Source organism: Fontimonas sp. FW305-C-3 (assembly GCF_058783185.1).
The window spans coordinates 1028097-1125176 of record NZ_JBYSYK010000002.1; the positions used below are offsets into that span (position 1 = coordinate 1028097).

Below are 97080 nucleotides of genomic sequence, written 5' to 3' on the forward strand. Positions count from 1 at the left end.
CCAGAACGCGCGGTTGTCGCTATCCAGCCGTGGCAGCGGACGGGCCATAGGTGACGATCAGCTCGCGTTCGCCATCAGGCTGCGCGGGTCGATCTGGCCGGTCGCCAGGCCGCCCATGAAGCCGCCGTCGATCGGCAGCGCGACACCATTGACGTAGCTCGCCGCCGCGCTGTTGAGGAACAGCAGCGGGCCGGCCTGTTCATCCGGCGTCGAGCGGCGGTTGATCGGCTGCATCGCCGCGTCGAGCACCGAGGCCTTGGTGGCCTGCTCGAAGTGGCTCATCATCGGCGTCTGCGTCGGGCCCGGCATCGTGCAGTTGATGCGGATGCCTTTCTTGATCAGGTGGAACGAGGTCATCATCGTCCACAGGATGATCGCTTCCTTCGAGAAGGCGTAGCCTTCGCGGACCTGCTCGGCGTTGTCTTCGCACCACTTGATCTGGGCGTCGTAGTCGGTCAGCTGCAGCAGGCCCATCAGCACCGGGATGCGCCGGCTCCAGCCCATGCCGCCGTTCGACGAGATGCTGACGATCGCGCCGCCCTCGCCCATCAGCGGAATCACCTTCTCGGTGACGCGGCGGGTACCGGCGTAGTTGACCTTCATGACGTCGAGCGGCGGCGCGGTCTGCGGCAGGCCGGCGCAATTGAACAGCGCATCAACCTTGCCGCCGATTTTCGCGATCGTCGCGTCGATCGCGGCCGGATCGCGCAGGTCGACCTGGTTGAACGAAGCGAGCTTGAGCGCGGTCGGCTTGTAGTCGATGCCGTGGACCTCGGCACCCTGCTCCAGCAGCTTGCGGGCGGTGGCCTCGCCCATGCCGGAGAAGCAGCCGCTGACGATCACGCGCTTGTTCTTGTAACCCAGAATATCCATCGCTCCTCCGAGCTTGTGCGGTTCAGTTTATGGGAGCAGGCAAGGCCCGGCTCATTCTTCAATGACGATGATGCGTTCCGGGCAGGCGCGCGCACCGCGCCGGGCGAGGGCCTCCATGCCGGCCGGCACTTCGATTTCCTCGACGGCGATGTAGCCGTCCTCGTCGAGCGGAAACAGTTCGGGCGACACGGCGGCACAACGGGCATTGCCGACGCAGGACGCCTTTTCGATGCGGATCTTCACACTTCTCTCCTCATGCGCCCGGCGGTGCCGGAGCGGCCGCGTCTGATGCGCGCCGCCGTGTCCGGACGGGGCTATCCGTGATGCGCGGCTGTTATCGCACAGTTTTCACTATCATACAACAGTGCTGTTTATTATAGCGCCGGACCGCCCAGCGTCGAAGCACGCCGGCTGGCTGGTCGCTGCGAGCGGGGGCATGAGATCATGCCGGCACGGACAACCCTCGGCTGCAAAGACGCTTGGACTCGACCCGCCTGCTGGCCTTCTGTGGAAGTTTCTTCCTGATCGCGCTGAGCCCCGGCCTGTGCATGACGCTGGCGATGTCGCTGGGCATCAGCATCGGCGTGCGGCGCACCTTATGGATGATGCTCGGCGAACTGGCCGGCATTGCGCTGGTCGGCGCGGCCGCGATGGTCGGCGTCGCCACGCTGCTGCTCGGCGAGCCGCGGATCTTCGCCGGCTTCAAGATCGTCGGTGCCGGTTATCTGCTGTGGACCGCCTGGCGCAGCTGGCATTCGCCGGTCGGCGACCTGACGGCCACCGCGAACGTCACGCCGCTCGCGCTCTGCACGCAGGGCTTCGTCACCGCCGTCGCCAATCCCAAGGCCTGGGCTTTCATGATGGCGCTGCTGCCGCCCTTCATCGATCCGGCCGCCGCGCTGGTGCCGCAGATGCTCGTGCTGCTGGCGCTGATGATGGTCATTGAGTTCAGCTGCCTGCTGATCTATGCCCAGGGCGGACGCAGCCTCAGCGAATTGCTGCTGCGCCGTGGCCAGGCGCGTTGGCTGAACCGCATCGCCGCGGTGCTGATGGTTGGCGTCGCGCTGTGGCTGCTGCTGGGCTAGGCGGCGCCACTCGGCAGGGCTCACAAACAGAAACGGCGGCCCGGACAAACCGGGCCGCCGCTTGTTTGCAACAGATGACGCCGCAGGCTTACTGCACGGTGCCGATGATCGTCCAGCCAGCCCACCAGGCTTCGGCCGCCGGAGTGCCCGGCTCGACCGCGCCGACGTAATCGGTCTGCTCGAACAGGAAGCCCGAAGCCGGATTCAATGCCGTGATGGCCGGCGCAGAAGCCAGCGAGGCAGCGGCCTGCGTGATCGCGAACGCGGCATCGAAGGTCAACGGCGAAGCGACTGCATTGACTTCGGTATCGGCAGCGCGCTTGTCGTAGAAGCCACCTTCGCAGTCGCCGAGGACGTTGGTCAGCGCGATCGTCGAGTTCTCTTCGATGTCGCCATCCAGATCCGTGTCGGCATCGTCGATGCGGATGCAGCCGGTGTCGAAGCCGGACACCGCCGAGTTGAAGATCGACGTGGTCACCGCGCCGCGCAGGCGCATGCCGGGCTGCTGGCCGACGCCGGCCGCATTGTTGGCAGCCGGGCCGCCGACGATGGTCACGTTGGCGATCACCGCTTCGGTTTCCTTCACGAGGTCCACGTCCGAGCTGTTGGCTTCGATGCCGCGCGGATCGTTGCTGCCCGACGGCGCGGCCTTGGCCGGATCTTTCTTGACAATGGCGAACTGGATGTTGCCCTTGTAGCCTTCGTCGTAGTCGATGTCGTCGTCGTCGTTGTTGGTCAGCACCAGGTGCGTCGCGTTGACGGTGCCGCCGAACCACTCGATGCCGTCGTCCAGATTGCCGTGGACCTGCACGTAGTCGATCGTGGTGCCGTAACCGACACCCTGCAGCGTCAGACCGTTGACTTCGTTGTTCGGACCGGCCACCAGACCGCCCTCGGCGATGCGCACGTACTTGAGCGTGCCGCTGTCGTCAGCCGGATCATTGCCGCCGAACTTGCCGATGAAGTCGCCACCCTCGCCGTCGACGTTGCAGATCGTGCCCGTGCCGAAGCAAGGGCCGGTGTCCTTCTTGCCGTACTGCGGGGCGAAGCCCTGGATCACGATGCCGCCCCACTCACCCAGACCGGTGGCGTTGTTGTCGAGGCTGCTGAAGGTGATCGGCGCGGTGACCGTACCGACGGCTTCGAGCTTCGAACCGCGGGTCACGAGCAGCGTTGCATCGTCGAAAGTGCGGATGCTGGTGCCGGCCGGAATCGTCAGCGTCACACCGGCGGCCTTGACCGCGGCAACCTGCGCCGGAGTCGTCAGCTCGACATTGCCCTGGCCAACCTGGACCAGGCCGTCCATGCGCCAGCGCTTGGTCGTATCGAGCGTGTAGTTCTGAGTGATGAGGCCGCTGAGCGTGCAGAGGTTGCCCACGCAGGACACGAAGGCCGGCAGCGGCGGCGTGGCCGTCGGCGTCGCGGTGGGCGTCGCCGTCGGAGTGGCTGTCGGGGTTGCCGTCGGGGTGGCCGTTGGCGTCGCGGTCGGCGTGGCCGTCGGCGTCGCAGTCGGAGTTGGGGTCGGGCTTGGGCCGTCGTCGTCGTTGCTGCTGCAGGCGCCGAGGATCAGGCTGGTGCAGAGCACCACGTATAAACTGAGCTTCTTCATCGAAATCACCATCCGTTGGGTTGCCGGTTAAAGGGATCCGCTTGCCATCGTCAGTCGGTCGTCTTGTCGCCTGAACGGCAGGACCAACATCTCGCGCTTCGTCCTTGGCGGGGACGGGCGCAAATCGGGATATGCCGCCATACGGGCGCTACGGCGGACATCAGAAATTCACCGAGTAGCCAAGGGAGAACTCGACGCCCTTGGAGTAGCTCTCGATCGTGTTGCCGCCCTGCGTGTATTCGGTCTCGGCGTCGAGCAGGTTCTTGACCTTGAGCTTGACCTTCGACTCGTTCGCGAAAATCTTTTCGTAGTTCAGATTCAGCGAGAACTGGCCGGCCTCGTAGATCGCCGGCTGGTTGCGCGTGACGCGGTCAATGCGATCGTCGAAGTAATTGCCGACCAGCGTCAGCGTCTGGCGCCAGAGGAAATGCTCGAAGCTGATCTGGAAGTTCGCCAGGTACGGCGACTGGCCCTGCAGATCGCGCTTCGGATCGATCTCTAGGCGCTCGCCGACTTCATCGAGTTCGATCTCGGAATCGATGAACGACATGTTGGCGCCGATCGTCATGCCGAAGTCGTTCCAGGCGTAGACCGATTTGTTCAGATCGATCTCGACGCCCGCCAGCTTGGCGCCCTTGTTGTTGCGGAAGGTCAGCGCATCGCTCGCCGAGCCGGATGCGTCGGCGACGGACACCTCCAGCGGATCGGTGATGTCCTTGTAGAACAGCGCCAGCGAGACGCTGTCCTTCTCGGCAAAGTAGTACTCGCCGCGGAGATCGAAGTTGTCGATCGTCGACGACTTGCACAGCGGGCAACCGATGAACAGCCGGTCGTTCTCGTCGTAGAAACGCGAAGGCGCCAGTTCGGTGATGTTCGGCCGCGACACCGTCGCGCTGTAGCCGAAGCGGAACTGCAGGGACTCGCTCGGGTGATAGATCGCCGCGAAAGCCGGCAGCACTTCGTCGGAGTCGAGCTGGACCGCTTCTTCGGTGGAATTCGGGAAATCGAGATCGACGGTGTAGCTGTCGTAGCGAGCGCCGGCGACGAAGGTCAGCGCCTGTCCGACGTTGAGCTCCGACGACAGATAAGCGCCGACGGATTCCTGATCGGCGTCATACGAGTCGGTGCCGGCCGATGCGCCGCGAAGACGGAAGGCATCGGCCGCGAAGTTCTCGGCGCTCAACAGAGTTTCGAGATCCTGATTGAGCGCGATCGGCGCGCTGCCCTCGCGAACGCCGATGCGGACGAGTTCGACTTCGCGATCGCGCGTGTTGCTGAGCGCGCCGAACTTGATGTCTCCCGCAACCAGATCGCTGAAGGTCACCGGGATCTTGTAGTCGAATCCCAGGTCCAGACCGTCTTCGCTGAGGTCCGAGTAGCTGCGCTCGACCGTCGAGATCGCGAGGAAGTCGCCGAGATATTCGTAGCTGCGGCGGTCCGGCGAATCGCGGCTGGTCTGCGAAAGCCCGAGGCGCCAATCCAGCTTGTGCAGGCCGCCGAACAAGGTCTGCTTGCCCTGGAACTGCTGGGCGAGGAACTGACGCTCGACCCACTCCAGCGTTGTGCGCGAGAAGTTGGCGTCCTCGAGCTTCTTGACACCGCGGTCGACTGTCGTCGTGTTCTCGGTGTCGCGCAGGATGATCGTCCTGCTCTGCACGCTCCAGCCCGACGTCGCTTCATAACCGGCGACGAGATAGGCGTTCAGCAGCGTGGCGTACTGATCCTTGCTGTAGTTCGAACGCTGCACCAGATCGTCGACGAACGCGTCCTGGCGCGACTCGGTCGACTGGTCGTACGAGACCGCGCCGTACACGCCGAGCTTGCCGTCCTGCTGCTCGAAGACGTTGCCGAGCGAGTACCCAATCTCGATATCCGGGCCTACCGATTCCGACCGCGGGTTGTAGACGTTCGGCAGGCTCGTCGCGAGCTGCACGGCCACGTCGCGCGGCACGCAGCCTTCCTGCCCCGCAACCTGGCAGACGCTGAAATCCAGACCGCCGTTGCTGGCGGCATCCAGCGCGCCCGGCAGTTCGCGGAAGCCGTCGTCGATTCCGAGCCAGTCGGTACCGCCGCCCTCGTAGCTCAGCAGATCTTCGCCGGTGACGCCGGTCGTGTAGCCGAGCGCCAGAGACAGGCTGTTCTCGTAGCTGTCCGGCATGTCGCGCGTGTTGATCTTGATGATGCCGCCGGTGGTGTCGCCCGGCAGGTCGGCCGAGAAGGTCTTCTGGATCTCGATGCCGCCGAGGATGTCCGACGGGAACAGATCCAGCTGCACGTCGCGACGGAACGGATCGGTGCTCGGCATCAGGTTGCCGTTGAGCGTCGCGGCGATGTAACGGCCATCGAGTCCGCGGACGACGGCATAACGACCGCCGGTCACCGAGACGCCGACGATGCGCTTGAGCGTTGCCGCCACGTCCGAGTCGCCGGACCTCAGGATGTCTTCGATGCTGACCGCGTCGATGACCGCGGCCGAATATTTTTCCTGCGCGGTGGTGCTGCGCGTCGGCTTGTAGTTGCTGAAGACGACGACTTCGTCGATCTGCGTCACGTCGCTGCCGCCGGCGGGCTTGTCGCCAGCCGCCGTGCTGGGCAGAACAACGTCGGCCGCGACGCCGACATTGGCGGCCACCCGCAGGCCCTCGCGCGTGGCGGGCCGGTACTCCGGATGCGAAATCTGCAGCGTGTATTCGCCGCGCGGCAGTTGCATCTCGAATCTGCCGGCTTCGTCGGTCAGCACTTCGGTGCCGAGCTGTTCGATGCGAACAACCGCGCCGGCAACCACGTTGCCTTTGACGTCGCTGACCGTGCCGGTGACGGTGCCGACGGCGCCATCCGCCGCTGCCGCCTCGCTGCCCTGGCCGGCGTCGTAGGCCGCCAGCTTGAACTCCGGCGGCTTCTTGAAATCGGTGAAGCCGATGCTCAGATCCGCGCCCTGATCCGTTGCCAACGTGAAGCTGTATTCGGCCAGACTGGCGCCGTTCTCGAGGACTCGCAGCGTATGGTCGCCGGACACGATCGGCGCCAGCACCTCGCCCTGCTCGTTGGTCGTGCCGATACTGCGGCCATCAAGCTCGATCTCAAGCCCCTTGAAGGGATTGCTCTCGTAGAAGGTGCTGACGAGCAGCTCGGCCGCGTGAGCGGTTCCGGCGCACAGCAGCGTGAGGGTGGCGAAAAGGCGGACAAGAGTGCGTTTCATCGTCGTTCTGGCGGATGCCGCTGCTGAAAACACTGGGTCGGGGTGAAAGGCAGGCATCCGACGACCTGCGCGCAGGTCGCCACGGCGATATCTCGGTGCAGGTTCTCCCCTTGAACCTGTGACGGACATGCCATGCGCGATACCGGCCCGAGACAGGCAGGCCGGTAGGTCGCACGCTACGACTGGGATGTGGCAGAGCAGTTACGCCGATGTAACAGCGCGGCGACGGTTTGATGACCGAAGCGCGCCTCAACAGCTGCGCGGCGGAGAAATCACGCCTTGATCTGCGGGCGCCGCCTTTCGTTGACGCTGGCGGCGGTCCTCTCTATCATGCCGCCCCCCGAGGACAGTTAGCTCAGTGGTAGAGCATCGCCTTCACACGGCGGGGGTCACAGGTTCAAGCCCTGTACTGTCCACCAATAAAATCAAGGAGTTAGGTGAAAGCCTGACTCCTTTTTTGTTGCGCTCTGAATGTCTAAGACCACCCCAATGCCACGGTGGCACATCTGACTGGAACCCACGTTCGGGAGGCACAACAAGCCGCTGACGCCGACCGATCTGGCCGAGCTGGAACGCTTTGCCGATGAGTCCGAAGTGGTCGAGAGCCACGAGCGGTTCGAGAAGACCTACGGCGCGGATCGGCCGCTGACCGTATTCATCCGATCGCTGGTGGGCCTGGAACGCAATACTGCGAAGGAAGCCTTCGGGCGCTTCCTCGATGCCAACCGCTAGAGCAGCCAAGGGACGAGTGATCCGGAGTCATTGAAGCCCAGCGCGCAACGCGATCGATCACCGGACAGGGAGTCCAGGGCGGCCATTCGCAACGATCCTGGAATCCTCAGGCGAGGCGCTTCGTAGAGAGAAGGTTCTGCACGAGCTGGCGAATCGCCGCCATCTTCAATACGCGCTGCACGTCGGTGCCAGTGAGCGACCTTTGATCTGCGTCTGACATGAGGGCGGCGACGGTGGCGGTGAAAACGTCGAGTGTCTTCTTATCGAGTAGCTGCGCCCCAGGCAGCAGGACAGCGCAGCTGCGGACGAAATCAAACCGGGCCCGCTGGTTGATCTCGATCTCCCTGCGCAGAATCGGATCGTGGCGTGCCATCAGCATGATCTCGAGGTCCGCGCCATGGATGGGGTCGTTCGCCATCTGATCGAAATAGCGCAACAGCCGCTCCATAACCTTGAGGAATTCCCTCGGGTCGCCGAACTGCTCGTAGAACTCGCCGCTTTCCAGGCGCTGATTGGAGCGGCGGGTCGCGGCATGCAGGATCTCGTCCTTGCTCTTGAAGTGCACATAGATCGAGCCGACGCTCATGCCGCAGGCGGCGGCCACATCCTGCGTCGAGGTGTTGGCCAACCCCTTTTTTCGCACGCTGGCGAGCAGACCGTCGATGATCTGGTTCCGGCGTGCATCCATGTGGGCGTCGTCCCGCTTTGGCATGGCCTCGTTTCCCGCTCCCGTTTGCTTTTTCGATGGTCGACCATTATAAATAAAAAAACAAGCGCTCAGTTTTTATTAAAAACCCTTCCTCGGACCGCGAATCGATGAAATCTTCTATGCAGCTGCAGGGCGGGCGGTGGCTATCCGGATTCCTGATGGCAGCGGTTCTAGCTACAGCGCAAGCTCAAGCGCCCGGCGATCCTTCATCTGAGGCGGCGGCCCAAGCGGCCGAACCTGAAGCTTCGGCGGGGGCAGCGGAGGCGGCCAGTGCAGCCTTACCACTGAACACGATTGCCGTTCCGCAATTCAGGGCAGCGCAAACTGCAGATGAAGCTGGCCCGGTTAGACAAGACGCTGGCCTGCAGCAGCTCGACGATATTGTTGTCACCGCGACCAAGCGCGAGAAAACCGCGCGCGAGATTCCGGTCAGCATCACCGCGCTGCGCGGCGAGGAACTGGAGAAGGTCGGCGCCCGCGATATCAAGGACTACCTGATGCAGGCGCCCGGCGTCACGCTGGTCGACAGCGAGTATGGCGAAGCGCGCGGGCGCAACCTGACAGTGCGCGGAGTCGGACCTGGCTCCTACACCGGCCTGGGCAATCAGACGATGGGGCAGTTCATTGGCGACGTGCCGATGAACGATCCCTTCGGCAACTTCGGTGCACCCGATCTCGACCCCTTCGACCTCGAGACCGTCGAGATTCTGCGCGGCCCGCAGGGCACGACCTTTGGCGCCTCGGCGCTCAACGGCGCGATCCGCTATGCGCCCAACAAGCCGGAGCTTGGCCGCTGGTTGGCCCGTGGATTCGTCGACCGCGTCAGCGTCAAGGATGGCGGCGCCGATCAGACCTATGCGCTTGCGGCAAATGCCCCACTCGGCGACTACGCCGCGCTGCGCGTCTCCGGCGTGCTGCAAAACGCGCCGGGTCTGCACGACAACCTGCAGCGTGGCGTCGAAGATGCCGACAGCCGCCGCAAGTGGACCGGACGCGCTGCATTGCGCTGGGAGCCGACGGACAAGCTCAGCGTGAACCTGCTGGGCATCAAACAGCAGTCGCATTCCGACGATGCGCTCCTTGCCGACAACCCGGACGGCCGCTTCGAGAACGACTACAAGGTCGGCCCCAGCTATATCGACTTCGGCTTCAGCCTGGCCAGCCTGGATCTGCGCTACGACTTCGACAGTCTCGGCACGCTGGTGCTGCAAAGCAACTGGCAGAACAAGCGCTCCCGGGGCGATGTCGATACCAACCTGAGCCTGCCAGCGGAACTGGGCATCGCGACGATCCACGCACCTTTCGATTACGACACCCACGGCAACAGCCAAGAACTGCGGCTGGTCTCGGCCGAAGGCGGCCGCTGGGACTGGATCGCCGGCGTGTTCCGGCGCGACTACCAGGCTAGTGTGCATGCGGGCGTCCTCGTAGGTCCGCTAACCGTGCTGGAGTCCGACATCGATCCGCTCGACGCCGAGGAGACTGCGTTCTACGGTGAGCTGACGCGCCGCTTCGGCGAACACTGGGAGTTGACCGCCGGCGTGCGCCGCTACACGACCTCGCTACGCGGCGTGCAATACACCAGCGCGCTGGGCACAGTGCCGTCCAACAGCAATCCCGTCGGCCAGGAGGAAGACGGCTTCAGCCCGAAATTCTCGCTGAGCTACAAGGCGAGTCCGAACCTGATGGCTTACGCAACGATCGCGCGCGGCTTCCAGTTCGGCGGAGTCAACACCACGGTCGCACCCTTGTCCTTCGAGAATCCGGCGACCGGCGTGCCGATCCCGACCAGCTACGATTCCAGCGTGCTGTGGAGCCGCGAGATCGGCCTGCGCACCGATTGGCTGGATCGCACCCTGCGACTTGACGTTGCGCTGTTCGACATCCAGTGGAGCGAAGCCCAACTGCAGCAGTACACCGGCGGACAGGTTTCCAACGACCCTTATGTCGACAACGTCGGCGAGGTCCGTATCCGCGGCGCCGAAGGCAGCTTCTCGTGGCTCACCCCGTTGCCGGGGCTGGCGCTCTATATCAACGCCTCCTATACGGATGCGCGCACCCGCGAAGAATACGAGCAGGGCGGCGTGGTGATTCCTTCCGGCTCCGAACTGCCTGCGGTGCCTGCGGTGCAGACTTCGACAACTCTGGCCTACAGCACATACTTCGGCGGCTGGATCGGCGGCGCATCTCTGAGCTATGCGCAATGGGGCGAGGCCTACGGCAACCTCGAGCATTCGTATTCGATTTTCGATTTCGGCACGTTCGGCCTGAACCTCAACATCGCGCGCCCCGATGCCGGCTGGACGCCAACGCTGACCCTAGGAATTGCGAACCTGACCGATGAGCGTGGCGTCGTCGGCCGCCTGGTGCCGATGGGCTCGCTACCGGTAGGCCCGGCGGCAACCTGGAACTACATCCGTCCGCGCACCATCAATCTGCGCCTGACCTTCGAGTTCCAATGAAACCCTGCACGCGAATCCGGCAAACCCCATGAACACGTCGACAAGTTCAGCGGCATTCCCTCTAAGTCGGGGCCTGTTGTTCATCTTCGCGCTGCCCGCCATCCTGCAGGCCTTCATGCAGGCACCGGCGCAATCGCTGCTGCAAGGCATCTACGCCAAGGAATCGGGCCTGACGCTCACCGCTCTTGGCAGCGCCTTGCTGGCAGTACGCCTGCTCGATCTGTGCAGCGACCTGCTCATCGGCTTTCATTCCGATCGCAGCTGGCGGCGCGGCGGCAGCCGCAAGCTGTGGATCGCCGCCGGCATGGTGCTGTCGATCATTGCGATCTGGTTTCTGTTCCGGCCGCCGGTCGAGATCGGCATCGCCTACTACGCAGGCTGGTTCCTGCTGGCAAACATCGGCTGGTCGCTGATCGAAATTCCCTACAAGGCCTGGACCCTCGAATACGCCCCCGAAGCCACGCACCGTGCGCGTATCGTCACCTGGGTTGCCTTCTGCACCGTACTCGGCGCCATCCTGTTCTACGCGGTGGGGCCCATCGGGAAAGCACTGGGTTGGCTGGCAACCGCGGAGCCCAACATGCAGATGCTGCGGCTCACCGCCATCTTCATTGCGGTACTACTGCCACTGCCGATCCTGCTCACGCTGTGGCGCATGCCGGATCGCAGGCCGGGCCTGGAGAAGGCGCGGGCAGTCACTGCACCCGAGAGTCTCAAACTGATCTGGCCGTCCGTCGTCGGCAACGGTCCGCTGCTCAAGCTGTTGGGATGCATCGCTGTGACCGCCTTTCTGGGTGGACTGCCTGCCGCCGTGCTGTTGCTGTATCTCACCAACTACTTGGGACTGAGCGGTGAGGTCAACGCCGTGCTGGCCTTGTCCATCCCGATCAGCATGCTGGGCCTGCCGGTCTGGGGCATCCTCGCGCAGCGCTATCCGCGCCAGCGCGTATGGGCCGCTGGCATGCTGATCGCCGGCCTCTCCTATGCCAGCCTGGGACTGGTGCCGCCCGACTCCGGCATGACGGCAGTTGCCATCATCAATTGCGTCGTCGCTTTCGGTCTGCTGTCCACTCTGGTGGCAGCGCCGGTGATCATGGGCGACGTCATCGACTACGGCCGCGAGAAATTCGGCGTCGAGCGCGCCGGCCTCTACATGTCGCTGCAGGGCCAGGTGGTCAAGGGCTGCGGCGCCCTGGCCGCCGGCGCGAGCCTGCTGTTGCTCGGCTACTTCGGCTTTGATGCAAGCCAGTCGGGCGACGATCTCACGCCGCGGGCCGTGTCGGCGTTGAAGTGGGTCGTCGCGTGGTTGCCGGGCGCCGGCATCGCGATGACCGGCGCGCTGCTATGGGTACTGCCGATCAGCAGGGAAGCCCGCGAGGCCGCCTTGGCGAAAGCACGCTGAATGGGCACCCTGGCTATGGATGTCACGGCGCCCCGCATGCTGCGCTGCCCAGATGGCAGGCAACTGGCATGGACCGAAAACGGCGCGCCCGATGGTCGGCCGGTGTTGGTGCTGCACGGCTCTCCGGGCTGCCGTCTCTCGCGGTACGCGGATTCCGCAGCGTTGGCGGCACGCGGCATTCGCCAGATCAGCTACGACCGACCCGGATACGGTGCTTCGGATCCGCTGCCCGGCCGCAATATCCGTGACGCCGTCGATGACATCGAGGCAGTGCTCGACGCCGCCGGCGTCGAACGCGCCGGCATCATCGGTACTTCCGGCGGAGGTCCTCACGCCCTGGCGATGGCCGCCACGCTCGCTTCACGCACTACCCTGGTTTACTGCAATGTCGGTGTCGCGCCGCGGTGCCTGCTGAGCGACGCCGAGTTCTTCTCCGGGATGGATCGCGAAAATATCCGGCGCTTCGAGTCCGCAGAAAATTCGCGCGACCAAGTGCATCGAGACTTCTCCACGGAGCTCGACGAAGCCGTCGCCGCCATCAAAAACAGCGCTCATTCGATGCTCGGGAGAATGCAATTGCCCGAAGCCGATGACAGGATCATGCGCCAGCAGGGCGCGGCCATCGCGAAGACGATGCTGGAATCACTGCGCCGCGGCTACTGGGGATTCGTTGATGATTTCGTGGCGATCACTCGCGACTGGGGATTCGATCCGCGAGTCACACAGGTGCCGGTGATCATCGAATACGGCCTGGAAGATGTGAACGTACCGGCAAGCCATGGCCGCTGGCTCGCGGAGAACGTCCGCGGCGCGACGGCGATCGTCAATCGAGGCGGTCATCTTTCGGAGCCGGACAGGATTCTGGAACGGCTGGAGATCGTCGCCGCCGCGGGGGCGCAGCGAACCCTCTATACGCCACTCCGCCCGTCTTGACCGGCTCCACATCCGGCCTGAAGTCGAAAGCGCTGCGCAGTCCCCCCGAGCAGGGTTAAGATTCGATCAGCTCAGGGGGGAACCTGAATAAGCCGCTCGCCACCGTCGTCACCCTCGTCATCGCCGCCACGGCCATCGCGCTGCCGATCGCCTGCGCGATCTACTTCGCCGATCAGCAGGGTCTGCAGGCGCTCAAGGACCGCGCGACGACTTATGCCACCGACGTGCTGCAACGCTCGGAGGCAACGTCGGACCAGATCGACCAGGGTTTCCGCCTGCTGGCCAAGACCCCGGCGGACCGCATCTGCAGCGAGGAACAGATCACGCTGATGCGGCGCATCGACCTGGCGTCGAGTTACCTGCAGGCGATCGGCCGGGTTCGCGACAACCGCTTGGAGTGTTCGTCGTTCGGCTTGCAGGGCATCCAGGTCGATCTCGGACCGCCGGATGTTGCCACCGAGCACGTCCGTGTTCGCGAGAATCTGCGCCTGCCCTTTGTGCCGGACACCGCGTTTCTCGTCGTCGAGCGTGACGGCTATGCCGCGATCGTCCACAAGTCGCTGCCGATCGACATCGGCATGGGCGCCACCGCCGGAGTGCTGGCGAGCTTCTCGACCAAGGGAAACAGCATCCTGACCGCAAGCGGCGCGATCAAGCCGGAATGGATGGACCGCGGAGCCTGGCAAGGCGCCGGTGTTTTTGTCGACGGAGATGTCGTCGTTGCACGCCGCTACTCGGAGCGCTATCTGATCGGCGCCATCGCGGCGCTGGACCTGAAGTACGCCGGCGATCCCGCTGCGCGGGCGACGCGGATCCTCGTGCCGATCGGCATCGTCGCCGGCCTGATCCTGGTGCTCGCGGTATACCAGCTGTCGATCTCGCAGCTCGCGCTGCCGAAGCTGATCAGGGCCGCTCTGCGACGCGACGAGTTCTTGATGGTCTACGAACCCCTGGTCGACCTGACGACCGGCCAATGGGCGGGAGCCGAGGCACTGATCCGCTGGCGCCGTCCTACCGGCGAACTGGTGCGGCCAGACCTGTTCATCCCGGTCGCCGAAGAGGCCGGACTGATCCGCCAGATCACCGCACGCGTCGTCCAGCTCGTCAGCCGCGATACACAGGAGCTGGTGCGCAGATTCCCGCGCTTCGGGATCAGCATCAACATCGCCGCCGGCGATCTCGAATCGCCCGAGACCGTCTCGCTGCTCGCCGCCCTTGCGCAGCAGATGCAGAGCAACGACGGCTTCCTGGTCGCCGAGGCGACCGAACGCGGGCTGCGCAGATCGGAACTCGTCTCACCCGTCATAGGCGCCCTGCGGAATCAGGGTGTGCGCATCGCCATCGACGATTTCGGCACCGGCTACTCCAGCATCGCGAGCCTGCAAACCTTCCAGTTCGATTATCTGAAGATCGACAAGGCCTTCGTCGACACGATCGGCACCGACGCGGCAACCAGCAAGGTCGTGCTGCAGATCATCGAGATGGCCCGCGCGCTGGGGCTCGAGATGATCGCCGAGGGCGTGGAGACTCAGGCGCAGGCGGACTTCCTGCGGGTCCGTGGCGTGCGCTATGCGCAAGGCTGGCTGTATACCCGCGCACTGCCGATGGCGGAGTTCCTCGACCGCCTGGCCGCGAACACCAGCACGAGCGCGGCGGTGAGCTGAATCGCCCGACGATTGTCAGTGTGACTTCGGAGCGTCCGGATCGGCCCATGCAGAGCGCTGAGCCCCAACGAGGAAAGCGGCATCCGCTGCCACGTCCGCTGCCGGTTTCGTCCCGGCCCTTTCGAAGAAAGACCCGGCACCGTAGTACAAGGTCTGCAGCAAGGGAATCAGCAGCCAGTCGGCATGCGGAAAGCGGCAGGCCAGAAAGAGCCCCCAGATGCTGAGCACGGTGCCGACGTATTGCGGATGACTGACGAGCGAAAACGGGAACTGGGTACACCACGGCACTTTGTGGCCGAAGCGTATCCCGTAGAAAATACCGATGCGGCCCAGTCGCCAGAACGCACCGAAATTCAAAGCCTGCCCGCCGACGATCAGCAGGCCGCCAACCGCCAATGCGATCGGTTCGTCGCCAAGTGGGGGAAATCCTCCGCTGAACCCCAGAATCCAAGCGGCAAACACGCCGATCTGGATCAGCTTGAAGCCATAGAAAAGGCGCTCTAGCCCGCTCACCGGATTCTCCGCGATGCGCATACGCGCGCAGGCGTATCGGAAGGCCGCTGGGTAGTGCCAGATGTAGACGTAGGCGAGTCGCTCAACAGAGAGCAGGACGGCTGCGATCAGAAGGGCAATGCAGGTCGTGGAGTTCAAGCAGAATGGCTGGCGAATGTCTGTAGGGAGCTTCCCGGGACGACGGCGGTCGTCACTGCCTATCACGTGACGGGCGCGCCAGCCGACCTTGGCAATTCTTCGACAAACTCCCTGCAGCAATATGACAGCGAAGGAACGGCAGGTCGCCGTGAGCGGCGGGACCGCCCTGTCAGTCCGGCCAGGCCCCATTGGTCACGCGGACCGCGAAGAATCCGGTGTTCGAGTCGCTGTACCAGATCTCCTTGCGCTCCGGCGCGAACGCGGGCTTGGACAGCGCTCCGCCCTTGCCGGGCTCGGGCCCGAAGGCGCCGCCATCCAGCGGGGCGTTGAAGTAAGCCACTTCGCGGGGATGGTAGGGATCGCGGATGTCGAACACGCGCAGTCCGGAAAGAATCATGCTGCAGGCGACGATGGGCGGATCGACGCGCGTCGGCACGTCGCAGTAATGCGCGGAATATCCGCCGAAGGCGGTGTCGCCGGCGCCGGGATCGGCTGCGATCGCGGCGAAGTTCTCCGGCTGGTGGACTTCCAGACGCAGGTTGGAAATGACCTTGGGCCTGGTTTCATCCGACAGATCGATGATGCGTCCGGCGCCGACCGATGACGCCGCGCCGAACTCATCGAACTCGACCAGATAGGGCTTCCCCTTGATCGTGATCGGCACCGCGTTCTGCGGGATGCTGCCGTTGTCCCAGCTCAGCTCGGAAAGGGTCGTCACCTTCGGGTTGGGAACGCGCTGCTGAATCTGCGAGATGTCGAGGATTTTCACCTTGCCGCCGGTATCGGCGACGTAGGCCCGGGTGCCGTCCGCGCTGACCGACACGCCATGCGAGGTCATCGGGCCGATCCAGATCGGCACCGGCAGCGAGGGGTTCTCGATATCGACCGCGGTCAGCGTCGGCGTGAACGGCGTGCCGGCGAAGAAAGTGCGCCCGTCCGGCGAGAGGCCGCTCTCGTGTCCGAACGAGCCGACCGGCGAGATCGACTTGAGGACCGGCTGGCGACAGTCCTGCGTCAGGTCGTAGATGTCGACCAGACCGGGCCCGAACGCCGGATTGCCGTTGACGGCGATCAGCAGTCCCCGCTCCTGGCTGAGGATCAGCGACTCATGCGGCGACATCATCGCCGGCGTGACGAGCTGGGCCGTCAACGTCGGCTTCGACGGATCGCTCATGTCGAGCACGTTGACGCCGACTGCGCGGTCGAACACGCCGAGCGGGAAAATGTTCGAGGAATCGTAATAGGCGCATTCGCGGCCGTTGGCATCCACGTAGCGCTCGACCTTCCATCCGCCGACGGTCGCGATGCTGTTCGGCGTCGTGTACGAGCCGACGACTTCCGTATTGCAGCGGATGCCCTGCAGCGCCAGCCCGCTGTCGATATCCGCCTGCGACAGGCGGCCCTGAAGGCCAGGCTCGGGCCGCGAGCCCGGACCGCAACTGGCCTTGGGCGTCGAAGGCGGCGCGCTGCCGGCCAGCGGTGGCGGCGACGCCGGTGAGGCGGCGGCCGGATCCGATCTGCCGCAAGCGGAAAGACCCAGACTCAGGACGCACACGGACAGGCCAACCCACAGGATTTGGCGATTCACAGTCTTCTCCTCTCGCGATACCGCTTTTTTTCGTCATCCGGCAGCGAGGCTTGAAGGCCTCGCGCCGCATGCGTGTCCGCTCTCCACCGGCAGGCCGGCGAATGCGGAGGCTTCAGCGAGGGTGCACCCTTTCAGAGATGTCGACTGTCAAAAGAGTGACAGCCTCGACCGGTTCGACCCGCCCGTTCCTGTCCTCTTTTTGATAGACATCCGCGGCGGGCTTGCGCACAGTCGCAGCGGGCCGGCAGAGCCCACGGGGAATCCGGATCGATCCCCGCACGAGTTTTTACCTTCCTGGTGACTGGAGAGTGCGCATGTCGTTTGCGCGTGTGGAAGCGTCTGCGCAGGGGCGGCAGGCAGACGCGGTGGCGGTTGGCGTCATTGGCTGCGGCGTCGTCAGCAACGTCTTCATGAAGACGATCGCCCAATCGAGCGTCGTCTATCTCAAGGCATGCGCCAGCGCGACGGGCGCGAGTGCCAAGGTCCAGGCCGGCAAGTTCGGGACGACGGCGGTGAGCGTCGACGAACTGCTGGCCGATCCGGAGATCAAGGTCGTTCTGAACCTGACGCCGCCGAACGCGCACTTCGACATCTGCCGCCGCGCGCTGGAAGCGGGCAAGCATGTCTTCAGCGAAAAGCCGCTGACCACTTCACTGGACGAAGCGCGGCTGCTGGCGCGCATCGCCGCGGAGCGCGGCCTGCGCGTCGGCTGCGCACCGGACACCTTCCTCGGGCGTCCGCACCAGCTGGCCCGCCAGGCGATCGATGCCGGTGCGATCGGCAAGATCGTCGGCGGCGCCCTCACGGTCGCCTCGCACGGCATGGAACACTGGCATCCCAACCCGGCGTTCTTCTATCAACCCGGCGGCGGCCCGGTGCTCGATGTCGGCATCTATCCGGTGACCCAGCTGGTGAACCTGCTCGGACCGGTCGACCGCGTCGTCGCGCTGTCGTCGATGCCGGCCACCCAGCGGCTGATCAGCAGCAAACCGCTGGCCGGCACGATGCTGGACGTCGAAGTGCCGACGACCTACAACGGCGCCTTGCTCTTCAAATCCGGCGCCAATATTTCGCTGACGATGTCCTGGGACGTCTGGAAACATCAGCGCCAGCCCATCGAGCTGTACGGCGAGGAAGGAACGCTGCTGAATCCGGACCCGAACTTCTTCACCGGCACGCTGCAGATCAGCAAACGAAACGCCGAATGGGCACCTGCCGAAGGACAGCGCGAAGACGACGAACTGGATAACCAATTCAAGCCGCTCGGCGGACCGCGCGGGCTCGGGCTCATCGACCTGGTGCTCTCGGTCGAACGCGGCCTGGTGCCGCGCACCGACATCAGCCTGGCCATCCACGTGCTCGAAGTGCTGCTCGCCATCGAGGAGTCTGCCGCGAGCGGCCAGGCGGTGAAGATCGCATCCACCGTCGAACGCCCCGCGGCGCTGTGAAGGGACGACCCACATGCCCGCTCAACTGAAAACCGCTTTCGAACGCTGGTCCATCCGCCAGTTCATCCGCTTGAAGTGGCGCGGCCAGCGCGCCACCAATCTGACAGTCGCGAATGAAAAGATGCCGGTGGAAGGCGGCAGGATTCGCGTGCGCATCTACAGGCCGCAAGGCCAGGGCCCCTTGCCGATCCTGCACTTCTTCCATGGCGGCGGCTGGGTACGCGGCGACCTCGAAACCCACGATGCGCTGTGCCGCGATCTCTGCGTGCAGAGCCAGCGCATCGTCGTCGCCTTCGACTACCGCCTCGCGCCGGAGCATCCATTCCCGACCGCGGTCCGCGACTGTCTCACCAGCCTGCAGTGGATCAAGGACAACGCTGCGCGCCTGGGCGGCGACGGCCAGCGGCTCGTCATCTGCGGCGACAGCTCCGGCGGCAACCTCGCGGCGATCGCCGCGCAGCAGGCGCGTGCCACACATCCCGATCTCATCAAGGGGCAGGTGCTGATCTACCCCGCCGTCGATTACTGCGCGGAGGCAAGCTGGCCGTCTTACCAGACCTACGGCAACCCGCCGTACTCGCTGACGATCGAGCGCATGAAACACCTGTGGTCGCTGTACCTGCGCAAGGGTCCGGCCTGGAACCGCGCGGACAGCTCGTGCGAACTGATGACGCCGCTGCACACGGCGAACCTGAGCCGGATGCCGCGCACGCTGATGATCATCGCCGAGCATGATGTCCTGAGCGACGAGGGCGTCGACTACGGCCGGCGGCTGCGCGACGCCGGCACGGATGTGCAGGTGAGCATCTACCCCGGACAGCAACACGGATTCGTCGGCGTCATGCCGGGCGCGGCGCATCGGCAAGCGGTTGCCGAGATCGCGCGCTGGCTGTGCGATCTGCACTGATCTTCGCGGACTTATACTGCGCGCCCGCGTGACCCTCACTCCAACCATGACCGACATGCCTGCGCCCCAGGGCGGTGCGCGCCGCGCAGCCGTGATCTTCATCTTCATCACGGTCTGCATCGACATCATCTCGTTCGGGATCATCATCCCGGTCCTGCCGCGCCTGGTCACCGACTTCGCCGGCGGCGACAGCGCGCATGGCGCCCGCGTGTTCGGTATCTTCACGACAGCCTGGGCGCTGATGCAGTTCTTTGCGTCGCCGATCCTCGGCGCGCTGTCGGATCGCTACGGACGTCGCCCGGTGATCCTGCTGTCCTGCACCGGCATCGGCCTGGACTTCATCCTGATGGCGATGGCGCCGAGCCTCGCCTGGCTGTTCGTCGGTCGCGTCATCTCCGGCATCACGGCCGCCAACTTCAGCACCGCCAGCGCCTATATCGCGGACGTCACCGCACCGGAAAAACGCGCCGCGGCTTTCGGCATGCTCGGTGTCGCGTTCGGCGTCGGCTTCGTGATCGGGCCGGCGCTCGGCGGCGTGCTCGGCGACATCGATCCGCATCTGCCGTTCTGGGCCGGCGCGGTGCTCGCGCTGATCAACGCCGCCTATGGCTACTTCGTCCTGCCGGAATCGCTGCCGCCCGAACATCGCAGCCCGTTCTCCTGGCGCAAGGCCAATCCAGTCGGCGCGCTCAAGCTGCTGCGCTCGCATACCGAGCTGATGTCGATGGCGAGCATCAACTTCCTCGCGCAGCTGGCGCAGGTGGTCTACCCGACCGTGATCGTGCTCTACATGGGCTATCGCTACGGCTGGGACGCCCACGCGATCGGCCTGACGCTGGCTTTCGTCGGCGTCTGTTCGGCCATCGTCCAGGGCGGCCTCACGGGGCCGGTCGTCAAACGTCTCGGCGAGCGGCGCGCCTTGCTGTTCAGCCTGCTGATCGGCATCGCCGGCTTCCTGATCTTCGGCCTGTCGCCCACCGGCGTCCTGTTCCTGTGCGGCATTCCGGTGATGGCGCTCGCCGGTTTCGCGAACCCCGCGGTGCAGAGCCTGATGACGCAGCGCGTGCTGCCCAGCGAACAGGGCCTGCTGCAGGGCGCCAATGCGGCGCTGATCGGCATCGCCGGCATGATCGGGCCGATCATCTTCAGCCTGACCTACGCGCACTTCATCGATCCGCAAAGTGCAGTGCATGCGCCGGGCGCGCCGTTCGTGCTGGCGGCGGCACTGATGACGATCGCCGCGGCGATCGCCTGGCGCGCGGCGCGGCCTGCGCGCTGACGCGCGCGCCGTCTAGAAGAGCCTGATTTTCCGGGCGCGGAAATACTCGTCCAGCGTCTTCGGCGCGAAATCGTCGCCGCGGCCTTCGTCGTCGACGCCGTTCGGGCCCGTCGAGTAGAAGACGATCGACTCGGCGGTCCGCTTGTAGACGAACGGACGATCCCACAGATCCGTCGGCAGCGCTGCAAAGAACGGCCGCGATGTTTCAAGTGGAGCCGACTTCAACAACGTCGACATCGGCGGCAGCGGCGTTTCATGCGCCATCCGCCCGCCGGCGAGTGCCGCTCCCGAACTCGCCAGGACGGTCGCCATGGCAATGGCTGTTGCAATCGCAGCCCTGTTCAACATGAATAGCGTCTGAGAAATCATCGTCGCCGCACCGATCGCGATTTGAACCGAGTGAATCAATCGTCGCAATGTGTCCTGCATGTTTCGCGCCATGTCGGACAGCCGGCCTCGATCGGCCGCTTCAATGGCCCCATCGTGCAAAACGCCAACGCGGGAGAACTGCGGCTACAGTACGCCTCCCGGCGCACCCGCGCCCGAACGGCCCCACAGGACTAGCAATGAACGCAGCTTTTGCCCAGCGCATCGCACTGATGAATTCGATGTACCGACTGCCCGCGAACGATGCGCCGGCGATTCCTGACGACGTCGCCGACCGGCTGCGCAAGTTCAAGGCGACGATTTCCGACGAGGTCAGCGAGATCGACGAGATCGTCGCGCTGAAGGAGAGCGGCGCCAGCTCGCTGGATGTGGCGGTGGCGATCGCCGATCTGCTCGGCGACATCATCGTCTACTGCCGCTCGGAAGCGCTCAAGTACGGCCTGCCGCTGGAAGCGGTGCTCGACCTGATCATGGACAGCAACGAAAGCAAGCTCGGCGCGGACGGCAATCCGATCTACGACGCCAACGGCAAATTCCTCAAGGGCCCGAGCTACTGGAAGCCCGAGCCGAAGATTCGCGAGCTGCTGGCGCAGCGGATGGCCGCGAAGTAAGGCGCCGAGCCGGTGGGCAGACCTGCCCACCGGCTGACGCAGGCGGCAATGACTTACCAGCTGAGCTGCAGACCGACCCAGTAGGTGCGCGGCGCGAGCAGGTTGGCCGCGTCGTCCGACTCGACGGTGCCCGGATAGATTGCCATCGCCTTGTCGGAATCCAGCAGGTTCTCGACGGTGCCGTAGACGCGCACGTAGCGCCAGGTGTAGCCGAGCTGCGCGTTCAGCACCGCGTACGGATCGACCTTGCCGCGCGGCTGGTTGGCGATCTCCGAGTAGTAGGCTTGCGTGTAGCGGCCACCGAGATTGGCATCCCAGCCGCCGCCAGCCCAGTTCACGCCGCCGGAGAACGAGAACGGCGGCGACAGCGGCAGTTCATTGCCCTGGTAGCCCGAGTTCGGGTACTTGGTGATCTCTGCCTTGATCAAGCCGACATTGCCGTACAGCTCGAAGCCGTCGGCCAGCAGCCAGTCGGCGCTGAACTCAGCGCCGTAGCTGCGCGCTTCGTCGGCGTTGTCGACGACGAAGGAGTAGTCGCTGGGATCCGCCGGCGTCAGATCGTAGGCGAGCTGCATGTCGCGATAGTCGGAATAGAACAGGTTGGCACTCAGGCGCACGCGGCCCTGCGCGAACTCCTGGCGGCCGAACAGTTCCACCGTCCAGACGTATTCGGGCTCGTACTGGTAGTTGGTGACGACCTGGGCGTCTTCGTCGTACGCAGCGCCCGCACCGCCGCCGTTGTAGCCGCGCAGAATCTGGATGCCCAGCGTGCTGCGCTCCACCGGATGCCAGGCCAGGCCGAGCTTGGGCAGGAACGCGCGATAGGTTTCGTCCAGCTCGACCCGGATGATCTGGTCGTTCGTGTCGCCACCGCCGCGGCGGTGCTCCTCCTGCTCGTAGCGCGCACCGGCGATCAGGTCCAGCGTCGCCGTCAGCGGCCAGTTGGTTTCGCCAAACACCGCGGCAGTGCGGATGTGATCGTCGAACTTGAGGCCGCCGGCCGAGTCCAGCGCTTCGTCCTGGTCCGCCTTGAACAGATACAGGCCGGCGACACCAGAACGCCGGCCGTCGCCGCTGTAGCGCAGGCGCGGCTCGACGACGTATTCGCGACCGTCGATGTTGGCGATGCCACCGCCCTCTTCGGTCAGACGCTTGACGTTGAGATCGGTGCCGCTGAGCAGGCTTTCGAAGCTCAGGTTCGGATCGAACTCGTAGCTGGTGTCGGCAATGATGCTGCTGGTCTTGGGCTGGAATACCGGCTCGACGTAGCCGAAGCCGCCGCCACTGCGATCGCCGAACGGCCGCGACACGCTTTCGGTCTGCGGGCCGGAATGGTCGGAATGGTTCAAGGTCAGCAGGCTGCGCAGCGCCGGCATCGACATTGGCTGGATCAGCAGCTTGCCGCGCAGGTTGAGCGATTCGAACTCGGTCGGATCGCCGCCGCCGTCAACGGTCTGCACGTCCCTGACCCAGCCGTCCTGCCGCGAGAAGTCCGCCGCGTAACGCGCCGCCACGCTTTCGCTCAAGGCGCCGCTGACCACGGCGGACATCCGCTGCTGGCCGTAGTTGCCGCCGCCGATGCGCAGCGCGCCTTCGGGCTCGAACGTCGGATCCTTGGTCTTGGTGGCGATCGTGCCGGCGATTGCATTGCGGCCCTGCAGCGTGCTCTGCGCGCCGCGCAGCACTTCGACCTGCTGCACGTCCCACAGCATCGAGTCGCCGAAGATGATTTCGTTGTAGCTCGCCGGGCGACCGTCGATCTGCCAGTTCAGGCGCGGCCGGCTGCCGGCGACGAATGCATCGAAGCCCTGCGACGCACCGGTACTGTCGACGCCGCGCACGGCCGGCGCGATGTTGCCGGTGCCGATGAAGACGATGTTCGGCGTGTTCGCCAGCACGTCCTTGACCGAGTTGAAGCCCGCACGCGCCGCCAGATCGCGCTCGTCCAGCACGATCGTGCTGGTTGCCGTGTCGAGCAGCGAACGGCTGCTCTTCTCGGCGGTGACGTAGATGGTCGGCAGCGCGGCAGCGGTGTCAGCGGCCTGCGGAGCGGGCGTCGGTTCAGGCGCGACGGCAAGCACCTGGGCACCGGCGAAACCGGGAATCAGCATCAGCGCCAGGGCGGTGGAACGAAATAGCGACGAGTTCATACAAGCGGACCTTCATGAAGTCTGGTGATTGCCTGGGCGCCTGCGCGCTGGGTGGTGGAGAAACTGGAAAAACGATCGGCCACGCGAAAAGCCCACGAAACTGCCGGACGGCAGCGCGGGACATCGGCGATAGAGACGGAAATGCACATGCACGGCAGCCGGTGTTGAAGCGCCCTGGCTGTGCGTGCTGGCTGAGGCGGGATTTGCGCAGCGGATTCTAGCGCAATCCCCTTGTCAGCCATTGACTACATCGGCAGTTCCGCTGCTGCACGACCGTCACCCGCATCGTCGCGCCAGCCGACCGATTCCGCCGGGCGCTCCAGCCAGCGGATGACCTTGATCGGCTCCAGGCCGACATGAATCTCCAGCGCGCGCTGCTGGAGCTGGCTGTCTTCCAGCGTGCGGCGGCTGCGCTGGCGCAGGTAGTCGTCCCAGGTCGGACAGGTGAAGCGTTCCGCCCACAGACCCGGATCGGCGATGTTGCGCGACAGCGAGCAGTCGTAGGCGCCGTTGCGGATCCGCACTTCCTGCAGCTCGCGGACGATCTGGTAGAAATCTTCCGAGCGATCGAGCGGCACGCGATACTGCAGCTCGATGCTGATCGGCCCGCTGTTGCCGCGGATGCCCAGCTTCACCTGCGGATCGGCCAAGGGCCGTTCGTCCGGTTCCGGCGAGGCCTTGCCTTCGGCGACGCCGAGATAGACGCCCATCAACGGCGACAGCGCCATGCCGGCTGCCGCCAGCAACAGCACTTCGGCAACGCCGGCTTCCTTGGCAATCATGCCCCACAACGCGGAGCCGACGGCGATACCCAGCGAGGTCGAAGCGCTCGACGCCGCAATCGCGCGCCCCGCAACCCAGCGCGGCACCGACAGCTGGATCGCCACGCTGAGCGTCGTCGTCATGATCATCCAGCTCATGCCGGCCGCCAGCAGCAACGCGATGTCCAGCGGCAGGCTGCGGCTCAACGCCAGGCCGCCCAGGCACAGCGCCTGGACGACGCTGCAGACGCGAACGGTGTGCTCGCTGCCCAGCCGCGCGCGCAGCGGCTGCAGGAAGAAAATGCCGGACACCGCGCCGAGGCCGAAGCAGCCGAGCAGCACGCCGTAGGTCCTCGCCGTGCCCTGCAGCAGTTCGCGCGCAATCAGCGGCATCAGCGACAGCAGCGCCGCGCCCATCAGGCAGATGATGAAGGACCGCACGATGGTCGTCCGCACGGCGCGCATGTGCGCGATGTAGCGCAGGCCGATGCTGATGGAACGCGTCAGCCGCTCGGGCGGCAGGCGCGACGCTTCGGCCGGCCGCTTCCAGTGGTGCAGCGAAACCAGCATCGGGATGTAAGTCAGCACGTTGACCGTGAACGCCACCGTCGCGCCGACCGCCGCGACGATCAGTCCGCCGATCGCCGGGCCGACGCTGCGCGCCAGGTTGTAACTGATGTTGTTGAGCCCGACCGCCTGCGGCACCAGCGCCTTGGGCACCTGCTCCGCCACCGACGCGCCGCGCGCCGGTGCGGCCAGCGCGCCGCCGCAGCCGACCAGGAAGCAGAAGCCGAGCAGGACCCACGGCGTGATCCAGCCGAGCAGCGACGCCAGCGCCATCAGCGCCGCACCGACCAGACTCAAGCTCAGCGCCGCCATCTGCACCTTGCGGCGGTCGTGGATGTCGGCCAGCGCGCCGGCCGGCAGCGCGAGCAAGGCCACCGGCAGGAAGGTCGCGGTCTGCACCAGCGCCACATGATCCGCGGTCGAGATCGAGGTCATCGTCCAGGCCGCCGCCACGCCCTGGATCAGGCTGCCGGTGTTGGACACCGTCGTGCCGAGCCAGAGATTGCGGAACACCCGATGCCGGAACGGCGCGAAGACGCTGTCATCTCTCATGGGACGCATTGTCCGCTGATCCTCGACCGGACAGGAAGGGCTGCCGGCCGCCGGCAACGCCGTTTGCATGTCCAGAAAACCGCGCGATGTCCTCGCGCGCTCGGTCAGACTGCAAGCGTTCGACAACCGCAGCAGGGACCGCCCATGAAAGTCACCGATCAGCTGGTCTGCCTCTGGCTGACGCCTTTCTTCGGCGCCATCCTGGTCTTTGCGTTCCTGCTCTTCCCCGGCTTCGTGCCGCCGATGTCGCCGACGATGCCGGCTGCGGATGTGGCCGCATTCTTCCGCGACAACGCCGCCGCCATCCGTTGGAGCATGGTCCTCTTCAACCTGACCGACGTCATGCTGCTGTCGCTGTTCGCCGTGGTCTGTGTGCAGATGAAGCGCATGGCAACACCGAGCCCGGCGCTGGCCTATGCCCTGCTCTGCACGGTGGCGAGCGTCGTCATGCTATTCGCGCTGTCCGACCTGCTGTGGCTGATCGCGGCGTACCGACCGGAGCGCGATCCGGATCTGATTGTGCTGCTCAACGACATGGCCTGGATCACCTTCGCGACGCCGGTCGGGCTGTTCTGCGCGCAATGCGTCTTCCTCGGCATCAGCATCCTGCTCGACGGCCGGCCGCAGCCGGTGTTCCCGCGCTGGGCAGCGCATTTCAACTTCGCCGTCGCTGCGCTGACGCTGCCGTCGGCGCTGTCCGCGATGCAGCTCAGCGGACCGCTGGCCTGGGACGGCGCCGTGTCGTTCACGCTTCGCTGGATCGTGTTCGCGATCTACATCGTCGTCATGTTCCTGCTCGCGCGGCAGGCGATCCACCGCCAGGCCGCCGAGATCGGAGCGCCGGCATGACGGCCGCGGCTGTCGCGGCGGCGCAGGCCGAGCAGGAACGCCACCGGCGCCGGACCAACAAGGATCAGCTTGCCTACTTCTGGACGATCCCGGCCTACTTCGGCCTGTTCGGCCTGATCTTCGTGCCGCTCGGGCGCGTCATGCCGCCGCCCTCGCCGGGCAAGTCGGTCGCCGAAGTCGCCGCCTTCTTTGCCGAACACGCCTGGACGATGCAGGTCGGTTTCGTGCTGCTGATCGCCGTGATGGGCGTGTTCAACTTCATGAACGGGCTGTTCGCCGTCCAGCTCAAGCGCGCCAGCCACGGCAACAGCTTCTGCTATTTGTTTCTCGGCGCGCAGTCGGTCGGCGCCGTCAACGGCTGCCTGTGGCCGGTGATCTGCCTGCTGGTCGCGGTGTTCCGGCCCGAGCGCGATCCGCAGCTGCTGGCGCTGCTTTACGACATCGCCTTCCTGTCCTTCGTCGGCTCGCTGGGCTGCTTCGTCACTGCCTGGCTGTCGCTGATCTGCGCCGTGCTGCTCGACCAGAACGCTGTGTTCCCCAAGTGGTTCGGTTATGCCTGCATCTGGAACCTCGCCACCGAGCTGGTCGCCGCGCCCTTGTTCTTCTTCAAGCACGGCGCCTTCGCCTGGGACGGCGTCATCAGTTTCTGGATCGACACTGCCGTCTACGTCGTCTGGCAGAACGCCGCGATCATGCTGCTGCTCAAGGCGATCAAGCAGCAGCCGCTCGGCATCCCGGCGCAGGACTGAAGCATGAGCCTGTCTGCGACCCGCACCGGCGAAACCACCAGCGAAGTCCGGAACTATCCCGGCGATTCGGCGATGTGGATCTTCGTGCTCGGCGACCTGCTGATCTTCAGCAGCTACTTCATCGTCTACGCGATCAAGCGCATCCAGTCGCCGGCGCTGTTCCTCGAATCGCAGCGCCACCTCAACCTCGGCATCGGCGTGTTCAATACGGTCGCCCTGCTGACCAGCTCATGGTTCATCGCGCAGGCCGTGCAGGCGGCGCGCGAAGGCAAGGACCGCAGCGCGATGAAGCTGCTCGGGCTATGCATGGGTTCCGGCGTCGCCTTCGTCGCCGTCAAGGCCTGGGAGTGGATCTCGAAGATCGTCGCCGGACAGACCTTCACGAGCAGCGAGTTCTTCTCGTTCTACTACTTCTTCACCGGCATCCACCTGATTCACCTGCTGCTTGGCCTGGGCATCCTGGGCCTTGCTGCCGCGAGATTCCGTAGCGCGCAGCCGCAGCGCGGGCAACTGCTCGAGTCCGCCGCGATCTACTGGCACATGGTCGACCTGCTGTGGGTCGCCATCTTCGCCCTGCTGTATCTAATGAGGTGAGCCATGGCATCCGCACAGACTAGGACGCTGACCATCGTCTGGATCGTGCTGTCGGGACTGACGCTGCTGTCCTGGCAGCTCGGCTCACCGCACGGCATGGCGCTGGACGTCAACGTGCCGATCACGCTCGGCGTGCTGGCGATGAGCTACCTCAAATGCCGGCTGATCATGCGGCACTTCATGGAAGTGCGCAGCGGCCCGCGCAAGCTGCGCCTGTTCGCCGATCTCTGGCTGGGCGGCCTGTTCGGGCTGATCGCGCTGATCTATCTGGTCGGTCTGCGCTAGCGCTTCGGCCAGATGTTTCCGCGCACCGCGGGCGGCGGCGTCTCGACTGCGGTCGCATCCGTCGGCTGGGCGACCGGCGCGGTGCGCCCCATCGCGGCCAGCTTGCGCGACAGGCGGAAGGCGTAGGTCTCGACAACCCGCCAGTCCCACGCCGACACCGGTCCCAATTCCGGATGCCGGCCCTCGCGCGACTGTGCGCGCGCTTCGGAATTCACCGCGATCCGGCACTGCAGCGTCTGCGGCTGCGCGGCGTACAGATGCAGGCGGATGATGCCCCAGCCGGACAGCGAGTGGCGGAAGGTTTTGCCCTCCCGCGGCGGATCGAGTTCGACCCTGCGTTCAAGAACCTGACCCCGCATCGACGGATACCACAGGCCGAAGGCGTAGTTGTGCACCTGGTTCTCGATGCAGTGCGCAGCCATGGCCATGATCTCGGCCTGCGATGCGAAGTGCTGCAGCGGCTCACCGAGTTCGGATTCGGACGATGCCACCGTCGGCGTTTCCGACTCGAAGGCGCTGGCGACCAGGGTGGCGAAGTCCGGCGCGGTGATGAGGGTGGCAAGAGTCACTGAAGTCTTCGGTGGGAGCTGAGGTGCCCGGCCGGCAGCTTAAGCCCTGCGCGCGCCAATATCCCGTCCGGCCGCAGGCCGGCGCGCCGCTACTGCTGCCGCGACGAGGGCTTGGCCACGAGGAACTTCAGACGAAACTCGCCCGGCGTCAGGCCGTTCTCGCGGCCGAAGGTCGCGCAGAAGCTTGAGCTCGACGAAAAGCCCAGCCGCGCGGCGATGGCCGTCACGCTGTCGCCGTCGGCGAGCAGCCGCTTTGCGTGATCCATGTGCCGCTGCGTGACGAAGCTGCCGATCGTGAAGCCGCGGCTTTCCTTGAACGCCCGCGTCAGATGCCGCACCGAGATGTGGCACAGCGCGGCCAGCTCGGCAAGCGACGGCGCCGCGCCGAGTTCCTTCAGGCGCTCGTCGATCAGGCGCAGCTGCCAGGATGCGAGGCCGCCCTGCGTCTTCGGTGCGCCCAGCGCCGCGCCGACACGCAGCAGCTCGACGACCAGCTGAACGGCGAGTGCGCTGACGACGACGGTGCCGGCGATGCCCGGCTCGCGCGTCTCGTCGGCGATGCGCACCAGCAGCGCGCGGATGCGCGAGTTCTGCAGGTCGAGGCTGGCCGGCAGGTACAGATCGGAATCGCCCTGCTTGAACGGGTACCCGGAGTTGCTGCCGAGATACTCGGAATACATGTCGGCGAACAGCTCGCGATCGATGTGGCAGACCACCGCGTCGAGCGGCGCGCAGGCATCGGCGCGGATTCGCAGCTTCTGCCCGGGCGCGAGGATGTACATCTCGCCAATGCGCTGGAAGCGCGTCTCCGGCCAGTGCGCCGGGTAGCAGCCCTGCGTGCTGGGATGGCGCGCCGAGAGTGCGAGCTCCAGCCGGAACGACCCGTCGCTGACGAGCAGCGCATCGCAGTGGCCGCTGCCGCGATACTGCACGAGCTTGACGCGCACGCCCGGCGCATCGAGTGCGGCCTCGCAGTGCATCCAGTCGGTCAGCGCCGTGCTCATGATCCCTTCGTCAGTTTCCCTTCCGCCGGCATCTCGTTACGGTACAGGCGTTTCACCAGCTGCCAGGCGAACTGCCGCGATTGCTGTGTCTGGCGCAACTGGCGACCGCGCGACGCCGCCGGATGGCGACTTGCCCGCTGCTCCGTCATCACTCCGCCACCCGCACGAGCAGCTTGCCGACATTGCGATTGCCGCGAAAGATGCCGGCGAATGCAGCGGGCGCTGACTCCAGGCCTTCGACGACGGTCTCTGGATGCCGCAGCTGGCCGGCCTTCAGCCACGCCGCCATCTGCTCCAGCGCCGCGCTGCCGCCGACCATCGCCCCGCCGAAGCCGCGCAGCTCGAGCCCCTTCGACATCACCGTGCGCATGAAGCCCGGCAGACGGTCCGGCCCCGGCCCTTCGAGGCCGACGCCGTAGTACGCGATGAAGCCGCAGACCGGCATGCGCGCGCGGTACTTGAGCAGCGGCAGCACCGCCGCAGTCACCGCGCCGCCGACGTTCTCGACGTAGACATCGATGCCGCCGCTGCAGGCCGCGGCCAGGCGCACCGGATAGTCGGCCGCCTTGTAGTCGACGCAGGCGTCGAAGCCGAGCGCTTCCACTGCGGCGCATTTGTCGGCACCGCCGGCGATGCCGACGACGCGCGCACCGAGAATCTTGCCGATCTGCCCCGCCAGCGAACCGACCGCGCCGGCCGCCGCCGAGATGACGACCGTCTCGCCCGCCGCGACGCGGCCGATGCCGACCATGCAGGCATGCGCGGTCTGCCCCGGCATGCCGAGCACGCCAAGCGCGGTCGACAACGGCGCAAGGCTGGCGTCGACCTTGCGCAGCGGCACGAGCTTGGGATCGATCGCCGCATACTCGCGCCAGCCGCTGCGGCCTTCGACGTAGTCGCCCTGCGCGTAGCCGGGATGGTTCGACGCAACGACTTCCGACACCGTGCCGCCGTAGAGCGGATCACCGATGCGCACGCGCGTCGGCCCGGTCAGCGGCTTTTCATCGAGCGCGAAACGGATCATCGGATCGAGCGACAGCCACAGCGTCCTCAGCAGCACCTGGCCTTCTGCAGGCACCGGCACGTCGACGGTCTCGATCGCGAAATCCTCGGCGCGCGGTTCGCCTTGCGGGTGCGCTTGCAGAATCACCTGCCGCATCTTCATCGGCACGCTCCTCAGCGGTCCGCGCCAAAGTTGTACTTCAGGCGACCGCCGAACATGCGCGGCGCACCGACCTGACGCGATTCGAAACCGAGCTCGTTGTAAGTCCCGGTGTGATACGTGTCGTATTCCTCATCGAGCAGATTGGTCGCGAACAGCGCCAGATCAAGCGAAGAGCCCCAGATGCTGCGCCAGTTGGCGTTGAGATTCAGGACCCGGATCGGATCGAGTTCGTCGTACGGCGAGACGCTGCTCGCGGTCGTCCGCTGCTTTCCGGTGTAGACATGGGTCACGCCGAGATCGATCGTGCCGTAATCCTCGGCAAGCGGCAGCGCATAGTTCAGGCTGGTGACCAGCGTGTCATCGGGGGCGAACGGCAGCGTGTCGCCCTGGTCGGCCGCTGGCGCTGCAACAAGTCCGCCGAGCAAACCTCCCGCCCGGATCAGTTCGAGGGTGTGGTCCTCTGCCTCCAGCAGCTTGGTGTCCAGGTGCGAGTAGGAGAGGCTCAGCCTCAGTACCTCGAAGAACGTGAACGTGGCCTCCGCTTCCACGCCGGCGATCCGCGCCCTGCCCGCGTTGAAGATCGTCGTCGTCGAACCGAAATCGCGCGACAGATAGCCGGTCTCCAGCTGCATGTCGGTAAAGTCGTTGTAGAAGGCGGCAACGCTGAAGCGCCCCGGCACTGCGCCATCCCATGACGACTTCGCACCGATCTCGTACATGTCGACCTTCTCCGGCGTGAACGTGTCGACGCCCGGATCTGCAGCGGTGTTGACGCTGCCCTGCCGATAGCCGCGGACGTACTTCGCGTAGGTCATCAGATCCTCGACCGGCCGGTAGCTGAACTCGATCTGGCCGGTGGGCGCCTTGCTGCTCACTTCCGGGCTCGTCGTCCCGCGCCGCACGGGTAGCGGCACCGTGCCGACAAACGAGGAGCGATCGATCACACCATAGGCCTCGGTGTTGTCCCAGGTGTAGCGCAGACCTGCGGTCACGCTGAACTGCTCCGACAACCTGTACTTGGCCTGCGCATAGGCAGCGCGGTTGAGGTACTCGGTCTTGACCTGGAAGGTTCTGACATTGCCAACCGCACCGGCTAGCGGATCGAAGCAATTGAAGTTGGAAGGATCACCTTCGAGGCTGGCCATCTCGCAGGAGATCAGCGCCATCGAGCGATAGCCGGAGAATCCATCCGGCCGGCTGTTCTCGAAGTACAGACCGGTCTGCCAGTCCAGGCGCTGATCGAAGGCGAGCCCCTGCAGCCGGAACTCCTCGACGAAAGTCTGCTGACTCGTCGTCGGCAGGCCGGGAGCCAGCAGGGTCAGGCCGATCTTCAGTTCGCGACGCGGATCGACGTCGAACGGCGCATGGAATTGCGTGCCGAAGATGTCCGATGCGTTCAACGCCGAAAGGTGTGCATAGCCGATGATGTTCTTGACGCTGAAATTGTCCGACAGAGTCCAGGTCGTCGTGTTGATCAGACGCTTCTCGACGAGCTTGGTGATGGGCGTCGCAATCGTGCTGACCACATCGTAGTAGCCGTTGCGCCCCGCCGCTTCCTGCGCGCGCAGCTGTGCCTGGCAGGCCACGCCGGTAATCGCGAACAGCAGATTGTTGTTCGGCAGCGGGCTCGGATTGCAGTCGAACATCCGCGCGGTGTTGCCGTAGGTCTCCGAGTTCACGTAGCTGAGAATCGTGTAGTTCTCCAGAGCGTCGGTGATATCCCAGACCGCGCTGGCCCGCGCGGCGGTGTAGTCGACATTGCCGAACTCATCGGACCCGATGCCGGTGAAATTGCGGAAATAGCCGTCGCGCTGGTTTCTATCGACGCCGAAGCGCAGCCTGAGTTCGTCGCTGACCGGCAGGTTGGCGACGGCCTGGATACGGCGTGCCTCGAAATCGCCGCCGGACAGTTCGACATAGCCTTCGTACGCGTCGGTCGGCCGCTGCGGCACCAGCAGGATCGCGCCGCCGGTGGTGTTGCGGCCGAACAGCGTGCCCTGCGGTCCTTTGAGCACCTGGACGTTCTGCAGGTCGAACAGCGAGCCCGGCCCCGCACCGTCGCCGGAGGTCTGCAGGCTCTGCCCACGCGGGGCGACCACCTCGGCCATGTACGTCGCGACCGATGCGGTCGTGCGCATGTTCTGCGTGAAGCCGCGGATCGAGAACGAGGCGTTCTCGCTGCCGAAACGGCTGTTGGTCGACAGCGACGGCGTGTACAGCGAAATGTCGCCGGCGTTCGTGATGTTGGCGTTGGCGAGCTGTTCCTGGTTGAACACCGTGATCGAGATCGGCACTTCCTGCAGGCTCTCTTCCTTGCGCTGCGCCGTCACGACGATCTCCTCGACCATCCGCTGGCGATGCACCGGTGCGGCGCGCGTCTCGTCGCCGGGGGTCGGCCGCGGCAGCGGAATCACCTCCAGCGGCGCATCATTCGACGCAGCCGGTGCCGGCGTCGCGCTCGGTGCGGGCGTTGCTTCAACGCCTGCGAGCGTCGCATCGAGAAAATCGAGATCCAGTGCCTCGACTGCGGCCGGCGTCGCGCTCGGTGGCGCAGCTTGCGCCGATGCGGTCGCGCTGCCGGCGATGCCGGCAAGCCCCATCATCGTCGCGGCGATTATCTGCTTCTTCATTCCGTCCCCCGAAATGCAGCAATACATCCCGCTCAATCCGTCCAATCGCTACTGCGCAACGCCCCGCTCACGCAGCGACGCAATGTCCTGCACCGAATAGCCCAGCTCAGTCAGCAACGCCGTGCTGTGTTCGCCCAGCGCTGGCGACGGCACCGCGCGCGACGGTGCGGCGTCGCCGTCGAACGCGACGGGCCCGGCGACGACGCGGATGCGCTCGTCGCCGACCTGCATCGGGAACACCATGCGGTTGGCCAGCACCTGCGGATCGTCAGAGACATCGTCGATCGTACGGATCAGTTCCCACGGCGCGTCCCAGCGCTCGAACAGTGGCTGCCATTCGGCCCAGGTCTTCGACGCGATGCAGCGCTGCAGGATTTCGATCAGCGCGTCGGCGTTCTGCATGCGCGCCTCGTTGTCGATGAAGCGCGGATCATCGATCAGCTCGGCGAGTCCGAGCAGGCGGCACAGCGGCGCCCAGTGCGGGCGCGGATCGAGCAGCATCAGCTGGATCAAGCGCTCGTCGCGCGTGCTGTACGCGTACTTGAGCGGCGCGCGCGTCGCCTGCATGCCATGCACGCGATAGCCGGGCGACTGCGAATAGGTCACGTCGGCGGACAGCATCCACACCGCGGTCGCGAGCAGCGAGCTTTCGACGACCGACGGCTCGCCGGTCGTCGCGCGCTTGAACAGCGCACCGGCGATGCCGTACGCCAGCGCGGTCGAGCCGGCGTGGTCGCCAAGCGCCGGCCGCGGCGGCGTTGGCTGCTGGCCTGGCCGCGTCAGCGCCCAGCACATGCCACCGCGCGCCCAGAAGGCCGAGGCGTCATAGCCGGGCTTGTCGGCCTCGGCGCCGCGGAAGCCCAGGCCGTTGCCGCGCACGTAGATGAGTTTCGGGTTGCGCGCACGCAGGTCGTCGACGTCGAGACGCAGCGCGCGAATTGCCTTCGGCCGCAGGCTGGTCAGGAAGACATCCGCGGTTTCGATCAGCCTGAGCAGCGCCTCGCGGCCCTCGGCGGATTTCAGGTCGAGCGCGAGGCTCTTCTTGGAGCGGTTATTCTGCTCCATCGCCAGATTGACGGTGCTGGTCTCGCGGCCGTCGCCGATGCGCAGCGACCGATACGGGTCACCGCTGCCCGGCGGCTCGATCTTGATGACTTCCGCGCCCTGGTCGGCCAGCAGCACGCTGGCGCCGGGTACGAACACATACTGGGCAAGCTCCACGATCCGCACGCCGGCAAACACGTCCGCCACTTCGATCTCCCCCTGTCGCAAGTCCAGCGGCCAGCGGCCGCTGCTGGTTTTTCTACGGCACGCTGTAGAGGCGCCGTGCACGCTCGCAGACAATCTCGCGCACGTCGGCGTCGGGGATACCGGCGAAGTCGCGCGCAATCACTTCATGCGAACGGGGGAAACTCGTTTCCGAGTGCGGATAATCGGACGACCACATGATGTTGCGGCCGCCGGCTTCGTTGCGCATCAGGATGCCCATGCGGTCGTTGATGAACGAGCCATAGACGTTGCGATCCATGTAGAAGCTCGGCTTCTCGGTCAGCGGGCTTTCGGTCCAATAGCGCTGTTTCTCCCAGGTGCGGTCCATGTACTCGGCCATGAACGAGAACCAGCCGACGCCGCTCTCGACGCTGACGAAGCGAAGTTTCGGAAAGCGCTGAAAGATGCCGTTGAAGATCATGATCGCGATCGGCTCGGCCATCGCGAACTTGCTCATGACCATGTCCGGCAGGAAGTGCTGCTTCTCGCCGAAGCGCGGGATGCGCCCGCCGAGATGGATCGTCACGGTCAGATCGAGTTCGCAGATCTCCGCCCACAGGCGGTCGAACTCGGGATGCGCGTAGGAACGCGCGCCGGTCGGATCGCCGGTCAGCGCGGCACCCTGGCCTGAGCGGATCGCCTTGACGCGCGCCGAGGTGCTGATGCCGTCGGCGGCCTGTGGAAACGCCGGAATGTTGACCGTGCGATGGCCGAGCTTCGCAGCCTGACGGACGAGGCGCAGCGTCTCGTCGACGTCGCGCATCGGCAGATAGGCGACACCGACCAGACGCTTGCGATCGGCACCGGAGAAATCCCACAGCCAGCGGTTGTAGGCCTCGAAGCTGGCGATGTACAGCTCGCTGTTCGCGGTGCCCAGCGGGCCGCCGCCGAACAGCACGGCGGCGTCGATGCCGTCGGTATCCATGTCCTCGAGGCGCAGCTTCGGCAACCACGCGGCGCGCATCTCGGAGCGCTTGCCGGACATCTTGAAGTCCTTGCCCTGGCGGCCGGCCTGGTTGTTGATCATCTTCAGCGGGCGGCGCTCGCCTTCGAAGACGATCCAGTCGTGCTCCTCGCCTTCCTCGATGACCGGCGCCAGCGCGCGCAGCGATTGCGGCAGATAGTCGGCCCACATCTCATGCGGCGGATCGAGATGCGCGTCGGCATCGACCACCCGCAGCCGTTCCCTGTTTGCCGGTCCGCCTGCCTGTTGCGCCTGCGATCCGGCGCCAACCACCTCGTCCAAAGGCATGTCCCGCTCTCCTCTTTATGTGCTGGCCGTCGGTCGCGCCCGATGGCGCGCTGCGACCTTGGAGGCACAATAGGTGAAATTCTTAATACCGTCTAGAAATTCATTATTTAGAACTTTGTAGGATTTCAGCCGGTACCATCGCGACCCTGCTGCTCGCGCAGGCCGTTCTTCAGCACGACGGCCATCAGCTCCTGCAGTTGCTGGTGGTGGTTGATTTCGAGGTGATGGGTCGCCTCTTCGTAGATCAGGACATGACCCTTCGGAATGAAGTAGACCTCGCCGGGGCCGATCACCTCCTCGCTGCCGTCGGCATAGCGCGCACGGATGCGACCGGAGAACACATAGCCGTAGTGATCGCAGGGGCAGACGCCGCCCGGCAGCCCGGCGTACAGCGCGCTGTAGTCGCGCGGGCCGGTCGTCCAGGTGAAGCCGATCTCCATGTCGCCGGCCTTGATCGAGCGCATGCAGCCGCCGCCCGGGGTCTCGGGGCTGATGCGGGGAATCTCCTCGGGCTTGAAATGCATCGCGGCTCTCCTCAGGCAGATTACTGGTGTTATTCCAAATACCGACACAGATGTCGACATTTAGTCATTCGTTTGATAGTTTGCGTCGCGACCCGGCAGCGCCGGTCCCAGCCGCCCGCTGCAGAATGGCGGCCGGGCCGCTGCGCTCACCCCACCGACCGATCACCTCATGACCGCGAACACGAGCTTGCAGGAGATGACCCGCCAGGCCCTGGCCCGCGATGCCGCGTTGCCGGCTCTGGAATTCCGCGAGCGCTGGGTCCGCCTCGGCGAACTGCGCGAACTGGCCGGACGTATCGCGCAGCTGATCGCCGACAGTGGCGCCGGCGACGACGCCGCGGTGACCTTCGTGCCGCGCAACTGTCCGGAAGCGGTCGCCGCGCTGCTGTCGCTGCTCGCCGCGGGCCGCACGATCCGCATGTCGTATGCCTTCCAGTCGGCGGCCGGCATCGCCCGCGATGTCGCCCATCTGCGCTCCGCCGTCGTCATCGTCGGCGCGACGGAACTGTCCGACGAGGTGCGCGCCGCCGCGCAGGCCCAGCAGGCCGCCGTCATCGTCGTGCAGGACATGAGCGCCGCCTTCGCGCCCGGCCTCGAACGCTGCGATCCCGCGCGCGCGCTGGCCGGCGGCAGTGCGCCCGAGATCCAGATCCTCACCAGCGGCACGACCGGCGCGCCCAAGCAGTTCCCGATCAGCTACGAGATGGTCGCGCGCCATCACGTCGCGCCGAAGCTGACGGCAGCGATCGAGGATGTCCTCCGCGAAGCGCCGTCGCTGCTGTTCTTCCCGATCGGCAACATCTCCGGCATCTATTCCAGCGTGCCGACGCTGCTGCGCGGACAGCGCGCGGTGCTGCTCGAGCGCTTCACGCTCGACGGCTGGCGCGCCTACATCCGCACGCACAGGCCGGCTGCCGCCGGCGGCCCGCCGGTCGCCGTGCAGATGATTCTCGACGCCGATCTGCCGGCCGAGGAGCTGTCGTCGCTGAAGTGCTTCGCGACCGGCGCGGCGCCGCTCGACCCGACCGTGCAGAAGGCTTTCGAGGACCGCTACGGCATTCCCATCCTGCTGTCCTACGGCGCCACCGAGTTCGGCGGGCCGGTCTGCGCAATGACGCCGGCGCTGCATGCGCAATGGAGCGCGCGCAAGATCGGCACCGTCGGCCGCGCGATGCCGGGCGCGAGCCTGCGCGTCGTCGATGCCGACAGCGGCAGGGAATTGCCCGCCGGTCATGAAGGACTGCTCGAAGTGATCTCGCCGCGCCTCGAACCGCGCTGGATCCGCACCTCGGATGTCGGCGTCATCGACGAGGACGGCTTCCTGTTCCTGCGCGGCCGCGCCGACGGCGCGATCATGCGCGGCGGCTTCAAGCTGCTGCCGGAAACCATCGAGCGCGCGCTGCTCAAGCATCCGGCGATCGCCGAAGCCGCGGTGGTCGGCCTGCCCGATCGTCGCCTCGGCCAGATTCCCGCCGCGGCGATCCGCCTCAAGCCCGGCGCCGCGGCACCGGGCTTCAACGAACTCGAAGCGCATCTGCGCGAGCAGGTGCTGTCGACGCACATCCCCGCGCAGTGGAAGCTGGTCGGCGAGCTGCCGAAGAATGCGTCGATGAAGATCGACCGGCGCGCTGTGGTGCGGCTGTTCGACGGCGGCTGAGTCGCACAGGCCGGCGCGACCGGCGAGCGGCCCCTCACCCCGGCCCTCTCCCCGCAAGCGGGGCGAGGGAGTGTTCCTTTTGAATCCGCGCGAAGCCGGAGCACCCCACCGTGCCTTCTCCCTCTCCCCGCCTGCGGGGAGAGGGTTGGGGTGAGGGGCGTTTTTCGCGAGCACCGTTCAGCCGCTACGCCTTCAACCGCACCGGCACCGCCGACATGCCGCGCTGCTCCAACCCACCGAGCAGCGTCGGCGGCGGTGCATCGGCATCCGGCTGCAGCTGCGGGAATCGATCCAGCAGCGCATTGATCGCCGAAATCATTTCCTGTTTCGCGACGTTCATGCCGAGGCACTGGTGCGGCCCGCGGCCGAAACCGAGGTGCGATTTGTACTGGCGCGACGGATCGTAGGCGTCGGGATTTTCCCATTGCGCCGGATCGCGGTTCGCCGCGCCCAGGCACAGGTCGACACGCGCACCCTTCGGCAGCTTCACGCCGCCGACCTCGACGTCTTCCATCAGCAGGCGCGGGAACACCGGATCGGTCGGCAGCCAGCGTGCGCTTTCGTCGATCGCCTTGGGCACCAGCGTGCGATCGGCGCGGCAGGCTTCCCACAGGCGGTAGTCCTTCAGCAACGCATGCAGCGTGATGCCGAGCTGGCGCCAGGTCGTGCCGCCGCCGGCGAGCATGATCAACCGGCAATAGCCGAACACTTCCTCGTCGGTCAGCTTGCGTGAACCGCCTTCGGCCAGCTTCAGCTCGTTGTGCGCTAGCGCGCTGATGACGTCCTCGCGCGGCTCGCGGCGGCGTTCGGTGATCAGCGCCTTGAGCATGCGCGACACTTCCATCGCCGCGGCGCGCACTTCGTCCGGCGGCAGCGTACGCGCGCCGATCGTGCTGCGTGTCAGATGTTCGCGGAACACCAGCGCGTCCTCGCCGCTCATGCCGATGCCGCGCGTGACGACGTAGACCGGCAGGCGCGCACACAGCTCCATGTTGAGATCGACCCTGTCCCAGTCCTGGAAGCGGTCGAGCAAGGCGGTGACCGCCGAGTCGATCCAGCTGCCCTGCCACAGCGCGACGACCTTCGGCCGCAGGAACATCGGCTGCACGACACCGCGATAGCGCCGGTGTTCTTCGCCGGTCATCTCGAGGATCGAACGCCCGAGCTGCTGCACGCCGGGGCTTTCCTTGTAGACCTCGGACGAATAGACCATGTTCTCGACGAACGCACGCTCGCAAGCGGCATAGGAGAACAGCGTGTAATGCTCGCGCGGCTTGTCGAACTGGCGATGCACCTCGGGCAACTGCAGCAGCTCGCGCAGCGAGCCCTTGTGCACCGGGCCACGCTCGCGCAGCGCGCTCATCGCCGGCGTCAGGTCGCCTTCGACGCGGCCGACCAGTTGCATCGTCTCCGCCGCGATGTCGAACAGCCGCTGATAGCGCGGATCGTCTGCAGTGAGGGTCTCGGCCATGGCTACTCCTGGGTCATTGATCGATCACGGCGCCGCGGCCTGCGGCTCCGTGAGTGCAACAAGCTTGCGCAGCAGCGACTTCAGGACGAGGAGGTCCCGGCTGCCGAAATGTTCGGTGACGCGTTCCTCGTGCGCCTTGGCGGCGGCGATGATCTGCAACGCGCAATCGCGGCCGGCCGGCGCCAGCCGGTAGTCCGGCGGACCGCCGTCGATGTAGCCGCGCGCCTGCAGGCTGCGGATCGCCCCCGCGAGATCCGCGGTGACGATGTGGCCGAGTGAGCGGTCGAGTTCGGCGGCCGACATGCCGGCGCGCACGGTCAGCGCGGCGAGCACCAGATGTTCGTCGTCGCTGATGCCGGCGGCGCGGATGTGTTCCTTGAAGCGCTTGTAGACCTGGAAGTGGCCGCGGCCGAGCAGGTAGCCGAGGTAGTCCTCGCTGAAGATGCCGGTCAGCGCCGGCGCCTGCTGCAGGTCCTGTGTCGCCTTCTCCAGCGCCAGCGCGTAGCGGCCGCCCTGGAACAGCAGCGGCGCGACATCGCGGCGGTCGAAGCCGAGCACCGAGCCGACGAAGATGACGTGATCGCCGCCGTCGTACTGGAATGCGGTGCGACACTGGAAACGCGCCGCGCAGTCGCGCAGCAGCGGCACATTGCCGATACCGGCCTCGACATCGATGCCGGCAAACTTGTCGGCGCCGCGGGTCGCAAAGCGATTCGACAGCGCTTCCTGTTCGCTCGCTAGCACATGCACTGCCCAGTGTTCGGTCTGGCTGAACGCCGGCAGGCAATGGGAACTGCGCGCCAGGCTCCACAGCACCAGCGGCGGCTGCAGCGACACCGAGCTGAAACTGTTCGCCGTCAGGCCGACCGGCTCGCCGCTCGCGGCGCGCGCGGTGACCACGGTGACGCCGGTGGCGAACGTGCCGAGCGCGCTGCGGAACTCGCGCGCATCGAAGGCCATCGGGGCTTCGCCGGTCACGCCGATGTCACTTGCGCATCGGCACGCCGGCCGACAGTCCGGCATCGACCGGCAGATTGACGCCGGTGATCGTCGCGGCGAGATCGGAGGCGAGGAACAATGCGGCGTTCGCGCAGTCGCGTGCGCCGACCGCCTGGCCGAGCGGACTCATCGACGCCATGCCGGCGCGGATGCGCTCCGCGTTCGGACCGTCGGGATCGAGCCCGGCGAAGTGCGTCAGCATGCCCGACGGGCACACCGAGTTGACGCGGATACCCTTGGCCGCGACTTCGAGCGCGAGCGTGCGCGTCAGGCTGACGACGGCGCCCTTCGACGCGCCGTAGGCGACGCCGCCGAAGCCGATGACGCCGGCGATCGACGCAGTGTTGACGATGACGCCGCCGCCGCCCTGCGCATCGAACTGGCGGATCGCCGCCTGGCAGCCGTGCACGACGCCACCGAAGTTGATGCCCTGCATGAAGTTGAGGTCGTCGTCCGAGGTCTCGATCAGAGTCTTGAGGCCCTTGCCCGGTTGCGTCGACGCCGTCACACCGGCGTTGTTGTACATGATGTCGAGACGGCCGTAGCTCGCCACCGCGGTCTGTACCATGCGCGTCACCGCGTCGGCGTCGGTGACGTTGCAGACGACCGCGCTCGCGGTGCCGCCCTGTGCCTTCGCCAGCGCGACGGTCTCCTCGACACGCGCGGCGTCGATGTCGGCCGCCAGCACCTTCGCCCCATGCCGCGTGAACAGCAGCACCGCCTCGCGGCCGACGCCGGACCCTGCGCCGGTGATGACGGCCACCTTCCCCTCGATCAATCCCTGCACGCGCTAACTCCCGATGTTCAAGCAGCTGAGCTGCTGGTAAAGCCGCAGACCTTCGATGCCGCGCTCGCGGCCGACACCGCTCATGCGCTGGCCGCCCGACGAGTTGTAGGCGCTCGCGAGTCCGCCGTTGACGTTGACCGAGCCACTGCGGATGCGCAGCGCGACGTCGAGCGCCGCCTTGCGGTCCTGGCCATGCACGTAGCCGGACAGGCCGAAGCGCGAGTCGTTGGCCATCTGCACCGCATGGTCGAGATCGCGATAGCCGATGACGGCGACGATCGGTCCGAAGATTTCGTCCTGCGCGGCCGGGTTGCCGTTGTCCGGCACGTCGAGCAGCGTCGGTTCGAAGAAATGTCCGTGCTCGAGCTGCGCCGGCCGCTTGCCGCCGGCCACCACCGTCGCGCCGTTCTCCACGGCGACCTTCACGTAGTGCTCGCAGCGCGCGACCTGCGCGGCGCTGACGACCGGCCCCATCTGCGTATCAGCCTGGTCGGCCGGGCCGATGCGGATGCGCGCGAGCGCTGCAGTCATTGCCTTCAACGCTTCTTCCTTGCGCTCCTGCGGCACGAAGATGCGCGTCCCCAGCGCGCAGCCCTGCCCGGCATGCGACAGGCAGACGATCGCCGCCTGCATCGCCGCGCGGTCGACCGCGTCGGGCAGGAAGATCTGCGCCGACTTGCCGCCGAGTTCGAGCTGCAGGCGCTTCATCGTCGGTGCGGCCTGTGCCATGACTTGCACGCCGACATGACTGGAACCGGTGAACGCGACCATATCGACCGCCGGTGCGGTCGTCATCAATTGCGCGCCTTCGATGCCGGCTTCGCTGACGATGTTCAGCACGCCGGCCGGCAGGCCGGCTTCCTGCGCGGCTTCGGCCATCAGCAGCGCGGACAGCGGCGTCAGCGGGCTCGGCCGCAGCACGACCGTGTTGCCGGCGAGCAGCGCGGGAATGACTTTCCACAGCGCCGTGTAGAACGGGAAGTTGTAGGCGGCGATCGCCGCGACGACGCCGATCGGCGTGTAGCGGCGCAGGCTCTGCACGGTCTGGCCCTGCGCGTTGACGCGTTCCGCGACCGGCAGCGGGTTCTCCTCGACCTCGGACAGCGTCGCGAACAGCTCGATGATCTCGTTGGCCTGTTTCAGCGGGCCGCGCACCTGCGCCTGCATCACCGACGTCGCGCGCGGGCAACCGGCCTCGCGGACGATCAGCTCGGTCAGGCGATCCGCCCGCACGGCCAGCGCGGCGACGAAGCGCTTCAGCACGACACGGCGTTCGGCCGCCGGCAGCGCTGGCCAGCCCCCGGCATCGAAAGCCTCGCGCGCGGCGCGGATCGCGCTGTCGACCTGGGCCAGCGACAGCCCCGCAAACGCGGCGACGCGCTCGCCGTACGACGGATCCTCGACGACGAGCTCAGCCCCCTCGCCCTTCAGGAACACGCCGCCGACATAGCCGGCGTATGAGGATTCTCCATCCATAGTTCTAAATATCGAATAATTGTTCCGATATTTATATACGCCCGCAAGACCGGGCGTCAATCCGGCGGCGGCCGGCGACGGGTTTGCGGGTCGGCGGGGAACGACGCCCGGCGGGTCTTAGGCGCGGGCGTCCTTGGGGTGCGCCATGAACGAGGTGATGCGCGAGCAGGCCTCGCGGATCCGCGTGGCGATGCGCTCGATGTCGGCGCTCTTGTAGATCTGGTTGAAGCCCTGCACCGCGAGCACGAACGCGACCTTCTGGCGGGCGTCGTAGACCGGCACCGACAGGAACTTCAGGTTGTAAGTCTCGCTGGTGTCGAGTTCATGCTTGGCGACGATCGGCGTGTCGAAGTAGCGCCGCTCGGTCAGCCACTGCATCGATTCGCGTTCCAGGTCGACGCCCTGGCGCACGACGCTAAAGGCATAACCATGCTCGCGGACGAACTCGACGCCCTTGAACAGCGCGTCGATCTGCGCCTGCGAGCACGGCGGATTGAAGCCGTCGACCCAGGCCTTGATGTCGGCCGGCGACGCTGCGGCGAAGAACGGCGCGGCGAACTGCGGCAGCAGCGGCAGCCGCGTGCCGCGCGGCGACGAATAGCCGAGGTGCGAAACCGCCGTCGCGCGCTCGCGCACGGCGACTTCGTGGCCCTCGCGGAACGCCGCGACGCAGACCGCGTCGAACTCGTCGGCCAATTTGCGCATCTCCGGCTGCGCGACCTGCAGCGGCGAGAAGTTGGCGCGCGCGACTTCGCTGACATGCAGCAGCGCCGGTCCGATCACATAGCTCTTGTCGGAGGTGCGGTACAGATAACCCGTCTCGACCAGGCCGGTCAGCACGCCGTGGCAGGTCGCGCGGCTCAGCTTCAGCGAGCGCACGAGGTCCGTCAGCGTGAAGGACTGGCCGGGATGGTCGGCGAAGAAATCGATGACGGCGACCACGCGCAGGACGGTGGGTGACGATCGGGACATGGGCGCTTTTTCACTATTTGGAACGGCATATAGTAGGCCCATCCATTCGGGCGTCAATGGACAATTGTTCCATTTGTGGAATACTTGTTCTCAAAATGATGCGTTCACGAGTTGCCGGGGACGCCGCCTTCGAGGAGCACCACGTGGCCCGATACCTGTTGCTGGCCCTGAACGGCCCGACTGCCGACGAGGGCGCCGAAGCCGCGCTCGAGCGCTGGTACGCGGACGAGCACCTGCCCGGCTTCAAGTCGGTGCCGGGCATCCGCACCGCGCGGCGCTACAAGGTGCTGCGCGGCAAGATTCCCGGCCAGGAGCTGTGGCCCAACGTCGCGGCCTATGAGATCGAGACCGACGATCTGGCCGCGGTCTCCGCGCAGCTCGCCGAACGCCTCAGCAATTTCCATCCGGCACTCGATCGCACGAAATCGGCGCACCTGATGGCGATCCAGATCGCCGGCGACGAATGAGCATGCGCGCCAGCTGCGCCATCGTCGGCCTCGGCGTCACTGCGCAGGGCATCGGCCTGGGCATCGGCAGCCGCGAACTGCGTGCGCAGGCCGTCGATCTCGCGCTGCAGGACGCGCGGCTCGGCCGCGATGCGATCGACGGCTACATCCATGCCTACATGGATCGCGAAGACCTGCGCTACATGGGCCTGTCGCCGAACTTCTCGATCGCGATCCAGACCGGCGGCGCGACGCCGGTGTTCTCGCTGATCAGCGCAGTCGGCGCGATCCTGTCCGGCCAGGCCGAGATGATCGCCTGCGTCTATGGCCAGGCGCAGTCGGCGCGCGTCAGCCGCGGCGGCGCGCCGATCGGCGCCTACGCTTATGGCTATCCGTCGCTGTACGGCCTGGTTGGCCCGGCGGCAACGCATGCGCTGCATGCGCGACGCCACATGCATCTGTACGGCACGACGTCGAAGCACCTCGGCGCGGTGGCCGTCACGCAGCGCGCCTATGCCGCGGTGCGGCCCGGCACGCTCGGCTACAACAAACCGATCACCCTCGAGGATCACCAGGCCTCGCCGATGATTACCGATCCGTTCCGCCGCCTCGACTGTACGCGCGATACCGACGGCGGCTGCGCGGTGCTGGTGACGACCGCCGAGCGCGCACGCGCGATGGGCGTGCCGGCGATCTACATCCTTGGCGCCGGCACTGGCCACAACATCGCGAACTGGCATGCCGGCACGGTCTACGAGAACCACGACAACATCGCGCCGGCCAAGGCACGCGCGTTCGCGCAGGCCGGCATGACGCTGCAGGACATCGACATGGCGCAGCTCTACGATCCGTTCACGATCTCGCCGCTGATGCAGCTCGAGGCCTACGGCTTCGTCGCCGAAGGCCAGGGCGGACCGTTCTATGCCGACGGCGGCGCCGGACCCGATGGCAAGATCCCGACCAACACCGGCGGCGGCCAGCTGTCGGCCTATTACACGACGGGCTTCACCGGCATCGTCGAGGCGGTGCTGCAGCTGCGCGGTCAGGCCGGTGCGGGCCAGCTGCGGCGCGCGCGTACCGCGCTGGTCAGCGGCCACGGCCTCAACGCCGGCGTGCACAACACCTGGGCCCACGCGACGCTGATCCTGGGGAACGAACGATGAGCGAACCGCTCGACACCGCTGCCCTCGCCGTGCAGTTCGGCGGCGATCCGCTCGACGCGCCGTTCTGGGACGCCTGCCGCGAAGGCCGCTTCCTGCTGCATCGCTGCGAAGCCTGCGGCCGGCACTACTGGCCGGCGAGCCGCTGCGTCGTTCACGGCGCGCAGGACATGCGCTGGGTGGCAGCGTCCGGCCGCGGCACGCTATACACCTACACGATCCTGCACCACGCCTACACGCCGGCGATGAAGGCCAAGGTGCCCTACGTGGTCGGCGTCGTGAAGCTCGACGAAGGGCCGTTCTTCCACAGCAACGTCGTCGACTGCGCGCTGCAGGACATCGCCGTCGGCATGCCGCTGGAAGCGGTCATGGCACCGCACGAAAGCGGCCTGACACTGCCGATGTTCCGCCGCCTGAAATCCTGAACCAAGTCACTGATCCAGAAGCGATTTATCAGGTCATCAAGGACCGCGGCCAGCACCTGTTGCCGGGCGCTAATGCACATGCATGTACACCAGTGGAAAGCTAATTAACATGCGTGTACATTAGGCGCCGGCATGACGTCGCTCCGGCGGCGCCCTTGGAGGGGACATGCCCTACCCACGCACTGACTACAGCGAAGGAACAGATCAATGAGTACAGCCGCCGCGCCGCTTTCCTGGGACCCGTATCGCCAGGACCTCGCCCAGGACCCGTATCCGACCTACAAGCGGCTGCGTGAGGAGATGCCGCTGTATTACAACGAGGAACATGATTTCTTCGCGATCAGCCGCTATGCGGACGTCGAAGCCGTGCTGCGCGACCGCGACCTGTTCAGCTCGGCGCACGGCGACATTCTCGAGTTCATCAAGGCCAAGTCGGTCATGCCGGACTCGGTCTTCATCCACCAGGATCCGCCGAAGCACACCGCCTACCGCTCGCTGATGCAGCGCATCATCACGCCCAAGCGCATGTTCGCGGTCGAACAGGACATCCGCGCGCTGTGCGCGCGCAGCCTCGACCCACTGGTCGGTGGCGACAACTTCGACTTCATCACTAACCTCGGCGCCGAAGTGCCGATGCGCGCCGTCGGCATGCTGCTCGGCATTCCGGAGAAGGACCAGACCGCGATCCGCGAATCCGTCGATGCGCGCATCCGCACCGAATCCGGCAAGCCGCTCGACATCGCACACAACCAGGAACTGCAGGCGCAGGCGCTGAGCGGCTTCGACGAGTACATCGCCTGGCGCGAGAAGAATCCGTCGGACGACATGATGACGGAGCTGATCCAGGCCGAGTTCAAGGATCCGCAGGGCGTCACGCGCAAGCTGACGCGCGACGAGATCACCAACATCGTCAACGTCGTTGCCGGCGCCGGCAACGAGACGACCAACCGCCTGATCGGCTGGATGGGCAAGACGCTCGGCGCACATCCGGACCAGCGCCGCGAAGTCGCGAGCAATCTGTCGCTGGTGCCGCAGACGATCGAGGAACTGCTGCGCTTCGAACCGCCTGGCCCGTTCGTCGCGCGCGAAGTCATGCGCGATCTGGAACTCTACGGCCGCAAGATTCCGAAAGGCGCGGTGATGCTGATGCTGATCTCCGCGGCGAACCGCGACGAGTCGCGCTTCGTCAACGGCGAGACCTTCAACATCCATCGCGAAGTGCGCCCGCACATGACCTTCGGCCAGGGCATCCACGTCTGCATCGGCGCGCCGCTCGCGCGCCTCGAAGGCCGCGTCGCGCTCGAAGAAGTGCTCAAGCGCTTCCCGGACTGGGAAGTCGATACCGACAACGCCGTGCTGTCGTCGACCTCGACGGTGCGCGGCTGGGATTCGCTGCCGGTCTGGATCGGCAAGCGCAAGCCGGGTTCGATCAGCGTGCCGAAGGCCGCTGCGCCGGCACCGGCACCGGCGCCCGCCGCGGCGACTGCCGAAGTCACGATGGAAGGCACCTGGAACGTCGTCGTCAAGGGACCGACCGGACCGCAGCCGGCAACGCTGGTGCTCGAACGCAACGGCGCGGCGATCACCGGCGCGCAGACCGGCGCCGGCTCGACCTCGCCGATCGCCGACTTCAAGCGCGAAGGCAATTCGATCTACTGGTGCAATCACATCACCAAGCCGATGAAGATGAAGGTCGAGTTCAAGGGCGAACTCAACGGCAACGTCATCACCGGCAAGGCCAAGGCCGGCTTCATGGGCTCCTACCCGTTCACCGCAACCAAGGCCTGAACTCACCATGGCGAAGATTCTCTACATCGAACACAACGGCAAGGAACATGTGGTCGAGGCCAATCCCGGCACGACCGTCATGCAGGCGGCCGTCGACAACCTGATCCCCGGCATCATCGGCGACTGCGGCGGCGCCTGCTCCTGCGCGACCTGCCACTGCTACGTCGACCCGGCCTGGCAGGACAAGCTCGGCAACAGGACCGAGGAAGAGGAAATGATGCTGGACGGTGCGCTGCGGGTTGAATCCAACAGCCGCCTGTCGTGCCAGATCACGGTGAAGGCGGAGCTCGACGGTCTCGTCGTGCGCCTGCCGGAATCGCAGTTCTAGGGAGGCTCTGATCGATGGCCGAAACAGTACGTAGCCCGGGTGCAACCCGGGGGTCTGCGCCTGTGGAAAATGCGCGAACCCGGATTGCATCCGGGCTACGGGTCTAGAACCAATGCACGCGGTGCGGAGCCATTCCGCATCGCGCGTATAGTCCGCCCATGAGGGACAAAGCCAAGCCGGCGATGCGCAAGACGCGCATCCGCAATCCGGTGGAGACCCGCGCGCGCCTGCTGCAGGCGACGGTGGAACTGCTTGCGCGCAAGGGCCCGGACGGCCTGTCGATCAAGGAAGCCGCCGAGCTGGCGCAGGTCAGCCGCGGCGTCGCCTACCAGCACTTCGAGCATCGCGAGCATCTGCTCAGCGAGGCGAAGGGCTGGATGATGGAACGCCTGCTTGAATCGGTGCAGAACAGCAGCGCCGCCGAACCGGGCGATGTAATGCTGCACACCGCAAGGCTGGTGCTGAAGAACCGCGACGCCGCGACGCTGCTGGTCGCCGATGCGATCGCCGGCCGCGAGCTGTCGCCGGACCAGCCGATCACCCGCGTCGTCCGTCAGATGCTGCAGCAGATGCAGCACCGCGGCGAGGCGCGCGCGGACATCGACATCGACATCCTGTCGTACATCTTCCTCGGCATGATCTCGACGCTGGTCATGCTCAGCCGCCTGCCGGCCAGCGATCCGGACGAGCTGGCACAGCGCTTCGCCCGCGAACTGTCGAACTTCATGCGCCACGGTATCTTCGCGCCAGGCTGAGACTCGCAAGGCGGGATACGCCGCACTTTCCCGCCCTGCCTGATGTGCGCTTGATCCGCTCTAACCATCCGCCGAGTTGTTGATCGGCAAGCGATAGCGCCGCATCAGCTTGTAGAAATCCGTGCGGTTGCGACCGGCGAGGCGCGCCGCGCGGCTGACGTTGCCTTCGGCGATGCGCAGCGTCTGCAGCAGATATTCCTTCATGAACAGATCGCGGGCTTCGTCGAGCGGGGCAACCGCGCTGTCCGGCTCGCCGAGCGCCTTGCGCACCAGCTCCGCGCTGATCACGCGGCCCGACGACAGCGCCGCGGTGCGCTCGACGACATTGAACAGCTGACGCACGTTGCCGGGCCAGTTCGCCGAGAGCATCAGTTCCATCGCCTCCGGCGAGTACACGCGCTGCGAGCCGCCCTGCTTGCTCAGGTGGCGCAGGCGCGTCGCGACCAGCAACGGAATGTCCTCGCGGCGCTCGGCCAGCGGCGGCAGCGTCAGCTCGACGACATTGAGACGGTAATAAAGGTCTTCGCGAAAACGGCCCTGCTTGACCTGCGCATCCAGATCGCGATGGGTTGCCGACAACACGCGCACGTCGACCGGGATCGAACGCACCTCGCCGACCGGCCGCACCTCGCGTTCCTGCAGCACGCGCAGCAGCTTGACCTGCAGCATCTGCGGCATGTCACCGATCTCGTCGAGGAACACGGTGCCGCCCTGCGCGGCGCGGAACAGGCCGGGCTGATCCGAGTGCGCGCCGGTGAACGAGCCGCGCTTGTGGCCGAACAGTTCCGACTCCAGCAGATCCGGCGGCACCGCCGCGCAATTGATCGCGACGAACGGATGCTGGCTGCGCGGACTGCCGTTGTGGATCGCCCGCGCCAGCAGCTCCTTGCCGCTGCCGCTGGGCCCTGTGATCAACACCGCAGGATCGAGCCGTGCGACGCGGCGCGCACTGGCGAGAATGCCGCGCATGATCGGCGCCTGCGTGAGGATCTCCGGCGCCCAGCGGCTGACGGCCGCATCTTCGTCGCCGGTGAAATGCAGATTGCGCCGGATGCAATCCAGCAGCAGGCCGCTGCGCACCGGCTTGGTCAGGAAGTCCACGGCGCCGGACTGCGTCGCCCGCACCGCGTCCGGAATGTCGCCATGCGCACTGAGGATCGCCACCGGCAGGCCCGGCCGCTTGGCCTGCACCATCTGCAGCAAGGCAATGCCGTCGATACCCGGCATGCGCAGATCGGCAATGACGAAATCCGGTTCGATGCGCTCGAGATGCTCGCGCGCCTCTTCGCCATCGGCGGCGACGACGACGCTGTAGCCCTCCGACTCGAGGCGCAGCGTCAGCACGCGCAGCAGCTTGGCGTCGTCGTCGACCAGCAGGATCCGCGGCGCGCGGCTCTCGGTTTGCGCTTCCATGTCACTTGGCATGTTCATCAAGACGTTTCTCGATCGCGATGACTTCGTTGAGCCGGCGCTCGAATTCGGAGACGCGCTCTTCGCAGACGCGGTCGCTCTTCAGGTCAGCCAAGCGGATCCGCGCCACCGAGGCGACATCGTCCCAGCGGCTTTCGGTCAGCGCCTTCTTCAAGCCGGTGCGCGCGGCAGCGGGGTCATAGCGGTTGTAGTCGGGCAGGCTCTGCAGCAGCGCGATCTGCCAGGCCTTGTCCGGCGTCTGCGCCTGGCGCCACATCGCGTTGCGTTCGCTAGTGCTGGCCTGCACGGCGCGATCCCAGAAGGCCAGCGCGCCGTGCTCCCCTTGCTGCTGCGACAGCTGCGGCAGCGGCAGATGCGCGCAGGCACCGAGGCCGAGTGCGCACGCAGCCGTCGCGAAAATCTGTAGACGTCGGCGCATACCGGGCCTACGCGTCAATCGGCGGGTGCGGCCATGCCATGGCCATGCGCGCACCCGGTCCTGCATCCTGAATTTCAAGTTCCCCTCCATGGGCATTGACGGTATCCACGACGATCGACAAACCGACGCCGGTACCTCGAACAGCGGTCTCCTCCTTTTCCGAGCCGCGCACGAACGGTTCGAGCATCCGCTCGCGTTCGCTCTCCGGAATGCCGCGGCCATAATCGCGCACGATCATCCAGCAGCGACCGTCGCGACGCTCCAGCGTCAGTTCGATCGCGCTCGATGGCGGCGCATGCTTGATCGCATTGCTGATCAGGTTGTCGAGCGCGATGCGCAGGCGCACGCGCTGGCCGTACAGCTGCAGGTCGGCGCGGGTCGCCAGCTCGACGCGCAGCGAGCGCTTGGCCAGCGCGAGGCGATGCGCGGACAGCACTTCGCGGACCAGCTCGGAACTGCCGAACCACTCCGAGGTCGCATGCCGCATGCCGTCGCGCCATTCGGCGTAGGCGATCAGGTTGCGGATCTGCTGCTCGAGCTCGACCGACGCATCGAAGACGATCTGCACGACTTCCGCCTGCGCCGGTCCGAGATTGCCGAGCGTACCGTCCCGCATCAGGTCGGCGCCTTCGCGGATGCTCGACAGCGGCGTCTTCAGTTCATGCGAGACATGCATGAGGAAGCGATCCTTGTCGGCCTCCAGCATGGCGAGCCTGCGCCGCAGCCAATCGAGTTTCTCGCCCAGCCGCGACATCTCGCGCGGATAGGCGATGCTGACCGCCTGGCTGTAGTTGGACGTGCCGAGCGCCGAGATGCCGGCGCGCAGGATCTTCAGCGGCCGCGTGACGGCGAGCGAAAAGCCGAACGCCAGCAAGGCGGTCAGCGGAATCGACGCGACCGCGCAGATGCGCGTCATGCGTCGCGATTCGCTCATCTGCTGCTGCAGAGCCTGCACGCGCAGGTCGATGCTGTTGCGGCCCATCGCGATCATCGTCTCGGCGGTCGCCTTGTTGCGCCGCAGCCGCTCGGTGACCAGCGTCAGCGCTTCGACGTCGGCGGTCTGCGCGGTCCAGATCAGGCCGGCGCTGCTGATGTCCCTGAGGATGTCGAGCGCATAGCGCTCGAAGGCCGGCGGATAGGCGCCGCTGTCGATCTGCCGCAGGATCGCGATGACCGCGTTGCTGCGGCGTTCGAGCACCGGCAGCAGGTCGGCATCGTTGAGCGCGATGTACTGCAGCGTGCCGCGTTCGAGATTTTCCAGTTCCTTGAGCAGCTGCGCGCCGGCGCGCTCGATGCGCAGCCCTTCGGCGAGCAGCTGTTCGCTGAGCTGCGCCTGCTGCTGCAGCATGACGCCGCTGAGAATCACCGCAATCAGCATCGGCAGCGCGGCGAACAGACAGCCGATCGCCACCATGCCGGTCATCGTGCGCGGCAGCCAGTACACCCACCAGGCCGTGCGCCTGAGCGGCTGACTTGTGTCCGATTCCGCGACGCGATCGGCGAACAGCTGCGAAGCCATCACCGACGACAGCGCGGCACTGTTGTCGCTCATTGCGGCCCGAACCCCATCCGGATGTCGAGCCGCTGTCGCCGCGGTCTCCGAATCGCGACACATCGATGCTCCACGCAAGAGGAGCGGTGGTCGTCGGGAGCGCCTGATCGGTGGGGTTTTGTGTTCCGCTGAGCGCTCATGTCATCAGTCCTTGTTGCCGATCTGCGACAGCTGCGATGCCTGCCAAACCAGACACTTAGCTGCATTGCGATAGTGAGGTGTCGCTGATTGGCAACGGTTCTGCTGCACTGCGACAACCCAATGTCGTCCTGGGCGCCTGAATCGATGCTTAACTTTCGGATTCAGAAGAAGTTCTTCGTCCTGGCATCGCCCTTGCCATAACCCCTCTGCGAACCGCGAAAACGCCATCCCGGCGAATCGTTGGTGAGCAAGGCCGGTGCCCTGAGCACCGAATGAATCATCAAGGACGAGAACTACTCATGCGTATCAGCATCTTCGGAATGGGCTATGTCGGCGCGGTGTGTGCGGCTTGCCTCGCAGAAGACGGCCATGACGTCATCGGCGTCGACATCTCGGCCCTCAAGGTCGACCTGATCAATCGCGGAAAGTCGCCCGTCGTCGAACCCGGCCTCGATGAACTGCTGCAGAAGCAGATCGACGAGCGCCGCCTGCGCGCGACCAGCGACCTGGCCGCAGCGGTGCGCGACACCGACCTGACGATGGTCTGCGTCGGCACGCCGAGCAAGAAGAACGGCGACCTCGATCTTCAGTATGTCGAAGAAGTCTGTGCCGGCATCGGCGCCGAGCTGAAGGACAAGGCGACCTGGCATACCGTCGTCATCCGCAGCACCGTGCTGCCGGGCACGATCGCTTCGCTGGTGATCCCGACGCTGGAACTGACGTCGGGCAAGGTCGCCGGCGTCGACTTCGGCGTCGCGGTGAATCCGGAGTTCCTGCGCGAGAGCACGGCGATCCGCGACTACCGCGAGCCGCCGATGACGGTGATCGGCGAACTCAACGAACCGTCGGGCGAGGCCCTCGCCCAGCTCTACTCGGCGCTGCCGGCGCCGATGGTGCGGCGGCCGATCGAGGTTGCCGAGATGGTCAAGTACGCCTGCAACGCCTGGCACGCGACGAAGATCACCTTCGCCAACGAGATCGGTGCGATCGCCAAGGCGGCCGGCGTCGATGGCCGCTCGGTGATGAACATCCTGTGCCTTGATCGCAAGCTCAATCTGTCTCCTTATTACATGCGTCCGGGCTTTGCCTTCGGCGGCTCCTGCCTGCCCAAGGACCTGCGTGCGCTGACCTATCGCGCCGGCCAGCTCGACGTTGAATCGCCGCTGCTGAGTTCGATCCTGCGCAGCAACAAGGCGCAGATCGAGAAGGCGGTCGACATCGTCGCGTCGTTCGGCAAGCGCCGCATCGGCCTGCTCGGCCTGTCGTTCAAGGCGGAGACCGACGATCTGCGCGAAAGCCCGCTGGTGGAACTGGCCGAGGCGCTGATCGGCAAGGGCTACGAGCTGTCGATCTTCGACCGCAACGTCGACTACGCCCGCGTGCACGGCGCCAACCGCGACTACATCAATGCGCGCATCCCGCACGTCTCGAACCTGCTGCGCTCGGACATCGACGATGTCATCGCCAATTCGGACGTGATGGTCGTCGGCAACCGCGACTATCAGTTCGCCGAGGTGCTGTCCAAGCTCAACGGCGATCACCATGCGGTCGACCTCGTCGGCTTCATGGGCGATGTCTCTAGCGAGCGTTCGCAAGGCATCTGCTGGTAAGCCGCCATGTCCGGGATCGCTACCGCAAGCGCGTTCGACGGCCGCACCTTGAGGGGCACCGCCGGCTGGATGCTCTATCTCGGCGTCCTCGGCACGCTCGCGGTCTCGCTGCCCGGCACGGCCTTCGACGCCGATCACGCCCGCTTCTGGGTGGCATTGGGTGTGATCGGCATCTGGCGCTACTCGCTGGGCGCGGTGCATTTCCTGCGCGCGATGTACTTCCTCAACGTCGTCTATCCGCGCTCGCGTGCCGTCGCCAGGCAGCTCGGTGCCGAGGCCCTGCCCTCGCGCTTCTATCTGCTGATCACCAGCTTCCGCATCGCGCCGGAGACCACGGCGCTGGTCTATCGCGCCGCGATCCGTGAAGCGACCGCGATCAAGGTGCCGACGACGATCGTCGCGTCGATCGTCGAGATGGCCGACGAGCAGCTGATCAAGTGCATCTGGGAACGCCTCGCGCCGCCACCACAGGTCAAGCTGTGCATCGTGCGGATTCCCGGCACCGGCAAGCGCGATGCGCTGGCACAGGGTTTCCGCGCGATCTCGCGCGACACGCCGCCGACGGACGCGCTGGTGGCCGTCATCGACGGCGACACGGTGCTCGACCCGGACATCCTCGAGAAGACCGCGCCGTACTTCCGCCTGCACCCGAACACCGGCGCTCTGACCACCAACGAGTTCTGCGAAGTGCGCGGCGGTCCGTGGATGCGCGAATGGCATCGCCTGCGTTTCGCCCAGCGCCACCTGAACATGTGTTCGATGGCGCTGTCGCGCCGCGTGCTGACGCTGACCGGCCGCATGTCGGTGTTCCGCGCCGAGATCGTCACCAATCCGGAATTCATCCGTGATGTTCAGGAAGACGCACTCGATCACTGGCGCCTTGGCCGCTTCCGCTTCCTGACCGGCGACGACAAGTCGAGCTGGTACAGCCTGATGCGCCTGGGCTGGGACACCTGGTACGTGCCGGACGCGTCGATCACGACCGTCGAGCATCCGCCCGATCCGTCGTTCCTGCGCGCGAGCCGCCAGCTGATGTTCCGCTGGTACGGCAACTCGCTGCGCCAGAACAGCCGCGCGACCAAGCTCGGCGTCCGTCGTCTCGGACTTTTCACCAGCTACGTTCTGTGGGATCAGCGCGTGTCGATGTGGACGAGCCTGCTTGGCTTGTCGGTCGCCCTGGTCAGTGCCGTGCTGTACGGACCGGAGCTGCTGCTCGCCTACCTGCTGTGGATCGGCACCTCGCGTCTGGTGCTGACCCTGTTGCTGGTCGCGAGCGGCCATCCCATCGGTCCCGGTTTCCCCGTGTTGCTGTACTACAACCAGATCTTCGGTTCGCTGACCAAGATCAAGGTGATGTTCCACCTCGATCGGCAGTCCTGGACCCGACAGAAAACCACGCTCGCCGGCGGCCGCAGCACGAGCATGGCCTGGTCCTCCACCGCAATGCTCGCGTCGAGCGCCAGCCTGTTCCTGGCGTTCGTCATCACGCTGGCCTGAGCACAGACCTTAATCCGAAGGACGTTCCCATGACCCGAGCACAGCCCCTCAATCTGGTCCACGAATCCGAAACCCAGCGCCAGCATGTCCGCGTCCGCGTGCCAGGTGCCGTCGAGATCGACAACGGCACCGCGCGTGCGCAGTTCAAGCTGCACGACATCTCGGCGGGCGGCATCGGCTTCGATGCGCGCAACATTGCATTCAAGCCGGGGCAGAAGTGCGAGGGCCACCTGAAGCTCAAGCTGGACGCGATCGTCGTCGCCATCCCGGTGCGCTTCAGCATCCGTCACTTCGACGCGACCAGCGGCCGTGTCGGCGCGGCGTTCAGCGAACTCGACGCGGTCGAGATCGCGACGATCCGCCGCGTCGTCACCGGCCTGCTGAGCGGCGAGATCGTCGGCGTCGGCGATGTGCTGCAGACCTTGTCGCGCAATAACTTCACGGCGCCGCGCAACGCCAGCACCGGCGGCGAGAAGCGCAGCGTGTTCAGCAGCATGCGCGCGATGGTCGTCACGCTGGCGATGCTGGCGGTCGGCGCGGTCGCGCTTTTCTACACCGCGCAACGCATCGACGAGCGCCTGTTCCATACCACCGCATCCGCCGCGCGCGTCAGTGGCCCGCAGTTCCAGATCACGATGCCGCGCGACGGCGTGTTCCGCAGCCTGGTTCCTGACGATCGCGTCGTCGCCAAGGGCGCGCCGATCGGCTCCTTCGAGACAACGATGCTCGATCTGGTCCGTAGCCAGGCGCTGCAGTCCGACCTCAAGGCCTCGGATCTCGAAGCGCTGCTCGACAAGGCCGTCACCGGCACGATCACCAGCCCCTGCGATTGCCGCGTCGACGCCCTGCTCGTCACCAGCGAGCAGTACGTCGGCAAGGGCCAGCCGGTCGCGGCGCTGACGCCGATCGAGTACGAGCCGTACGTCGTCGCGCGCTTCAAGTACCCGGAGGCCAATCGCCTCTCGGTCGGTTCGCCGGTCAATCTCGCGATCGACGGTGAAGTCACCGAACGCGAAGGCCGCGTCAGCGAGATCCGCCGCGGCTTCGGCGGCGACGAGATCGACGGCGACCTGGTCGTCGTCATCAAGCCGGACGAAGCGATTCCGGCGCAGCTGATCAGCCGCGCCGTGGAAGTCAGCGCGCGCAACAACACCCTGCGCGGGTTCGAGGACAAGGCGCGCCGTTCGCAGGCGGTCGCCCGCGTGGATTCTTCCGCGCCGGCCGGCGCCGCCAACGCCGCAGTCAGCGAGTAACGCGCGGAGCGCGCCATGACCGCCACTCATCCCATCTCCCGCCCGGCGCTCGCGCTCGCACTGGCGAGCGGCCTGATGACGGGCCTGCTCGCACAGCCGCTGCACGCCGCGTGGCTGCCCGATCTGGGCCGCGGCACCGCCGCGCTCGATGCGGGCAACTATGAAGAGGCCGAGCGCAACCTGCTGCCGCTGGCGCAGCGCAGCATCGTCGACGCGCAGATCAAGCTCGCGCGCCTGTACGTGCAGCGTGGCCGGCAAGGCGATCTGAAGTCGGCGATCCACTGGTACTGGACCGCGCTGGAGGAGGACAAGTCGGTGCGTCTGCCGCTGGTGCGCGCGATTCTCGCCGACGGCAGCGCCAACACGCAGACCATTGCCCTGCTGCGCGAAGCCGACGACGACGGCGATCCGGAAGCGCTGCGCGTGCGTCTGCGTCTGTATCGCGACATGCCGGCGCTCGCGGAGCCGGGCGAAGCGCTGGCACTGGCGAAGCGTGCCGCGCAGAGCAAGCAGATCGATGACGCGACTGCGGCGATCGGCTGGTTCGGCGCGCAGCCCGACAGCCCGGAAACCCTGACCGCGGTGTCCGATCTCTGTGAGCAGTGGGGCGAGCGCGTCGACGCCTGCTACGGCGTGCTGGCGCGCCAGCTGCGCGCCGCCGAGGACAGCAAGGCGATTGCGGCGCTGGTCGAGAAGGTCGAGCGCGGCCATGCCCAGGGCAAGGTCAGCCGCGAAGCCGTGACCCAGGTTGCCGCCACGCTGAGCGCCAGCGATCGCGCCGGTGCGGCGCAGCCGGCCGCGGCGTATCGGCTGCTCAAGCCGGTCGCCAAGCAGTCGCCCGAGGCGAAGACGCGCATGGCGCGCCTGCTGATCGACGACCGTTCGCTCGACGAAGCCAGCAATCCACGCGAACTGCTGGAGCAGGCCCTGGCCGACGGCTGGACCGAAGCCGCGCTGTATCTCGGCCGCCTGCATCTGGATCTGCAATCGCCGGATGCCGACCCGGCGCGCGCGGTCGATCTGCTCGAACAGGCCAGCGACAAATTCCCGGCCGCGCACTTCTGGCTCGGCCGCATCTACGACGACGGCTATCTCGGCAAGGCCGACAAGCAGCTCGCGCTGCAGCAGTACCTGCTTGCCGCACGCGGCGGCTATCAGAAGGCCGATCTGGCATTGGCCCAGCTGTACTGGAACAACCGTGGCGCCAGCGTCGATCCGGTCAACGCGTACTGCTTCGCGCGGATCGCGATGCACACCGGCGTCGTCGGCGCCGAAGAACTCGTGACGACGATGCGCAGCCGCATCGAACCGGAGCTGATCGACAGGGGGCAGCGCAAGGCCGAACAGGAATACGCAGCGCGGCAGACCGCGCAACGCACGATCGCGGCCCTGCCGCTACGCCAAGCCTCACTGACAGAGAGCACGCCATGACTCCAACCCAGCACCGGATCCCCAGCCGCTTTCGCCTGTTGGCCATCTGCGCCGCAGTGGTCGCCTCGACCACGGCCGCGGCACAGGACTTGGCACCCGGCGATTTCTCGCTCGGACTCAAGCTCAAGCTGGCCGGCCTTGCCGAGGGCGCCCGCGACCTGGGCCAGATCGACATCGACGGCACGCGCGCCGATCCGGATGGCGAGACCACCGAAGGCTATATCGACGTGCAGCCGGTGCTGTTCTGGCGCATGAGCGAGAACTGGAACCTCTTCACGCGCCTGCAAGGCTTCGTGCCCAGCGGCGAGATCGTCGTCACCGACGACGATCAGCCTCGTCGCACCGAGTCGTATGCGGCGATCCGCGAGGCTTGGGTCGAGTACGGCGGCCTGACGTCCTATCCCGGCGAGACATTGCGCATCGGCCGTCAGCGCCTGCGCGATCAGGACGGCAGCTGGATGGATCGCGATGCCGAAGCGATCCGCTGGATCTTCGACAGCACGCTGCTGCAGGGCCAGGTCGGCGTCGCAACCGAACTCGACACCTTCCGCACCGGCGATTCCGAACTGCCGCCGTCGCAGCGCGATCGCGGTTATGTCTTCGGCGGATTGTCCGGCCAGTGGACTGCCGGTCATTACGTCGGCGCACGCTCCACCTACGCCTTCGACTATTCGGATCTCGACGAGGAAGCCGCCTCCCTGGATGCCGATGCCAAGCTCTACGATCGTCAGTTCGTCTGGCTCGGCGCCTACGCCAACAACGGCTACTACAGCTATCCGGAAGCGGCCGGCGTCTATTACTCGAGCCAGATCGACTTCCTGACCGGCCGCAAGGAAACCGTCATCCCCGGCGAGTTGCCGGGCACCGACCAGCGCGACGAGCGCGATGTCAGCGCCTTCGCCGGCGACATCGGCCTGCGCCTGCGCCTCGCCGCACCGTTCGCGGTCGGCGTCGCCTATGCCTTCGGCCAGGGCGGCGGCAATCCGGACGTCGACGAGACCTACGAGCAGAGCGGCCTGCACAGCAACCGCTCGCGCTTCACCGGCACCCGCACGCGCCTGTACCGCTACAACGAAGCGCTGCAGCCGGAACTCAGCAACCTGCACGTGGCAACGGCCTACGTCTCGGTGCCGATGGAACGCTTCGATGCGAGCCTGATCTATCACCGCTTCCAGCGCGAACAGGAAGACGCCGGGATCATCGTCGATGGCATCGATGTGCAACCCAGCGTCAACGACGACGACATCGGCGAAGGCTATGACCTGGTCCTGACCGGCTACTTCGGTTCGATGTCGAAGGCGACGCGCGAGGACGACGACGATCTGCGCTCCAACGTCAGCCTGCGCGGCTCGCTGTTCCGCCCGGGCGACGCCTTCGGCGGCGGCGAACTCGACGACCAGTACCGCGTGATCCTGGAGACGACCTTGTGGTTCTAGGCCTGCGCCAGCTTGTCCGCGTGCTGCCGGCCTTGCTGCTGGCGACCGGCTTCGTCCTGCCGGCAACGGCAACGGCAGCGGACACGACGATCGCCGAGGCCCTCGCGAAGCCGAAGCGCTATGTCGTGCGCGAAGCCGCGGTCGGCGACCTGCAGCAGGACGCACCGCAGTTGCCGGACCTTGCGCCTTATACGACCGATGCGGTCAAGGCGCGCATCCCCAAGACACGGCGCGGCAGCAGTGCGATCCGCCGCATGGTCGATCTCGACGCGCTCGGCGAGTTCGTCAGCGGCCAGCAGACCACGCGCCTCAGCGAATGGGCGGCGCGCCAGAGCAGCAATCCGGTCGTCATCGTCGTCGAAGGCGGCCACCTGACGCTGCCGCAACTCGCCAAGCAGCTCGGCAGCACGCAGCTGGCCGAGACCGAGCCCGGTATCTACACCCTGCGCCTGCCGCTGCTGGTCGCGCAGGGCGCGAGCCTGCTGATCGACGACAGCGTCAAGGAACTGCGGCTGTCGCAGGAGGCTGGTGCCTTCCTCGTCAACGACGGCAAGATGTTCATCGTCAACACGCGCGTCACCAGCTGGCGCGAGCGTGAAAGCGCGCCGGCGGCGTTCCGCAGCGGCGACGAGTTCCGCCCGTTCCTGGTGTCCTGGGGCGGCTCGGAGCTGTACATCGCCGGCAGTTCGCTGACCAGCCTCGGCTACTCGGCGAGCAAGGCCTACGGCATCTCGATCTCGCAGTACAGCCCGGCGCGCCAGAAGCGCCTGCAGCGGCCGTCGCCGAAAGGCTGGATCGTTGACTCTGATTTCGTCGACAACTGGTTCGGCTTCTACTGCTTCGAGGCCGACGATCTGGTCGTGATCGGCAACCGCTATCGCGGCAACATCGTCTACGGCATCGATCCGCACGACCGCTCGCACCGGCTGATCGTCGCCAACAATCGCGTCGAGGACACCAAGAAGAAGCATGGCCTGATCGTCTCGCGCGAAGTCAGCCACAGCTGGATCTTCGGTAACGTGATCACGTCGAGCGGACTGTCGGGCATCGTCATCGACCGCAGCAGCGTCGGCAACGTCGTCGCCGACAACACCGTCTACAACAACGGCGGCGACGGCATCACGATCTACGAAAGCCCGGACAACCTGCTGTGGGGCAATCGCGCCGTCAGCAATGCCAAGCACGGCATCCGCGTGCGCAACAGCATGCGCATCAGGCTGTACAACAACCTGTCGATCGCCAACCAGTTCTCCGGCATCTACGGCCACGTCAAGGATCTCAGCGGCACCGACCGCAATCTGCGCCTCGATCCCTTCGAGCAGCACATCTCGATGGTTGTCGTTGGCGGCCAGCTCGTCCACAACGGCAGCAGCCCGGTCTCGATCGACAAGCCGCTGAGCCTTGAACTCTACGATGTGGACCTGCTGGCGCCAGCGAGCAGCACCGGCATCAGCTTCAACGGCGTGCTCGGCGAGAACCAGAATCGACTGCTGGATCTTCTGGTCCGCCAGCGCGTGCCGGTGCTGATCGAGCCGGTCGACGAACCGGAAGGGAGGCGCAGCTGATGCGCCGCCACCTGCTCAGCGCAGCACTCGCCACACTCTGCGCCCTGCCCGCCACTGCGAGCGGCAAGGCCGAGCGCCTGCATGTCGACAGCTACATCGTGCGCGAGGCGCCGATGGACGGCCTGACCCTGCAGGCGCCGCAGCTGCCTGACCTGAGCCCTTATACCCGAGCGGCCGTCGAGGCGAAGATCGGTGCACGCAAACAGGGCCGCGTCACGGTCGATCGCATCCTGCGCCAGCCGGCGTTCAAGGAATTCACCGGCAGTGATGGCCGCATCGTCGAATGGGCGCGCCGTCAGACCAGCAACCCGCAGGCGATCTTCGTCGATAGCGGCGTCATGACGCCGGCCGATCTGGTCAAGGCCGTCGCCAACCGGAACTGGCTGGCGGAGACGGCGCCGGGCGTTTACCTGCTGCGCCTGCCGCTGGTGGTCGCGCACGGCGCGACGCTGCATATCGATCCGGCGACGCGCGAGTTCCGCATGTCCGAGGAAGGCGGCGCCTTCATCGTCAACGACGGCCGCCTGTTCATCGTCGGCAGCCATGTGACGGGCTGGCGCGAACGCGACGATGCGCCGGCGCATTTCCGCGACGGCACGCAGTTCCGTCCGTTCGTCGTGTCCTGGGGCGGCACCGAGACCTACATCGTCGACAGCACCGTCGCCAGCCTCGGCTACGCGGCGAGCAAGTCCTACGGCATCTCGATGTCTCAGTACAGTCCCAGCGTCGTCAAGGCGATGGGCCGCGGCGAGCCGACCGGCTGGCTGCTCGGCTCGACCTTCGTCGACAACTGGTATGGCTACTACTGCTATGAGGCGCGCGACGTCGTCATCGCCCGCAACATCTACAAGAACAACATCGTCTACGGCATCGATCCGCACGATCGCTCGCACGGCCTGATCATCGCCGAGAACGATGCCTACGGCACGGTGAAGAAGCACGGCATCATCGTCTCGCGCGAGGTCAACGACAGCTGGATCTTCCGCAACCGCGCGCACCACAACGCGCTGTCCGGCATCGTCATCGACCGCAGCAGCGTGCGTAACGTCGTCGCCGACAACACCGTCTACGCGAACAACTCCGACGGCATCACGATCTACGAAAGCTCGGACAACCTGATCTGGGCCAACCACAGCATTTCCAACAAGCGCCACGGCATCCGCGTGCGCAACAGCGTGCGCGTGCGCCTGCACGAGAACCGCGCGATCGCCAACGGCTCGGCCGGCATCTACGGCCACATCAAGGATCTGCACGGCACCGACCGCAATCTGAATCTCGATCCTTTCGAGCAGAGCGTGTCGCTGGTCGTCGTCGGCGGCCAGCTGATCCACAACGGCAGCGGCCCGGTGACGATCGACCAGCCGCTGAGCCTGGAGCTCTACAACGTCGATCTGCTCGCGCCGTCGCGCGCCGGTGGCCTCGCGCTGAGCGGCGTGCTCGGCCGCTACCAGAACGTCCTGCTTGATCTGCTGGTGCGTCAGCGCCGTCCTGTCGTCATCGAACCGGCCGGTGGCGCCGGAAGGGGAACCTGAGCCATGGTGTTTTCGTCGAACGTCTTCCTGTTCCTGTTCCTGCCGGTGTTTCTGGCGATCTACTACGCCAGCCCGTCGCGGTGGCGCAACGTGATCATCCTGATCGCGAGCTACATCTTCTACGGCTGGTGGCGCGCGGACTTCCTGCTGCTGTTCGCCGGCGTCACCGCGTGGAACTACCTGGTCGGCCTCGGCATTGCGCGCAATGGCATCGGCACGGCCGGCGCCAAGCGCTGGCTGACTGCCGGCGTCGTCGTCGACCTGTCGATCCTCGGCTACTTCAAGTACGCCAACTTCGGCATCGACACGCTCAACGCGCTGCTCGGCGTCACCGGCAACACGCCGATCACGGCGCTGCATGTGCTGCTGCCGATCGGCATCTCCTTCTACATCTTCCACGCGATCAGCTACATCGTCGACATCTATCGCGGCGATGTCGAAGCGACCCAGGACCCGATCGCCTTCGCCGCCTTCATCGCGCTGTTCCCGCAGCTCGTCGCCGGCCCGGTGCTGCGCTACAAGGATGTCGTCGATCAGTTCGCCAACCGCACGCATACCGTCGAAAAGTTCGCCGAAGGCGCGACGCGCTTCATGCAGGGCTTCGTCAAGAAGGTGTTCATCGCCGACACGCTGGCGCCGATCGCCGACCAGGCCTTCGCGCTGGAGAATCCGACGATGGTCGACAGCTGGGTCGGCGCGCTCGCCTACGCGGCGCAGCTGTACTTCGACTTCTCCGGCTACAGCGACATGGCGGTCGGCCTTGGCCTGATGATCGGCTTCCGCTTCATGGAGAACTTCAACCAGCCGTACATCAGCCAGAGCATCACCGAGTTCTGGCGGCGTTGGCACATCAGCCTGTCGAACTGGCTGCGCGATTATCTGTACGTTCCGCTCGGCGGCAACCGCCACGGCACGCTGATGACCTATCGCAACCTGCTGCTGACGATGCTGCTCGGCGGCATCTGGCATGGCGCCAACTGGACCTTCGTCGTCTGGGGCCTCTGGCACGGCGGCCTGCTCGCCATCGAGCGCATGGCCGGCGTCAAGGCGCAGGCCGATGGTTTCAACGTGGCGCGCTGGTCGCTGACCTTCCTTGCCGTGCTGATCGGCTGGGTGATCTTCCGCGCGCCGGACATCGGCACCGCGTTCAGCTACTACGGCGCGATGTTCAGCTTCGACAGCGAAGGCCTCAGCGCGCCGATGGCCGCGCAGACCTCGAGCCTGCAGCTGGCGGTGCTCATCGTCGCCTACATCGTCGTCGCCGTCTGCGGCTGGCGCGCGAGCGAAAAGCCGCTGCCGCTGTCGCCGCGCTTTGCTGCCGTGATCGCCCATCCGATCACCGAGGCCATGATGCTGCCGATCTTCGCGCTCGCCGTGCTTCGCCTGTCGGCGCAGAGCTACTCGCCGTTCCTGTACTTCCAGTTCTGAGGCCCGTATGCGCACTTTCGCCGTCATCCATACCAGCCTGTTCCTCGCTGTCGTGCTCGTGCTCGGCGCGCTCAGCATGCTGCGCATGCAGCCGATGCCGATGCCGGCCGGCACCGAGATCCGTGTCGGCGAAGCGGCACGCAAGTTCGAGGATCACTACGACGAAATCTTTCCGGCCAAGACCTTCGGCATCAACTTTTGGGCGGCCTTCCAGTACCTGGCGTTCGGCGAAGGCCGTAGCGGCGTCATCGTCGGCGACCAGGACTGGCTCTACAGCCTCGAGGAGTTCCGCGGCTGGCCGGATGGTGAAGCGCAGATCGAGACGCGCCTGCAGCAGATTGTCGACGTGCGTGAGCAGCTCGCGCGGCGCGGCACGATGCTGGTCGTCGCGTTGGTGCCGGCCAAGGCCAGCATCTATGCCGAGCATCAGGGCGATCATCGTCCGGATGCCGTGCACGACGGACTTTACGAACGCGCGCTCGGCGGCCTGCGTGCCCGCGACCTGATCGCGGCGGACCTGCAGACCGCGATGCTCGCCTGCAAGCAGCAGCGCGCGGTGTTCCTGCGCACCGATACGCACTGGACGCCGGACGGCGCGCGCTGCGCCGCGCAGGCGATCGCGGCGCAGGTCAATCAGGCCGGCCTCGGCACGCGGCAGCCGCAGGAATTCGTCGGCCGCACGGAAGCGGAACGCGACCACTCCGGAGACCTGATCAATTTCCTGCCGCTGGCGCCGCATTTCGCCGGACTGCTGCCGGCCTTCGATCGCCTCGCGCCGACGCATACCGATGCGGCCGCCGCCGTCGATCTGCTCGGCGATGCACCTGCCGCGGAGGTCGCGCTGGTCGGCACCAGCTACAGCGCCGATCCGCTGTGGAACTTCGACGGTGCGCTGCGCGAAAGCCTGCATGAAGACGTTCTCAACCTCGCCGATTCCGGTCATGGGCCGTTCAAGCCCATGGAGGCCTACTTGCAGGACTCGAACAGTCCACGCCCCCGCGTACTGATCTGGGAGATCCCGGTGCGCTACCTGCCCATGGAAGACGCACCGGCAGCCACACAGAAACCATCACACGGAGAAACCGCATGAACCGCAACCGCAGAAAACCGCTCGACCTGCTCACCCTGACGTTCGGCACCGCGATCCTGATCTCGGCGCTGCAACCGCAGCCGGCACGTGCCGACGACGCCGCGCTGTACGGACCGGAAGCGCCGCCCAACTCAGCCTTCGTCCGCGTCGTCAACGCCAGTGCCAACGGCGATCTCGACGCCCGCGTCGGCGACAAGGCGGTCGACCGTCTCGGCGCCTGGGGCGTCAGCGAATTCGAGTACCTGCCGGCCGGCACGCAGAACATCGTCGCCGGTGCGCAGACGCAGTCGGCACAATTGCAGGCCGGGCATTTCTACACCGCGGTGGCGGACGGCCAGAGCCTGCGCGTGCTGGAGAACGCCGGTTATGAGAATCGCCTCAAGGCCCTGGTCGTCCTCTACAACCTAACCGACCAGAACAATCTGTCTCTGCGTACCACCGACGGCAAGACCACGCTGGTCGAACCGGTGCAGCGCGACAATTCCGGTGCCCGTGAAGTGAATGCGGCGCGCGCCAAGCTCGCCCTGTTCGCCGGCGACACGCGCATCGCCGATACCCAGCCGCTGACGCTCAACCGCGGCAAGGCGCTGAGCCTGTTCGCGATCGGACCGGCCGCGTCGCCGAAGCTGGTCTACGCGACCAACTGAGACGGAGATCGTCATGGAATCCCGCCAGACGCCGGAACCGGTCACCGCACTGCGCTGGTGCGCCGTGTGGATGACGCTGATCGCCTTGCTGCTGGTCGGCGCCCAGATGAACAGCGCCCATGCGTCGGCAACCGAGCCGGCCATGGGCGACATGACCTCGGCTTCGGCAGTCGCCGACTTTCCCGAGTTCGAGGTCGAGGGCTGCTGCAAGCTGTGTCCGGCCGCCGCCAGCCCCGGCAGCTACAGCACGTCCTTCCTGCGCAGCTTCACGATGCTACGCGAAGGCCAGGACGGCTGGCTGTTCCGCTCCGACGACGATCTGCGCATCAGCTTCGGCCCCGACGACGAAGGCTTGAAGGACCTGGTGCGGCTGAACCAGGCGCTCAAGAAGAAGGGCGTGACGCTGGTCATGGTGATCCAGCCGCCGCGTGGCCTCATGCATCGCGAGAAGCTGTCGAAGGTGGACCGCGCCAACTACAACCATGAGCTGGCGCAGTTCAGCTACGTCAACATGCTCAAGCGTCTGCGCGCGGCCGGCATCGTCGTGCCGGATCTGGAGAAGCTGGTCTACGACCGCAGCGGCAAGGATTTCTTCTTCAAGGCCGACCACCACTGGACGCCGGAAGGCGCGCGCCGCACCGCGGTGCTGAGCGCCGAGACCATCCGCGAACTGCCGCAGTACAAGCAGCTCGAGCAGCGCAAGTTCGTCACCAAGCCAGCCGGGCTGTTCGCCAAGCGCGGCACCTTGAGCCGCGCGGCCGAGCGCATCTGCGGCTTCGACTCGCCGTCGCAGTATGTGCGCACCTACACGACCGAACCGCTCGACGACAGCGACGGCGCATCGCTGCTCGGTGAGTCCGCGGCCCCGCCGGTGATTCTGGTCGGCACCAGCAACAGCGATCCGACCTACAACTTCTCCGGCTTCATGTCCGAAGCGCTGGGCATCGACATCATCAACGCGTCGATCCCCGGCGGCGGCATGGACGGCGCGATTCTCGCCTTCATGCGCAGCGCCGAATTCCAGGAGACGCCACCCAAAGTGCTGATCTGGGAAGTCGAGGCTTACCACAACATTTCCGATCCGGAGTTCTACCGGCAGGCGGTTCCGCTGGTCGACGACGGCTGCCAGCGCAAGTCGGTGGCACTCAAGGACACGCGGCCGCTGAAGCCGGGCCGCAACGAGATCCTGTTCAACGGCAACGGCCAGGTGCGCGAGCTGCGCAGCAAGGACTACACGATCGACCTGCAGTTCAGCGATCCGGCGGTCACCGATCTCGACGCGGTGGTCTGGTACACCAACGGCCGCCGCGACACCGTCACGCTGGAAACCGATCACTCCGACGGCAAGGGCCGCTTCCTGTTCGAGCTGCGCGACGACGGCGACTGGGCCGGCTTCACGTTCCTGTCGATGGACGTCGAGCTGCCGCCCGGCGCGCCCGGCAGCGGCACGCTGGAAGCGCGGCTCTGCGAACGCGCGACGCCGTCCAGACGCATGCAGACCGCGAGCCGGTGAACGCCATGAAACGATTGAGCCGTTATCTGCTGCCGCTGCCCGCCCTGTTGCTCGCCGGCCTGTGGAGCACGCTGGGCACGGCGGCGACGCTGCAGCCGCCACCGGGCTATGCGGTCGCCGTCGGCCAGGGCCGCAAGGATCTGCGCGACTGCCCGGCGGATGCGCAGCCGTTCACGACCAAGCTCGATTTTCCGAGCAAGTTCGAAGGCTCCGACAAGGCGCGCGACGATCGCAATCCGGTCGCCGAGGCGGAGTATCGCCGGCGCATCGCGTCGATCACCGCTTTCGAGCGCGGCGTCAGCAAGCAGGTCGACGACTACATGCGCGCCGGCAAGCCGCAGGCGCTGGACTGCGCAATCAATCTGCTGCACAGCTGGAGCACCGCCGGCGGCCTGCAGGGCGAGTCGACGACGCATACCGGCAAGTCGATGCGCAAATGGGCGCTCGGCAGCGTGGCCTCGTCCTACGTGCGGCTGAAGTTCTCGCCGTCGCGGCCGCTGGCGACAGTCGATGCGGAAAAGATCCGCGCGATCGAAGCCTGGATGTCGCGCGTCGCCGACCAGGTCGTCGACGAATGGCGCGACCAGCCGATCAAGAAGACCAACAACCACGAGTACTGGGCCGCCTGGGCGGTGATGGCAGTCGGCGTCGCGCTCGATCGCGAGGATCTGTTCGACTGGGCCGTCGAGCAGTATCACATCGCCGCGAAGCAGATCGACGCCGGCGGCTATCTGCCCAACGAGCTCGCCCGCGACACGCGCGCGCTGTACTACCACAACTATGCATTGACGCCGCTCGCGATGATCGCCGCGTTCGGCAAGGCCAACGGCCTCGATCTCGCCGCCGACAACGACCGCGCACTCGACCGCCTGGTCGGCCGCGTGCTCGCCGGCATCGACGATCCCGACGACTTCGAGGACAAGACCGGTTCCGAGCAGGTCGTCTCGGAGCTCGGCGAGAGCTCGAAGTTCGCGTGGATGGAGGCGTACTGCTGGACCACGCCCTGCAACAAGGATCTGCAGAAGCGCCTCGACAAGCTGCGGCCGATCAGCAGCACCCGTCTGGGCGGCAATGTGTCCGACCTGTTTTCCGTACAAGCCCGCACTCACGCCGTGAGTCCGGGTGCATCCCATTCATCCCAGGAGGTAAGCTCATGGACATCCCCATTCGCCCGGCGCTGATGCCGGCAACCGCCCTCGTCCCGATCCTGATGTCCGGCGGCGCCGGTACGCGGCTGTGGCCGCTGTCGCGCGAGGCCTATCCCAAGCAGTTCCACGCGCTCAACGGCGATCTGACGCTGCTGCAGAACACCGCGCTGCGCGCACGTTCACTCGAAGGCGCCGTCGCGCCGGTCGTCATCGGCAGCGAGGCGCATCGTTTCCTGATTGCCGACCAACTGCGCGAAGCCGGCGTCACGCAGTCGACACTGCTGCTGGAGCCGGAAGGCCGCGACACCGCACCGGCCGCCGCGGTGGCCGCGCACTTCGCGGAGGCCAGCTACGGCGAGAACGCGATCGTGCTGCTGATGGCGGCCGATCACGTCATCGAGGATATCGAGCAGTTCACCGCCAAGGTGAAGGTCGCTCAGAAGCTCGCCGCCGCAGGCCACATCGTCACCTTCGGCATCCAGCCGACACGTGCCGAGACCGGCTTCGGCTACCTGCGCCGCGGTGCGCCGCCCGAAGGCAGCAAGCCGGGCGAGCACTTCAAGGTAGATGCCTTCGTCGAGAAGCCTGACGCCGAACGTGCGCAAGCCTTCATCGACAGCGGCGAGTACTACTGGAACAGCGGCATGTTCATGTTCCGCGTCGACCGCTTCCTCTCCGAACTGGATCGCCTGCAGCGGCCGTTGAGCCAGTGCGCGCACGCGGCGCTGATGATGGCGCGGCACAGCGAGGACGGCGTGCACCTGAATGCCGAGGCCTTCGCGTCATGCAAGAAGATCTCGCTCGACTACGCCGTGATGGAGAAGCTCGACGACATCGTGCTCGTGCCGCTCGACGCCGGCTGGGACGACGTCGGCTCCTGGGCCTACCTCGGCAACCTGCCGGCCAGCGACGAATCCGGCAACCATACGCAGGGCGATGTGCTGCTGGAAGATTCGTCCAACAACCTGGTGCGCTCGGACGGCCGCCTGATCGCGATGGTCGGCGTCAGCGACCACGTGGTCATCGAGACGGCGGATGCGGTGCTGATCGCGCCGCGCGATCGTGTGCAAGAGGTCAAGGGCGCGGTGGAGTCGCTGCGCAAGCAGCAGCGCTCGGAAGCGACCCAGCATGCACGCTGCCACCGGCCTTGGGGTCACTACGAGACGGTCGCCGGCGGCGATCGTTTCCAGGTCAAGCGCATCGTCGTCAAGCCGGGACAGAAGCTCAGCCTGCAGATGCACCACCATCGCGCCGAGCACTGGATCGTCGTGCGCGGCACGGCGCTGGTCCATTGCGGCGACCGTGAGTTCCTGTGCTCGGAGAACGAGTCGACCTACATCCCGCTCGGCACCACGCACCGGCTGGAAAATCCCGGCGTGCTGCCACTGGAGCTGATCGAGGTGCAGTCCGGCGCGTATCTCGGCGAGGACGACATCGTGCGCTTCGAGGACGTCTACGGCCGCATCGAACCGGACTGCGCCGAAGCGCCGCCGCCGGTCGTCGAGCCGCTGGCGGCCGCGGCGCGCGCGGCCTAGGCCGGCTTCAGTGCAACAGCGCGCTGTTGTTGGCGGGTGCCGGCACCGGGACCGGACGCTGCAGCACCGTGGTGGCGCCGTAGCTGAACGCGGCGCGTTCCCACTGCTCGCAGGTGGCCATGACCCAGGTCGGCAGCTCGCCGGCGTCGACCGCCTTCTCGATGCGACGACGCGCCTCGAAAGCGCGGTCGGCGGCCTGCTGCAACAGCGCTTCCATCTTTTCGCGACTCATGTTTACTCCTCCAATCCGCAGTCCCGCGGTGTGCCGTCCTGCCGTCCATCCATGACCCAGCCAGCGCAGCAATTCTGGGTCGGGCGCACGGCTTCCACAGACCCTCGCAGACGACCGGCAGCGTTGACGCTACCGGCGGCACTGCGTTCATCTTCAGCTTGCGCAGGTACCCTTCCATGACGCTCGAGACCCACACACCCGCCGCTCGCAATCCCTGCTTCAAGGCCTACGACATCCGCGGTCGCCTCGGCGACGACCTGAATGCCGACTTCGCCTACCGGCTCGGCCTCGCCTACGGCGCGCGATTCTCGCCGCAACGGGTCGCCCTGGGCCGAGACGTACGTCACAGCTCGCCGATGCTTCTCGACGCGCTGGCCCAAGGCTTCAACCGCTGCGGCGTCGAAGTGCTGGACCTGGGCCTGTGCGGGACCGAGGAAATCTACTGGGCCGCCCAGCAGGCCGGCGTCGACGGCGGCATCCAGATCACCGCGAGCCACAACCCGATCGACTACAACGGCATGAAGCTGGTGCTCGGCGGCGCGATCCCGGTCTCCGGCGATTCCGGCCTCGGCGACCTCGAAGCGCTGGTCTGCGCCAGCCAGGACCGCGCGCCATCGACGCCGCCGCAGATGATCCCGACGTCCTATCGCGACGCCTACGTGCGCTACCTGCTCGGCTATGTCGACCCAGCGCGGCTGCGGCCGCTGAAGATCGTCGTCAACGCCGGCAATGGCGCGGTCGGCCCGCTGCTGGACGCACTGGAACCGCAGCTGCCGTTCGAGCTGATCCGCGTCCACGCCGAGCCGGACGGCAGCTTCCCCAACGGCATCCCCAACCCTCTGCTGCCGGAGATGCGCGAGGACACGATCCGCGCGGTGCGTGCCAACGGCGCCGACTTCGGCGTCGCCTGGGACGGCGATTTCGACCGCTGCTTCTTCTTCGACGAGAAAGGCCGCTTCATCGAGGGCTACTACATCGTCGGCCTGCTTGCAGAACGCATGCTCGACAAAGCCGACGCCGCGTCGACCCGGCGCATCGTCCACGATCCGCGCCTGACCTGGAACACGATCAACGTCGTCACCCAGAACGGCGGCATCCCGGTGCAGTCGAAGACCGGCCACGCCTTCATCAAGGAACGCATGCGCCAGGAAGACGCGCTGTACGGCGGCGAGATGAGCGCGCACCACTACTTCCGCGACTTCGCCTACTGCGACAACGGCACGATTCCCTGGCTGCTGGTCGCCGAACTGATCAGCGACACCGGCAAGCCACTGTCGGAGCTGGTCGACGAGCGCATGCAGCAGTTTCCGGTCAGCGGCGAGATCAACCGCCGGGTCGACGACATCCAGAAAGTCGTCGGCAGCATCGAGCGCCACTACCAGAGCCAGGCGCGGGCGCTGGACTGCACCGACGGCATCAGCATGGACATGGGCGACTGGCGCTTCAACCTGCGCGGCTCGAATACCGAGCCGCTGCTGCGCCTCAACGTCGAGGCGCGCGGCGACGTCGGGCTGATGCAGGCCAGGACCGGCGAAATCCTCGCGCGGATCGACCGGGTGCCTTGATGCGCTCTTCTTCCTCTCCCCGCCTGCGGGGAGAGGGCCGGGGCGAGGGCCGCTGATCGCCGGAATTTGAGTCCGCCCGCAGGCGCGGTTAGGCTGCGCGCCCTGAGAACCTGACCGGGCAAGACGTCGATGAGCGAAGTAAGACCCCTGATGCACGCGATCCAGGATCGCGACCTCGCCGCCGCCAAGGCCGCACTGGAGCGCGACGTCGGCCAGGCCACCGATCCGCTGCCCGGCGGCCTGTCGCCGCTGATGTTCGCGCTGTACAACGGCGCCGCCGACATCGTCGAGTTGCTCAAGCCGTTCCGTCCGCTCGACATCTTCGAAGCGGCCGCCGCCGACGATGCCACCCGCATCGCTGTGCTGGTCACCGCCGATCCCGGCGTCATGACCCAGCACAGCGTCGACGGCTGGACGCCGCTGCACCTGGCAGCCTTCATGGGCTCGCGCAACGCGGTGCTGGTGCTGGTCGGCCTCGGCGCACCGATCAATGCGCCGTCGACCAACCCGATGACCAACTCGCCGCTGCACGCCGCAATTGCCGGCGCCGCCGGCGAAGGCCTCGCACCGCTGCTGATCGGCCTCGGCGCCGACCCGATGTACGTCGGCGGCAGCCAGGTCAACGCGCTGCATCTCGCCGCATCGCGCGGCTTCGAAAACCTCTGCAAGCTGCTGCTCGCACGCGGCATCGATCGCATGGCCGTCACCGAAGACAACAAGACCGCCTCCGACATCGCGCGCGAGCGCGGCCATCTGGGCACGGCGGCGTTGCTGGATCTGGCAGGGAACTGAGGCGGGTCTCGCGCCGCTTACGAAAGAACGCGCACAGCCCGCGTAGCCCGGGTGAAACCCGGGAGATGCCGGCATCGGCAAGCGCGCTACCCGGGTTGCACCCGGGCTACGTTTGTATGCGAACGCAGTTTTGCCGGGCGGGCATAAATAAACCCCGTTCGTCTCAAGTGCCGCGCGCGAAGCACGCGGTGTATCGAGAGACCGCTACGGGGCCTGGATCAAGCCCTTGCGCTTCGCCTCGCGCCGCTCACGGAAGAACGCGCGCAGAACGTCGCCGCATTCCGCCTCAAGCACGCCGCCGCGCCACTGCACGACATGATTCAACCGCGGCGCGGCGATGACGTCGTAGACGGAGTTCACCGCGCCGGCTTTCGGATCGCTCGCACCGAACACCAGTTCACGCACGCGCGCGTGGGTGATCGCACCGGCGCACATCACGCAGGGTTCCAGCGTCACATACAGCGTCGTGTCGTTGAGACGGTAGTTGCCGATGCGTTTCGCCGCGGCGCGCAGCGCGATCATCTCGGCATGCGCGGAGGGATCGTGCTCGGCGATCGGCCGGTTCCAGCCCTCGCCGACGATGCGTCCCTGGAAGGTCACGACCGCGCCGACCGGCACCTCGCCCTGCAACTGCGCACGCCGCGCCAGCAGCAGCGCGTGCCGCATCATGACGATGTCGATCGTGCTGCTATCGGCGTCCACGTTGGCGTCCGTCGCTCAGGCGCTGAACGCCGAGCGCATCGTCCATGCGCCGATGATGACGAAGCCGAGTCCGGCAACCAGCTTCAGATGCTTCGGGCTGACCACGGTCGACAGCCAGCCGCCGGCGAGTACGCCGATGCCGGCGGCGACAACCAGCGCGGTCGCCGAACCGGCGAAGACCACCCACTTCGACGTCGGCTTGTCGGCGGAGAACAACATTGTCGCCAGCTGCGTCTTGTCGCCGAGTTCGGCGATGAACACCGTGACAAACACGGTGGCGAAGATCTTCAGGTCCATGGCGCGGTCCGGTACTGGGGAAGATGACCGGCGCCGCTGGCTCTGGAAAACCGCTCGCTCGGAACGGCGCGAATTCTAGCACCCGCCTCCTGCGCTCAGCGGGAGGCGGCCACGATTGCCGGCGCCGCTTCCCAACCGCCGCCGAGCGCCTTGTAGATCGCGACCACGGACAGTTGCTGCGCGGTGCCGGCCTGGGCGACGGCATCCTCGGCTTCGAGCAGCGTGCTTTCCGCATCGAGCAGGCGCAGGAAATCGATGACGCCTTCGCGGTACTGGATGCGTGCCAGTTCAGCTGCGCGTCCCGATGCGGTCGCCTGTCGTGTCAGGCTCGCCAACCGCGCCTGCTGCTGCCGGTAGCCGACGAAGGCGTTCTCGGTATCTTCCTGTGCATGCAGCACCGCCAGCTCGTAAGCGGCGAGCGCGCCTTCCGCCCGCGCTTCGCTGCCGCGGATGCGGGCGCGCACGCTGCCGAGATCGAGCGCCGCCCAGCTCAGCGTCGGCGCGATCGACCAGGCCTGCGTCGCCGATTCGCCGAGGCTGCCGACGTTGCCGGACACGAAGCCGAGGAAGCCGTTGAAGCTCAGGCGCGGAAACAGATCCGCGGTCGCGACACCGATGCGCGCGGTCGCCGCGGCCAGATTGCGTTCGGCGATGCGCACGTCGGGACGGCGGCGCAGCAGATCGTCGCCGGCGCCGATCGCCAGCTCATGAACGCCCGGCTGCGTGACGACCGGCGCCAGTTCCGCATCGAGCGCGCCCGGCCGCTGACCGAGCAGCACGGCGAGCCGGTACGCGGCGCGGCGCTCGGCGGTGATCAGCAGCGGAATCACCGCTTCGGTCGCCGAGTAGCGCGCCTGGCTGCTCGCGACATCGAGTTCGGCACTGCGGCCGACCTCGTAGCGCACTTCGGTCAGGCGCAGCGTCTCGGCCTGGTTGCCGAGATTGCGACGCGCGACTTCCAGCTGGCGTTGCGCGCCGCGCAGCTCGAAATAGTTGCGCGCGATCTCGGCGGCGACGCTGACCTGCGCATCCTGCAGACCGGCGACCGCCCCTTCCGCATCGGCGCGCGCCGCTTCGGTCGCGCGACGTACGCGACCGAACAGATCGATCTCCCAGCTGGCATCGAAGCCCAACTGGTTGATCTCGGTCTCGACGCGCTGTTCGTCGGCGCCGGCCAACTGCGCCTTGCTGCGTTGATGCGCCGCCCCGGCGGTGATCGTCGGAAACTGGTCGAGCTGCGCGTCGCGGAACAGCGCGCGCGATTCGCTGACTCTGGCCAGCGCCGAACGCAGATCGAGGTTCGCGCTGAGCCCGCGCGTCACGAGGCTGTCGAGCACGGCGTCGTCGAACTGCCGCCACCACTGGGCTTCCGGCGCAGCCGGGCTCAGGCCCTCGCCGGCGTTGACGAACTCCACCGGCGCCGGCGTCGGCGCGCGGTAGTCGGGCCCGACCGCGCAGGCTGCCAGTGTCAGCACCAGCGGCACGACGGCAACTGTCTTCAGGAGGCTTACCACGGCAGCACCTGGCCGAGATGGAAGAACGAGCCGCTGGGCCCATCGGCACCGAGCAGTGCCAGCTCGACGCTGGTCTTCGCGCCCTCGCCGACTTCGATCTCGCCCTCGCCATGGTTCATCTCGGTCTTCACGTAACCGGGATGCGCGGCGTTGACCTTGATCTTCGTGTCCTTCAGCTCGTAGGCGAGATGCACGGTCCAAGCGTTGACCGCGGCCTTCGACGCGCTGTACGCCGGCACGGCCTTGAAGTCGTAGATCGGCGAGCCCGGCGTCGCGTGGATGCTGATCGAGCCGAGGATGCTCGACAGGTTGACGATGCGGCCGGCGGCGGACTTCTTGACCAGCGGCAGGAAGGCGTTCGTCACCTCGACGAGGCCGAACAGGTTGGTCTCGAAGATCTTGCGCCAGACATCGACGCCCTGCGCGGACGGCAGGCTGCCGGCACTTCCGGCGACGATGCCGGCGTTGTTGATGAGGATGTCGAGGCGGCCGTGGCGCTTCTCGACCTGCTTCACTGCGGCGGCGATGCCCGCCGAACTGGTGACGCTGAGCTCCAGCCCTTCGGCGGCGAGGCCCTGTCCCTGCAGACGCAGCGCAGCGGCAACGCCCTTGCTGCCGTCGCGGCTGCCGAGGATGACGTGCACACCTTGCAGCGCCAGCTGGCGCGCGGTCTCGAAACCAAGGCCGCGGTTGCCGCCGGTGATCAATGCAATCTTGTCCATGAAATGCTCCTGTTTCTGTTTTCGTTGGCACGTAGCCCGGGTGAAACCCGGGGATCTGCGCCTGTGGAGAAAGCGCGAACCCGGATTGCATCCGGGCTACATGCTGTTTCCGTTAGTGAGAGTGGACTGGCTCGCCTGCATCGGCGATCGCTTCCGCCGCGCGGCGCGACGGCAGCAGACGGCGCGCCAGCAGGTAGAACACCGGCGTCAGCAGCAGGCCGAACAGTGTCACGCCGAGCATGCCGGAGAACACCGCGACGCCCATCGCATGACGCATCTCGGAACCGGCGCCGCTGCTGAACACCAGCGGCACGACGCCCATGATGAAGGCGATCGACGTCATCAGGATCGGCCGCAGGCGCAGGCGGCAGGCATCGAGCACGGCCTGCCAGGTCGACTCGCCCTGCGCTTCGCGATCCCTTGCGAACTCGACGATGAGAATCGCGTTCTTGCACGCCAACCCAACCAGCACGATCAGGCCGATCTGCGTGAAGATGTTGTTGTCGCTGCCGGAGATCTGCACGCCGACGATCGCGCTGAGCAGCACCATCGGCACGATCAGGATCACCGCGAGCGGCAGGCTCAGGCTCTCGTACTGCGCGGCGAGCACGAGGAACACCAGCAGCACGACCAGCGGAAACACATAGGCCATCGTGTTGCCGGCGAGGATCTGCTGATAGGTCAGGTCGGTCCATTCGTAAGCCATGCCGTTCGTCAGCTCGCGCTGCACGACTTCCTCGATCGCCGCCTGTGCCTGACCGCTGCTGTAGCCGTCGGCCGGCGCACCGTTGAGATCGGCGGTCAGGTAGCCGTTGTAGTGCATGACGCGATCCGGCCCGGCGGTTTCCTGCACGCTGACGAAGGCGGCGAGCGGCACCATGTCGCCATCCGCGTTGCGCGTCTTGAGCTTGCCGATGTCGGCCGCGGTGAGGCGGAACTCCGGCTCGGCCTGCACATTGACCTGGTAGGTGCGCCCGAAACGGTTGAAGTCGTTGACGTACAGCGCACCCAGATAGACCTGCATCGTGTCGAACAGGTCCGGCAGCGCGATGCCGGCCGCCTTGGCCTTCTCGCGGTCGATGTTAGCCGCGACCTGCGGCACGTTGATCTGGTAGCTGGTGAAGACGTCCTTCAGCTCCGGACGCTCCTTGGCCTTGGCGATCAGGTTCTGCATCTGCCGATGCAGCTCCTCGAAGCCGAGGTTGCCGCGGTCCTCGATCTGCATCTTGAAGCCGCCGATCGTGCCGAGTCCTTCGACCGGCGGCGGCGAGAACACGCCGACCTGCGCATCCTGGATCTTGTCGAACTGGCTCTTCAGCTGACCGGCGACTTCCGACGCCGACTGGTTCTTGCCCTGGCGTTCGTCGAAGGACTCCAGCGACTCGAAGGAGATGCCGGCGTTCGGGCTGTTGGTGAAGCCGTTGATCGACAGGCCCGGGAAGGCGATCGAGTTCTTGACGCCCGGCGTCTGCAGATCGATCTCGCCCATGCGGCGGATCACGCGCTCGGTGCGGTCCAGCGTCGCCGCATCCGGCAGCTGCGCGTAGGACACCAGGTATTGCTTGTCCTGCTCCGGCACGAAGCCGGTCGGCGTGCTCGCGAAGCCGAGCCAAGTCAGCAGGATCAAACCGCCGTAGACGAACAGCGCGATGCCGCTCGCCCGCATGACGCGGCTGACCGAGCTGACGTAGCCGTTCGACGCGCGCGTGAAGAAGCGGTTGAACGGCCGGAAGAACCAGCCGAGCGAGGCATTGATGCCGCGCTGGAAGCGATCCGGCGCCGCGCCATGCGGCTTGAGCAGTACCGCCGACAGCGCCGGCGACAAGGTCAGCGAGTTGAACGCCGAGATCAGCGTACTGATCGCGATCGTCAATGCAAACTGCTTGTAGAACTGGCCGGACAGGCCGCTGATGAACGCGGTCGGGATGAACACCGCGCACAGTACCAATGCCGTGGCAAGGATCGGCCCGGTGACTTCCTTCATCGCCTGCTGGGTCGCGGCGAACGGCGACAGGCCGTTCTCGATATTGCGCTCGACGTTCTCGACGACGACGATCGCGTCGTCGACGACGATGCCGATCGCCAGCACAAGGCCGAACAGCGACAGCGCGTTGAGGCCGAAGCCGAACAGATGCATGACCGCGAACGTACCGATCAGCGACACCGGCACCGCGATGAGCGGAATCACCGACGCGCGCCAGCTCTGCAGGAACACGATGACGACCAGCACGACCAGCACGATCGCCTCGAACAGCGTCTTGACGACGGCCTTGATCGAGCCACGGACGAACACCGTCGGATCGTAGGCGACGTCGTACTCGAGGCCCTGCGGGAAGTCCTTCTTCAGCTCCGCCATCCGCGCGCGCACCGAATCGGAGATGGCGATCGCGTTGCTGCCCGGCCGCTGGAACACGCCGATACCGACCGCCGTCTGGCCGTCGAGCAGCGCACGCAGCGCGTAGTTGTCCGAGCCGAGTTCGATGCGGGCCACATCGCGCAGACGCGTGATCTGCCCGTCGCCGCCGGTCTTGACGATGATGTTCTCGAAGTCAGCCTCTTCGACGAGACGACCCTGGGTGTTGATCGCGAGCTGGAAGTTCGGCTGCGGCGAGCCGTCGTTGAGTTCGCGGATGCCCGAAGCCGGCGCGCCGAGCTGGCCGGCGGCGACCTGGATGTTCTGTTCGCGGATCGCGTTGACGACATCGCTCGCGGTCAGATCGCGGCTTGCGACCTTCTCCGGATCGAGCCAGATGCGCATCGAGTAGTTGCCGCCGCCCCAGGCCTGCACATCGCCGACGCCCTCGAGACGCGCGAGTTCATCCTTGACGCGCAGCGCGGCGTAGTTGGCGATGTAGGTCTGGTCGTAGCGACCGTCCGGCGAATAGAGGAACACCGCGACGGTGATGTTCGGCGACGCCTTGGCGGTCGTCACGCCGATGCGCTGCACGTCCTGCGGCAGTTTCGGCAGCGCCTGCGCGACGCGGTTCTGCACCAGCACCTGCGCACGGTCGACGTCGGTGCCGAGCTTGAAGGTGATCGTCAGCGTCATCACGCCGTCGGCGGTCGCCTGCGAAGCCTGGTACAGCATGCCCTCGATGCCGGTGATCGCCTGCTCCAGTGGCCCTGCGACCGTCTCGGCGATGATCTTCGGGTTGGCGCCCGGATACGCGGTGCGCACGACGACCGTCGGCGGCACGACCTCCGGGTATTCACTGATCGGCAGCTGTGGCAGCGAGATCAGGCCGGCGAGCAGGATCAGCGTCGACAGCACACCGGCGAAGATCGGCCGGTTGATGAAGAATTGCGAGAGCTTCACGGCATGCTCCGGGCGTTGTCGCCGCTGTTGCGCGCGACGGTTGTGGCGACAGTGCCGATCACGGCACCGCCATTGCTCGCCTGCTTCAAGGTCTGGCCCTGCTCACCGCCCATCGCGGCGCGGATCGGCGTGACGGCTTCGCCCGGCTTGGCATGCTGCAGGCCGTTGACGACGATGACATCGCCGCCCACCAGTCCGCTTTCGACAATGCGCAGGCCGTCGACCGCCGGACCGAGCGTCACCGTGCGGTACTCGATCGTGTTGTCGGCCTTCAGCGCGAGCACGAACTTCTTGCCGAGGTCCGCGCCCACCGCACGATCGTCGATCAGCACGCGCTCGCGCTGCTCGCCGGCGACGAGACGCACGCGGGCGAACAGGCCGGGCGTCAGCGCGCCATCGGCATTGGCGAACACCGCACGACCGCGGATCGTGCCGGTGCGCGGATCGAGGCGGTTGTCGATGAAGTCGAAGCGTCCGCTGCGCGGATAGCCTTCTTCGTTGGCGAGCCCCATGTAGACCGGCTTGTCGCTCTTCGCGCCTTCGCGATTGCTGTAGCGCAGGTAAGTCTGCTCGTCGGTATCGAAGTACGCGTAGATCGGATCGTCCGACACCAGCGTCGTCAGCAGGTTGGCGCTGCTGACCAGATTGCCCGCGGTGATGTTGGCGCGCGAGACGCGGCCGTCGATCGGTGCGGTGATGCGGGTGAACTCCAGATTCAGGCGCGCGGCTTCAAGGCTGGCGTCGACTGCGCCGACATCCGCAGCCGCAGCGGCGGCGGCAGTGAGGATGCGGTCGTACTCTTCGCGCGAAATGGCGTTCTGGTCGAGCAGGCGCTGCGCGCGGTCGCCGTTGGCCTTTGCGAGCTTGACCTGCGCATGGGCGCGCTGCTGCTCGGCCACCAGCCGGTTGACCTCGGCGCGATATGGCCGCGGGTCGATCTGGAACAGCACCTGGCCCTTCTTTACCCGCGAGCCTTCCTCGAACTGCACCGACTCCACATAGCCGCCGACGCGCGGATGAATGTCGACGGAGTTGACGGCTTCGAGCCGGCCGGTGAATTCGTCCCAGTCGCGCAGCGGCTTCACCAGGACTTCCGAAACGGTGACTTCCGGCGGCGGCGCGACGGCGGCGGCTTCCTGAGCGTCTGAATCGGTGCAGGCATTGAGCAGTCCCGCGCCGAGCAGGGACAAAGTAGTGGCGAGGATTGCAATCTTGGCGTTGCGCATCGTGTGACTCCGAATTTGTAGCCTTGAGGCGGCCAATGGCCCGCCCCCAACCCGTCGAATTTCTGCAACAACTACCCGCGAAGTCCTGACAATTCATGGACTTGACATCGGGGTGAAACATCGCGATCATTCTCGACGTTACTAGACCGTTCGGTATCACCTAGGTCAGACGATACTGACCGGTCACTATCGTGTCAAGAGGAGAATGTCGATGAACGCCAAAGCGCAGTTCGCGCCGGAGCCCAACTCGCTGACTTCAGATGAGAAGTTGGCCAGCCTTTGTGTCCGTGACCGGATCTTCGAGACGGCCCGCGAGCTGTTCTATCGCCAGGGCATCCATCAGGTCGGCGTCGAAGCGATCGCCACCAAAGCCGGCACGACCAAGATGAGCCTGTACCGCCATTTCGCCTCGAAGGACGATCTGGTCGCCGCCTGCCTGACCGAGGATGTGCGCCTGTTCTGGGAGTGGTGGGACAGCGTTGTCACCCCGCACGCCGGCAATCCGCGTCAGCAGCTGGAATCGCTGTTCGACGCCTTCCAGAACGACACCTGCGAAGTCGAAAACGCGCGCGGTTGTCCGCTCGCCAACGCCGCCGTCGAGCTGCCGGAACCGGAGCACCCCGGCCGCCAGGTCATCATTCAGTACAAGACCGAGCAGCGCCGACGCCTGCGCGAGATGTGTCATCAGATGGGCGCACGCAATGCGGACCGCCTCGGCGATGCGCTGGTGCTGTTGATCGAAGGGTCTTACGTCAGCGGCCTGGTGTTCTGCCAGAGCGGGCCGGACAGCGCGGTGGCTGATACGGCAAGGATGCTGATTGCGGCGCATCTGCCGGTTGCATAACCGACTGCAGTAGCTCCCTCTCCCCGCACGCGCGGGGAGAGGGTTGGGGTGAGGGGTGTGCCTGTTAAAGAGCGTTGCGCTCTCCGCCTGCCCCTCACCCCTGCCCTCTCCCCGCAAGCGGGGAGAGGGAGAAAGAAATCAGATCACGCCCTTCTTCACCAGCGCCTCACGCTCGGTTGAGCCAATCCCCAACAGCTCACCGTAGACTTCCGCATTGTGCTGCCCCAACGCCGGACTCGGCTGGCGGATCTTCCCCGGCGTCGCCGACAGCTTCGGCGCAATGTTCTGCATGCGGATCTGACCGAAATCCGGATGCGGCACGTTGACGATCGCCTCGCGCGCCTGGAAGTGCTCGTCGGCAATCATGTCCGGCGCGCGGTACATCAACCCGGCCGGCACGCCGTGCTCCCGCATCTTCGCCAGCACGTCGCTGGTCTTCAGCGTCATCGTCCAGGCTTCGATGCGCGCATCGAGCTCGCCCTGGCGCTGGCCGCGCGCGACATGCGTTGAGTACTCCGTGCTCTGCGCCAATGCGTCCTGCCCCATCGCCTTGCACAGCCGGCCGAAGATCGCATCCTGGTTCGCACCGATCAGCACCATGCCATCGGCGGTCTGATAGACGTTCGACGGCGCAATGCCCGGCAGGAACGAACCGACGCGCTCGCGGATGAAGCCGGCCTTGTCGTATTCCGGAATCAGCGATTCCATGATGTTCAGCACCGCCTCGTACAGCGCCGAATCGACCATCTGCCCACGCCCGGTCGCGTTGCGCACGTTCAGCGCGGCGAGCGCACCGAGGCAACCGAAGGTCGCCGCGAGCGAATCGCCGATCGAGATGCCGACGCGCGACGGCGGCGCCGTCGGATCACCGACGATGTAGCGCAGGCCACCCATCGCCTCGCCGATCAGACCGAACGAAGGCTGGTCGGCATACGGCCCGTTCTGGCCGAAGCCCGACACGCGGACCATGATCAGCTTCGGATTGATCCGGCTCAGCGTGTCCCAGCCGAGATTCCATTTCTCGAAGGTGCCGGGGCGGAAGTTCTCGATGAGGATGTCGGCCTTGACGACCAGATCGCGCAGCAGCTGCTGGCCTTCCGCCTGGCGCAGGTCCAGCGTCACCGACTTCTTGTTGCGCGCGATCACCGGCCACCACAGCGGCTTGCCGTCCTCGCTGCGCTTGCCCCACTCGCGCATCGGATCGCCGACGCCGGGCGGCTCGATCTTGATCACCTCGGCGCCGAAGTCCGCCATCAACTGGCCGCAGAACGGGCCGGCGATCAGCGTGCCGAGTTCGAGCACGCGCAGGCCGGTCAGCGGGCCGTTGGGGAATTGCTGCTGTATGGGGTCGTTGTTCGACATCACTTGCTCTGTTCACTCGTCTTTCCCGCGAAAGCGGGAATCCAGGGCGGAGAGAGCAACGCTTCTTAACCCTGGATTCCCGCTTTCGCGGGAATGACGTTCAAAGAATCTGGAGTTCGGATAGCGCAGCCCGCGCTATGCGTGATCGGCGTCCTGCAAAATCATCGCCGCGCCCTTCTCACCAATCATCGTCGCAGCAGCATTGGTATTGCCGCTGATCAGCAGCGGCATCACTGATGCATCGACGACGCGAAGGCCCTCGATTCCGCGTACGCGCAGGCGTGGATCGACGACTGCCATGCCGTCAATGCCCATCTTGCAGGTCCCGACAGGATGATAAGCGGTCTCGGCATGGCCCCGCACCCAGTCGAGCAATTCCTCGTCAGTCTGCAGCTGCGCGCCCGGCTCGACTTCCTGCAAGCGGTGCGACTCGAACGCCGGCTGATCGAGTACCGCACGGGTCTTGCGAATGCCGGCAACCAGCGTCTCGAGATCACGCTGGTCCGCGCCGTAGTTGAAATCGATCGACGGCGCCGCGAGCGGATCGGCACTGGCGAGACTGACGCGACCGCGTGAGTGCGGTCGCAGGAAGTAGTTCATCACCGAGTAGCCGTAATGCCAGGCGCGGCGCAGCTCGAAGGCATGCACGGTGTTGACGCTGGGCAGGAAGTGCCATTGGATGTCCGGCCGACCGGCTTCGGCCTGGGCACGGATGAATCCGCCGACCTCGGCAATGTTGCTCGTCGCCTCGCCGCGCCGCTTTCGCAGGTACTGGACCAAGCTGCGCAGCAGGCGCCCCCAGTAGCTCGGCTTGAAGGCGAAACCGACCTTCGACTTCGCATGCCAGGACACGAAGACATCGAGGTGGTCCTGCAGGTTCTCGCCCACGCCGGGCAGTTCGTGCAGACAATCGATGCCGTGTTGCTGAAGCGCCAGACGCGGACCGATACCGGACAACAGCAACAGCTGCGGCGACTGGATCGCGCCGGCGGCGAGAATCACTTCGCGCCGCGCGCGCAGTGCATGCGGCTTGCCCTTCTGCACGATGTTCACACCGACCGCGCGGCCCTGCTCAATCAGAATCTTGGTAGCACGTACACCGGTCAGCACCTGCAGATTGGCGCGCGCCTGCGCCGGACGCAGGTAGGCTTCGGCATTGCTGTGGCGTTCGCCGTTCTTCTGGAACACGCGGTACTCGCCCACGCCTTCCTCGCTGCTCAGATGATTGTCGACGTTGCGCGCGTAACCGGCCTGCCCGGCCGCCGCGAGAAAGGCGTCCGACAAGGGATTGTTCGGATGCACGCGCCGGCTGACGCTGAGCGGGCCTTCGTGACCGTGGCTGCCGTCGGCCGGATCGGCTTCAAAGTTCTCCGACTGCAGAAAGTACGGCAGCACGTCCGCATACGACCAACCCGCGCAACCGCTCGCCGCCCAGTCGTCGTAGTCCTGCGGATTGCCGCGCACGTAGCACATCGCGTTGATCGCACTGCTGCCGCCGAGCACCTTGCCACGCGGGCAATACAGGCGGCGATTGTTCAGATGCGGCTGCGGTTCCGACCAGAACTGCCAGTTGTGCTTGGCGTCCTGCGCGAGCGCGGCGATGCCGCCGGGAAACTTGATGTTGAAGTGCGTGTCCGCCGGGCCGGCCTCAAGCAGCGCGACGCGATGTTGGCCGCTCGCGCTGAGGCGGTTGGCGAGCACGCAGCCCGCGGAGCCGCCGCCGATAATCAGGTAGTCGTAGGTTGGGTTTTCGCTCATCGCATTTACTTAGTGCTCCCTCTCCCCTCAGCGAGGGGAGAGGGTTGGGGTGAGGGGCCTCTATCTAGTTCGACTGCGCTCGGAAAGCCGCCCCTCACCCTAGCCCTCTCCCCGCGCGCGGGGAGAGGGAACATTCATCTCAAACGCTGCAGTCACGCTCACAACTCCGACCCCCACAACACCACCGCATCACGCCGCGCACCCGCCTTCTTCAACAGCTCCGCATAGTGCGACTCGATCACCGGCCGGCGGATCTTGCCGGTCGGCGTCACCCGTCCGTTGTCCGGCGTCCAGGCCTCCTGGACGATCACGCACTGCGCGATGCGCTCGTGGTCGTCGAGCGTCGCGTTCACTGCCTCGATGTCCGTGCGCAATGCAGAAGCCAGCGCCGCGCGATCGCGCACCTGCCCGTTCGGATTCAAGGTCGCCAGCAGCACCGGCTGGTTCAAGCCGCTGCCGCACAGGCACATCTGTTCAAGGTCGGTGTTGCGCGCCATCGCACCTTCGACCGTCGTCGGCACGACGTACTTGCCCTTCGCGGTCTTGAACTCGTCCTTGATGCGGCCGGTGACGTACAGGAAACCATCGGCATCGACACGCCCACGATCGCCGGTACGCAGCCAGCCGTCGGCGGTGAATGTCTTCGCGGTCTGCTCAGGGTCCTTGAAATAGCCGAGCATCACCGCGCCGTGCTTGAACTGGATCTCGCCATCCTCGCCGAGCCGGAAACCCGACCCCGGCAAGGGCTTGCCGACTGAACCAGCGCGGCAGACGCCCGGCAGCTCGACCGCCGCATACGCACAGGTCTCGGTCATGCCGTAACCCTGGTGCAGCGGCAGGCCGAGCTTGCCGAACCACTCGATCAACGGCACCGGCGCCGCCGCCGCGCCGCAGCCGAGCGATTCGACGTGCTGCAGACCCATCTTGCGGCGCAGCGTCTTGCGGAACCAGCGATTGACCAGCGGGATGCGCAGCAGGCGATCGAGCTTGTGCTGCGGCAACTTGCCGAGGATGCCGGCCTGCACGCGCGCGTAGACCAGCGGCACGCCGGAGAAGCGCGTCGGCGACACCTTGGCCAGCGTCGCCGCGAGCAGCTCGGGCTTTTCGAGGAAATGCAGCTCGGCGCCGACCGCGAGGCTCATCGCCTCGCCGAACACACGCTCCATCAGGTGCGCGAGCGGCAGGTACGAGAACAGCACCTCGCGCGGCAACGGCTCCATCGTGTTCTTCAGGATGTTGTCGATCGCAAATGCGATGTTCGCGTTCGACAGCATCACGCCCTTCGGCTGGCCGGAGGTTCCGGAGGTGTAGATCAGCATCGCCAGTGCATCGGCGGCCGGCGCCGCGTACTCGGCCAGCGGCGCGTGGCCTTTGACGAACTCGTCCCAGCTCAGATCGGTGCGCGGCACGCCCGGATACGGCGTACCGATCGTCTGCACGCCGGCCGGCAGGCTTGCGACCAGCTCATCGGCATCGCCCGGCATCAGCGACGGGCCGACGAACACGTGCTTCACCTCGGCGTGGTCGAGGATGTAGCCGAGCGTCGCCTTGCCCTGGCGCGGATACAGGCCGACCGACACATGGCCGGCCATCGCGATCGCGAGGTCGGCGATGATCCAGTGCGCGGTGTTCCGGCCGCTGATCGCCAGCCGGCTGCCCGGCGGCAGGCCGAGCGCGCGGATCGCCGCGGCGGCGCGGCGCACTTCGGTCGCCACCTCGGCGAAGGTATAGGCACGCTCGACATCGTCGACCGGCTGGAACAGCCAGGGCCGCTGCGGCTCGCGGCATTCCCAGTCCAGCAGGCGTTGCACCAGGTTCATGTTGTTCTCCTCGCATCGCTCTCGAACCGTCATTCCCGCGAAGGCGGGAATCCAGGGCGGAAAACACAGTCCCTCCTAACCCTGGATTCCCGCTTTCGCGGGAATGACGTCAAATCAAATCGTCCGCGAAATCAGTTCCTTCATGATCTCATTCGTACCGCCATAGATCCGTTGCGCACGCGAATCCACATACGCCCGCGCCACAGGATAGTCGAGCATGTAGCCATAGCCGCCATGCAGCTGCACGCATTCGTCGTTGATCTTTCCCTGCAGGTCCGAGCACCAGTACTTCGCCGCAGCGGCCGCGGCGACGCTGAGCTTGCGCTGCATCTCCAGCTCGATGCACTTGTCGACGAACACGCGCGCGATCTGGGTTTCCGATTTCATCTCGGCCAGCTTGAACCGCGTGTTCTGGTAACTCGCGACGGTCCGCCCGAACACCTTGCGGCCCTTGACGTACTCGATCGTCTTCTCCAGCACATACTCGCAGCCGCAGACCGCAGCGATCGCGATCTGCAGGCGCTCCCATGACAGCTCGGTCATCAGCAGGCCGAAGCCGGCGCCGAAAGCACCAAGCACATTGGACTTCGGCACGCGGACCTTGTCGAAGTACAGCTCGCAGGTGTCCTGCGCGCGCATGCCGACCTTCTTCAGCGGCTTGCCCTTGGTGAAGCCGGGCCGGTCGGCTTCGACCAGCACCAGCGTCACGTTCTTCGCGCCGCCGGACCGATCGCCGGTCTTGCAGACGACGATCGCCATGTCGCAGTTGTAGCCGTTGGTGATGAAGATCTTCGAACCGCTGATGACCAGCTCGTCGCCGTCTTCCTCGGCGTAGGTCTGCACCGCCTGCAGGTCCGAGCCGGTGCCGGGCTCGGTCATCGCGATCGCGGTGATGACTTCGCCGCGTGCCATCGGCGGCAGCCATTTCGCTTTCTGCTCGGCGTTGCCGAACTTGTTGATGTAGTTGGCGACGATGTCGGAGTGCAGCCCCCAGCCCGGACCGGACAGCCCGGCACGCGCCTGCTCTTCCATCAGCACGACGCTGTACAGGCGATCGACGCCGGCACCGCCGTACTGCTCCGGCATCGTCACGCACAGGAAGCCGAGTTCGCCGGCGCGCTGCCAGGCCGAGCGATCGACGAACTGCTGGTCCTCCCAGCGCTCGTGATGCGGCACGCACTCGTCTTCGAAGAAGCGCCGCACGCTGGCCCGGAAGTCTTCGTGCTCGGACGAGAACAGCGAACGCGCAATCAGGGGTTCATAACTCATCGTCGGCTCCGCGGGTTCGGCCGGACTATCGCTGGCGGTCCGGTTTTACGTCAAGCATCTTTACCATTATTCGGCGGACTCCCTGCGATGTTGCAGTGCGAGAAGAACCTTTTTGTTAAGTTAGTTGACAATGTTTGAGCCCGCGCGGATAGTCGGGCCACGGCGATGAACGCGAGTCGACAACGACTAAAGCGGGCACGAATCCGGAGGAGACGGTAGCAATGCGCAACAGCTATTGGCTGGGGACATTCGTACTGGCGTGGGGGTTGATCGGTGCCGCAGTGCACGCAGCCGACGACGTGCCGGCCGCCGCTGAAGACAATCTGGATTTCCTCCTGCTCGATGTCGCCGAACCGACGGCGAACCCCGCACCGACGCCGACACCCGCGCCTACGCCAAGCGCCGACAGCAGCGCTGCCAGCCCGGAAACCCTGCCGACGATTCCGCTGCCGACGGCGAAGCCCAGCGCAGCACCCGCATCGAAAGGCGCGCCGCGCCAGATCGAGGAAATCATCGTCACCGCGCAGAAGACCGAGCAGTCGATCCAGGACGTGCCGCTGTCGATCACCGCGGTCAACGGCGACTTCATGAACGAGGTCGGTGCGGTGTCGATCGCCGATGTCGCCGCGTATATCCCGAACCTCAAGTTCTCGTCGGACAACGACCCGGCGCTGACGCAGATCAACATCCGCGGCTTCGGCACCAGCCCGCTGAACTCGGGCTTCGAGAGCTCGGTCGGCTACGTGCAGGACGAACTCTTCTTCGGCCGCGCGCCGTACATCACCGACGGCATGTTCGACATCGACCGCGTCGAGGTACTGCGCGGACCGCAGGGCACCCTGTTCGGCAAGAACACGACCGCCGGCGTATTCAACGTCTTCACCAAGAAGCCGACCAGCGAGTTCTCGACCGACCTGCAGCTCAGCCGCGCCGATCCGGCCGAGACCCGCATCGAGGTCGGCGTCGGCGGCATGTTCGCCGACTGGGGCGGCATCCGCGTCGCGGCGCTCGACCTGGACCACGACGGCGGCGAGCTGCGCAACACCGCGCGCGACAGCACCGAGGATCGCGCCGAGCAGCAGGCGCAGCGCGTCAAGCTGCTGCTGATTCCGGCGTACGGCGTCGAGATGGAGTTCACCGCGCAGCGCTCGACGACCAGCGCCAGCTACTGGCCGGCGCAGCTCGACAACCTGTCGGACAGCACTCTGGCCTTCCTGCGCAATTACGATCCCGAGGTCGAAGGCGACGGCTACAACCACCAGCTGTCGCACAACTACGCCGGCTATCTCGACAAGGACTCCAACACGCTCGGCCTCGTCACGCGCTGGGCGACCGGCGCAACCGGGCCATTCGATGACCTCAACATCACGCTCGTGCTCGGCGACAGCGACATGAGCGTCGACGCCTCGCCGGACCTGGACATGTCGCCCGCCGACATCGGCCGCCTGCGCACCGCCTGGCAGTACGACCAGCAGAGCGCGGAGCTGCGCTTCGACGGTCTGTTCGACGACGGCCTGTTCGGCCTCGGCGATCGCCTGGAGTTCATCGTCGGCGGCTTCTACATGAAGTCCGGCATGCAACAGGCCGCGCGCGTCACCGCCGGGCCGCATCTGGTGGCCTACGCGACAACCGGCGACGTGGTCCGCCAGATTGCCGGCGGCTCTTCGACCTTGCCGCTGCCGGGCCTCGGCGCGCTCGGCCAGCTGCTCAGTGAGATCATCATGCCGGTCGTCGGCGACGACTCGTTCCAGGTCAACTACCTGACCGACGTGCAGACCATCGCACTGTTCGCGCAGAGCAGCTGGTACCTCAACGAACACTGGGCCATCACGCCGGGCATCCGCGTCAACCGCGAGAAGAAGCAGGCCGACATGAGCGGCGTCGCGAGCTGCAACACCGAGCCGATCTGCCTGATGCGCGTCGCGCTCAATGCGCGCCCGTACGACGCGCCGGGGCTGGAGCGCGAAGAGAGCGACGTCTCACCGAAACTGTCGCTGCAATACTTCCCGAGCGAAGAGTGGTCCACCTTCCTCAGCTACACGCGCGGCTACAAGAGCGGCGGCTTCAACGCCGCATCGTTCGACGGCCGCAATCTGCAGTTCGAACCCGAGAACGTCGAGTCCTGGGAAGCCGGCTTCAAGGCCAAGCTGTTCGACCGCACGCTGAGCCTCAACGCTACCGTGTTCTACGCCTACTTCGACAACCTGCAGACGCTGGCGATCGACGGCGCCTTCATCAACGTCGCCAACGCCGCGACCGCAATCTCGCAAGGCGTCGAGATGGACATGCTGTGGTTCACGCCGCTCGAGTTCCTGACGATCATGGCGTCGGTCGGCGTACTCGACGCGAAGTACGACTCCTACCCGAACGGCCAGCCGACGGTGAACATGCCGTCCGGCAGCGTCCAGGATCTCAGCGGCAAGGAACTCGCGTTCGCGCCCGACCTGTCCGCCTCGCTGACACCGACCGTCACGCTGCCGGTGTTCGGCCAGCTGCTGCAGTTCGCCGTCGACTGGCTGTACATGGGCGACCAGTACACCGATATCGACCTCGATCCGAACACCTTCGTCGCCGCGCACTCGACCTTCTCCGCGCGCATCGCGCTGGCCGATCCGAACAACCGTTGGCGCATCGCGATCGGCGGCACCAACCTTGGCGACGACAACTACGCGACGCAGGTCGTCGATACCGCGTTCTTCCCGGGCGCGTATGGCGTGACGCAGCAGGCGGGGCGGCGGGTGTTTGCGAGCTTCCAGTTCAATTTCTGATCCGATTCAACAAACGGAAACTCCCTCTCCCCGCCTGCGGGGCGCGAGCGCTGAAGCTCGCGTTGTTAGACGCCGCGAGAAGGAGTTGACCTCTACCGAACCTCCGGCAACTTCACCTTCCGCTCCACCAGCTTCCACCGCGACCCGCTGCCCCAGCGCGCATCCAGATTCATGATCGCGATATACGCATACACCGTCAGCAGCGACGCCGACAGCAGCGTGCCGCCGATCGCCGGCCAGCGGGTGATCCACTCGCGACCCAGCCAGAGATGCTCGACGACAAACAGGCCGGCATAGAGCCAGGCGTGACTGAAGACACCGATCATCAGCGCTACACGCAAGTAGCGCTGCGGCGTACCGCTGAACGCCGGCAGCTTCGTCCGCTCGCTCATGTTCCGAACACCGGCCGCGTCACCGCCAGAAACACGACGATCGTCGCAAACCAGACAATCAGCGGTGTCGTCACCAGAAAGAACCACCAGTGCTGCTGAATCTTGCGCTCATGCGCGATCTCACCGCCGTGCTCGCGCACACGCTGCTTGTTGCCGCCCAGATGCGACAGGTGGTAGTCGAAGAACTCGATCGGCAGGAACAGGCCGAAGACGATCAGCAGCTTCAGGGTCAGCCAGGTCGCGCTGCCGTCCCAGCCACCGGCGATGTACAGCGCCGGCCCGCTGATCATCACGAGCGGAAACGCAACATGCTCCAGCACCGCGCCGTGATCGAAGCGATCCATCACCCAGTCGCGCATCGCACGGGCGCCTTCGTCGTCCGGATTTCGCCGCCAGGCGCGGAACGCAGGTACGAGGTAGTGCAGATAGGCGACCGCGGTGCTGAAGATCCAGCACGCGACCGACAGCAGATGCACGAACTTGATCTGCAGATACCAGGGCGCCAGCACCGCCTGCAGCGCTTCCATGCCGAAGCTCAGCGCTTCTGCCGGCTGCGGCGGTCGATGACTTCGGCGCCGAACTTCGCCTCCTTCTCGGCGCGGGTCTTCGCGCTCCAGGCGCGCAGCACTTCATGCGCGGTCTGCTTCTCGTGTTCCATGATCTCGTCGTGCTTGTCGGTGCGCACCGTCAGCTCGACCTGCAGGCCGTTCGGGTCGTACATGTACACCGACTTCACGAAGTCATGGCCGATCGGCCCGAGGCAGGACACGCCCGCCGCGTTGATCCGCTTCTGCCAAGCCTTCAGCGCCGCCTCGTCGGCCACTTCGAAGGCCAGGTGGCGATCGAAGCTGTCGACCTTCTCGAACTGCTCCGGCTTCGCCGTCTCCGGCTGGTCGAAGAACGCGACGAACTCGCCATTGCCGAGCTCGAAGAACAGGTGCATGTACGGCACGCGCTTGTTCAGGCCCGGCACGATGTCGGCGACCAGCGTCATCGACAGCGGCAGGCCGAGCACGTCCTCGTAGAACCAGCGCGTCTGCTCGGCGTCGCGGCAGCGGTAGGCCGCGTGATGGATGCCGACCGCCCGTTTCGGCGGCGGGGCTTCGGCGGCCGGTTCTGCAGGCGTAGAGGTGCTGGACATGGCTCGTCTCCAGACCGCGTCTGAGCGCGGATATTGTCAAGTTTCTGTACTAATACCGTAGCCCTCCGTATAGGTGCTGTCAATCCGGATCGATCGGCGAGCGCCGGAAGGCCGAGCCGTTCGAGCACCAGCCGGCGCCTCGCTTTGACAGCGCGAAATCATTTAAATAATATTTGAAATATGAAAATAACAGCCGCCGTCGATCTGCTCTCCGGACTCGCTCAGGAATCGCGCCTGTCCCTCTACCGGCTACTGGTACAGAAGGGCCCGGACGGCATGGCCGCCGGCGACATCGCGACCCGGCTCGGCATCTCGCCCGCCTCGCTGTCGTTCCACCTCAAGGAACTGACCAACGCCGGCTTGATCAGGTCACGCAAGGAAGGCCGGTTCATCTACTACTCGCCGGATTTCAAGGTGATGAACTCGCTGCTGGCGTTCCTCACCGAGAACTGCTGCGAGGGATGGAAACACAAGGCGGCGTGCAGCACGCCCGCATCCTGCAAGGAGACCTGCTGATGAAACGCTTTCACGTTCATGTGTCCGTCAAGGATCTTTCCGAGAGCATCCGGTTCTACTCCAAGCTGTTCGGCGCAACGCCCGCCGTCACCGAGCGCGACTACGCGAAATGGATGCTCGACGACCCGCGCGTCAACTTCGCCATCTCGCAGCGCGGCCGCGCCACCGGCGTGAATCACCTCGGCTTCCAGGTGGATACCGACCACGAGCTGCAGGATCTGCGCACGCAGGTCGCCGGCGCAGAACTGGCCGCCGTCGAAGAAGCCGGCGCTGCCTGCTGCTATGCCAAGTCCGACAAGTACTGGATCGAGGACCCGCAGGGCATCGCCTGGGAGACTTTCCATACGCTGGGCAACATCCCGGTGTTCGGCGAGTCGATCGCTTCGGCGACCCAGCAGGCCGCGTGCTGCGTCCCCGCGCCGCGGAAGACGTCCGGTACCAGCTGCTGCGCATGAAATTCACGATTCATCCGGCGCAGAGCGGCGACGCCGCTGCGATCAAGCAGCTGCTGACCGCCGCCGCGCTGCCGGTCGACGACCTCACGCCGGCGAGCTTCGAGCGCTTCCTGATCGCGCGCGACGGCGGGCAGATCGTCGGTGCCGTGGGCATCGAAGCCGCCGGCAAAGTTGGCCTGCTGCGCTCGCTGGTCGTCAGCGAGACCCTTCGCAAGCGGGGACTCGGCGTTGACCTCGTCATCGCAGCCGAGCGCATGGCTGCGCAGATCGGCATCGAAACGCTCTACCTGCTCACCACCACCGCAGAGCGTTTCTTCGCCAGCCGCGGCTACAACAGCACGCCGCGCAACGAAGCACCCGAGTTCATCGCCCGCAGCGCGCAGTTCGGCACGCTGTGCCCGTCCACCTCCGCGTTCATGAGCAAGCCCGTGACACATCGCCCGTACAACGTCCTGATTCTCTGCACCGGCAACTCCGCCCGATCGATCCTCGGCGAGGTCGCGTTCAACCATCTGCCGCTCGCCAAGGGCAAGTTCGTCGGCTACAGCGCCGGCAGTCAGCCGAAAGGCGTGCCGAATCCCGTGGCCCTGGAATTCCTGCGCAACAACAAGCTGCCGACCGAAGGACTGCGCAGCAAGAGCTGGGACGAGTTCGCCAGGCCCGGCGCGCCGGCGATGGACTTCGTCATCACCGTCTGCGATCAGGCCGCCGGCGAGCAGTGTCCGTACTGGCCCGGCCAGCCGATGACCGCGCACTGGGGCATGCCCGACCCTGCCGCGGTCGAAGGCACGCAGGAGGAGAAGCTGAAGGCCTTCGCGAACACGTTCCAGGATCTGCGCCGCCGCATCGAGCTGTTCGCCAGCCTGCCGTTCGACAAGCTGGACAAGCTCGGGCTGCAGAATCGCATCCGCGACATCGGCAAGCAGTGAGCTTGCGCGATCGCCTGCTGGCCGAAGGCGTCGGCACCGCTTTCCTGCTCGCCGTCGTCGTCGGCTCCGGCATCATGGGCGAGCAGCTGGCCGGCGGAAATGTCGCCGTCGCGCTGCTGGCAAATTCGCTGGCCACCGGCGCCGGCCTCGTCGCGCTGATCCTGGCCTGCGGTCCGGTCTCCGGCGCGCATTTCAATCCGGCGGTGACGCTGACGCTCGCGCTGCGCGGTCAGTTCGCGTGGCGCGAAGTACCGGGCTATCTCATCGTGCAGTTCGTCGGCGCCATTGCCGGCGTCATCGCGGCGCACGGCATGTTCGGCCTGCCGCTGTTCGAGCTGGCGAGCAAAGCGCGGCCGGGCATGAACCTGGTGTGGAGCGAGTTCGTCGCGACCAGCGGCTTGCTGCTGACGATCCTGTTGTGCTCGAAGCATCGACCGGCCGCGACACCGTTCGCCGTCGCTGCGTTCATCGTCGCGGCCTACTGGTTCACCGCGTCCACGTCCTTCGCCAATCCCGCAGTCACGGTGGCGCGCGCATTCACCGACAGCTTCTGCGGCATCAATCCAGCAAACGTCGCGGGCTTCATCGGCGCACAGCTCGCCGCCGTGGCGCTGCTGGCGGCGTCTTACAAGGCCGGGCGGTAACGAACACCCTGGCGCTTCAGCGCGCCAGAAACTCCAGCACGGCACGCGTCACCTCTGCCGGCTTCTCCTCGTGCAGCGCCAGCTTCGCTCGCGGCACCGTCACCAGCTGTGCGTCACGGAACTGCGCCAGCATCCGCTGCGCATCCGGCACCGGGAAGGTCGGATCGTCCTCACCCCACAGCAGCAGCACCGCTTCGCGAAGCTCGGCATGGCGCGTGGCGAACGAGTCGACCGTCGGCCAGTGGATGCCGAGCAGGTAGTGGCTCATGCCTACCAGGCGCTGCGGATCACCGAGCAGCGGCTGCACGAATCCGCTGTGGAAGTCGCCGTCGATCAGATCAAGGTCGTAGAACGACCCGCCGAAGGCCATGCCCGAGCGCAGGAAGCTGCGCGACTTCAGCAGCTGCCGGAAGATCGCGAGCGTGAACGGCAGGCGCATCAGCAGCTGATACTCGGAGATCCACGGCGGCCGGTGATTCGGGATCTCGGTGTTGATCAGCACCTGGCGCCGCGCCCGCTCCGGGTCGATCAAGCCCAGGCAGCGCGTCACGGTCGCGCCGGTGTCCTGTCCCAGCAGGTCGTAGCGCGAGAGACCCAGCTGATCGACCATCGCCTTCAGGCGGCGCGCATGGCCCATGAAGCTGAAATCCGTCGTGGCACCCCAGCGTGATTCGCCGAGGCCCGCGAGATCGACGACGTGGCAGCGATGATGCTGCGCCAGCGCCGGCAGCACATGGCGCCAGGTATAGCCGGACAGCGGAAAGCCGTGCACCAGCAACAGATCGGGGCCAATGCCGTGGCAGCGATACGGCAGCGTGGCGTCACCCAGCTCCAGCTCGCGTACCGGCAGCGCGCGATACAAGGCGTCAGGTTCAGGCACAGGGCACTCCTCTGGAAACTCGGGGACCGCGACGGGTCATCGGGCTGGACTCTAGGGGCGGCACTGCGGGGCCTCAATTACCCGCCGGGTAATCCCCGTGCCGCTGCGGAAGGCCGGATTGACCCGCACCGCAACGCCGCCCCTGTCCGGCGGCGAATCTACTTGAAGCGCAGTAGGCGTCCCTGCCCGCTTTCGTTCAAGGTTAGTGTTCCTCACTTCACGCAGCAGAAGACCCTAAAGATGATCGCAGCCATCACCGGCGCCAGCGGCTACATCGGCCAGAACCTCGCCAAGATCCTGCTCGATGCGGGCCACCAGGTCCTGGCCATCGACCGCTTCCGCTCGCCGTCCCTCGATCCGCGCACGACCTGGGCCGAAGCCGACATCATGAACCCGGCCTCGATCCAGCAGGCGCTGGCCGGCGTCGACGTCGTCTACCACCTCGTCGCCAAGATCACCCTCGCGCAGGAAGACCCGGCTGCCTGGGCCATCAATGTCGACGGTGTTCGCAACGTCGCCGAAGCGGCGCTCGCCAACAAGGTCAAGCGCATGGTGCACGTCAGCTCCATCGCCTCGTTCGACCAGAACAAGTGCAACCGGCGCCTGTCCGAAATCTGCGAACGCTCGACGGACAACACGCTGCCGGTCTACAGCCGCTCGAAGTACGCCGGCGAGATGGAATTCCTCAAGGTCGTCAAGAAAGGCCTCGATGGCGTGATCTGCTACCCGACCGGCGTCTACGGCCCGGTCGACCACGGCGCGGTGATCTCGCGCCTCAACGCCGTGCTGCTCGACTCCGCGCGCGGCAAGATCCCGGCGATGATCGTCGGCGGCTTCGACCTGGTCGACGTCCGCGACGTCGCGCAGGGCCTGGTACTCGCCGCCGAACGCGGTCGCACCGGCGAGAACTACCTGCTCGGCGGCCACTACATCGAGATGTTCGACGCCTGCAAGATCGCCGCACAGCTCGTCGGCCGGCCGGGGCCGAAGTTCTCGCTGCCGATGGGCTTCGCGCGTGCCGTGTCGGCGATGATCGCCAGGGTCGCGAAGTCGGACACCCAGCAGGACAACCCGCTGTCCAAAGCCGCGCTCGACACCATCGCCACCTCCCCGATCGTCGACCGCAGCAAGGCCGCCCGCGACCTCGGCTACGAGCCGCGTCCGCTGGAAGAGACGATGTCGGACCTGATCGCCCACCTCGTCGCGACCGGGCACTTCAAGGCCAAGGCGAAGGCTGCGGCCTAACTGACGAAATAAGTACCTCGTCATTCCCGCGAAAGCGGGACGCGTGCGCTGAAGCACGCGTTGGCGCCGCCCATTAAGGAACGCGCTCTCCGCCCTGGATTCCCGCCTTCGCGGGAATGACGGAGCAGTTCATCTGAAACCTCGCACGGCTCCCATCGCAGGCAGACCCATGAACCCCACCCTCGCCGACCTGCAAGACCACCACGCCCTCGAACAACTCGCGATCGAATACGCCAACGCCATCGACAGCCGCGAATGGGACCGCCTCGACCGCGTCTTCACCCCGGACGCGCTGATCGACTACACCGCCACCGGCGGCATCGCGGGTTCATACAGCGAGATCAAGGCCTGGCTGCCGCGCACGCTGAAGTTCTTCAAGAGCTACATGCACCTGATGGGCAACCATCAGATCATCATCGACGGCGACACCGCGACTGGACAGGTGGCCTGCTTCAACCCGATGCTCGCGCCGACACTGCTTGGCGGCAGCAACACCGTGATCTTTGGCATCTGGTATCACGATGAATATGTGCGGACACCGGACGGCTGGCGCATCACGAAGCGCCGGCAGCAGCAGTGCTACTCGTTCAATGTGCCGTTGTGGATGAGGGTGGCGACGAAGTTGGTGGGGCCGTTTGAGCGCATGAGAAAGGTTCGCAACGACGGGCGTGTCCTAGATTTTGTGTAAACGGTCATGAGGCAGGAAACTGCCTTGCTACAAGGAGTAGCGATGACCGTAGA

The 97080-nt window shown here is 66.0% G+C and carries 85 protein-coding genes and 1 tRNA gene (1 of these 86 cut by a window edge); 45 read left to right on the forward strand and 41 right to left on the reverse strand.

The window, feature by feature from the left end; translation table 11 throughout:
* The 3 genes in view from AC3WUF_RS11085 to AC3WUF_RS11095 are tightly spaced (at most 51 nt apart) and all read right to left on the reverse strand, a layout consistent with a single transcriptional unit that may run on beyond the window.
* Positions 1-48: the start of a Zn-ribbon domain-containing OB-fold protein gene (locus tag AC3WUF_RS11085; protein WP_492425425.1), read on the reverse strand. Its footprint begins 351 nt before the window's first position; the window shows 48 of its 399 coding nt (coding positions 1-48); it begins with the start codon at positions 46-48; its stop codon lies off the left edge, out of view.
* 9 nt (positions 49-57) lie between these two features.
* Positions 58-873, reverse strand: a complete 816-nt coding sequence (locus AC3WUF_RS11090; protein WP_492425427.1) for a coniferyl-alcohol dehydrogenase — start codon at positions 871-873, stop codon at positions 58-60.
* Between the two features lie 51 nt (positions 874-924).
* Positions 925-1116 (reverse strand): ferredoxin, encoded by a 192-nt coding sequence (locus AC3WUF_RS11095; RefSeq protein WP_492425429.1) that lies wholly within the window; start codon positions 1114-1116, stop codon positions 925-927.
* Positions 1117-1352: 236 nt separating this feature from the next.
* On the opposite strand from AC3WUF_RS11095, the gene AC3WUF_RS11100 reads away from it, so the two are divergent.
* Positions 1353-1958 (forward strand): LysE family translocator, encoded by a 606-nt coding sequence (locus AC3WUF_RS11100; RefSeq protein ID WP_492425431.1) that lies wholly within the window; start codon positions 1353-1355, stop codon positions 1956-1958.
* An 88-nt stretch (positions 1959-2046) separates the two neighbouring features.
* Here the strand turns inward: AC3WUF_RS11100 and AC3WUF_RS11105 are convergent, their stop codons facing one another.
* Positions 2047-3567 carry a beta-helix domain-containing protein gene (locus AC3WUF_RS11105; protein ID WP_492425433.1) on the reverse strand — a complete coding sequence of 507 codons (1521 nt, stop codon included), beginning with the start codon at positions 3565-3567 and terminating at the stop codon, positions 2047-2049.
* 160 nt (positions 3568-3727) lie between these two features.
* Positions 3728-6766, reverse strand: a complete 3039-nt coding sequence (locus AC3WUF_RS11110; protein ID WP_492425435.1) for a TonB-dependent receptor — start codon at positions 6764-6766, stop codon at positions 3728-3730.
* Positions 6767-7110: 344 nt separating this feature from the next.
* Between AC3WUF_RS11110 and AC3WUF_RS11115 the strand changes: the two genes are divergently transcribed.
* Positions 7111-7185, forward strand: a tRNA-Val gene (locus tag AC3WUF_RS11115).
* A 175-nt stretch (positions 7186-7360) separates the two neighbouring features.
* Complete coding sequence (locus AC3WUF_RS11120) at positions 7361-7498, forward strand: hypothetical protein (RefSeq protein ID WP_492425437.1); 138 nt, start codon at positions 7361-7363, stop codon at positions 7496-7498.
* Between the two features lie 106 nt (positions 7499-7604).
* Here AC3WUF_RS11120 and AC3WUF_RS11125 read toward each other — a convergent pair whose 3' ends face one another.
* Complete coding sequence (locus AC3WUF_RS11125) at positions 7605-8186, reverse strand: TetR/AcrR family transcriptional regulator (protein ID WP_492425439.1); 582 nt, start codon at positions 8184-8186, stop codon at positions 7605-7607.
* 179 nt (positions 8187-8365) lie between these two features.
* Here AC3WUF_RS11125 and AC3WUF_RS11130 point away from each other — a divergent pair, with 179 nt between their 5' ends.
* From AC3WUF_RS11130 to AC3WUF_RS11145, 4 genes are all read left to right on the forward strand, one after another.
* Positions 8366-10669 (forward strand): TonB-dependent receptor, encoded by a 2304-nt coding sequence (locus tag AC3WUF_RS11130; protein WP_492425441.1) that lies wholly within the window; start codon positions 8366-8368, stop codon positions 10667-10669.
* A gap of 28 nt (positions 10670-10697) precedes the next feature.
* A complete protein-coding gene (locus AC3WUF_RS11135; RefSeq protein ID WP_492425443.1) occupies positions 10698-12071 on the forward strand; it encodes an MFS transporter in 1374 nt (457 codons plus the stop codon).
* Positions 12072-13004, forward strand: a complete 933-nt coding sequence (locus AC3WUF_RS11140) for an alpha/beta fold hydrolase (RefSeq protein ID WP_492425445.1) — start codon at positions 12072-12074, stop codon at positions 13002-13004. It begins immediately after the preceding gene.
* A gap of 182 nt (positions 13005-13186) precedes the next feature.
* Entirely contained in the window at positions 13187-14668 is a 1482-nt protein-coding gene (locus AC3WUF_RS11145; protein WP_492425626.1) for an EAL domain-containing protein, read from the forward strand.
* Positions 14669-14683: 15 nt separating this feature from the next.
* On the opposite strand, the gene AC3WUF_RS11150 is transcribed toward AC3WUF_RS11145, so the two are convergent.
* Together AC3WUF_RS11150 and AC3WUF_RS11155 are read right to left on the reverse strand one after the other, a co-directional pair.
* Positions 14684-15319 (reverse strand): methyltransferase, encoded by a 636-nt coding sequence (locus AC3WUF_RS11150; protein ID WP_492425447.1) that lies wholly within the window; start codon positions 15317-15319, stop codon positions 14684-14686.
* Between the two features lie 169 nt (positions 15320-15488).
* A complete protein-coding gene (locus AC3WUF_RS11155; protein WP_492425449.1) occupies positions 15489-16907 on the reverse strand; it encodes an LVIVD repeat-containing protein in 1419 nt (472 codons plus the stop codon).
* Between the two features lie 314 nt (positions 16908-17221).
* On the opposite strand from AC3WUF_RS11155, the gene AC3WUF_RS11160 reads away from it, so the two are divergent.
* The 3 genes from AC3WUF_RS11160 to AC3WUF_RS11170 are packed head-to-tail and all read left to right on the forward strand — an operon-like array spanning position 17222 to position 20541.
* Positions 17222-18355 carry a Gfo/Idh/MocA family protein gene (locus tag AC3WUF_RS11160; protein WP_492425451.1) on the forward strand — a complete coding sequence of 378 codons (1134 nt, stop codon included), beginning with the start codon at positions 17222-17224 and terminating at the stop codon, positions 18353-18355.
* A gap of 13 nt (positions 18356-18368) precedes the next feature.
* Positions 18369-19262, forward strand: a complete 894-nt coding sequence (locus tag AC3WUF_RS11165; protein WP_492425453.1) for an alpha/beta hydrolase — start codon at positions 18369-18371, stop codon at positions 19260-19262.
* Between the two features lie 55 nt (positions 19263-19317).
* Positions 19318-20541, forward strand: a complete 1224-nt coding sequence (locus AC3WUF_RS11170) for a TCR/Tet family MFS transporter (RefSeq protein ID WP_492425455.1) — start codon at positions 19318-19320, stop codon at positions 20539-20541.
* 12 nt (positions 20542-20553) lie between these two features.
* Here the strand turns inward: AC3WUF_RS11170 and AC3WUF_RS11175 are convergent, their stop codons facing one another.
* Positions 20554-20970 carry a hypothetical protein gene (locus AC3WUF_RS11175; protein WP_492425457.1) on the reverse strand — a complete coding sequence of 139 codons (417 nt, stop codon included), beginning with the start codon at positions 20968-20970 and terminating at the stop codon, positions 20554-20556.
* A gap of 137 nt (positions 20971-21107) precedes the next feature.
* Here AC3WUF_RS11175 and AC3WUF_RS11180 point away from each other — a divergent pair, with 137 nt between their 5' ends.
* Complete coding sequence (locus tag AC3WUF_RS11180) at positions 21108-21539, forward strand: pyrophosphatase (protein ID WP_492425459.1); 432 nt, start codon at positions 21108-21110, stop codon at positions 21537-21539.
* Between the two features lie 53 nt (positions 21540-21592).
* On the opposite strand, the gene AC3WUF_RS11185 is transcribed toward AC3WUF_RS11180, so the two are convergent.
* Together AC3WUF_RS11185 and AC3WUF_RS11190 are read right to left on the reverse strand one after the other, a co-directional pair.
* A complete protein-coding gene (locus AC3WUF_RS11185) occupies positions 21593-23689 on the reverse strand; it encodes a TonB-dependent receptor (protein WP_492425461.1) in 2097 nt (698 codons plus the stop codon).
* 245 nt (positions 23690-23934) lie between these two features.
* Positions 23935-25569, reverse strand: a complete 1635-nt coding sequence (locus tag AC3WUF_RS11190) for an MFS transporter (RefSeq protein WP_492425463.1) — start codon at positions 25567-25569, stop codon at positions 23935-23937.
* A 144-nt stretch (positions 25570-25713) separates the two neighbouring features.
* Between AC3WUF_RS11190 and AC3WUF_RS11195 the strand changes: the two genes are divergently transcribed.
* Genes AC3WUF_RS11195 through AC3WUF_RS11210 form a run of 4 tightly spaced genes read left to right on the forward strand, consistent with a single transcriptional unit; the run spans position 25714 to position 28046 of the window.
* A complete protein-coding gene (locus tag AC3WUF_RS11195) occupies positions 25714-26418 on the forward strand; it encodes a hypothetical protein (RefSeq protein WP_492425465.1) in 705 nt (234 codons plus the stop codon).
* The gene (locus AC3WUF_RS11200; RefSeq protein ID WP_492425467.1) at positions 26415-27167 is read left to right on the forward strand and encodes a hypothetical protein; all 753 of its coding nucleotides are present in this window, start codon (positions 26415-26417) and stop codon (positions 27165-27167) included. Before AC3WUF_RS11195 ends, AC3WUF_RS11200 begins: the two co-directional genes overlap by 4 nt.
* Positions 27168-27170: 3 nt before the next feature.
* Entirely contained in the window at positions 27171-27761 is a 591-nt protein-coding gene (locus AC3WUF_RS11205) for a cytochrome c oxidase subunit 3 (protein WP_492425469.1), read from the forward strand.
* Positions 27762-27764: 3 nt separating this feature from the next.
* The gene (locus tag AC3WUF_RS11210) at positions 27765-28046 is read left to right on the forward strand and encodes a cytochrome C oxidase subunit IV family protein (RefSeq protein WP_492425471.1); all 282 of its coding nucleotides are present in this window, start codon (positions 27765-27767) and stop codon (positions 28044-28046) included.
* On the opposite strand, the gene AC3WUF_RS11215 is transcribed toward AC3WUF_RS11210, so the two are convergent.
* From AC3WUF_RS11215 to AC3WUF_RS11245, 7 genes are all read right to left on the reverse strand, one after another.
* Entirely contained in the window at positions 28043-28615 is a 573-nt protein-coding gene (locus AC3WUF_RS11215) for a hypothetical protein (RefSeq protein WP_492425473.1), read from the reverse strand. The genes AC3WUF_RS11210 and AC3WUF_RS11215 overlap by 4 nt on opposite strands.
* Before the next feature lie 89 nt (positions 28616-28704).
* Positions 28705-29619, reverse strand: a complete 915-nt coding sequence (locus tag AC3WUF_RS11220; protein ID WP_492425475.1) for a helix-turn-helix transcriptional regulator — start codon at positions 29617-29619, stop codon at positions 28705-28707.
* Positions 29620-29767: 148 nt separating this feature from the next.
* Positions 29768-30790, reverse strand: coding sequence for an NADP-dependent oxidoreductase (locus AC3WUF_RS11225; protein WP_492425477.1), 1023 nt, complete (start codon positions 30788-30790; stop codon positions 29768-29770).
* 5 nt (positions 30791-30795) lie between these two features.
* On the reverse strand, positions 30796-33414 hold the full coding sequence (locus AC3WUF_RS11230; RefSeq protein ID WP_492425479.1) for a TonB-dependent receptor: 2619 nt from the start codon (positions 33412-33414) through the stop codon (positions 30796-30798).
* A gap of 48 nt (positions 33415-33462) precedes the next feature.
* Entirely contained in the window at positions 33463-34665 is a 1203-nt protein-coding gene (locus tag AC3WUF_RS11235) for a CaiB/BaiF CoA transferase family protein (protein ID WP_492425481.1), read from the reverse strand.
* A gap of 52 nt (positions 34666-34717) precedes the next feature.
* Positions 34718-35935, reverse strand: coding sequence for an amidohydrolase family protein (locus AC3WUF_RS11240; RefSeq protein ID WP_492425483.1), 1218 nt, complete (start codon positions 35933-35935; stop codon positions 34718-34720).
* Between the two features lie 125 nt (positions 35936-36060).
* Positions 36061-36459, reverse strand: coding sequence for a cupin domain-containing protein (locus tag AC3WUF_RS11245; protein WP_492425485.1), 399 nt, complete (start codon positions 36457-36459; stop codon positions 36061-36063).
* Between the two features lie 169 nt (positions 36460-36628).
* Between AC3WUF_RS11245 and AC3WUF_RS11250 the strand changes: the two genes are divergently transcribed.
* Entirely contained in the window at positions 36629-38116 is a 1488-nt protein-coding gene (locus AC3WUF_RS11250) for a class I adenylate-forming enzyme family protein (RefSeq protein ID WP_492425487.1), read from the forward strand.
* A gap of 184 nt (positions 38117-38300) precedes the next feature.
* Here AC3WUF_RS11250 and AC3WUF_RS11255 read toward each other — a convergent pair whose 3' ends face one another.
* The 5 genes from AC3WUF_RS11255 to AC3WUF_RS11275 all read right to left on the reverse strand — a co-directional run bounded on the left by AC3WUF_RS11255 (position 38301) and on the right by AC3WUF_RS11275 (position 43821).
* The gene (locus tag AC3WUF_RS11255) at positions 38301-39587 is read right to left on the reverse strand and encodes a cytochrome P450 (RefSeq protein ID WP_492425489.1); all 1287 of its coding nucleotides are present in this window, start codon (positions 39585-39587) and stop codon (positions 38301-38303) included.
* A 24-nt stretch (positions 39588-39611) separates the two neighbouring features.
* Entirely contained in the window at positions 39612-40565 is a 954-nt protein-coding gene (locus AC3WUF_RS11260) for a flavin reductase (protein WP_492425491.1), read from the reverse strand.
* Between the two features lie 7 nt (positions 40566-40572).
* Positions 40573-41373 carry an SDR family NAD(P)-dependent oxidoreductase gene (locus tag AC3WUF_RS11265; RefSeq protein WP_492425493.1) on the reverse strand — a complete coding sequence of 267 codons (801 nt, stop codon included), beginning with the start codon at positions 41371-41373 and terminating at the stop codon, positions 40573-40575.
* 3 nt (positions 41374-41376) lie between these two features.
* Positions 41377-42849 carry an aldehyde dehydrogenase family protein gene (locus AC3WUF_RS11270; RefSeq protein WP_492425495.1) on the reverse strand — a complete coding sequence of 491 codons (1473 nt, stop codon included), beginning with the start codon at positions 42847-42849 and terminating at the stop codon, positions 41377-41379.
* 117 nt (positions 42850-42966) lie between these two features.
* Positions 42967-43821 (reverse strand): IclR family transcriptional regulator, encoded by an 855-nt coding sequence (locus AC3WUF_RS11275; protein WP_492425497.1) that lies wholly within the window; start codon positions 43819-43821, stop codon positions 42967-42969.
* Between the two features lie 143 nt (positions 43822-43964).
* Between AC3WUF_RS11275 and AC3WUF_RS11280 the strand changes: the two genes are divergently transcribed.
* The 6 genes from AC3WUF_RS11280 to AC3WUF_RS11305 all read left to right on the forward strand — a co-directional run bounded on the left by AC3WUF_RS11280 (position 43965) and on the right by AC3WUF_RS11305 (position 48723).
* Positions 43965-44288, forward strand: coding sequence for a hypothetical protein (locus AC3WUF_RS11280; RefSeq protein WP_492425499.1), 324 nt, complete (start codon positions 43965-43967; stop codon positions 44286-44288).
* Positions 44289-44290: 2 nt separating this feature from the next.
* Positions 44291-45430 (forward strand): thiolase family protein, encoded by a 1140-nt coding sequence (locus AC3WUF_RS11285; RefSeq protein ID WP_492425501.1) that lies wholly within the window; start codon positions 44291-44293, stop codon positions 45428-45430.
* Positions 45427-45852 carry a Zn-ribbon domain-containing OB-fold protein gene (locus tag AC3WUF_RS11290; protein ID WP_492425503.1) on the forward strand — a complete coding sequence of 142 codons (426 nt, stop codon included), beginning with the start codon at positions 45427-45429 and terminating at the stop codon, positions 45850-45852. Before AC3WUF_RS11285 ends, AC3WUF_RS11290 begins: the two co-directional genes overlap by 4 nt.
* Before the next feature lie 207 nt (positions 45853-46059).
* Positions 46060-47640, forward strand: coding sequence for a cytochrome P450 (locus AC3WUF_RS11295; RefSeq protein ID WP_492425505.1), 1581 nt, complete (start codon positions 46060-46062; stop codon positions 47638-47640).
* Between the two features lie 7 nt (positions 47641-47647).
* A complete protein-coding gene (locus tag AC3WUF_RS11300) occupies positions 47648-47968 on the forward strand; it encodes a 2Fe-2S iron-sulfur cluster-binding protein (RefSeq protein ID WP_492425507.1) in 321 nt (106 codons plus the stop codon).
* A 158-nt stretch (positions 47969-48126) separates the two neighbouring features.
* Positions 48127-48723: a TetR/AcrR family transcriptional regulator gene (locus tag AC3WUF_RS11305; protein ID WP_492425509.1), complete on the forward strand. Its 597-nt coding sequence runs from the start codon at positions 48127-48129 to the stop codon at positions 48721-48723.
* Positions 48724-48783: 60 nt separating this feature from the next.
* Here the strand turns inward: AC3WUF_RS11305 and AC3WUF_RS11310 are convergent, their stop codons facing one another.
* From AC3WUF_RS11310 to AC3WUF_RS11320, 3 genes are read right to left on the reverse strand one after another with little or no spacing between them, the layout of a single operon-like run.
* A complete protein-coding gene (locus tag AC3WUF_RS11310; protein WP_492425511.1) occupies positions 48784-50154 on the reverse strand; it encodes a sigma-54-dependent transcriptional regulator in 1371 nt (456 codons plus the stop codon).
* Positions 50138-50572 (reverse strand): hypothetical protein, encoded by a 435-nt coding sequence (locus AC3WUF_RS11315; protein WP_492425513.1) that lies wholly within the window; start codon positions 50570-50572, stop codon positions 50138-50140. Before AC3WUF_RS11315 ends, AC3WUF_RS11310 begins: the two co-directional genes overlap by 17 nt.
* A gap of 7 nt (positions 50573-50579) precedes the next feature.
* Positions 50580-52124: a sensor histidine kinase gene (locus AC3WUF_RS11320; RefSeq protein WP_492425515.1), complete on the reverse strand. Its 1545-nt coding sequence runs from the start codon at positions 52122-52124 to the stop codon at positions 50580-50582.
* A gap of 440 nt (positions 52125-52564) precedes the next feature.
* Between AC3WUF_RS11320 and AC3WUF_RS11325 the strand changes: the two genes are divergently transcribed.
* The 13 genes from AC3WUF_RS11325 to AC3WUF_RS11385 are packed head-to-tail and all read left to right on the forward strand — an operon-like array spanning position 52565 to position 69950.
* The gene (locus AC3WUF_RS11325; protein ID WP_492425517.1) at positions 52565-53875 is read left to right on the forward strand and encodes a nucleotide sugar dehydrogenase; all 1311 of its coding nucleotides are present in this window, start codon (positions 52565-52567) and stop codon (positions 53873-53875) included.
* A gap of 6 nt (positions 53876-53881) precedes the next feature.
* Positions 53882-55372, forward strand: a complete 1491-nt coding sequence (locus AC3WUF_RS11330; protein WP_492425519.1) for a glycosyltransferase family 2 protein — start codon at positions 53882-53884, stop codon at positions 55370-55372.
* Between the two features lie 29 nt (positions 55373-55401).
* Positions 55402-56625: a PilZ domain-containing protein gene (locus tag AC3WUF_RS11335; RefSeq protein ID WP_492425521.1), complete on the forward strand. Its 1224-nt coding sequence runs from the start codon at positions 55402-55404 to the stop codon at positions 56623-56625.
* A gap of 15 nt (positions 56626-56640) precedes the next feature.
* Positions 56641-58056 carry an SEL1-like repeat protein gene (locus tag AC3WUF_RS11340; RefSeq protein WP_492425523.1) on the forward strand — a complete coding sequence of 472 codons (1416 nt, stop codon included), beginning with the start codon at positions 56641-56643 and terminating at the stop codon, positions 58054-58056.
* Positions 58053-59492 (forward strand): alginate export family protein, encoded by a 1440-nt coding sequence (locus tag AC3WUF_RS11345; RefSeq protein WP_492425525.1) that lies wholly within the window; start codon positions 58053-58055, stop codon positions 59490-59492. Before AC3WUF_RS11340 ends, AC3WUF_RS11345 begins: the two co-directional genes overlap by 4 nt.
* Positions 59483-61057: a mannuronan 5-epimerase AlgG gene (algG, locus tag AC3WUF_RS11350; RefSeq protein WP_492425527.1), complete on the forward strand. Its 1575-nt coding sequence runs from the start codon at positions 59483-59485 to the stop codon at positions 61055-61057. The genes AC3WUF_RS11345 and algG (AC3WUF_RS11350) overlap by 10 nt, the downstream gene beginning before the upstream one ends.
* On the forward strand, positions 61057-62589 hold the full coding sequence (algG, locus tag AC3WUF_RS11355) for a mannuronan 5-epimerase AlgG (RefSeq protein ID WP_492425529.1): 1533 nt from the start codon (positions 61057-61059) through the stop codon (positions 62587-62589). The genes algG (AC3WUF_RS11350) and algG (AC3WUF_RS11355) overlap by 1 nt, the downstream gene beginning before the upstream one ends.
* 3 nt (positions 62590-62592) lie before the next feature.
* Positions 62593-64017, forward strand: coding sequence for an MBOAT family O-acyltransferase (locus tag AC3WUF_RS11360; protein WP_492425531.1), 1425 nt, complete (start codon positions 62593-62595; stop codon positions 64015-64017).
* 7 nt (positions 64018-64024) lie between these two features.
* On the forward strand, positions 64025-65107 hold the full coding sequence (locus tag AC3WUF_RS11365) for an alginate O-acetyltransferase AlgX-related protein (protein ID WP_492425533.1): 1083 nt from the start codon (positions 64025-64027) through the stop codon (positions 65105-65107).
* Complete coding sequence (locus tag AC3WUF_RS11370; protein ID WP_492425535.1) at positions 65104-65754, forward strand: alginate O-acetyltransferase AlgF; 651 nt, start codon at positions 65104-65106, stop codon at positions 65752-65754. The genes AC3WUF_RS11365 and AC3WUF_RS11370 overlap by 4 nt, the downstream gene beginning before the upstream one ends.
* Before the next feature lie 13 nt (positions 65755-65767).
* On the forward strand, positions 65768-67267 hold the full coding sequence (locus tag AC3WUF_RS11375) for an alginate O-acetyltransferase AlgX-related protein (protein WP_492425537.1): 1500 nt from the start codon (positions 65768-65770) through the stop codon (positions 67265-67267).
* Positions 67268-67272: 5 nt separating this feature from the next.
* Complete coding sequence (locus AC3WUF_RS11380; RefSeq protein ID WP_492425539.1) at positions 67273-68448, forward strand: mannuronate-specific alginate lyase; 1176 nt, start codon at positions 67273-67275, stop codon at positions 68446-68448.
* On the forward strand, positions 68421-69950 hold the full coding sequence (locus AC3WUF_RS11385) for a mannose-1-phosphate guanylyltransferase/mannose-6-phosphate isomerase (RefSeq protein WP_492425541.1): 1530 nt from the start codon (positions 68421-68423) through the stop codon (positions 69948-69950). Before AC3WUF_RS11380 ends, AC3WUF_RS11385 begins: the two co-directional genes overlap by 28 nt.
* Positions 69951-69957: 7 nt before the next feature.
* Here AC3WUF_RS11385 and AC3WUF_RS11390 read toward each other — a convergent pair whose 3' ends face one another.
* On the reverse strand, positions 69958-70182 hold the full coding sequence (locus AC3WUF_RS11390; protein ID WP_492425543.1) for a hypothetical protein: 225 nt from the start codon (positions 70180-70182) through the stop codon (positions 69958-69960).
* A gap of 176 nt (positions 70183-70358) precedes the next feature.
* On the opposite strand from AC3WUF_RS11390, the gene AC3WUF_RS11395 reads away from it, so the two are divergent.
* Both AC3WUF_RS11395 and AC3WUF_RS11400 read left to right on the forward strand, forming a co-directional pair.
* The gene (locus tag AC3WUF_RS11395; protein WP_492425545.1) at positions 70359-71747 is read left to right on the forward strand and encodes a phosphohexomutase domain-containing protein; all 1389 of its coding nucleotides are present in this window, start codon (positions 70359-70361) and stop codon (positions 71745-71747) included.
* A 129-nt stretch (positions 71748-71876) separates the two neighbouring features.
* Complete coding sequence (locus AC3WUF_RS11400; RefSeq protein WP_492425547.1) at positions 71877-72539, forward strand: ankyrin repeat domain-containing protein; 663 nt, start codon at positions 71877-71879, stop codon at positions 72537-72539.
* Between the two features lie 204 nt (positions 72540-72743).
* Here the strand turns inward: AC3WUF_RS11400 and tadA are convergent, their stop codons facing one another.
* From tadA to AC3WUF_RS11430, 6 genes are all read right to left on the reverse strand, one after another.
* Complete coding sequence (gene tadA / locus AC3WUF_RS11405) at positions 72744-73205, reverse strand: tRNA adenosine(34) deaminase TadA (protein WP_492425628.1); 462 nt, start codon at positions 73203-73205, stop codon at positions 72744-72746.
* Positions 73206-73256: 51 nt separating this feature from the next.
* A complete protein-coding gene (locus tag AC3WUF_RS11410) occupies positions 73257-73538 on the reverse strand; it encodes a TMEM165/GDT1 family protein (RefSeq protein ID WP_492425549.1) in 282 nt (93 codons plus the stop codon).
* A 95-nt stretch (positions 73539-73633) separates the two neighbouring features.
* Positions 73634-75052, reverse strand: coding sequence for an efflux transporter outer membrane subunit (locus AC3WUF_RS11415; RefSeq protein WP_492425551.1), 1419 nt, complete (start codon positions 75050-75052; stop codon positions 73634-73636).
* Positions 75046-75774, reverse strand: coding sequence for an SDR family oxidoreductase (locus AC3WUF_RS11420; protein WP_492425553.1), 729 nt, complete (start codon positions 75772-75774; stop codon positions 75046-75048). The genes AC3WUF_RS11415 and AC3WUF_RS11420 overlap by 7 nt, the downstream gene beginning before the upstream one ends.
* 112 nt (positions 75775-75886) lie before the next feature.
* Positions 75887-79090 (reverse strand): efflux RND transporter permease subunit, encoded by a 3204-nt coding sequence (locus tag AC3WUF_RS11425; RefSeq protein ID WP_492425555.1) that lies wholly within the window; start codon positions 79088-79090, stop codon positions 75887-75889.
* Entirely contained in the window at positions 79087-80316 is a 1230-nt protein-coding gene (locus AC3WUF_RS11430) for an efflux RND transporter periplasmic adaptor subunit (protein WP_492425557.1), read from the reverse strand. The genes AC3WUF_RS11425 and AC3WUF_RS11430 overlap by 4 nt, the downstream gene beginning before the upstream one ends.
* Before the next feature lie 211 nt (positions 80317-80527).
* Here AC3WUF_RS11430 and AC3WUF_RS11435 point away from each other — a divergent pair, with 211 nt between their 5' ends.
* Positions 80528-81160, forward strand: a complete 633-nt coding sequence (locus tag AC3WUF_RS11435) for a TetR/AcrR family transcriptional regulator (RefSeq protein ID WP_492425559.1) — start codon at positions 80528-80530, stop codon at positions 81158-81160.
* A 138-nt stretch (positions 81161-81298) separates the two neighbouring features.
* Here the strand turns inward: AC3WUF_RS11435 and AC3WUF_RS11440 are convergent, their stop codons facing one another.
* The 4 genes from AC3WUF_RS11440 to AC3WUF_RS11455 all read right to left on the reverse strand — a co-directional run bounded on the left by AC3WUF_RS11440 (position 81299) and on the right by AC3WUF_RS11455 (position 87369).
* Entirely contained in the window at positions 81299-82522 is a 1224-nt protein-coding gene (locus AC3WUF_RS11440; RefSeq protein ID WP_492425561.1) for a CaiB/BaiF CoA transferase family protein, read from the reverse strand.
* Between the two features lie 135 nt (positions 82523-82657).
* Positions 82658-84280 (reverse strand): GMC family oxidoreductase, encoded by a 1623-nt coding sequence (locus tag AC3WUF_RS11445; RefSeq protein WP_492425563.1) that lies wholly within the window; start codon positions 84278-84280, stop codon positions 82658-82660.
* A 158-nt stretch (positions 84281-84438) separates the two neighbouring features.
* Positions 84439-86100 (reverse strand): AMP-binding protein, encoded by a 1662-nt coding sequence (locus AC3WUF_RS11450; RefSeq protein ID WP_492425565.1) that lies wholly within the window; start codon positions 86098-86100, stop codon positions 84439-84441.
* A 114-nt stretch (positions 86101-86214) separates the two neighbouring features.
* Positions 86215-87369, reverse strand: coding sequence for an acyl-CoA dehydrogenase family protein (locus tag AC3WUF_RS11455; RefSeq protein WP_492425567.1), 1155 nt, complete (start codon positions 87367-87369; stop codon positions 86215-86217).
* A gap of 221 nt (positions 87370-87590) precedes the next feature.
* Between AC3WUF_RS11455 and AC3WUF_RS11460 the strand changes: the two genes are divergently transcribed.
* Positions 87591-90137, forward strand: a complete 2547-nt coding sequence (locus tag AC3WUF_RS11460) for a TonB-dependent receptor (RefSeq protein ID WP_492425569.1) — start codon at positions 87591-87593, stop codon at positions 90135-90137.
* 92 nt (positions 90138-90229) lie between these two features.
* On the opposite strand, the gene AC3WUF_RS11465 is transcribed toward AC3WUF_RS11460, so the two are convergent.
* Genes AC3WUF_RS11465 through AC3WUF_RS11475 form a run of 3 tightly spaced genes read right to left on the reverse strand, consistent with a single transcriptional unit; the run spans position 90230 to position 91670 of the window.
* Positions 90230-90529, reverse strand: coding sequence for a hypothetical protein (locus AC3WUF_RS11465; protein WP_492425571.1), 300 nt, complete (start codon positions 90527-90529; stop codon positions 90230-90232).
* Positions 90526-91056: a hypothetical protein gene (locus AC3WUF_RS11470; RefSeq protein ID WP_492425573.1), complete on the reverse strand. Its 531-nt coding sequence runs from the start codon at positions 91054-91056 to the stop codon at positions 90526-90528. Before AC3WUF_RS11470 ends, AC3WUF_RS11465 begins: the two co-directional genes overlap by 4 nt.
* An 8-nt stretch (positions 91057-91064) precedes the next feature.
* Complete coding sequence (locus AC3WUF_RS11475; RefSeq protein ID WP_492425575.1) at positions 91065-91670, reverse strand: VOC family protein; 606 nt, start codon at positions 91668-91670, stop codon at positions 91065-91067.
* Positions 91671-91850: 180 nt separating this feature from the next.
* Here AC3WUF_RS11475 and AC3WUF_RS11480 point away from each other — a divergent pair, with 180 nt between their 5' ends.
* Genes AC3WUF_RS11480 through AC3WUF_RS11495 form a run of 4 tightly spaced genes read left to right on the forward strand, consistent with a single transcriptional unit; the run spans position 91851 to position 94214 of the window.
* Complete coding sequence (locus tag AC3WUF_RS11480) at positions 91851-92186, forward strand: ArsR/SmtB family transcription factor (protein WP_492425577.1); 336 nt, start codon at positions 91851-91853, stop codon at positions 92184-92186.
* Positions 92186-92641, forward strand: a complete 456-nt coding sequence (locus AC3WUF_RS11485; RefSeq protein WP_492425579.1) for an ArsI/CadI family heavy metal resistance metalloenzyme — start codon at positions 92186-92188, stop codon at positions 92639-92641. The genes AC3WUF_RS11480 and AC3WUF_RS11485 overlap by 1 nt, the downstream gene beginning before the upstream one ends.
* A complete protein-coding gene (gene arsN2, locus AC3WUF_RS11490) occupies positions 92638-93570 on the forward strand; it encodes an arsenic resistance N-acetyltransferase ArsN2 (protein ID WP_492425581.1) in 933 nt (310 codons plus the stop codon). The genes AC3WUF_RS11485 and arsN2 overlap by 4 nt, the downstream gene beginning before the upstream one ends.
* Positions 93567-94214 carry an aquaporin gene (locus AC3WUF_RS11495; protein ID WP_492425583.1) on the forward strand — a complete coding sequence of 216 codons (648 nt, stop codon included), beginning with the start codon at positions 93567-93569 and terminating at the stop codon, positions 94212-94214. Before arsN2 ends, AC3WUF_RS11495 begins: the two co-directional genes overlap by 4 nt.
* A 16-nt stretch (positions 94215-94230) precedes the next feature.
* On the opposite strand, the gene AC3WUF_RS11500 is transcribed toward AC3WUF_RS11495, so the two are convergent.
* Positions 94231-95094: an alpha/beta fold hydrolase gene (locus AC3WUF_RS11500; protein ID WP_492425585.1), complete on the reverse strand. Its 864-nt coding sequence runs from the start codon at positions 95092-95094 to the stop codon at positions 94231-94233.
* A gap of 240 nt (positions 95095-95334) precedes the next feature.
* Between AC3WUF_RS11500 and AC3WUF_RS11505 the strand changes: the two genes are divergently transcribed.
* A complete protein-coding gene (locus AC3WUF_RS11505) occupies positions 95335-96339 on the forward strand; it encodes an NAD-dependent epimerase/dehydratase family protein (protein ID WP_492425586.1) in 1005 nt (334 codons plus the stop codon).
* Positions 96340-96508: 169 nt separating this feature from the next.
* Positions 96509-97027, forward strand: coding sequence for a nuclear transport factor 2 family protein (locus AC3WUF_RS11510; RefSeq protein WP_492425588.1), 519 nt, complete (start codon positions 96509-96511; stop codon positions 97025-97027).
* Positions 97028-97080: the final 53 nt, after the last annotated feature.

Bases quoted from the DNA above. Each gene is read 5' to 3' on its own strand.
- AC3WUF_RS11110 (WP_492425435.1), bottom strand. From the start codon at position 6,766: ATGAAACGCACTCTTGTCCGCCTTTTCGCCACCCTCACGCTGCTGTGC.
- AC3WUF_RS11170 (WP_492425455.1), top strand. From the start codon at position 19,318: ATGCCTGCGCCCCAGGGCGGTGCGCGCCGCGCAGCCGTGATCTTCATC.
- arsN2 (WP_492425581.1), top strand. From the start codon at position 92,638: ATGAAATTCACGATTCATCCGGCGCAGAGCGGCGACGCCGCTGCGATC.
- AC3WUF_RS11230 (WP_492425479.1), bottom strand. From the start codon at position 33,414: ATGAAGAAGCAGATAATCGCCGCGACGATGATGGGGCTTGCCGGCATC.
- AC3WUF_RS11295 (WP_492425505.1), top strand. From the start codon at position 46,060: ATGAGTACAGCCGCCGCGCCGCTTTCCTGGGACCCGTATCGCCAGGAC.
- AC3WUF_RS11290 (WP_492425503.1), top strand. From the start codon at position 45,427: ATGAGCGAACCGCTCGACACCGCTGCCCTCGCCGTGCAGTTCGGCGGC.
- AC3WUF_RS11505 (WP_492425586.1), top strand. From the start codon at position 95,335: ATGATCGCAGCCATCACCGGCGCCAGCGGCTACATCGGCCAGAACCTC.
- AC3WUF_RS11445 (WP_492425563.1), bottom strand. From the start codon at position 84,280: ATGAGCGAAAACCCAACCTACGACTACCTGATTATCGGCGGCGGCTCC.
- AC3WUF_RS11190 (WP_492425463.1), bottom strand. From the start codon at position 25,569: ATGAGAGATGACAGCGTCTTCGCGCCGTTCCGGCATCGGGTGTTCCGC.
- AC3WUF_RS11165 (WP_492425453.1), top strand. From the start codon at position 18,369: ATGCCCGCTCAACTGAAAACCGCTTTCGAACGCTGGTCCATCCGCCAG.
- AC3WUF_RS11330 (WP_492425519.1), top strand. From the start codon at position 53,882: ATGTCCGGGATCGCTACCGCAAGCGCGTTCGACGGCCGCACCTTGAGG.
- AC3WUF_RS11275 (WP_492425497.1), bottom strand. From the start codon at position 43,821: ATGTCCCGATCGTCACCCACCGTCCTGCGCGTGGTCGCCGTCATCGAT.
- AC3WUF_RS11090 (WP_492425427.1), bottom strand. From the start codon at position 873: ATGGATATTCTGGGTTACAAGAACAAGCGCGTGATCGTCAGCGGCTGC.
- AC3WUF_RS11270 (WP_492425495.1), bottom strand. From the start codon at position 42,849: ATGGATGGAGAATCCTCATACGCCGGCTATGTCGGCGGCGTGTTCCTG.
- AC3WUF_RS11310 (WP_492425511.1), bottom strand. From the start codon at position 50,154: ATGAACATGCCAAGTGACATGGAAGCGCAAACCGAGAGCCGCGCGCCG.
- AC3WUF_RS11510 (WP_492425588.1), top strand. From the start codon at position 96,509: ATGAACCCCACCCTCGCCGACCTGCAAGACCACCACGCCCTCGAACAA.
- AC3WUF_RS11485 (WP_492425579.1), top strand. From the start codon at position 92,186: ATGAAACGCTTTCACGTTCATGTGTCCGTCAAGGATCTTTCCGAGAGC.
- AC3WUF_RS11130 (WP_492425441.1), top strand. From the start codon at position 8,366: ATGGCAGCGGTTCTAGCTACAGCGCAAGCTCAAGCGCCCGGCGATCCT.
- AC3WUF_RS11245 (WP_492425485.1), bottom strand. From the start codon at position 36,459: ATGCATTTCAAGCCCGAGGAGATTCCCCGCATCAGCCCCGAGACCCCG.
- AC3WUF_RS11185 (WP_492425461.1), bottom strand. From the start codon at position 23,689: ATGAACTCGTCGCTATTTCGTTCCACCGCCCTGGCGCTGATGCTGATT.
- AC3WUF_RS11360 (WP_492425531.1), top strand. From the start codon at position 62,593: ATGGTGTTTTCGTCGAACGTCTTCCTGTTCCTGTTCCTGCCGGTGTTT.
- AC3WUF_RS11430 (WP_492425557.1), bottom strand. From the start codon at position 80,316: ATGCGCAACGCCAAGATTGCAATCCTCGCCACTACTTTGTCCCTGCTC.
- AC3WUF_RS11250 (WP_492425487.1), top strand. From the start codon at position 36,629: ATGACCGCGAACACGAGCTTGCAGGAGATGACCCGCCAGGCCCTGGCC.
- AC3WUF_RS11335 (WP_492425521.1), top strand. From the start codon at position 55,402: ATGACCCGAGCACAGCCCCTCAATCTGGTCCACGAATCCGAAACCCAG.
- AC3WUF_RS11210 (WP_492425471.1), top strand. From the start codon at position 27,765: ATGGCATCCGCACAGACTAGGACGCTGACCATCGTCTGGATCGTGCTG.
- AC3WUF_RS11300 (WP_492425507.1), top strand. From the start codon at position 47,648: ATGGCGAAGATTCTCTACATCGAACACAACGGCAAGGAACATGTGGTC.
- AC3WUF_RS11105 (WP_492425433.1), bottom strand. From the start codon at position 3,567: ATGAAGAAGCTCAGTTTATACGTGGTGCTCTGCACCAGCCTGATCCTC.
- AC3WUF_RS11220 (WP_492425475.1), bottom strand. From the start codon at position 29,619: ATGAGCACGGCGCTGACCGACTGGATGCACTGCGAGGCCGCACTCGAT.
- AC3WUF_RS11205 (WP_492425469.1), top strand. From the start codon at position 27,171: ATGAGCCTGTCTGCGACCCGCACCGGCGAAACCACCAGCGAAGTCCGG.
- AC3WUF_RS11180 (WP_492425459.1), top strand. From the start codon at position 21,108: ATGAACGCAGCTTTTGCCCAGCGCATCGCACTGATGAATTCGATGTAC.
- AC3WUF_RS11475 (WP_492425575.1), bottom strand. From the start codon at position 91,670: ATGTCCAGCACCTCTACGCCTGCAGAACCGGCCGCCGAAGCCCCGCCG.
- algG (WP_492425529.1), top strand. From the start codon at position 61,057: ATGCGCCGCCACCTGCTCAGCGCAGCACTCGCCACACTCTGCGCCCTG.
- AC3WUF_RS11285 (WP_492425501.1), top strand. From the start codon at position 44,291: ATGCGCGCCAGCTGCGCCATCGTCGGCCTCGGCGTCACTGCGCAGGGC.
- AC3WUF_RS11325 (WP_492425517.1), top strand. From the start codon at position 52,565: ATGCGTATCAGCATCTTCGGAATGGGCTATGTCGGCGCGGTGTGTGCG.
- AC3WUF_RS11345 (WP_492425525.1), top strand. From the start codon at position 58,053: ATGACTCCAACCCAGCACCGGATCCCCAGCCGCTTTCGCCTGTTGGCC.
- AC3WUF_RS11240 (WP_492425483.1), bottom strand. From the start codon at position 35,935: ATGCCTTTGGACGAGGTGGTTGGCGCCGGATCGCAGGCGCAACAGGCA.
- AC3WUF_RS11305 (WP_492425509.1), top strand. From the start codon at position 48,127: ATGAGGGACAAAGCCAAGCCGGCGATGCGCAAGACGCGCATCCGCAAT.
- AC3WUF_RS11255 (WP_492425489.1), bottom strand. From the start codon at position 39,587: ATGGCCGAGACCCTCACTGCAGACGATCCGCGCTATCAGCGGCTGTTC.
- AC3WUF_RS11410 (WP_492425549.1), bottom strand. From the start codon at position 73,538: ATGGACCTGAAGATCTTCGCCACCGTGTTTGTCACGGTGTTCATCGCC.
- AC3WUF_RS11380 (WP_492425539.1), top strand. From the start codon at position 67,273: ATGAAACGATTGAGCCGTTATCTGCTGCCGCTGCCCGCCCTGTTGCTC.
- AC3WUF_RS11140 (WP_492425445.1), top strand. From the start codon at position 12,072: ATGGGCACCCTGGCTATGGATGTCACGGCGCCCCGCATGCTGCGCTGC.
- AC3WUF_RS11315 (WP_492425513.1), bottom strand. From the start codon at position 50,572: ATGCGCCGACGTCTACAGATTTTCGCGACGGCTGCGTGCGCACTCGGC.
- AC3WUF_RS11480 (WP_492425577.1), top strand. From the start codon at position 91,851: ATGAAAATAACAGCCGCCGTCGATCTGCTCTCCGGACTCGCTCAGGAA.
- AC3WUF_RS11175 (WP_492425457.1), bottom strand. From the start codon at position 20,970: ATGCAGGACACATTGCGACGATTGATTCACTCGGTTCAAATCGCGATC.
- AC3WUF_RS11390 (WP_492425543.1), bottom strand. From the start codon at position 70,182: ATGAGTCGCGAAAAGATGGAAGCGCTGTTGCAGCAGGCCGCCGACCGC.
- AC3WUF_RS11440 (WP_492425561.1), bottom strand. From the start codon at position 82,522: ATGTCGAACAACGACCCCATACAGCAGCAATTCCCCAACGGCCCGCTG.
- AC3WUF_RS11420 (WP_492425553.1), bottom strand. From the start codon at position 75,774: ATGGACAAGATTGCATTGATCACCGGCGGCAACCGCGGCCTTGGTTTC.
- AC3WUF_RS11385 (WP_492425541.1), top strand. From the start codon at position 68,421: ATGGACATCCCCATTCGCCCGGCGCTGATGCCGGCAACCGCCCTCGTC.
- AC3WUF_RS11400 (WP_492425547.1), top strand. From the start codon at position 71,877: ATGAGCGAAGTAAGACCCCTGATGCACGCGATCCAGGATCGCGACCTC.
- AC3WUF_RS11455 (WP_492425567.1), bottom strand. From the start codon at position 87,369: ATGAGTTATGAACCCCTGATTGCGCGTTCGCTGTTCTCGTCCGAGCAC.
- AC3WUF_RS11125 (WP_492425439.1), bottom strand. From the start codon at position 8,186: ATGGATGCACGCCGGAACCAGATCATCGACGGTCTGCTCGCCAGCGTG.
- AC3WUF_RS11460 (WP_492425569.1), top strand. From the start codon at position 87,591: ATGCGCAACAGCTATTGGCTGGGGACATTCGTACTGGCGTGGGGGTTG.
- AC3WUF_RS11200 (WP_492425467.1), top strand. From the start codon at position 26,415: ATGACGGCCGCGGCTGTCGCGGCGGCGCAGGCCGAGCAGGAACGCCAC.
- AC3WUF_RS11340 (WP_492425523.1), top strand. From the start codon at position 56,641: ATGACCGCCACTCATCCCATCTCCCGCCCGGCGCTCGCGCTCGCACTG.
- AC3WUF_RS11375 (WP_492425537.1), top strand. From the start codon at position 65,768: ATGGAATCCCGCCAGACGCCGGAACCGGTCACCGCACTGCGCTGGTGC.
- AC3WUF_RS11470 (WP_492425573.1), bottom strand. From the start codon at position 91,056: ATGGAAGCGCTGCAGGCGGTGCTGGCGCCCTGGTATCTGCAGATCAAG.
- AC3WUF_RS11195 (WP_492425465.1), top strand. From the start codon at position 25,714: ATGAAAGTCACCGATCAGCTGGTCTGCCTCTGGCTGACGCCTTTCTTC.
- AC3WUF_RS11370 (WP_492425535.1), top strand. From the start codon at position 65,104: ATGAACCGCAACCGCAGAAAACCGCTCGACCTGCTCACCCTGACGTTC.
- AC3WUF_RS11135 (WP_492425443.1), top strand. From the start codon at position 10,698: ATGAACACGTCGACAAGTTCAGCGGCATTCCCTCTAAGTCGGGGCCTG.
- AC3WUF_RS11395 (WP_492425545.1), top strand. From the start codon at position 70,359: ATGACGCTCGAGACCCACACACCCGCCGCTCGCAATCCCTGCTTCAAG.
- tadA (WP_492425628.1), bottom strand. From the start codon at position 73,205: ATGCGGCACGCGCTGCTGCTGGCGCGGCGTGCGCAGTTGCAGGGCGAG.
- AC3WUF_RS11160 (WP_492425451.1), top strand. From the start codon at position 17,222: ATGTCGTTTGCGCGTGTGGAAGCGTCTGCGCAGGGGCGGCAGGCAGAC.
- AC3WUF_RS11365 (WP_492425533.1), top strand. From the start codon at position 64,025: ATGCGCACTTTCGCCGTCATCCATACCAGCCTGTTCCTCGCTGTCGTG.
- AC3WUF_RS11435 (WP_492425559.1), top strand. From the start codon at position 80,528: ATGAACGCCAAAGCGCAGTTCGCGCCGGAGCCCAACTCGCTGACTTCA.
- AC3WUF_RS11450 (WP_492425565.1), bottom strand. From the start codon at position 86,100: ATGAACCTGGTGCAACGCCTGCTGGACTGGGAATGCCGCGAGCCGCAG.
- AC3WUF_RS11465 (WP_492425571.1), bottom strand. From the start codon at position 90,529: ATGAGCGAGCGGACGAAGCTGCCGGCGTTCAGCGGTACGCCGCAGCGC.
- AC3WUF_RS11320 (WP_492425515.1), bottom strand. From the start codon at position 52,124: ATGAGCGACAACAGTGCCGCGCTGTCGTCGGTGATGGCTTCGCAGCTG.